A 115,343-nucleotide genomic window follows, 5' to 3' on the forward strand; every position below is an offset into this window, starting at 1 on the left:
TACTATTATTCCCAACCATTCCTCCTATCATACATCTATTAGATGTAGATGTATTAGGCCCAAAGAATAACCCATATGGTTTCAAAAATCGATTTAGGTCATCACGAATGACACCAGGCTGAACGGTTACCGTCTTTTTTGATCTGTCAATAGAAATTATTTCTGTAAAATGTTTAGATACATCAACCACAATACCATCTCCTACACATTGACCTGCAAGAGAAGTTCCTGCTGTTCTGGGAATAAGACCAATCTTATGTTCTAAAGCAAAAGCGATAATATTCTTTATATCACTAATCGATTTGGGAAAGGTAACCCCCAAAGGAACTCTTCTGTATACAGAGGCATCTGTTGCATACAAAGACCTGGTAAGTTTATCGTATTGCATTTCGCCATCTAATCTTTTTTGCAAAGATGTTAGTATGTTATGATCAATCATAAGTTTTATTCTTTCCTAAAGAATTTAAAGAAACTGGTCTTCTAAAATTAGTATCAAAACAAATAAAACTATCTGTTCCTGCAACTCCATCAATCTGATGCACTTGCTCATATAAAATTTTTCGTAAATGATGATTATCTATAGCAAAAATAAGAATGAAAATTGCATAATGGCCAGAAACGTAGTTACATTCTAATATTTCTGGAATCTTTTTTAATCCTTCAACAACTTGTTCTGCATATCGTGCCTCTCGTAAGCGAATACCAACATAAGATTTAGTATTAAATCCTATATGCTTTTCATCCACAACAAACTCCGCTTTTCTTATAACTCCTTTTTTTGTTAATTTTTTAATTCGTTGATGAACTAAAGAATTTGAGATTTTCAGATTTTCAGCAATCTGTGAAAATGGTTTTCGAGCATCTTCACGTATTTGTAATAGTATTTGTTGGTCTATATAATCAAAATGGTTCATAATGACTTAAAAATTAAAAGATCTAAAGTAAAACACATAATAAGAGCAATCTCCATTAACAATATTGACACAAAACATCATTAATAAAAACTAAAATTAATTTATTTATACTTAATTATAGTCAAAACTAATAATTTTGCATTAAATAAAAACATAATCAAGATGAATTCAACTATTTTTTTTGAAGAACTCTGGAAACAGTACATTGCAAAGACTCCCTCTGCACAAAAAGTTAAATCCTTATTTGAAAACGAGGGTAATACTGTTTTTAACGATCACATTGCCATACGAACTTTTAATGACTCTAGAGTCAATATAGATGTTCTGGCCAAGCCTTTTATCGAAATGGGATATGAACCAAAAGGTGAATATCACTTTGAAGCTAAAAAATTATATGCGAAACATTTTGAGCATAAGGATAATTCTGACGCACCAAAAATTTTTATTAGTGAATTACTTTTGGAAGAATTCTCTATAGAATTAATTGATATTGTACAAAACATACTAAACCAAGTAGATCAACAAATATTTAAACAAAAAGACCTGATCCTAAAAGGTAGAGTTTGGCAAACTCCTTCTTTTGAAACTTACCAAAAACTTCTTTCAGCATCCGAATATGCTGCATGGATGTATGTCAATGGATTCTGTTCTAATCACTTTACGGTAGATGTTAATAAATTAAATACTTTTGACAACTTAGAATCTGTGAATGAATTTCTCAAGAAAAATGGTTTTGAAATGAATACTTCTGGAGGTGAAATAAAAGGATCCGCTACCCAGTTTTTGGAACAATCAAGTATTCTTGCCGATACTGTAGAGGTTCGTTTTGAGGAAGATGTTAAGAAAATTACAACATGCTATTATGAGTTTTCTTATCGATATAAAAAAGAAGATAACACTATATTTACTGGCTTTGTAGCAAATTCTGCTGATAAAATTTTTGAAAGCACAGATATGCAGCTACAAGAAAATTAGATTAATATTAACAAAAATTTAAGTTTTCTACTTACAGAATAGAGGAATTGTGACGTTATATTCGGGGACTAAATATAAAACCCAATTTTACTATGACAAAACGAATTTTAATTTTCGCAGCATTTTTATTAGGTACTATATGTACTATGCAATCACAAGAAATTTCTAAAAATGCTCTTGGTGTAAGACTTGGAGATAATGATGGATTTGGAGCTGAAGTTTCTTACCAAAGAGCACTAAACAATGGTAATCGATTAGAATTTGATCTAGGATGGAGAGATTTTGATGCAGGTAATGCCATTAAACTAGCAGCACTATACCAATGGGTTTTTAATCTAGATAAAGGATTTAATTGGTATGTTGGTCCAGGTGGAGGAATTGGTATTATTGATTTTGATAACGACTTCCCTGGAGATAACGATAGTGATAGCTATTTCTTTCTTGCAGGAGATATAGGTATAGAATATAATTTTGATATTCCTATACTTATCTCTTTAGATTTACGACCAGAAATTGGTTTTGGAGATTATAATGATGATTTAGATTTTGATATTGGACTTGGTATCCGTTATCAGTTTTAATCTACTCACTCATTGAAAAAATAATATTTGATCGTTCCTAAGGTATTGCCAATGCACCTTCGTATAAAGCAATATATTTAGGAACGATTGTATTTACATCAAACTTTTCTGCTTCTTTATATGCATTCTGTTTAAAGATTTCTAATGTAATATCATCTTTCAGAATACGAATTGCATTTTCTGACATTTCTTTTACATCCCCTACTTTACTAAGATATCCAGATACCCCTTGACTATTTACTTCTGGAATTCCTCCAGCATTACTTGATATTACAGGTACTTTATTCATCATAGCTTCTAACGCCGCTAATCCAAAACTTTCTCGTTCTGAAGGTAATAGAAACAAATCCGAAAAACATAATATCTTATCTATTTCATTACTATTTCCTAAGAAAATTACTTTATCCTTTATGCCTAGTTCTTTACATTTTTTCTCGGCTGGTTTACGTTCTGGCCCTTCTCCTACCATTAGTAATTTAGCGGGTATTTCTTTTTGAATATTATAAAAGATATCGACAATATCTGAAATACGCTTTACAGCTCTAAAATTACTTATATGAGTTACAATACGCTCTTCTGGACTTGCCATTAGTTCTCGTTGACAATCTGTAAAACTGGTTTTCTTTTGACTCAAATCAATAAAATTAGGGACTACTTCAATATTTTTTGTAATATCAAATAAACGTAAAGTATCTTCTTTTAAATTTTGAGAAACCGAAGTCACAATGTCACTATTATTGATACTAAAAGTTACTGCAGGTTTATAAAAAGGATGATTTCCTACCAGAGTAATATCAGTACCATGTAGTGTCGTAACCATAGGAATGTGTATTCCTTCCTCTTCTAACATTTTCTTTGCCATATACCCTGCATAAGCATGAGGAATAGCATAATGTACATGCAATACATCTATTTCATATTTCTTAATGGTATCTACCAATTTACTTGATAGTGCCAATTCATAAGGTTGATAGTGAAAAAGAGGATATGTTGGTACATTTACCTCATGAAAATGAATATTTGGATTTAAAAGATTTAAACGAACAGGCTGTTTGTAAGTAATAAAATGGACTTCGTGATCTAGTTTTGCCAAGGCAATTCCCAATTCTGTAGCAACTACTCCACTACCTCCAAAGGTAGGATAACAAACAATAGCAATTTTCATTTAAATAATTTTTCTTGTGGCACAAGGTACAAGAAAATTAGTATTGCCAATTGTTAAAGTAGTTTTAAAAAAACTATTCGATATTTGTCAAAATTATTTTACCCGTACCAATTTTAGTTACCAAAAATGATGTGTTTTCTAAAACGTGAGATTCAGATATTCTGAGAATGCCCTTTTGTAAATTATGTTAGTATTTCTTAGTAGCACAAAAAATTAAAGTGAATTTTATGTATAAAATCACTATCATACTACTACAATAATATGAATAAAAAAGCAGATCATAAGCCGGATTCTGTTTCCTCGCCGAAACGAATATCCTTATCATTTATCTAGACTAACAATTACTTATTAGCTCAAACCGCCTACCCTCTAACATTGGGCGCACAACCCTCAAAAGCTAGTTTACATGGCGTTGCACCGTATAGAGTTTACCTGGTTTCACTACAGCATTACCTGTACATACTTTCTGTTGCACTTGTCCTCTTCTGATTACTCAGAATGACGGGAGTTACCCGCTATACTGTGCTATGGTGTCCGGACTTTCCTCTCTCCGTCAAAAACGGACAGCGATAAGGTGATCTGCTTTGTGCAAAAGTATTATAATTCTCTATTTAGAATTCAGATTTCGGGATTATTTTTTGGCTGTTAATAACTAAATATAAAAAGCGAAAACTAAAATTTATTATTTGTATTCAATTTTTAACTTTGTATCGATGGAGCATTTTATAGTATCAGCACGCAAATACAGACCCCAAACATTTAAAGATGTTGTTGGGCAGCAAGCTATTACTAATACTTTACTTAATGCGATTAACAATAACCACCTTGCTCAGGCTTTGTTGTTTACCGGCCCTCGAGGTGTAGGAAAAACATCTTGTGCCAGAATTCTTGCAAAAACCATTAATCAAGATGGTAATGAACACCCTGATGAGGATTTTGCTTTTAATATTTTTGAACTTGATGCGGCTTCAAACAATTCTGTGGATGATATTCGAAGTCTTATAGATCAGGTTCGAATCCCACCACAAGTAGGAAAATACAAAGTATATATTATAGATGAGGTTCATATGCTTTCTCAAGCAGCTTTTAATGCTTTTCTAAAAACATTAGAGGAGCCTCCAAAACATGCAATATTTATTCTTGCGACCACAGAAAAACATAAAATAATACCTACAATATTATCTCGCTGTCAGATATTTGATTTTAAACGTATTACCGTTACTGATGCTAAAAATCATCTAATGCAAGTAGCAAGCCAAGAGGGGATTACCGCTGATGAAGATGCTTTACAGATTATCGCCCAAAAAGCAGACGGTGCTATGCGAGACGCTTTATCTATTTTTGATAGAGTAGTCAGTTTTAGTGGTAAAAATTTAACCAGACAAGCGGTTACAGAAAATCTTAATGTTTTAGACTATGAAACATACTTTAAAACAACAGATTTAATACTTCAGAATGATATCCCACAATTATTAGTGGAGTTTAATGAAATTCTGGCTCAAGGTTTTGATGGGCATCATTTTATTGCAGGTCTTGCTTCACATTTTAGAGATATATTGGTTTGTAAAAACCCTGCCACAATCCCATTGCTGGAAGTCGGAAATCAAACCAAAGCAAAATATCAGGAACAATCACAAAAGGCTCCTCACGATTTTCTTATTAAAGGTATTGAACTTGCCAATGATTGCGATTTAAAATATAAAACCAGTCGTAATCAAAGACTACTGGTTGAATTATGTTTAATGCAGCTTGCCTCTATCCTTCTTCAGGATGGAGAAAAAAAAAATGACCAACCCTACATAATTCCACCCTCATACTTTAAAGAAAAAGGAATAACTCCTGTTAAGATTTCTTCTGAAGCAAAAGAAAAAGCTATTGAAAATGTTGAAGCACAAAAAACAGAAGATAAATTAGAAACTACCACCAACAAAATCAATGATACTACAAAAAGTGAGGAATCTTCTATCCATGAGGAAAACAGTTTTGAAAACACTTCTGTAATAGAAACTTCAAAAGTTATAGAAAAGAAACCTCCAACTATTAATAGAGAACGAAGGACTTCTGGATTATCTTTAAGCAGCATACGAAAGAAAAAAGAACACGAAGAAAGTAAAGAAGAAAAAGTTGTTGACCCAAAGAATCTCCCTTCTTCTCCTTTTACAGAAGCACAAATGCAAGATGGATGGATCGAATATGGTAAAATGCAAGACAAAAAAGGAGAACGGATTATTGGTTCTATGTTTGCCATGAACATCCCTACTCTAGAGGATAATAAAATTAAGTTAGAACTCCCTAATCAATCTATGAAAGTTGACCTTGAAGCTGCTCAATCCGGATTGTTACAATACTTATATAGAAAACTTGATAATTACAGCATTGAACTTAACATTACGGTCAATGAAGAAGCTTCAAAAAAATACGCTTTTACTCCTCAGGATAAGTACGAGAAACTAAGAGAAAAGAATCCACTAATTGATAAATTACGCTCTTCTTTTGATTTGGATATTTAATATTTTCATTTCTATAACAATTTTCTTTCTTCATATAAATAATAACTCCATTATATCTTTCCTTTAAGAAATAGTAATCCCCTGAATATAGGGGTAATTTTCACTGAAAACAGTGTATAGCTAAACCGTTATACATTCTATATTTACATTACACAGTATCATAAACTAAGGGATTAAATTATGATTTTGTTTAATCAATAAATGCTTTTGGAATACTTAACCATGAATATGACAATAGAGGTCTGTAAAAGACCATATAATATTCTTGCAAGAGTAGACACAAATAGTGAGTGTCTTTAAACGTTCACTGCAAATCTAATTTTCAAAATTACAATTATGTTAAAAAGCATTTTAAATCTTAATAATGTAAAAACATTATCAAAGCAACAACAAGAAGAAGTTAAAGGAGCTGCTTTCGTAAGACCAACATGCAGTCAAAATGGTAGTCAATGCACACAATCAGATCAATATGGTATATATACTGATTACGGGCGTTGTCAACGCAGTGGGATTTGTTTTTGGTCTTAGTTTAAAATAAAAACGCATAAAAGAGGCTGCTTATAAGTATTTAGGCAGCCTCACTTGTATAAACATTCATATTAGATTTCTTTTGGTTAATTTTGCAATACTTTACCATATAACAAAATACTATGCTTGGTTTAAAACTCCCCACAGATCCTAGATGGGTTAATATCGTTGAAAAAAACATTGAAGAAATTCTTACAGATCATGCCTACTGTGAGCAAAAAGCAACATCTACTGCAATATCACTTATTGTAAGTTTTCCAGAGTACACAGAATTGGTTCAGGAAATGACCAAATTGGTAAAAGAAGAGATCAGTCATTTTAAAATGGTTCATGACAAAATTATTGAACGAGGATGGGTTTTAGGAAGGGATCGAAAAGATGATTATGTCTTGCAATTGGTTACTTTTTTTCCAAAAGGAGGAAGTAGAACCACACAATTAGTACATAGATTACTTTATGCAGCACTTATTGAGGCCAGAAGTTGCGAACGTTTCAAACTTCTCTCTGAAGAATTAGAAGATCCAGAATTAGCAAAATTTTATAAAGACCTCATGGTTAGTGAAGCCAATCATTACACTATGTTTTTAAGTTTCGCTCGTCAGTATGGAGAACGTAATGAGGTTGATAAAAAATGGGGAGAATTGCTTGTTTATGAAGCAGAAATCATGAAATCCCTTGGCAATAAAGAAACTATCCATGGATAAAATAATTCAAAAGCTGTTATTTTTTTAAAACAACAGCTTTTGATTGGTTGATTAATATTATAAAGGTATAAATGCCGAAACCTTGTAAAATTCGTCTGATGTTCCTGCATCAGTATTTAACGTTGAACCTGCAGAAATTCTAAATGCAATTCCCTTATCAAATTTTAATTTTATCGAACCTCCTAACCATTGATATATAAGCAAAGGGTCTCCCTCTTCTTGTCTTGTAATTCCGAAGGATTCATAAAAAGCACCAAGTACAACTCTAGAACTAATATTTATACCTGGTGCCATCCAATTGAGTAAGTAATCTTTTGTAATAATGTCATCATCTTCTCTTAGTGATTTATAATATGCCAAATAGCCTTCAAAATCAAATATTCTGTCATGGTAGTTTACATAAATATTAGGAACCAGCCCTTCTCCTATTTTTGTTTCTTTACTGTTAGATGAGAACTTCCCATGGGAAATCCCTAAGGAAGGGTTTAAGTAAAGCTTATTCTCAAATAACTTAAATCCAAGCCCTACTCCTGTTTCTAATAATAGATCACTTCCCGTTTCTAAATTCCCAAAAGAAGTATTTGTCCAGAAAATACTATAGATAGTAATGTCATAATTTTTATTGGTTTCGAAATTACCAAAGAAAATAGGGTAAAATCCAGCCACGCTATTATGTATTATTTTTGTTGCAAAAGTTGCTTTCTTTTTCTCTTCAGTCTCTTGAGCACTTAGATTGCATAGTGATAATGTGAGTACTAAAATTGTTATTATTATTTTTTTCATGATTAAAATTCTGTTTGTAAAAATTGATTTATTAATGCTGAAATTTTATGGTGTATTTCTTCTAAATGCAAATGATGACCTCCTTCTATCCAATGCAGCTCGGCATGTTTAAATTTATCTAGCCTTGCATTAAACATTCCATCAGAAAAAAGTCCTTGTTTCCCTAAAATGATAAGGGTTTTGCAAGAAATAGAACTAATAAAAAACTGTGCTTGTGACTCTGTCATTCTATAGCATTCTGGTAATACTATCCTAGGATCATAACTCCAGCGATACCCTGCAGGCACCTCTTGTAAAGACCGTTCTATCAAGCAAGCTGATGCATCATAAGAAATTACTCCCATACTAGAATCCATTCTTTCTTTTATAGCTTCATCTTTTGTAGTAAATAGCACTGTATCTGGTAAAGAAAACCCATACAATTTTGTTCTCTTTGCCATTTTTAATTGCTTTACTGATTGTTGAAAATTTGAGACTATGTCATCGTCATTGATTACAAAAGGAGCTCCCAAACCATCAATGAATATTAGTTTATCTATAAGTTTAGGCATAGCTCCCGCAAGTATTGAAGCAATACCGGTCCCCATAGAATGCGCAAGAATACTAAGCTTTTTTATTGCTAGTACATCAATGACTTTTAGAATGTCGATTGCATAATCCCATAAATAATAAGAATTATTGGCATCTCGATGATCAGAAAAACCATGCCCCGCCAGATCAATTGCTATGAGATAAATATTAGGAGAAAGTAATGGCGCAATTTTGTAGAAAGTATTAGCATTATCCAGCCAACCGTGAATTGCCAATACGGGTATACCTTCTTTATCTCCCCAAGTTTTTGCTGATAATTTTAGCCCTTCGATATCAACTACTAATTCCATAACTAAGCAGATAATATTTTGGTATTGGATGTAGCTTCTTTTATTGCTATATCTTTCAAAGCAATAACATTAAACTTACCATTCGGAGTTTTTGGTATTGTCTTGAGAATACGAACATATTCTGGTACTTTATAAGGTTCTAAATCTTGTATACAAGAAATGATAATTTCTTTTTCTGCGATGGATTTCCCTTCCTTAAGAACTACAAAAGCAAATAATGCTTCTCCATAATCTTCATGAGGAACTCCGGTCACAACGACTGCATTAATTTCTGGAATAGTATCTATATAATCCTCTACCTCTTTGGGACTTACTTTGATTCCTCTAGAATTGATCATATGATCCATTCTACCTTTAAAATAAAGGTACCCGTCTTCATCCAAAGCGCAAAAATCACCAGTATAGAGTACTTTTTCTCCAGGATATTTTCCTGATTTCAGTTTTTCTGCTGTTTTTTCAGGTTTATTCCAATATCCATTCATTACGGTAGCTCCTCTAATAACCAATTGCCCTATCTGGTTGGGTTCTGTTATTTTATTATCATCATCATCTACTAACCATAATTCTGTATTAGGAATTGCAATACCTACACTATTAGGCTTTTTATCGATATCTGAAGGAGGTAAATATGTACACCTCTTACATTCTGTGAGACCATACATAGAAAATAGTTCTACATTAGGAAACAATTCATGTACCATTTGGATATTACTTTGTGTAAGTGCAGCTCCGGTATTAGTTAAAGATCTTACGCTAGAAAGATCAAATTGATATTTTTTATTCTGTTCGAATAACAGCATTACCATTGTAGGAACAGCTGGTAGTATCGTTATTTTTTCTTTTACTATTTTCTTCAATAAAAATATAGGCCATGTAAATTCTTTTTCCAGTACTAGCATGGCTCCTTTAGAAATACACATAATCATTTGGTACAAACCATAATCAAAAGATAATGGTAAGGCACATAACACTTTATCTTCTCTATTATAGCCTAAATAAGTATTTAATGAATTTGTTGCTGCAATCATATTTTGATGAGTAAGCATAACTCCTTTTGGTTCTCCTGTTGAACCCGAAGTATATAATATGGCGGCTAAATCAATACTAATTAAATTTGAGGACTTTAACTCCTGATGTTTCTGAGATAAAATAGTGTTGTAATCTTCAAATAAAGATTCTATAAAATGATCAGGTTTATTAAGGACAATCGCTTTTTTAAGAACTGACGATGTTAAAACAATTTTATTTTGCGTTGCTATTTCTTCGTTTGTTATCAGTATAGAAGCTTCTGAATCATTAAGTATATACTCTATTTTGTTTGATTTCAGTTCGGTTCCAACTGGGATTACAATTGCTCCTGTTTTTAAAATCGCCCAAAAGGAAATAATAGTTTCTATAGTATTACCTAAAAGCACTACTACTCTATCTCCCCTTTCTATTTGTTGACTTTGTAAATAAGCGGCAAGAGTATTTGATTGTTCATTAATATCAGAAAAAGTATATGTACTTCCAGAAATTGCAACAGCTTTTTTTTTAGGATATAGATACGCAGTCTCTTCCAAGAAATTTTGCATTTTTGGTATCATTTTATTTATATTAAAATTCTAATAGTTATTAATCTGTATTAACAATATAACTCCCAAAAAAACAGGAAGCTATACTCTGTCAATACTATGTAGAATGTGTTTACGAATATTTTATATCCCTTATGCTACAGAAACACTTATATTCATCTCTGATAATACATAATCAAAAATTGTTTGTAACGTATTAAAATGTCTTGCTTCAATAGTATCGGCATTTACTTCAAATTCATTTATATTATCTTCTAAATAGGTTAGAAAAAACATTGAAGAAAGCGAATCAATACCTAAATCATTTTTAAGATGAGAATCCATTTTAATTTGTTCTTTGGTGATATTAGGAATACTATCTAATAATCCTTCTTTAATAATGTCTAAAATTTTATGAGTATCCATTGCTTTATTAATTTAAGATTAATTCGTTTTGTTTAAAATCAACTACTATTTGTTTATTCATTATATCTTCAGCGGTATCTTTTGCTCGTATAAGATGTGCTTCCCCTTGATATAATAAAATTTCTGAAGGATAACCATGGCTATGAAAAAGTACTGGAGAAGATGTAGGCCCATACGCTCCTGATAATTTAACCAACAGAATATCTTCTACTTTTATTTCTTTAAGTTCTATATTACGCCCTATAATATCATCAGGACTACATAAAGGACCCGACACTTGATATTTATATTCTAATGCATTCTCTGAAGCTGATATATTTTCTATAGGAAAATTTCTCTTTACTACGCGACCAGAACCTGCTGCTGCAGAGTGACAGTTGGTTCCACCATCAGTAACGGCAAATGTTTTTCCATGATTTACTTTTATATTATTCACTTCTACAGCCATGCATCCTGAAGTCCCTATAATAAACCTACCAGATTCCATAATAATTCTGGTTTTAGGGTATTTTTTGTTAAAATCTGTAAACAAAGGAACCATGAGGTGCTTGAATTCCAGAATATCAAGTTCTTCTTGATTTTGGAAATAAGGAATTCCCATACCTCCTCCAACATCAATCATAGTAAATTCATGATTGTATTTTTGAGCTATGGTTTCATACAATTCTAAAATATACTTGGTGTTTTCAAATACTGATTTTGCCTCGAGAATATTCGTTCCGTTATACACATGAATCCCTCTTATATGTATATCTGGAGTATCCAAATACTTTCCAAAATTCTGAATTGCTTGCTTTTCTTCAATACCGAAATGTGTTGGCCTTCCTCCCATTTTCCATGGAGACCCCTCCGCAGAAAAATCTGGATTAATACGAATCGCAACATTTGCTACAATTCCCATTTCTTTTGCAAAAGCAGATACTCTTTTTAATTCAATTTCTGATTCTATTACTATTGCAAAAATATTTAATGATATCGCTCTTTTAAGTTCATAGTCTTTTTTGCAAGGTCCTAAGTACACAATATCTTGTGGGGTTGACCCTGCTTTAAGCGCTATTTCCATTTCTGTAATAGAACATACTTCTGTACAAGCTCCATTAGACCTAAGCAATTTCACCAATGATACATTCGGGTTTACTTTTAGCGCATAAAATACATCTACACAATCGGGTAAAGCATTTTTTAGATTTTTATAATTTTTGATCAATTGTTCTCCATCATAGATATAGGAAGGAGTTCCAAATTGTCTTACGGCAGATAAAATCGCTGATTTATTCTTTTTCATTTTTATAACAATTATTCGCATACTATGTCTTAATTATATACACAGATACGTTTAGGTATCTCGTATCACATAATACGAGATATACCCATGGGGTTAATTACAGGTTTTAATTAATGTTTGTGATTGATTTTGGTTGGAAGTATTTATTCTATTTGTCAGAATTAAACATATCATACTCGATAAGCCATTTGCCATTCTCTTTTTTCCAAAGAATTACATAAGAACCTTCAAAAATGGGTGTTTGTTTAGAATTTATGTAACCTAACATATGACACCTTTGAAACGCAACGTCTAAATCCCCAAGGAACTGTAACTCATCTTGAAAAAACTCTACTCTATCAACCGTTTTAACGCTTAAAGAAAATTCTTTTTCAATCTCGGCTCTGCCAAGTCTAGGTTTTGTACCTGGTTTCATAAATACAGCTCCCGTTGTAGTATACTCTTCTGAGATACCTTTTGGGTCTTTTTTTTGCCATTTTTCTTCAAAACGACGATCAGCAATATCAATTAGTTTTGCCTCTTTAAGAAGATCTTCATCCATTACTTTTTTGTTTCCGTAATAACTTACAACAGAATTTTTGTAGTTGATTTCTGGGTTTTTTGATTTTGGATTTTCTATAAATGAAAGTAATAAAGTTACTGCCGCTAAGGTAATAACAAGGCACGAAGCTGCTTTTAGACTAATTGTCTTCATTGTTTGTGTGAATTAAGTGGTTAATACTATTTGTGAAGATCGAAATTATAGTAGCATAGGAGTTTTTGATATAAACATTCTAACATAAAATCTATTTTATTTTAATTATGACATGCTAAAAACGACATAATAACCATAAAAAAAATATGCTTAAGTAATAATTAAAAGTAGAATTTTATGTTAACATCATATCGTTTTAACATTTATTATGAAATATTCTAAATAACTCAAAATTTAAGGTCATCAATTGGTATGTGTTTTGAATTATTTGATATTCTGATAAAAGCGGAGCAATATAAACGTTGTTTTTACTGTCAAAAAGAAATCATCAAGACCCCAGAATATTTAGATAAAAAAATCTATCTTATAAAAAACGGAATTGTCAAAATCAGTAGTATTACAGAGCATGGCGAAGAAATAATTCTGGTGATACTTACCACAGGTGAAATTTTTGGTGCTAGTCTGATTTTTGAAAACCCTCATCTTAACTATATATGTGAATCTATTAATGAAGAAACGATACTTTATGAATTTGATATAGCATGTATCCAAAAAATAATTAAAAAGAATTGCAATATCAATCAAGACTTTCTGCACATAATTGGCACGCAATATTTTGAATTAGAAAGAAGAATAAAAATACTTACCGATAGCTCAGCAGAACAAAGATTGATAAATGTATTGATAGAATTTAAAAATAAATTTGAACATTTATCAGATAATGAAGAAAATATTATTATTCATTTACCTATTAATCAGGATGAATTATCAAATTACATAAGGACTACGCGGGTAACTACTAATAAAATAATTAATAAATTAAAGAATAACTTTTTAATAGAATATCATCAAAAAACTATTACGCTAAAAAAAGATTTTTTTAAGTATTACAAATAATCAAAAAACTATTAAAGAGTATTATAATTTATACCCTATAGATAGTTGGATATTTCTAGTGCTCCCATCAGCACCTCCTGGAATATCTTCGTCGTCAATGATATTTGATAAACCAAACCCATAGCGTAAATCGGCAAAAACATTATCAGTAATATTTGCTCCTACTCCAATAACTCCTGCAAAGTTAAATGTATTAAAATTAGTTTCAATACCTGTATTATCTTCCCATTCCCATATCTTAAGTCCTATCTGAGGTCCAATATGAACATTGAACAAGTCAGAAAAATTATATTTTAATAACACTGGTAACTGAAGATAATCTACACGTAATGTTTTGTCATCATTCCCTAACGATGAAAACTGAAGCTCTGGTTGTATACTCCATTTTTGGGTAACTGGATACTCCACTAAAAACCCTACTACAATACCAAACCGACTATCTTCAAGGTTTTCCGGAATATCATCAGAGCTTATAGAACTTAGGTTAGCACCAATTCTCATGCCGTAAGAAGCGTCTTGAGCTTTAGAAATCAAAATTCCAAATACTAAAAATAATGTTACAAATAGTAGGTTTTTTTTCATGGTATATAGGTTAGTTATAAATTCAATTTAAAACAAATTAATGGTTTTAGGAAAAAAACTAAAGTTTATAATAGTATTTAATTACAAAAAATCGATTAACGGTGCTTTTTTTCTTTTATGAGTTTATCGATTATTTAGTTTATCATTATACAATGATTTAATAATACCATCAGATAATCCTATTTTGGGAACAAAAATTTTCCTTGCTCCACCCCATTTCATTGCTGAAAGATATATACGAACTGCTGGAAGAATAACATCTGCTCTATCTTGATTTAGATTAAGTTGCCAAATTCTTTCTTCATAGGTCAAAGAATTAAGTAATTCATAATACGAGCTCAAATACAAAAATGTCAAGGGTTTCCCCATACTTTTTCCGCTATTCTTAAAAATATTATTAATATTTCCTCCCGACCCTATTAGGGCAATTCTGCTATAACCTTTTGTCTGGTTTTTGATCCAACGTTCTACATCGTTCCATATCTCATCAGAAACTAAATCATTAAGAAGCCTAACGGTTCCCAGCTTGAAAGATTTTGATGCAATAACATTTCCATTGTGATATAATGTAAACTCTGTACTACCTCCACCAACATCTACATATAGATAAGTAGCATCTGTATTAATCAATTCATGTAAATCCGTCATTGCAATAATGGCTGCTTCAGATTTACCATCAATAATATCAATCTGTATTCCTGTTTTTTCTTTTATAAGTTGCACTACTTCTTCTCCATTTTCGGCCTCACGCATTGCCGATGTAGCACAAGCTTTATAACGAGAAACTTTATGAGTTTTCATTAGAAGTTGATACGCCTTCATTGCATCAATCATCCTAGTAATATTTTCTTCAGAAACACGCTTAGTTTTAAAAACATCTGCTCCTAAACGAATTGGGACTCGTACAAGGCTCGTTTTTTTAAATCTCGTAGTTTTTCCTTCTTCTTCGTGAATACTACTTATTAATAGCCTTACTGCATTGGAACCAATATCTATAGCTCCATATTTTTCTATAGTTAACAAAATAATTAATTTCCTAGTTTTTTTAAATAATAGTTATATGTTGCTATTTGTGATCTCACTTTATCTTTATCATTTCTAATGTAAGCATTATCCTGCTCTTTAGAAAGCATTCGACCTTTAACATTATCACTCCAACAGATATCAAAAGTATCAATTAATTCTAATTTAATATCTTCATCATAAATAGGACAAGAGATTTCTACCCTTCTATCCAAATTACGAGTCATCCAATCAGCAGAAGAAATATAAACTTTTGGATCTCCACCATTATTAAAAATATATAATCTTGGATGTTCGAGAAATTTATCAATCACACTTATTGCTCTAATATTTTCACTCATTCCAGGTATCCCAGGAATCAGGCAACAAATTCCTCGTATGATTAAATCAATTTTTACTCCAGCTCTACTGGCTTCATATAGCTTATCAATCATATCATAATCACTTAAACTATTTAATTTCAGCCTAATACTTGCCTGAATACCTTTTTTACTATTCTTAATTTCTTCATCTATTAACTTCACCAAAGAAGACCTGGTATAGTGTGGAGAAACTAATAAATGTTTATAGCGATTTATCTTATAATTTATTTCAAAAAATTTAAAAACTCTATTCGTCTCTTTTAAAATAGATTCATTTGTAGTAAATAACGTATAATCGGTATATATTTTGGCCGTAGATTCATTAAAGTTACCTGTACTTATAAATCCATATCTTTTTAGCTTACCTTTTTCTTCTCGCTCTATCACGCAGGCTTTACAATGTACTTTTAACCCGGTTACTCCAAAAATTAGATTGACACCTTCTCTCTGCATTTGTTCTGCATATCGAATATTTGCAGCTTCATCAAAACGGGCTTGCAATTCGATCTCTACAATAACTTTTTTACCGTTTTTAGCAGCATTTATAAGAGAACTTGCAATATGAGAAATACTAGCTAATCTATAAATAGTAATCTTAATACTTTTTACTTTAGGATCAATCGCAGATTCTCTCAAAAACTTTACCGTATAGGCAAAAGTATGGTAGGGTGTATATTGTAAAAAGTCTTTTTTGGCTATTCTATCTAATAAACTCCCCTGTAGAGCAAGTCCAGGAATATCTAATGGTTTTATTTGCTGATACACCAAATCTGAATTCCCTAAATCAGGAAAATTCATATAATCTCTTCGGTTATGATATCTACCTCCCGGAATAATACTATCAGTATTATCAACTCCCATTTTTTCCATTAAAAATGCAAGGGTGTCTTTTTCTATAGTTTTATCATATACAAAACGAACAGGTTCTCCATCTCTACGAGATCTTACGCTGCTTGATATTTTCTGAATAAAACTCTTACTCAGGTCATTATCAAAATCCAACTGTGCATCCCTAGTAATTTTAATCATATGTGCAGATGCACTCACATAATCAAAAATACTGAAGTTGATATGCATGCAATATCTAATAAGGTCATCAAGAATTATGATAAACTGTTTTCCATCCTTTTCTGGTAATACAACAAATCGATCAGTGTTTTTCGGAATTTCTATTAATGCATATATCCTTTCTTTTATCGTTTGCTGTAATATTTTAGAAATCCTTCCTTCTTTAGGTATTTTCTCTCTTAAAACCAGTTTAACTGCCAAATATGCAACACTATCCTTTAAATGAGGGAATTTATCAAGATCGTTAAGTATATAAGTTACTAAAGCTGGACTAACCTTGTTAATAAAATAGCTACGTATGAAAGCATCCTGGTCTTCGGTAACCTGATTCTCATCAATAATAAAAATATTATGGTCTTCAAGCTTACTTTTAATGGTATTAATCGTCTCAAGACTTTCTGATTGTTGTTTAATTACAATATTGGTAATTTTATCTAACAATTCACTTGCTGTATTCCCTTTTAGTACATTCTTACCGTCTTTTCCTGCTAAATCAATTCTCTTAATTGTAGCATATCTTACTTTAAAAAATTCATCAAGATTATTAGAAAATATTCCTATAAAACGTAATCTTTCTAGTAGAGGAACCGTATCATCAGAAGCCTCTTGCAACACTCTTGCATTAAATTGCAGCCAACTTAATTCTCTATTAATATACTGATTATTAGTATTTTCCTGCATTATCTCAAGGATTTAGGGTAAATTGTTAATAGGGTTTTTCCTACAGGTAAATCTTTCCATTTATCGGTATCAAACTCTATAACCACAACTCCTGCAGTAGGTAGATTATCTATTTGCTTACTTCCTAAAAAATTAGCTATTGAAGTAAACGCATGATTATGCCCAAATATCATCAAAGTTTTAATCTCATCATCACAGCTATTGATAACGTCCATTACCATAGTACCATCAAAATCATAAAGATTTGGTTCTAAACTAAATACATCTTTAGATATATCCAAATGACTAAGTATAATTTTTGCTGTACTATACGCCCTCTCTGCCGGACTACACAATACCTTATCTACAGTTTTCACTATGGCTTTCAGCTCTTTACCAACTAAATCAGCATCACTCAAGCCTCTTTGATTAAGTGGTCTTTTGTCATCAGTAACATCAAACTCCCATGAAGATTTTGCATGTCTTATTATATATAAAGTTTTCATGAACCAGATACTATTTTTGAAGAAACAAAGTTATTTTATACAAGTTTAAGCATAAGCTTTTACAAATCTTAGTATAAGAACACAAAAAATATTTTTTATACGAATATTAATAGGTAAGATTCTTTGTTTCAGAAATTATAAGAAAGAGTTATAAAAGAATTCTTTTATTCTGACATAATCGCTAAATTAATGAAAATGAACGTAATATCTAACTGATTTTAATCGGTAAAAATAGTGTTTACATCGAAAACATGATTTTTTTCTTATAAATTCAAATGTTAAAATATAAATTTACATACGGTTTTCCCTTAAATCAGAGTGTTTCCCCCCAAACATTATGTATACAGATTTATCATAATATGAATAGGGCTATTAAAAATGAAAAAGGTGGAAAAAGTGATTATTAAAAATAGAAACTATAATAAGTTTCAAAACGTATTCCTACTTATCGTCATATATTGTTTTAGTACTTCAATTATATATGGCCAGGTAGAGGTGCCTCTTAAAAAGCGTACTGAATTAACGCTTAAAGGGGATTTCAAATTTGTATCCAATACAATTTTAGGTAAAGTAAGTAATGATGACGGATCTGGTGTTTTTGATCCCAATAAAAGCTATAATAATGGTGGATTAAACAATCAATTCAAAATGGGATTTATCGATATCGATAATGATACATCTACTTTTAACTCTAGCAGTGCTGATCTTAATATCGAATCTGAATGTAATGCTATAAAACATGTAGGCTTGTATTGGACAGCGTCATATGCTGATGCCAATCGTGAACATGATATCACATCAATCAAAATAAAATATCCAGGAGAAGAAACATACTCCACTATAACAAACGGAAAAATTATCCATGACTATTATAAGGATAAAGAATCTTTATTTCAACAATATTCTTGTTATAAAGATATTACTTCGGATGTTTTAAATCTAAAAAACCCTCAAGGGACCTATACGGTTGCTAATATTCCAGCAACTACGACTGAAGTAAATGATGATCCAATCCTGGGCAATGGATTAGCTGGTGGATGGACAATGGTTGTTATTTATGAGGATAATGCTAAACCAAGAAAAAGATTCTATGTTTATGATGGATTTGTAAATATTGACTCCAAAGCTAAACCTGTAGCCTTTTCTTTTAACAATTTTCAGACTATCCCAAATGGTGCTGTAAATGGAAAAATAGGTATTATTTCTTATGAAGGAGATAAAGGAATTATTGGAGATCGTTTTCAGGCTATGTCTAATGAAACAGGCAAATACAAAAGTCTTGCAGATGGAACTAATCCAATGAATAACTTTTTCAACGCAAATATCACTGAAAATGGAAAGAATGTAAAATCAAGAGTTCCTGCAAGTCAAAACACCTTAGGATACGATGCTGATTTATTTAATATAAAGAATGTACGAAATAGTATCATTGGCAACAATCAAACTGAAGCAAAATTTAGATTATTAACAGATAACGATGGATATTCTGTTACCGCTGTAGCATTTAGTATAGAAATATATGAACCCGCTATACATATTGTTAAAAGGTCTAAGTATACTGCAAATGATACTTATATTCACCCAGAAGATGTTTTAGCTCCAAAACAAGAAATAACATACCATCTTAAAATACACAACGATGGTAATGATGATGCAAAAAATACAATCATTAAAGACATTCTGCCTAAGAATGTAATATTTTCTGAAAAGTCATTAGTATTACCTTCTAAAAAAATCAAGACAAAATTTGATGATGCAACGAGAACATTGAGTTTTAGTGTACCAAATAAAATGGTTAAAACTGATAGTGAACCGTTTAAAATAAGTTATAATGTTATTGTAGACACTGGGTGCGAATCTATCAATACTATAGATGACATCTTAGTTGTTGATCAGCCTATAACTGCTGAATTTAATGGAACATTAAATGAAACAGTAAAGTACTCAAAGGGATATAACCATATCAACTCATGTAACTTACCAGACTTTTATCAGTTTAAGCTTGCTATAGATATTAGTGAATTAAACTGTCCTAATGCAAATCGTCTTGCTTCTATTCCTAAAAAGAAAATGAATAACCATTTTGCAGCGGTAATACCTGGCGAATCTGATAAAGTTGATAAATCTAACAATACTCAAAGTGGCGGTATAGCACCCGGTGATGTAGTGCCTTCAAAGACTACTCCGAAATCTCCATTAAAATCAGAAATAAAATTAACCAAGACGATAAATGACCTTATTGATCTAAATGAAATCTATTTTGATTTTGATAAGTGGAACATAACTCCGCAGGCTGAAAAGGAGTTAGATAGAGTTGTTCAAATTATGAATGAGGACTACCCAGATATGGTTATTAAAATAGAAACACATTCTGATAGCCGAGGAGGTGAAAATTATAATCTAACTCTTTCTCAAAAAAGAGCAGAATCAATTTACAATTATCTTCTAGGTAAAAACATTTCTAAAAACAGAATACTTTCCTATATAGGTTTTGGAGAAAGTCAACCTGTGAATGATTGTAAAGATGGTCAGGATTGTTCAGAAGATCAATATCAAAAGAACAGAAGATCTAGTTTTGTTATTATGTAACTAGTTAACTAGTATTATCAAGGAGACAGTCTTACTGTTTCCCAATCCTCATTTTTGATAAAAAATCTAATTCTATCATGTAATCGATTAGGTCTTCCTTGCCAAAACTCAAATTCTATAGGTTGTATGCGATATCCACCCCAAGATTCTGGCATAGGTATTTCTTTATTGTGATATTCGTCTTCTAAAGATTTAAGTTTTTTTTCTAGTTCAGTTCTTGATTCAATAATTTCGCTTTGATTAGAGGTCAAAGCTCCTATCTGACTACCTCTGGGGCGAGAACGAAAATATTTTAAGCTAGCTTGTTTATCTATTTTTTCTACTACCCCCTTAACAATCACTTGTCGCTCCAGATTGGGCCAAAAAAAAGAAATACACACTTTGTTATTATATGCTATAGCCTTTCCCTTTTCAGAATTATAATTGGTATAAAACACAAACCCATTATCGTCAAAATGTTTTAACAAGACAATTCTTGCTTTTGGAAAACCATCAGAACCTGTAGTTGTAATTGTCATAGCATTCGTCTCTTCCACTCCACCCTTTTCTTCAACTTCTTTGAACCACTGAGAAAAGAGTAAAATAGGAGTTTCCGGAAGATCACTTTCTTCTAAAAAACTCTTCTCATAAGATTTTCTATATGCCGTCAGATCTCTATTCATAATCAAAAATATAGTGCAATTTACTTATTTTAAAAAATAGAAAGTAATAAACGAACTAACAATTTTTGCCTAAAGTTGATAACTGTAAAATCAAAATTCAAAAACTTTACCATCATCTGCTATTTTAACATCTTGAAACACAGTTTTTGCCTCATCTCTAAACAACTCAATATTATCATATCTTGTAGAATAGTGTCCTAAGATTAGAGTTCCAACATTTGCCTTCTTAGCAATACTTGCTGCTTCTATTGCAGAACTATGCCCTGTCTTGGCACATAAATGTTTATGGCTTTCTAAAAATGTAGATTCATGATACAGCACAGAAACATCTTTAATTAAGGGGATTTTTGCTTCATCATATTTTGTATCACTACAAAACGCATAACTTTTTGCTGGTTTTGGATCTTTAGTGAGTTCATTATTCGAAATTACTGTTCCGTCATCCAAAACTACATCTTTTCCTTTTTTTATAGATCTATAATATGCTTTATCAATAGCATAGTTTAACACCTTATCAATCAATAATGTTCTATCACCTGATTTTTCACGAAACAAAAAGCCATTACAATATACTCTATGTTGCAAGGGTATGGTCGTTACGACTACCTTTTCATCTTCAAAAACTATTTCTGACTCTGTATTAGTCAATTCATGAAAATGCAACGGATAATCTGTCCAGGAATTTGAAAGTTTCAATTGAAGCGTAATTGCTTCTTTAATCCCTTTAGGACCGTGAATATGCAACGGTATATCTCTATTTAGTAGTCTAAATGTAGACACCAAACCAATCAAACCAAAGAAATGGTCACCATGAAGATGCGAAATAAAAATATGTTTAATTCTTGAAAATTTGATTTTATTTCGTCTTAATTCTACTTGGGTGCCTTCTCCACAATCAATTAAAAAAATATGATTATTTATTTCTAAAACTTGTGATGTTGGATTCGTAAAAGTTCTTGGAGTTGCTGAATAGCATCCTAAAATCGTAATTTTCAAAATTATCTTTCCTCTTTATTAAATAGGCTGTGAATATAATTCAATCTTAATTATAAATCAATCTAATGCCCAAAAGAATCGAATGAAGTTAATAAAGATATATAACCTTGTACATCCAAATCACTTCTATATCCTGTAGCACCAAGAACAACTCCTTCTTTATTAAGGATTAAAATCGCTGGAAACTGCTTCTTTTTATTATAGCGCTTTGCTAATTCTTTATTTTTATTTTTTTGCTCTTGTGAGATTTTGTTCTTTTTTCGCCTTGGAAAATCAGCTCTTAACCAAACATACTTTTGATGAGTGAAAGCTGCAAATTCTTCACTAGATAATAGGTTTCTTTCTAGCTTGATACAGGGAGGACACCAATCAGATCCAGTAAAAAACAATACAATTTTTTGGTCTTTTTCTTTGGCTAAAGCTAGCGCTTCATCCAAATCATATTTCCAATCCTGAGCTTTAAGATTCTGAGAAAAAAGCATAACAAATGCTACTAATAAAATTGGGGCTAATCTTTTCATAATGTATGAGACGAAAATTAATATAAGAAATTACAAAAAAAAATTAGTTTTCTCAAAAACCAAGATCTCTTTCTATTTCTTCCATTTCTACCAAATCATACGCTTCCTGTAAAGTAGGCACAATTGTTATTTCAGCAGGGGCTTCATCATATGAAACCTTATTTGTAACAATCACAAAAGAGTGATTAGCTGATTTGTGAGTATTAGAAATTCTTAAAAACTCATTTAAATCACTTACTGAAATTTTTGCTAATGAAAATAAATTAACGATAATATTATCGTTTTTAAGCGTATCATACTTACTCTCCATTCCATTAACAAATTCAACGATTGTGGTTTTTTCTTGTGTTATTATAGTCGTAGAACCTTCCTTATTAAAAATCATAAATTACCGTTTAATTTTTGAAGCTAAAAGATATATTACTGCCATCCTCACTGCTACCCCATTTTGTACCTGATCTAATATAATGGCTTGATTAGAATCAGCAACATCACTCGTGATTTCTACTCCACGGTTGATAGGTCCTGGGTGCATTATTACAATGTCCTTATTAAGACTATCCAATACTTTTTTATTGACCCCAAATTGTTGAGTATATTCTCTTGTTGAAGGGAAGTAACTAATTTCCATTCGTTCATTTTGCACGCGTAGCATATTAGCCACATCGCACCATTCTAACGCTTTCTTGAGATTAGTTTCTACCCCCACACCTAATCTATCTATATATTTAGGAATTAAAGTTTTAGGTCCGCAGACTTTTACTTCTGCCCCTTGTAATTTTAATGCAAAAATATTAGATAATGCTACTCTTGAGTGTAAAATATCTCCTACAATTACTATCTTTTTACCGCCTACACCCCCTAATCGTTCGCGTATTGAATATGAATCCAGCAAAGCTTGTGTTGGGTGTTCATGTGCTCCATCTCCAGCATTTACGATACTAGCTCCAACATGTTTTGATAAAAAAACTCCTGCCCCCGGATTTGGGTGACGCATGACCACCATATCTACTTTCATAGACAGGATATTATTTACCGTATCAATAAGCGTTTCTCCTTTTTTAACAGAAGAAGAAGCCGCAGAAAAATTAATTACATCTGCAGAAAGCCGTTTTTCTGCTAGTTCAAAAGATAATCTTGTTCGTGTGCTATTCTCAAAAAAAAGATTAGCTATTGTGATATCTCTAAGCGAAGGAACTTTTTTAATTGGTCGATTAATCACTTCTTTGAAATGATCGGCTGTCTCAAAGATAAGCTTAATATCATCTTTGTTTAGATATTTGATTCCTAGTAAGTGATTTACACTTAATTCGCTCATTTTCTATTTTAATTTATAATTTTAGTCTATTGACAAAAAGAACCTATTAACCAACAAGATACACAGCATCTTCTCCTTCATTTTCCACCCAATGCACTTTTACTTTCTCTTGATTAATTGCATCAACTTGTCTACCTCTATAATTTGGTTGTATTGGTAAATGTCTACTAAAGCGTCTATCAATCAGTGTTAATAATTCAATCTCCTGTGGTCTTCCAAAAGATTGCATCGCTGTTAAAGCTGCTCTAATACTTCGTCCTGTATACAGTACATCATCTATAAATACAACACGTTTGTCCTCAACCACAAAATCAATATTAGTCTTATTAGCTTCCAAAGGTTTTTCTCCTCTTCTAAAATCGTCTCTATAAAATGTAATATCAAGGTATCCTAGCTTTACACTAGTTAACTTATAATCTTCTTCTAAAATCCTTTTAATTCTATCTGCTAAAAATATTCCTCTAGGCTGAACACCAATCAAAACCGTATGCTCAAAATGTGTATGATTTTCGATTAATTGACAAGCCAAACGGTGCAGAATTATATCGATCTCTTTTGCACTAAGTAGTAATTTTTGACTCATAATCTCCAAATGGATATTTGGAATACAAAAGTAGTGAAATTTTAGAATAATACAATCCAATTTCTAAATAACATACCCCAAACAATCACAATCAAAAGGCATGTTTATACCAATTAAAAACTAAAAATTATAAATAAATAATCAGAAGATTTTAATGAAGACATAAAAAAGGGTATTTTATATTCAATAAAATACCCTTTTTTATAGATTGTACTATCCCAATATTATTTTTCTAATAATAGAACAAATGAATTATCAGATATTGGAGAAACGCTATATTCTTTTACATTATTAAAGGCCTCAAGATACTTTTCTGCTTCTGCAAATGCAGTTTCCAGAGGACTCAATTCAGTAGCTTCCTTAACTACAATAGTCTTAGACATAAACCCACCATCAGTATATTCTATAGTTATTTTCCATTTCTTAACAGAATGAAAACTTGTAACTTTAGAAATCTTTTCTATTTTTTTAGTTTTTGGCTCATTACGAGACTTCTTTTCTTCTACACGTTCTATCTCTTTGTCATTTGTTAAAATAGACAAGATATTAGTTTCTTTAGCATTCGCCTGAATGGTTATTAAAAAACTCAAGATTACTACTATTTTTCTTTTAATACTTTTCATTTTAAAAAACAATTAAGATTCTTTTGCAATGCAAATATCAAGAGGTTTTTCTTCCAAAATCAGGCTAATACTAGTGAAAATCACACCCCCTTTTTCAGTGGGTATTTACCATCTATCAAAAGTCAATTAAAAATAAAGGAGGACTTAAGAAGTTTAACCAAAAAACAATAACATAAATTAAAAACTTATGGGTTATAGCAATTACAGTATGTACGGAGGAAAGAGTGAAAGGAAAAGATTCAAATTTTAAACATGTTCACCCTTAACAAAAGCCACTGTAAACGGGTAGGTTTAAAAAAAATTGCACTGATTTTTAGTACCAATGACTTATTATTATTTTATAAAATATTCATTCCCACTTCTATCAATATATCCCCGCTTTCCGTTTTGTAATTCAAAATAAGCCAAATTATATTCAAAAATATCTAAACGAGAATACTTGATTACAGTAACGCCATGATAACCATAAAAGCCATCTTTTTTCACTCTAATCTTAGAGCTTCTATCTATAAAAACAGTATCATAAAAACGTATTGGTCGTGCCGTAAGATTATATAGATCTTGGATTATAAATTTTTTATTTTTTTCTATGATAAACACTGGCGAAACATATGCACCTGAAGGGCAATCATACGTAGTTAATGATCTCCTAGAGTTCAAGAAATATACGTCATCTGCATTTTCTTTTGAAATAACGGTTACTACAACAGGCTGAGGGTCATCCTTATACTTTGCATTTCCGTCATCAATGTACTTTGCAAATACACGAAACTCTCCTTCTTCCTCTTCAATATAATATTGATTCGAAGATGTTGGCATACAAGGAATAGCCGAACACACTACATTGGATATGTCTATTTCTTTTAATTCTGAATCTAAAAAAGAAACATTTCCTTTGCTATCTAATATTTGTACAAAATCATTACACACTATAGAAACATAAACTAGTGAGTCATATAGTTTCTTTTTCTTATGTTCACTTATAATATAAAAAACACTATCAACCACACGTCTATACACCTTAAAATTATGCTGAGATATCACCAAAAGATCTTGTTCTTGGCCGCATAAACCATTAATCCCTATAGTAAATACCATTAAGAGTATGAACACTTTTTTTTTCATAATTGAATTGCTTTGATGCTAAATTCTATATTATGAATCACAATTATTTCACTGTTTTCTGTGAAAAATTAAAACCTCATAGGGTTATTCAATTGTTGTAATCATATAAGTTCAAATCTTTAAAGAATTCCATCTTTTTAGTTTGATAAAAAAAAGACCGCTCAAAAGAGCGGTCTTAATTTATATATTGAAAAATAAGAAAACTAGTTTCCTCCTTTTTCCATTTTAGCTTTAAGATCTGCTAATGCATCGATATCACCAAGAGTAGTTTTCTCTGATGAACTAGCCGCTTTCTTAGCAGCTTGTTTTACGATCTTAGCTTCTTCTTCTTTGAATAAAGCTGTATGAGAAGCCACCACTCTTTTGAATTCTTTATTGAATTCAATGATTTGGAATTCTGCCTCATCACCTTTTTTCAATTTACTTCCATCTTCTTTTTCAAGATGACGAGAAGGAACAAATGCAACGATATCTTCATTGAAGTCAATAGTAGCACCTTTGTCCACTATCTCTCCAATTGCAGCTGTATGCTTAGTTCCTAAAGCAAATTCAGTTTCATATTTATCCCAAGGATTTTCCTCAGTTTGCTTATGACCAAGGCTTAACTTACGTCCTTCTACATCAAGTTCAAGAACAACTACATCAAGAGTATCACCAACATTCGTAAAGTCAGATGGATGCTTAATTTTCTTAGTCCAAGAAAGATCAGAGATATAGATAAGACCATCAATACCTTCTTCAAGCTCTACAAACACACCAAAGTTAGTAAAGTTACGAACGATACCGTTATGCTTAGAACCTACAGGATATTTAGTAGTAATATCTGTCCAAGGATCTGGAGTTAATTGTTTGATACCAAGAGACATTTTACGCTCTTCTCTATCAAGTGTAAGGATAACCGCTTCTACAGGGTCACCAACTTTTACGAAATCTTGCGCAGAACGTAAGTGTGTAGACCAAGACATTTCAGAAACATGAATCAATCCTTCAACACCTTCTTCTACTTCGATAAATGCACCGTAATCTGCAATTACAACTACTTTACCTTTAACTTTATCACCTACTTTAAGTTCTTTATCAAGAGCTTCCCATGGGTGTGGTTTTAATTGCTTAAGACCTAATTGGATACGTGTTTTAGCCTCATCAAAGTCTAAGATTACCACGTTTAATTTCTGATCAAGTTCAACAATCTCATTTGGATGATTAATTCTTGACCAAGAAAGGTCTGTAATATGTACTAATCCATCAACTCCTCCAAGATCAACGAATACACCATAAGAAGTAACATTCTTAACAGTACCTTCTAATACTTGACCTTTTTCTAATTGACCAATAATTTCTTTTTTCTGCTCCTCGATATCTGCTTCGATAAGCGCTTTATGTGATACAACAACGTTTTTGAATTCGTGATTTATTTTTACCACTTTAAATTCCATTGTTTTACCAACATATGCATCATAATCACGGATTGGCTTCACATCAATTTGAGAACCTGGCAAGAAAGCTTCAATACCAAATACATCAACGATCATACCTCCTTTGGTTCTACACTTTACAAAACCGTTTACGATTTCACCCGTATCATGTGCACCATTTACTCTATCCCATGCTTTGATTACACGAGCTTTACGGTGAGATAAAATTAATTGACCTGTAGCGTCTTCACGCACATCTATTAAAACTTCTACCTTATCACCTACTTTAAGATCTGGGTTATAACGAAATTCATTTAACGAAATAACACCTTCGCTTTTTGCATTAATGTCGATGATAGCATCACGATCAGTAATATTAATTACGGTTCCGTCTACTACTTCATCATTTAGAGTATCTACAAAATTTTCTGCTACTAACTTTTCAAACTCTTCAAGTTTTGAATCAGCGATAGGATCTATCCCTTCTTCATAGTTGTGCCAGTTAAAATCTTTTAGAAATTGCTCAGGGTTTGCTTGTTGCGGAGTTTCAGCTACTGCTGGCTTCTCTACTTCCTGAACGTCTGTGTTTTTTGTTTCTTCAGACATTGAAGATAAAATTTGTATCCTGTATATTACTGAGAATCAATGCGAAAATTATACAGAAGCGTTAAAATTATTTATATGCAACCCTTTTTACACTCTCTTACTCGCTAAAAAGGAGTGCAAAAGTACAATTTAATTTATTAGAAAACAAAACATTATAGATGTATACTAAAACTTAACGATCTCGAATTCGCTTCTTCGGTTTGTTTGATGATCATCCTCTGTACATGCTTTATTATCGCAGTCTATAAGTGGTTGAGATTCTCCAAATCCGATAAACTTCATTCTCCTAGCATTCACATATCCCACAAGTGCAAGATAATTACGTGTTGACTCTGCACGTTTTGTTGATAAAACCTGATTGTAGGAATCTGTTCCTCTACTATCTGTATGAGAACTTATTTTAATATACACCGTTTTATAACGTTCTAATTTAAGTGCTAGTTTGTCTAATACTTTTTTGGAGTCTGCACGTATATTCCATTTATCATAATCAAAATAAATAGGAGGCATTTTAAAGTAAAGTTTACCATTCTTTTCTATAACCGGTGGTCCATCTTTATCAGCCAGAAGAGTTTCTCTTAGTTTTGTCTTTGTGATCTCTTCCTTTTTACGTTCTGTGGAACTTTCATCGATCTTTGTACGCTCGGTATTATTTGAACTACTGGTATTTCTAGAGTTATTACTATTATTATCTTCTGTGGTAGTGATCTCATCCTTCTTACCTACTCTATCCAAATAGATCACATACACCTCCTCTTCCTTTTCTTTTGCGACCAAAGGTTTTGTTCTAGTTTTGTACCCTTCGGCAGAAGCTTTAAAATTATATCTTCCTGGAAATAATTTAAGGTCAAAAGCAGCTATAGAATCCAACTGGCTTTCATAAATTTTTTCATTATCATTATTGTACAAAATGGCATCTGCATTTGCTATATAACTATCAGATGCATAATCTCTAACTTCAAAACGAGCTCTATATTCTTTTGGAAAAATATCTCCGATCTGAGAAAAGGTATAAATATCGTCTCCAACCTTATTTCTGTTTGAAGCAAAAAAACCATCGGTATCATTATAATACGTCATAGAAAAATCATCGTAACTAGAATTGATAGGGGCTCCTAAATTAATTGGAGTTATAAGCCCTCCCAATTCTGAAACAAAAATATCCATCATGCCCAAACCTAAATGCCCATTTGAAGAAAAAAACAAATTACCTTCTCTTGAAATGAAAGGAAATTGCTCTCTATTTTCTGTATTTATTGATGGACCAAGATTTGTTGGTGCTCCATAAGTACCATCCAAATTAACATCAACTACATAAATATCAAAATCTCCATACCCACCAGGCATATTTGAACTAAAATATAACTTACTATCATCAGCACTTAATGATGGATGCACAACAGAATAATTGACATCATTAAAATCTAATTTTTCAGGGGTAGTCCACTTTCCGTCTATTTTGATAGCTTTATAAAGATGTACTGAATTATTTTTTATACTATCGAATTTCTTTTTTCCTTTCTCTGAATTACTTTTAGATATATACATTGTATTTCCATCTGCGGTAAAACAAAAATTTCCTTCATGAAGTTTTGAATTTATTTCTTTTGAAATTTTTTCTATTTCTGAAACAGGATTATTATCCTGATCAACTTTTACTGTATAAATATCCAAAAAAGGTCGATGTGTCCATTTATACTTTTTATCTAATGGACTATAAGCTTGTCTATCACTAGCAAAATATACTGTATCACCTTGTTTAATTGCTCCAAATTCTGAAGATTCAGAATTAAAAGACGCACTAGTTATAGTATAATCATCATCTTTTAGTTTAAAATCCTCTATAGTAGAAATTGCATCTGATGTACTAAAATCACGTACAGCATTATTTGTTTTATATAACGAAAGATATTCTATGGATTTTTCATATTCACCCAAGGCAGAAAGCACTTGATACATCATAAAATTATAACCATTATCATAGGCTTTATCTTTACCATAAAATTTACCTGAGGTCAAAACTTTAAGATATCTATATGCTTGTTTAAACTGAAATGTATTGTAATATGATGTTGCAATATTTTCAAGAATACTCTTAGTATATCCTTCTTGATTTAATTCTTCTTCATAGTGCTCCGCTGCATTTATATAATCTCCTTTTTCAAAAAAACGATCAGCTCTGCTTTTCTTTTGTGAAAAGGTAAACTGAGTGATCAGTATTGTTATTATCAGTACTATTTTAGTCTTTATCATTATTTAGAAAAATCTTGGAGAGGAATATTTATTACTGAACTTCAGTAAATCAAAATTAAATAGCATTACTATCTCATGACTTCCATCATTATAACCACTTAAATCACTTACACTAAAGTCATAAGAGTATCCAATTTTAAGGTTTTGAGTGATATTAAATCCTGCTAATGCTATGAATGAATCTGTATATCGATAAGAAACTCCTAATTCAAATTTATCATATATTAATGAGTTTAACGACAGATCAAAAGTTAAAGGAGAATCCAAAACTTGTTTAATCACCATCGAAGGTTTTAATTTAACTTCGTCAACAAAGTCAAACACATAACCAGCAATACCATAAATATGTGTTTTTGTTTGCGCAACTCCAATACCATCAATATCAATATCACTGGGAAGCAAATTCGGAGAAGAAATACCAGCATAAAAATTACTAGTAAACAAATACAAGCCCGCTCCAATATTTAATTGTGTTGTTGACGTATTATCAGCAAATGCAGGATCTGATGCTACATTAGAACCTGATGGGTCAATTTTAAAATTATTAACCCCCGCTTTTAATCCATAAGATAACCTTGCTTGATCCGAAATCTTAGTGATATATGCAAAATCTATGTTTATATAATCATTATTCACAGGAATAGCATCGCCAATCCTATCATTTACATAATTAACACTTAATTCTATTTTTTCACTCATAGGAATATTACCAAATACATTAGCCGTTTGTGGTGCACCTTCAATACCTGTCCACTGTCTTCTATACAAAAGCCCTGTAGAAATCAGACCACTTTGAGCTGTAGCATATGCTGGATTCACCGTACTCATATTATACATGTATTGAGAATACTGTGGTTCCTGTTGCGCATGTATTACCAAACAGAAAACTATGGTTATAACAAAAAATAATTTTAACTTCATTTGTTTATCTGCTTAAGTAAAAACTTCCTTGTATCGGAATATTATTTTCAAAATTCGGAGAAAAAATATAGAAATACGTGCCAGAGGGAAGATCATCTCCTAATCGTACAGACACATTACTTTCTCCTCTAAACTCTTCTGTATTATTATTTCCTTCATATACAAGGCTACCATATCGGTTAAATATTTTTATATCAAAATCGGGAAATGCTTCTGGAATATTATACACCTCTTCTATCAGTAAATCAAAAGTATCATTTTGACCATCTCCATTAGGAGAAACTCCATCCTGAAAATCCAATGTACATAGCTCTCCTGTTGATGACCTTTCTCCAGTATTTAATATTGTGATCATCACCTCAAGGCGTTCAGACTCACAGTTATCAACATCTACGGTTGCTATATAATACACTTGGTTATCCAAGAGAATTGGATTATCTATAATAGGTGTTTCACTTTCTTGCGTAGCATACCAATTATAATTTAATACATCAACCTCTATATCCTCTAATCGAACTGCATCAAGGATACAAAATTCTTGGGCAGGTACATTTGGAATTGGTAAATCTATAATTTGAACAGAAACATTTAGAGATGATTCATCACATGGTGCGGCATTTCTTACCACATATCTAAAATTATAAATAGCATTAGTAAGTGTTGCGAATTCTAATACCCCGTCTGCGCTTAAAGCTCCTGTACTATCGGTATCTTCAAAAACACCAGTACGTGCTGTATCTCGATCTAAAAGAGAAAATAAATTTACTCTGCCATCAATTTTACAAAATGATTCATTTACATCATCACCTATCTCTATGGGGTCGACAATCGTTATTTCTACCGAAGCTGAATCTGAAGAAGAACAACCTGCATTTGCAGGTGCAGTATATGTATATATTCCTGCACCAAGAATTGGTAACATATCATCGCTAGTATCAAAAACACCTAAATGATCCGTAGATACATATCCAAAAGGGCCAGTCCAGGTACCTGTTGTATCTGGAGTACCCCCTAAGAGATCAAAAAGAGTTACTGTCAAACTATCAGAGCAAACTGTTGTACTTCCATCTTCTCCAGCATTAGGTAATTTATTAATGGTCAGTGCTAAATCTGCAGTCTCTGTACATCCTCCGGTACTAACTGTTGTATAGGTAAAATTAAATGTTTGCGCTACATCACTTGTTGGAAAAACAAAAGTATTATTGATAACATCTCCTGCTGAATTAGTCCAAACACCAGTAGTAACAATTGAAGTTCCATTTGTTCTTAACAAACTTCTTAAATCAACTTGACCTAAAGTTTCACAAATATTGGTATTAGTATCTTCTCCAGGATAATCGGGTGCGAAAATTTGAATTTCTACACGAGCAGTAATAACGTCACAAGGATGTTCACAATAAAAAACATCTCCAATGGTAGCATATGGGTCACAAACTTCATTATTTACCTTGCAATTTATTTTTGGGCTTACTGCATACTCATAAATATATATTCCTGGTTCTGCTCCGAAGGTATTTATTTTTCCTAAATAGAATTCATAAGGAGGTAAAACGGAAACTTCTGGTTTTTCGGGTAGACCTAAATTTCCTGAAGAACCTGATGGTCCAGAAATAAACCTCCAATTCACATAATTATCATTTGCATAAATAAAATCAAAACTTCCTTCTGTAGTAAATTCTAATAAGTCAAATAAATTTAGATCGCCAGAAAGTACATTATTACAAATAGCAGGAGGAGGATCTGACTGACTAAATGGTCTGAGTTGTTCATGAAAAATAAAACTAACTGCTGCTTCTCTATCGATACATACTGCAGATCGTTGTTCTGTTGCATAGATAAAATCATACCTCATGCATCCATATCGTAAATTATTACCTCCATCAATTAGATTATCATAAATAGTTCTCAAGTTAATTACAGAATCTAACTCATCATCTATTTCTCCTGTAGGTTCCGATAACCATATTCCTTCGATATCTTCTCCATCTAGATATTCATCATCTCGTAAATTTATATCGGCATCATAGACTCCGGCCAACATATCATCTTCACAAATTGCTATTGATTCGCCAATTCCCGGATCGACCTGTCGTACCATGGCTATTCGTACTGTAGTACTTTGCGAAGTTGAACATCCTAAAATACCACCAACTGTATAGGTTACTTCAAAAACCTCTTGATCCACTAAGGGAATCCCTGGTTGATAAGGAATATCAACAAAAAGTTTTGAATCAACAATTTGTAAAAAACTTGAACTTGTTCCATTATATGTCCATTCCCCATTAGAATGAGGTGATGGAGTGATATCATCTAATGCAAAAGCACTAAATAAATTAAATCCTTCAGAATCACATCCCTGTGCATTTATATTTAGCGGTCCTGAAGGAGGTAAAGCAATACCAGAATATGGCCCTAAAATCAATCTGGCTGTTCTAAATGGAACATCACCACAAGTTGCATTTCTTAACTCAAAAAAGTAATCATTTTGTGTAATAAGAGTGGTTGCCTTTTTTAACTCCCACATTGATAAATTACCAGTAGTAGCATCAAATGCAGCATTAAATTCGGGATCTATACTCCAAACACCATCCATAGGAGTAGTACCTGTTTCCGTATACAAATTAATAATCCCATCTGGACCATTAATCCCATCAAAATCTACATTCTCCATGTCACATTCTTCTATTGTGATCAACCCAAGATCACATTGTCCAAATGTTATCTGAAAAATAAAAAAAAAGGGAAATGTAAAAAGTAGTAGTTTATCTATAGGTTTCAAAATTGATTAGTTTAGCTTACGAAATTAAAAAAAAATATTACATACCAGTAAAAGCATAATGGCTTTAACGTATAACAATTTTCAATACAATAAACTACGACCTTGTTTTTAAAACATTTACAATATCATTCAAAGTGTATCCCTTTGCCTGAAGAAGTATTAAATAATGAAATAATAAATCTGCACTTTCGTTTAAAAACAATTCTTCATTATCATCCTTTGCCTCAATAACAACCTCTACCGCTTCTTCACCAACCTTTTGCGCTATTTTATTGATTCCTTTTCTAAATAAAGAAGCTACATAAGAATTTTCATCATTTTGATTTTCTTTCCTATCTCGTATAACTCCCTCTAATTCAGACAAAAAACCAAAAGATTGATTATTATCTTCATTCCAGCATGTATCTGATCCTGTATGACAAGTTGGTCCTTCTGGAGTAACCAAAATCAACAACGTATCATTATCGCAGTCACTGTTAATGTCTTCAAGATGTAAAATGTTACCACTCTCTTCGCCTTTTGTCCATAATCTTTGTTTTGAGCGGCTAAAAAAAGTAACTTTCTTAGTCTCTATAGTCTTTGTATATGCCTCTTCATTCATATACCCCAACATTAATACATTTTTAGTCAAGGCATCCTGAATAATAGCAGGTACGAGACCATCGTCATTTTTATTAAAATCTATTTTCATCGTTCTATCTTCTCTTTGTAGGTTTGGATTTTTTTAAATTAAATTTATGTTTTGAATTTCAGCCTTTAGTTTATCCTGAGTTATGTCGAAGGACCGGAATTACAAATTTGTTATAATCGTACAGGAATATCATTATTCCTTAATTCTTTTTTCAACGTTTCAATTTCAATTTCTTTAAAATGAAAGACACTGGCAGCTAATGCTGCATCAGATTTGCCTTCTTTAAAAGTATCAACAAAATGTTGAATAGTACCGGCACCCCCAGATGCTATTATCGGAATATTTAATGTTGATGACAACTTAGACAATGCTTCATTAGCAAATCCATCTTTGGTACCATCATTGTCCATCGAAGTAAAAAGAATCTCTCCTGCTCCTCGTTTTTCAACTTCTTTGGCCCAATCAAACAAATCCAGTTCTGTAGGTACTTTACCTCCTACAAGATGTACTTTCCAGGAACCATCTATCTGTTTTGCATCTATAGCCACCGTAATACATTGAGATCCAAATTTACCTGCTAAATCATTGATTAATTGTGGGTTTTTTACTGCCGAAGAATTTATCGATACTTTATCTGCTCCATTTTGCAGTAAAATATCCACATCTTCTATCGAAGATATACCTCCTCCTACAGTAAAAGGAATATTTACTCTTTCTGCAACTCTTAGTACCAAATTAGCTAATGTTTTACGCCTTTCTTCTGTTGCAGAAATATCAAGAAAGACTAATTCATCTGCTCCAGCATTAGAATATATTTCTGCAAGTTCTACAGGGTCACCAGCATCTCGTAGATCAACAAAATTGACTCCTTTTACAGTTCTTCCGTTTTTGATATCAAGACACGGAACGATTCGTTTTGTTAGCATTATTATTCGTTTTTTATATTGAGATCGATTCCATCATAGAACCCTAAACTCTTTTTATCTTTTAATTGCTTTGTCCAGAAAGCTATTTGCCCAGTATGATAAGAATAGTGCTCTGCTACATGAATTAAGATTCCTATTCCCGAAAATACAAACCCTTGCACTTCTCGTTCTCTAAGTAACTCAGATACAGAAACATTTTGAATAGTATTTTTTGCTTCATCAACTGTATCCATTAGTTTTTCTAAAAGCTCTTTTTTTGAATATCCTTCCTCCGCTTCAAACTCAGCATCTCTTTGTCTTTTATCCTGTTTATTTCCTAAAGAAGCTATAGCATATTGCGTAATGTTTCCGCAAAGATGTAAAATCAAATTACCTATGCTGTTGGAATTGGCATTTGGTCTTTTCCAAACATCTTCTTCTATAAGTTGCTCAAAACTTAAGGTGATCATCCTCGTACTTTCGTTCATTCGATAGATGATTTGCTTCGAAAATTCTTTTGCTACTTCCTGATTCATTGTTATGCTTTTGAAAGAATAAAATCTTCTAATTGTTTTAAACTAATTCTATTTTCATAAATAGCTTTTCCTATTATGGTTCCTTCACAACCAAGTGTTGCAAGTTTTGGTAATTCATCAAATGTAGAAATCCCACCAGAAGCAATTAATTTAAGATCATTCGTTTCTTTTAATATCCTTTCATACAAATCAAACGAAGGTCCCTGAAGCATTCCATCTTTACTAATATCAGTACAAATTACATAACTCACATTTTCTTTTTGATATGCAGTAATAAAAGGAATCAATTCTTTATCACTTTCTTCCAACCACCCACTAACGGCTATTTTTTCGTTATTAGCATCTGCTCCTAAAATTATTTTATCGGCGCCAAACTTAACTATCCAAGAAATAAATGTTTCTGGATCCTTAACAGCAATACTACCTCCTGTAATTTGGTTAGCACCACTCTCAAAAGCAATTCTAAGGTCATTATCTGTTTTTAACCCTCCTCCAAAATCAATCTTTAAGTTTGTTTTGGATGCGATTTGTTCTAAAACCTTATGATTTACAATATGTTTTGACTTTGCTCCATCCAGATCTACCAAATGTAAATATTCAATCCCATGCGCTTCAAACTCTTTGGCTACTTCTAACGGGTTTTCATTATATATTTTCTTAGTGTTATAATCTCCTTTTGAAAGACGAACACATTTTCCGTCAATAATATCTATTGCTGGTATTATTCTCATTGGTTATTTTATGGTTATAAGTGCATAGTACAAAGTATTAAGTTTTTTCAATACTCCTTTGAAGTGAATAATTCATCTTCTTAATTTCTGCACATAAGTTTAACAATTTTTCTACTTTATCTTTTGATGTAAATTTTAGTCTTATAACTAAAATTAATTGAGTTTCTAGTTCTGTAGTAGAACCATTTGCTATACTTAAAAAACGAATAAACTCTTTATTAGAATTCCTACCAGCTCCTTCTGCAATATTTGATGGTATAGAAACACTACATCTTTTTATTTGAGATATTAATCCAAATTTCTCCTCATCTGGTATTTTTTTTGTTAAAGCATATACTTCTTCCACCAATTCCATTGCTTTATTCCATATTTTTAATTCTTGATATTTATTCATTTAAATCTAATACCACCAAAATAAAACTTATAATTACTTTATACTATTTACTTGATACTAAGAAAATTAAAAAGAATTTTCTCTCCTACAACGCTGCTCTTTTCAGGATGAAACTGAGTTCCATAAAAATTATCCTTATGTAAAGCCGTACTATACTTTATTCCGTACTGAGTTTCTGCAACCGTATCTTTTGTTATAGGGGCATAATAACTATGTACAAGATAAATATGTTCTTTTTCTTTTATACCTTCAAATAAAGGTGAATTCAGATTTTCAATTTGATTCCATCCTATTTGTGGTACTTTGACTTCATTATTAAAACGAACTACATCTGTATCAAAAATACTTAATCCTTGTGTATTACCTTCTTCTGTATATCTGCACATAAGCTGCATTCCTAAACAAATCCCTAATACAGGCTGTTTGAGTTCTGGCACTAAATTATCCAACCCTGAAGCTCTAAGCTTCTGCATTGCGCTACTCGCTTCTCCTACTCCAGGAAAGATCACTTTATCTGCTGATTTGATCTCTTGTGGATCATCACTTAACAGAGCTTCGTATCCTAATCGTTGAATTGCAAATTTTATAGATTGAATATTTCCTGCCCCGTAGTTTATAATTACTATTTTCATTAGATCTGTCATTCCGGCGTAGGCCAGAATCTTTTTAATTAAAACTTTTACTTTTTTATAGATTCCGGCCTACGCCAGAATGACAAAAGGGTTTATTATAGCATTCCTTTTGTACTAGGTAAAATCATTTTCTCTGAATCACGTTTCACAGCAACTTTAATCGCTTTAGCAAAAGCCTTAAAAATTGCTTCAATCTTATGATGTTCATTTGTTCCTTCAGCTTTTACATTCAAATTAGCTTTAGCACCATCTGTAAAGGATTTAAAAAAATGAAAAAACATTTCTGTTGGCATTTTACCAATCATTTCACGATTAAAATCTGCTTCCCAAACTAACCAGTTGCGACCTCCAAAATCAATAGCTACCTGTGCAAGGCAATCATCCATCGGCAAACAAAAACCATAACGTTCTATACCCAGCTTACCTCCTAAAGCATCACTAAACACTTCGCCTAGTGCTATTGCTGTATCTTCTATGGTATGATGTTCATCTACTTCAAGGTCTCCATTCACTTTTACATCCAGGTCCATTTGACCATGTCTTGCAATTTGATCCAACATATGATCAAAAAATTCCAATCCAGTAGATATATCACTTTTACCTGTTCCATCCAAGTTCAACTTAATAAAAATGTCTGTTTCATTAGTTTTTCTGGAGATTTCTGCGGTACGATCTTTTAATTTTAAAAATTCATATATCTTTTCCCAATCGTTATTTTCTAAAGCAATAAAATCATTGAGTTCATCTCGTTTGATTGTAATTTCGTCTGTACCCAGATTTGTATTATCATTTATGAAAATACCCTTTGCTCCTAGGTTTTTAGCTAGTTCCATATCTGTAAGACGATCCCCTATTACAAAAGAATTAGCAAGATCATAATCTTCTGAAAAATACGCTGTCAATAAACCTGTTCCTGGTTTTCTAGTATTTGCATTTTCATGAGGAAATGTTCTATCCAAAAACACTTTATCAAATACAACCCCTTCATTTTCGAAGGATGACATTATAAAGTTGTGAACAGGCCAAAAGGTATCTTCTGGAAATGAATCGGTACCTAAACCATCTTGATTCGTAATCATAACCAATTCATAATCTAATTCTTGAGCTATTTTTCCTAAATAGGTAAATGCTTTGGGGTAGAACATCATTTTTTCAAACGCGTCTATTTGTTCATCCACAGTCTCTTTGATAATCGTTCCATCACGATCTATAAATAATACTTTCTTTTTCATTATTATGTCATTCCAACTTAGTTGGAATCTTTTTTAATTAAACTTTTAGTTATTATAATGGATTCCGGATCGAATCCGGAATGACAATCACAACTGTTTTAATATTCCAACTAATTTCTCATTTTCTTCTTTTGTTCCTACTGTAAATCGTAATGTACTTTCACATAGTGGTTGAGTACTTCGATTGCGTACCACGATCCGTTCTTTAATTAGCTGATCATACCTTTTATTAGCGTCGTCTACTCTTATCAAAATAAAGTTAGCATCACTACGAAACACTTTTTCTACAAAACTTACTTGTGATAAAGCTTTTTCTAATTCTTTACGCCCTTCTATAATGGTATTTACTTCGGTTTTGATCTGATCTTTATCACGTACTCTCTCCAATGCACGTTGTTGAGTTAATTCATTTACATTATAAGGAGGTTTGATTTTATTAAGTATATCGATGATCTCTACAGAAGCATAGCAAACTCCTAAGCGTATACCTGCTAACCCATAGGCTTTAGACAGTGTTTGAGTAACAATAAGGTTGGGATATGTATTTAGATCTTCCACCCAACTCTTTTTATCTGTAAAATCAATATATGCTTCATCAATAACTACTATTCCTTCAAAACGTTCTAAAATTTGAAGTATACGTCCTCGATCTATTAAGTTTCCAGAAGGATTATTCGGAGAACATATAAATAGTAATTTTGAATTCCCATTAACGGTATTGAATATCTCTTCTACATTAGGTTGAAAATCTTCATTTAACAATACTTTCTTTTCTTCTACATTATTTATGTTAGCCAATACAGTATACATACCATATGTAGGAGGTAATGTAATAATGTTATCTACTTCTGGTTCGCAGAATGCTCTATATATCAAATCTAAAACTTCATCACTACCATTACCCAAAAGTATGTTCTGGTCAGACACCTTTTTTTGATCTGATAAAATTGATTTTAGATTTCTTTGTTGTGGGTCGGGATATCGATTTACTCCATTCTCATATGGGTTCTCATTAGCATCAAGAAAAATCATATCTTGATCAAAATCTGTAAATTCATCTCTTGCAGAACTATATGGCTTCAACCCTGCTATATTCTTACGAACTAATTGTGTTATATCAAATTGTTTCTTATTCATTATCTCATGTCATCCAGAAAACATTCTAAGATGATAGGTTTTATTTTAAACTTTCTAATCGCAACGTAACTGCATTTTTATGAGCCTGTAAACCTTCAGCTTCTGCCATAAGTTCAATCGCATTTCCTATGGTTTGGATACCTTTTTCAGATATTTTCTGAAAGGTCATTGACTTCATAAAACTATCTAAATTCACACCACTATATTGCTTCGCATATCCATTTGTAGGTAACGTATGGTTTGTTCCAGAAGCATAATCTCCCGCACTTTCTGGTGTATAATTACCAATAAAAACAGAACCCGCATTTACTATTTTATCAATATAAAAGTCTTCATCTTCTACACATACTATAAAATGCTCGGGGCCATATTCATTAATAAGTTCAATAGCCCCCATGTTACTTTCTACATAAATTAATTTTGAATTAGCAATTGCTCCTTCTGCTATTTCTTTTCTTGGCAATACATTGACTTGTTTTATAATCTCTTCTTCTACTTGATCTATCATTGTTTTTGATGTAGAAACAAGGATCACCTGACTATCTTTACCATGTTCTGCCTGACTCAGTAAATCAGATGCGACAAAGGATGCATTTGCAGTATCATCTGCTACTACAAGTAATTCACTAGGTCCAGCTGGCATATCTATAGCCACGCCAAACTTAGTCGCTAATTGTTTTGCTACAGTTACAAATTGATTTCCCGGTCCAAATATTTTATATACTTGTGGAATGGTTTCTGTGCCAAAAGTCATCCCTGCAATCGCCTGAATCCCTCCTACTTTACATATTTTGGTTACACCACAAAGATCAGCAGTATACAAAATAGCAGGATGTATTTTTCCTTCTCTATTAGGAGGTGAACATAATACAATCTCTTCACAACCAGCAAGGTTTGCCGGAATGGTTAACATTAAAATTGTAGAAAATAATGGTGCCGTTCCTCCTGGAATATATAACCCTACCTTTTGAATCGGTCGCTTTTCTTGCCAACACTCAATACCGACATTTGTATCTACAGAAATTTTATTTGTCTTTTGTGCAGCATGAAATACGGTAATATTAGATTTAGCTAATTGTATAGCATCCTTTAATTCCTGGCTAACAAGTTCTTTTGCTTGTTCTATTTCTTCTGAAGAAACCAAAATGTTATCAAGTGACACTTGATCAAACTTTTGAGTATATCGATCAACTGCCTGATCTCCTTCTTTTTTTATTTCATCAAAAACTTGTAAAACAATATCTTCTATATCAGCAACAGTTTGTGTTGGCCTTTTTAAGATTTCTGACCAGGAATTTCTATTTGGATTGTATATCTTTTTCATTGCCCTTGTTATTTATCTAATTACAATACCATTTTTTCAATTGGACAAACCAAAATTCCTTCTGCTCCTTCTGCTTTTAACTCATCTAAAATATCCCAAAACTTATTTTTTTCTACAACAGTATGGATAGAACTCCATCCTTTCTCTGCCAAAGGCAACACTGTTGGACTCCTCATTCCAGGTAATATTTTCACAATATTTTCTATTTTATTATTGGGAGCATTAAGTAATACATATTTAGAATTTCTTGCTTTTAAGACGGCTTTAATTCTAAATTGTAATTTCTCCAATAGCATTCTGTTTTCTTCAGATATCTTAGGCGAGACTGCCAATACTGCTTCAGAAGTAAGCATCACTTCTACTTCTTTTAAGTTATTCTTAAATAAAGTACTCCCACTAGAAACAATATCGCAAATTGCATCAGCCAAACCAATATTTGGAGCGATCTCGACTGAACCAGAAATTTGGTGTAATTCAGCAGAAATTCCTTTTTTATCCAAATAGTCATTAACCGTATTTGGGTACGAGGTAGCAATTCTTTTTCCTTCAAGATCCTGAATAGAATTGTATTCAAAATCTTTTGGTACTGCAAGAGAAACTTTACACTTAGAAAAATTAAGGTATTCTGCAATAGAAATATCTGTCCCTTTTTCTATAAGAACATTTTCTCCTATAATAGCGATATCAACAACTCCGTCTCTAAGGTATTGCGGTATATCTCCATTACGTAAAAACATAACTTCCATAGGAAAATTACGTGTTTGAGCTTTTAATTGATCTTTTCCATTATCAATGGAAATACCACAGTCTTTTAATATTTTGACAGAATCTTCATTAAGACGTCCACTTTTCTGAATAGCAATTTTAATTTTTGACATTTTGTTTTTGTTGTTGTGTCTAATCAGTTCGAAAAAAGTTTTATGAAAACAAAAAACCCGTTTGAACTGCTCAAACGGGTTTTTATTATATGATTACTTATACACATATCAACTTACCACGCTTGTGCGAGAATGTAAGAATGATGATGATGTAAAAGAATGTTTTTCATTTTTCTATTTAAATACTTTGCGAATTTATAAAAAATTATTTTTTCTGAAATGCATTTCAACTTATTTTTTTGAGGTTCATCTTTTTTCAGTCTATAAATCACTAGATTTTAAGATTTTAAATAGGATCATAATAAACATTTTTATAAATTTAAGTAACTAACTAATCAACAATTTATGAAAGGCTTATTTTCATTCCTCTTTTTTTTACTATTCGCATGGCTAGGAATATGGTGGTATTATTCTTGTGATTGGTGCGCTAAAGATCTAGATAAAGATACTGTTATTGTTAAAGACGAAATAGATTCTGAAGCAGATGCGCTTGCCAAAAAAGCCTATGAAGACAGTATTGCCAATCTTAACAATTCCCAAGTTGGTTTATTTGCAAAAGACAATAAAAATCAAGAAGTGTTTAGATATTATGAAAACTTCAGAATTAATAATGGCAATGGTAATGTTCATATCCCAAGTACTCTTGAAGGTTTTGACAGTCAAGTAGCAAATTATCTAGGCAAACATCAGGATCAAGAGCTTGTAATAACCGGTTTAGAAAACTCTATTGATATTGAAGACACTAGTAAACTTGGAATCTCCAGAGCAAATTTCATCAAAGATATTCTTGTCAGCGCTGGAGTTAATGCTAATCGTATTGTAATTAAAACCGAATTAAAGGAATATACATATAATGATGATGGCACATACAACGGAGGTATTCTTTTAAATTTTGGAGACCTGGATACATCCAGACTTGAAGAAGTAGAAAAAAGTATCGCTAACAGAACATTATACTCCAGTTTTGCTCAAAAAACATTTCAACCTGATGCTACGTTATCTAATTATGCTTTGGAACTTAAGAGCTATTTAGAAAAATACCCTAACAAAACAGTTTCTATTATTGGACACACAGATAATGTCGGAGAAAAAGAAGCTAATTTATGGTTTGGCCAACAGCGAGCTAATAATGTAAGAGATTATCTCATTTCTCAAGGTATTTCAAAAGAAAAAATCAAAGCTTCTTCTCAAGGGGAATCCAACCCTATTGCTGCAAATGACAGTGAGGAAAACAAAGCAAAAAACAGACGAATAGAAATAACCGTAAACTAAATACACAACAACTATGTTAGATTTTATACATGAGGCAAACTGGTGGTGCTTATTACTTTTATTGTTTTTAGCATTTTTACTTGGGTGGCTTTTATCAAAATGGTCTCTTAAAAATAAATATAAAAAAGCATTAGACGAATGTGAAAGAAAAAATACACTACTTAAAAACTCTAATCATGAAAAAGCAAATTCTACTTTTTCTAATTCAGGCGACACCGATAACGGAATCAAAGCAGTTAAAACTAGGGATCATGGTGGTGTAGCTGTAACAAATGGAGGAGCTCCTCCAAAATTAAATTTTGATAGTTTTGGCACAGCAGATGCATCAGAAAAGGATGATTTAAAACTCATCAGTGGTGTTGGTCCATTTATTGAAGAAAAATTAAACAGCATTGGTATCTATACTTTCGATCAAATTAGTAAATTTACCAAAGAGGATATTGACACAGTAACGGCACTTATTCAATTTTTTCCTGGAAGAATTGAAAGAGACAATTGGTCAAAACAAGCTAAAAAATTAAAAGAAAAATAGTAACCACTAACCATTTTACTATTTAAATAAGGCCTTCATAATCATATTTTATGAAGGCCTTTCATATAGTATTATTCTTCTACATCGTCACTCCAGGCAACTGAAGACATTTTCCATTCATCATTCATTTTTATGAATTGAATTGTTTTCATCCCGCGTCCAACAAAATCAACTCCATTCAATACCCCTGATTTTTGATAGAAACTAAATCTTTGTGCTACATTTCCATATATCTCAGTTGTAGACGAGATTTCATATTCTTCAAAATCAATGAGGGTACCATCATTCAACATTTTTTCTCTCGGAGTAATGAATTCATTTAATTTGAAAATTTCAGGTTTCCCATGGGTATTACTTATCAATATTCCTTCTGGAATAAATATTTTCTCAATATCTTTTACTCTAGGAGTTCTCCTATTCGTATTTGTAAATACCTCAAAAAAAGTAGTTGTTAATTTGTTAATCTCCTTTTCATCATTTTTATAATTAGATTCAGAAAAAAAGAGAACACTATCGTCATCTGACAGTTTCATCGTTTTCTCAAAACAGAGTCCAATTTTGTTCAACAATTTAATTGAAGCGATATTACCTGGATCTGTTATAGCCACAATTCTATCAAGGTTTAATACCTGTTTTGAATATTGCATTGTTGCACTTGCTATTTCAAACCCATAACCTAATCCAGAATATTCTGGTAACATTGCAAAACCTATATCTATATCTTCTAAGGTCTCTCTATTTACCAATCCACACATGCCTATCGGGATGTTTGTATTCTTCAATAGAACTTTCCATAAACCAAATCCATATTGCTCATAACTATGTATGGGACCATTTTTTAGATATTCTATGGCATCTTCATCAGTTTTTACATTTCTATCTCCAATATATTTTAACCAATTTGGAGAATTAACCAATTCTATGATAAAATTAGCATCCTCTAAACCAAATTCAGATAAACTAAGTCTATGAGTTTCTAGTATTTTTTTTGTTTGCATATTACCCGCATTAGATTATGTCATTTTAAAAAACCTGAAGTTAGATTAATTATTAATAGTATTTCACAAAAAATGGCGCCCAAGAAAGACGCCAATAGAAATAATATATCTTGTTTTTGCTATTGATTTCCAAGAATCAAAGGCATACCATCTTGTCCTGAACCTACAACAACCACTTTTGCATTTGGTGATTTTGACAACTCCAGGGTAGCTTGAATTCCTTTTTCTCTCAAAATCTTATCGGTTAAAGAAGCACTTAGAATTTGGTTAGCGACTGCTTTTCCTTCTGCATCAATTTTTTGTCTTTCGGCTTCCTTTCTTGCTTTTTCTAACCTAAACTCATATTCTAAAGCTTCTTGCTCTTGTCTTAGCTTACGTTCTATTGCTTCTTTAATAGTTGGAGGTAATGTTACATCCCTAACTAATACTTCATTAAGTTGAATAAACTGATCTCCAACAATCTTTTTTGTTTCTTCATAAATCTCTTTTTGAATAGCATCTCTTTTACTAGAATACAATTGTTCTGGAGTATATCTACCTACAACACTACGTGCAGCTGATCTTATGGTTGGTAATAAAACTCTCGCCACATAATTTTCTCCCTTTTGCTGGTGTAACAAACCTAATTTGGCATAATCCGGCTGAAACCAAGCCGAAGCGTCTAATTTAATTTCCAATCCATTAGAAGAAAGCACTTGCATCTTTTCAAAAACTTCTTGCTGCCTTACTTCATAAACAATTACTTTATTCCAAGGTGCAACTAAATGAAAACCTTCTCCTAATGGAGGTCCATCTGTTACTACTCCTCCTCCAAATGTTTTATACAATACTCCTGCCTCTCCTGAGCCAATAGTAACAGTCGATTTTGAAATAAAGACAATTGTCAAAACAATAATAATCAAAATAGGTAACCCTATCTTTGGTAATTTTTCCATAATAATTCTGAATTTTTAATTTTAAATAAGTCCGTTATATTTTCGTGCAAACCATTCTATCGAAAGCAATAAAATAACTATTACTAATAGATATTTCCAATCTATTAAAGATACCACATTTTCCTTGCTTTTCTGTATTGTTTGATATCTTTGATCTTCTGTTAGCTCTTTTATCAAAGCTTCATTTTGATTTAAATGAAATGACTTTCCATTAGTATTAGTAGCAACTTGCTTAAGTTTTGTTACATCTGCATTAAGAAATTGTTGCTCTACATCATATTCAAGAATTGCAAAACTCCCAGAACGTGAAATATTTTCTCCTAGGACGGTTACTGTATATTCATAATTTCCTGCTGAAAGACTACTCAAGTCAACCTCATATGAATTATTTTTCAACAACATTGGTATAGTTTGCGTTGCCTCAGTTTCTTTATTTTTTACAGAAATCCTTAAATTCCCTCTTCGATCAAATTCATAATTTTTGGTAAAATATTCTGCTTTGATACTAATATTTGCATTACCATAATAAAAGGATTCTGAAATAGTATTCAACCTACTTTTTCTTTTGTTTGAAGCAAGATACTGTATTAACTTCCCGAAAAAATCATCAAAGTCTTCAAATCCTTGACTATCCAAATAATTTTGTGCTCTCCATCTCCATATTCCTTCTCCAAACAGCACTGCTTCTCTCACTCCATTTTCCTCTATTGCGGTTATTAATACTTCATCAGTTTCTATATTACTAATTGTTCGATACAATAGCGGATCGTGATTAGTGTTTATGCTAATATCACCAAAAGTCCCTATTAAAGGAGGGTAATTCTCGAAACCAATATCTTCTAAAAGAAATGTACTATAATTGGTATTAAATCTAGGAATATAATATTCAGTTTGCCTTGTTATTTCTTGTGTATATTTATTTTGTATTTTATTTAAAAATACCCAATCTGTTTTAGTACCTGCTATAGTGAAATAATTCTTTTTTAGCGTATTTAAATCTTCATATACTTTTCTAAACCTCGTATTAGGTTGATATAAAACAACTAATTGATAATCATCTAAATCTTTTACTTCTTGAGGCTTACTGATTGATATACTGCGACGCTCATTACTTTCAACACTTTTCTTGATAGCTCCGAGATCAGGATGTACTATATCAGAAATCAAAAGTACATTTGTTTTTTGATCTATAACTTCTACTGCAAAATTTTTGTCGTTGTTTACTGTGTTTTTCTCATTCGTTAATGGAACTAATCTAGCAACATATTTAATAACACCTGCACGACTAGCGGGTAAGGTAAAACTAACAACAGCAGAATTACTTTGTTGAGAAAAAGTTATTGGTTGAGAATACACTACACCATTTCCTGATGTAACCTGAAATGTAGTTGTTACATTTTCCTGACCAGAATATGTAAGGATAGCTTCTACTGGAAATTTATTTTTTAAATACGCGTAACGATTAACATTAAGCTGTTGAATTTTGGTATCTGTTACAGCAGTTGTATCACCAGATACCACTGGATATACCGCCTGTTTATATCCTAAACTACTAAACTGATAATCTTTACCATAAGTCTGATTACCATCAGTAATCATTATCGTAGGTGCAATCGTGTTTTTATAAATCTGATCTAATTCTTCTAAAGCTTTAGATATATTAGTTTGTTTTTGATCGAAAGAAAGATCTAACGAATCTTTTAATTTATCGGCAAATGAGTAATACACAAGATCAAACCTATCATTTAATTCTTCGTTTTCTTTTATTTGATTTATGAATTTAATGACTGACTGATCTTGTCGGAGATTTTTTATTGATGAAGAATTATCTACAGCAACAATTAAATCTGGTTTCTCTACATAATACGTTTTTTGCTTAAATGTTGGATTAATTAATAACAACAAGAGTGAGAAAACACTAAGAAAACGTAAAAAAGCAAAGAATAGGCTATTTTTTTTCCTATTCTTTGCCTTATATATATACTGAAACAATGCTATAACCAATGCGATTACAAAAGCAGCTATGATCAATAAAATTGTTTCTATTTGCATGTTTCTAAAGTTAGAGGTAAAGGCAGAAAGTTAGAAGTTGAACAGTATAATTATCTAACAACTCTTACTTTCTAACTCCTTTCTTTATGTTAACATTCCTCCGTCAACATTAAGCACTTGTCCTGTGATGTAAGCACTTAAATCACTTGCCAAAAACAGACATGTATTTGCAATATCTTCTGGAGTACCTCCTCTTTTTAATGGAATAGCATTACGCCATCCATCGACCACTTTTTCATCTAACTTCTCAGTCATTTCGGTTTCTATAAAACCAGGAGCAACTACATTACTACGAATATTTCTTGATCCCAATTCTAAGGCTACCGATTTAGAAAACCCAATAATTCCAGATTTTGAAGCAGCATAATTCGCTTGACCTGCATTACCTTTTACTCCAACAACAGAACTCATATTAATAATACTTCCTTTACGTTGTTTGAGCATAGTTCGTTGTACCGCTTTAGTCATATTAAATACGCTCTTGAGGTTTACTTCTATTACTTTATCAAAATCTTCCTCACTCATACGCATCAAAAGATTATCCTTTGTAATCCCTGCATTATTTACCAAAATATCTACACCCCCAAAAGTTTCTAAAACAGACGCTACCAATTCTTGAGCATCATCATAATTGGCTGCATTACTTTGATATCCTTTAGCTTTAATTCCTAATGCATTTAATTCTTTTTCTAAAGCATTTGCCGCTTCTACTGAAGAACTATATGTAAAAGCAACATTAGCCCCTTGTTGCGCAAAAATTTCTGCTATTCCTTTGCCGATACCACGAGTAGCTCCTGTGATAATAGCCGTTTTACCTTGTAAAAGATTCATTCGTTATGTTTCTATTTTTTTTGTACTTCTGTACAATTTATAATTTGCAATGTAAATTCAAATATAAGAATTACAAATAGGTCATCAGCAATAAACCCTGCGATTTCTCACAGGGTTTATAAACAAATTATAGTTTATCAAATTTTATAATTTTATGTCTTCATTTTTCTTTTCATAATTGAAAAGATAATCAATGTCCATTTCCTTAACCTCTCCTAATTTAGATAAAGCTTTCATATCTGCATCTTTCTTATTCCCGATCACAAGAACATTATAAGTTTCACCTTTGATATTTTCATTAAAGAAAGATTTAAGGTCAGCTAATGTCATATTTTTAATCGTTTCATACATCTCTTCTCTATTATCATAATCAATTCCTCTTTTCTTCAGGTTTTCATAAGACCAAAATATATTTGACTTTGTAATTCGTTTAGCTGCAATTTTCTTTAAAGTGGCTTCTTTTGCTTGATTAAATTGCTCTTCTGCTTCTGGCATATTTGTCATAAGATCCATCATTGCATCAACAGCTTGAGGCATTTTGTTCGCCTGTGTGCCTATATATGCATATACATAATCTGAATCTCCTTTTTCACTAGCCATACTATATTGTGAAAATGCAGAATATGCTAAAGATTTTGATTCACGAATTTCCTGAAATACAATTGAAGATAATCCACTACCAAAATAGGTATTAAACAAACTTGAAGCTGCCATTTTTTTAGGGTCAAACTCTGCTCCTTTTGCTAGGAAAATCATTTCACTCTGGACCATATCATAATCTACAAAATATACATTTCCTCCTGTTTCTTTTTCTATATAGGTAGCTTTTTCAGGGTATTCTTTCAAATCACCAGAAATAGTATGATTTTTATCCAAAGAAGCAAGTGCCGCTTCTACATCCTTACCATAATAGAACACACGTTGTTTATAGGTATATAATTCTTTTATTTTATTAACCAAATCCTGAGGATTGATTTCCTTTAGTTCATTGATTGTATATATATTACGTAATCTAGAGTTTTCTCCAAATTTGCCATAATTCAATAATCCATTCCAAAGAATATTCTGTTTTTGCGTCTTCCCATCCTGACGGCCTTTTGCTATTTGATCAACAAATTTATCATATGCTTCCTGGTCTGCAACTGCATTTTTCCATAGATCTTCTAATAAAATTAATCCTTTATCAAGGTTTTCTTTCAACCCTGAAATACTAACATTTGTTCTATCTTTGGAAGAGTTTATACTATAATTAATTCCTAATTTATAGAATTCTTTTTTAAGTTCTTCTGCTGAATATTTGTCTGTCCCCAGGTAATCGAAATAGCCAGAAGCTACTGACAATGTCTTATCATTATCTATTCCTAAATCAAAAATAATAGTAAGGTTAAAGAGATCATTATTTTCATTTTCTATATAGGATACAGAAACACCGCTATTCGTTTTGGTCGACTTAATCGCTGTTTTGTAATCAATAAATTTAGGCTGTAATGCAGGAGATTCTATTTTTTTAAATTCTTGAATAAACACTGACTCTTTATCCCTATTTAACTCAACAGGAGTAATTCCTGGATTTTCTACCTTAACAATATTCTTATCTTCTCCTTTGATTTTATGTACTTCAACATAGTTATTCCCATAATGCTTATTAGCAAAATCGATCACTTCTTGCTTTGTAATTTTTTTCATATCATCCAACATAGTCAAACGATCTTTCCAATCTGTGAAATGAATAAAGGCATCAAGATATTGGTATGCAGTAGCGCTAGCATTTTCAAATTGTCGTACTCTTGTTAATTTTAAATCATTAACTACAGCATCAATTAACCAGTCATCAAATTCTCCTTTTTTAATTTTTTCTATCTCACCCAACAGTAGCTCTTTAACTTCATCTAAGGTTTGTCCTTCTTTCGGCATTCCATATAATAGATGAAACCCGTAATCGTTATCAAAATTTGTAAAAGAAGATGCATTTTGCACCATTTGTTTTTGATTAAGATCTAAATCAATCAACCCTGCTTGTGAATTCGCTAAAATATAGTCAACCAGCACCACCATAGTCTCCTCTTTTGTCCCAAAACCATCTGTTCTAAATGCTACATATACAGATTCTGCAGTTGGACCGTATACCTCTTTTTTGATTGGTGAAGTTAGTGCTGGTTCTTTTGGGAAATTAGGATGGGTGACTTCTTTAGACTCATATCCTCCAAATGCTTCATTTACTTTCTTAATTGTACTATCAAAGTCTAAATCTCCAACTAAAATCACAGCCATATTATTTGGCACATAATACTTATCAAAATATGCATTAATAGCTTCCATAGATGGATTCTTTAAATGTTCTGATTTACCAATTGTAGACTGAGTTCCGTACGGATGATTAGGATACAGCCCTTCTAAAACAGCAAAATATTGCTTACGACCATCACTATCCTGACCTCTATTAAATTCTTCATATACTGCCTCGAGTTCTGTATGAAACAAACGTAATACTACCTGACTAAATCGTTCACTTTCAACTTTGAGCCATTTATCTAACTCATTAGATGGAATTTTATTAACATAAACAGTTTGTTCATTTGATGTAAAAGCATTTGTTCCTTCTGCACCTAATGAGTTCACCAATTTATCATATTCATTAGCAATAGAAATTTTTGAAGCTTCGAGAGATACTTCATCTATTTTTGTATAGATTTCTTGCTTTTTCTCTGGATCTGTTTCTGCTTTATGCTGTTCATACAAATCAGAAATTTCTTTTAAGAATACTTTTTCTTTTTCAAAATCCTGAGTACCAATTTCATCGGTTCCCTTAAACACCATATGCTCCAGATAGTGCGCTAAACCAGTATTATCTGCAGGATCGTAAGTCGAACCAGCTTTAACAGCAATTAAAGTCTGAATTTTTGGTTCCTCTTCATTCTTACCCAAATATACTTTTAAACCATTATCTAATGTATACAATCGTAAACCTGTAGGATCATTAGTTACAGTTTCATAATTAAATCCCGAAGCATCTGTATGTTGCTCTACCTTTACTTCTTGGGGGTCTTTGTTAGTTTCTGATGATGAATTTTTACAATTACTTAGGCAAATGGCCAATAGTAACAGTAAAAATGTTTTGATTAATTTCATATCCTATTTTAATTGTTTTATGGTGATGTTACACCTGAGTTGATTATATGAGTTAGTTTATAATTAATGTACTATAATACGTGTTGTTCTTTTCAATGTTACGTTTTTTAAGCTTTTTTTAACAAACAATATGTTCCTTGAAACAAAAAACCTCTTGAAAATATATTCAAGAGGTTTTTTTATATTAAAGTATACTATAATATCTATCCTAATACTTCTGCAACTTTCTTTCCTATTTCTGCAGGAGAATCTACCACGTGTATTCCACATTCTCTCATTATTGCTTTTTTGGCAGCAGCAGTATCTTCACTACCTCCAACAATTGCTCCTGCATGTCCCATAGTACGTCCAGCAGGTGCAGTCTCACCAGCAATAAAACCAACAACAGGCTTAGAAGTTCCGCTTTCTTTTATCCATTTTGCAGCATCAGCTTCTAACTGGCCACCAATTTCACCTATCATTACCACGCATTCGGTTTCTGGGTCATTAATCAATAATTCTACAGCTTCTTTTGTGGTAGTACCAATTATTGGATCCCCGCCAATTCCTATTGCAGTAGTAATTCCTAATCCTTGTTTCACTACTTGATCAGCAGCTTCATAAGTCAAAGTTCCTGATTTTGATACTATTCCTACGTTTCCTTTTTTAAATACAAAACCTGGCATAATCCCAACTTTTGCTTCTCCCGGAGTAATTACTCCAGGACAATTTGGTCCAATAAGAGTACATTCTTTATTGCTAATATAATTCGATGCAGTAATCATATCTGCCACTGGAATACCTTCTGTAATAGTAATAATAACTTTAATCCCAGCATCAGCAGCTTCCATAATCGCATCAGCAGCAAAAGCTGGTGGTACAAAAATAATTGTAGTATCAGCACCTACTTCTTTTACCGCGTCTTCGACAGTATTAAAAACAGGTTTATCGAGATGTGTTTGTCCTCCTTTACCAGGAGTCACTCCTCCAACAACGTTTGTACCATATTCTATCATTTGACCTGCATGAAAAGTACCTTCACTACCGGTAAAACCTTGTACAATAATTTTTGAATCTTTATTAACTAAAACACTCATTGCGTTATGATTTTTTATTTTTTTTAAAGAGCTTCAAAAGTAAGCTTTTGAACATTATGTTTAAAATGAAAAAGTAATTATTTTGAAATAAAAGACATCATACTTTCTGGAGTATTATCTCCTTGTTGACTTATTTGATATCCTTTATATAATTTATCATCTTTAAGTTCCCAAATTGTAATAAAATGCGCTATTGCATCTTCTTTTTCTGGATTTTCGATTGTCTTTGCAAAGTAAGTATATCTAATAGTTACAGAGCTGCCTTCTGCAATAAGATGACTAATTTCACATCTAAAAGTTTCAAAAGATAAAGCCATCTCACTAAACATGGTTTTTATATCATTGAAATCCTTCTTATTAAATCCGAAACTACTATTCCAGTATAATATAATTTCAGGATGCAAATATTTAGAAAATGCTTCAACATCATGAATAAGATCAGTTTCATAAAAAGATCTTACTATTTCCTTTGCACTATTCATTCTTTTTTAATTTTTCTATTAATTCTGGTACCTGTCTAATGGCAGCAATCTCTTTATATTTCTTTCTAAAATCATCAGCAGGAGTACCAAAATAACTTTTATTAGCTCCTAAAGATTTGCTTACTCCCGATTGAGCTGAAATAATTGCTTTTGTTCCAATTCTAACATCACTTGTTATACCTACCTGTCCCCAAATAGTTACTTCATCTTCTATAACAACACAACCTGCTATACCTACTTGAGATGCAATTAAACACTTCTCTCCTATTACAGTATCATGACCAATATGAACCTGATTATCTATTTTAGTTCCTTTTTTGATCGTCGTATCACCAGTAACTCCTTTGTCAATTGTACATGAAGCACCTATATCAACATTATCCTCAAGCACTACTCTTCCTCCAGAAATCAATTTATCAAAACCTTCGGGTCTTTTTTTATAATAAAAAGCATCTCCTCCTAAAACACTTCCAGAATGAATTGTTACATTATCTCCTATAATTGTATTGTCATAAATACTCACATTAGCATGAATACAACAATTATTACCGATAGTTACGTTATTACCTACAAAACTCCCTGGTTGTATGATCGTATTTTCTCCTATTTTAGCCGTATCTGAAAGTAAAGAATTTGCTTTTTCAAAAGGTTTAAAATATTTGGTAAGTGTGTTAAAATCTCTAAATGGATCATCAGAAATTAGAAGTGCCTTACCTTTGGGGCAATCTACATTTTTATTAATCAAAATAATTGTAGCCGCACTTTGCAAAGCTTTATCATAGTATTTTGGATGATCAACAAAAACAATATCCCCTGGAGAGACAACATGTATTTCATTCATTCCCAAAACTGGAAAATTGGGATCTCCTATATACTCACTAGAAATAATAGTGGCAATTTGTTCTAAGGTGTGTTTCTGAGGAAATTTCATTTTTTAAATCAAGAAATTCAGCATTCTGAATTATTCTTTAATACGTTCTTTATATGTACCTTTTTCTGTTTCTACTTTAATCTTATCACCTTCATTAATAAAAAGAGGTACCATTACTTCTGCTCCTGTTTCTACAGTTGCAGGTTTTGTTGCATTTGTTGCTGTATTTCCTTTTACTCCTGGTTCTGTAGCGGTAACTTCAAGAATTACACTTGCTGGCATTTCTACAGAAAGAGGCATTTGATCTTCAGAGTTAATAATTACAGTCACTACTTCTCCTTCTTTTAGTAAGCCTGGGGCATCTAAAACAGATTTTTCTAAAGTGATTTGATTGTAATCTTCTGTATTCATAAAATGAAAAGTGTCACCTTCAGCGTATAAATATTGAAATTTATGCGTTTCAACACGTACATCTTCGATTTTATGTCCCGCAGAGAATGTATTATCAATTACTTTTCCTGTGGTAACACTCTTTAGTTTAGTACGCACAAAAGCAGGACCTTTACCTGGTTTCACATGTAAAAATTCAATAATTTTATAGATGTCATGATTATATTTAATACATAATCCATTTCTGATATCACTAGTACTTGCCATTATTTAGTATTCTTTATTTCTTATTAATCAAATATAAAAGATATCTCCAATTTTCTAATTAGAGAAATACCCTTTCATAATACCTCTTTGCGAATTTTTAATAAATTCTAACACTTCATCTCGTTCTGGAGTAGCCTCCATTTCAGCTTCTATAATAGCAACTGCTTGCGAGTTATTATAATTTTGCTGATATAAAATTCTATATATATTTTGTACTTCTCTTATTTTTTCTGTCGTAAATCCTCTTCTACGTAAACCGATAGAATTTATTCCAACATAAGACAAAGGCTCTCTTGCTGCTTTAACATATGGAGGTACATCCTTACGCACTAATGATCCTCCTGTAACAAAAGCATGATTTCCAATACTACAAAACTGTTGTACTGCTGCCATACCTGCCAAAACCACATAATCTCCTACATTAATATGTCCTGCTAATGTACTATTATTAGAAAATATACAATTATCACCTACAATACAATCATGAGCAATATGACAATAAGCCATAATCCAACAGTTCTTACCTATTTTGGTTTTCATTCTATCCGCAGTACCTCGATTTATAGTAACACATTCGCGAATAGTTGTATTATCTCCGATTTCTGTGATTGTATCCTCATCATTAAACTTTTTATCCTGAGGGGTTGCCGAAATAACCGCTCCGGGGAAAATGCTACAGTTTTTTCCAATACGTGCACCTTCCATAATAGTAACATTGGAACCTATCCAGGTTCCTTCTCCAATTACTACATTATTATGTATAGTTGTAAAAGGTTCTATTACAACATTTTTTGCAATTTTTGCTCCTGGATGAACATATGCTAAAGGTTGATTCATCTACTATTATTTATTGTTATTTTGATTTTACTATTTGTGCCATAAGCTCTGCTTCAGTCACTAATTTACCATTAGCATAAGCAAATGCTTGCATATGACATATACCTCTACGAATTGGAGTAATTAGCTCCAACTTAAATATTAACGTATCCCCGGGCAATACCTGTTGTTTAAACTTTACTTTATCTATTTTCATAAAATAGGTAAGATAATTTTCAGGATCCGGAACTGTACTTAGTGCTAAAATACCTCCGGTCTGAGCCATTGCTTCAACCTGAAGTACTCCTGGCATTACTGGTGCTCCAGGAAAATGCCCTTCAAAAAATGGTTCATTCATTGTCACATTCTTAAGTCCTACAACATGGCTGTCTGACATCTCAAGAATCCTGTCTATCAATAAAAAAGGAGATCGATGCGGAAGCATTTCCATAATCTTATTGATATCCATTAATGGTGGCTTATTAAGATCAAATTGAGGAACTTTATTACGTTTCTCTATCTTAATAATCTTAGAAAGTTTTTTTGCAAACTGTGTGTTCACAAAGTGACCGGGCTTATTAGCTATGATCTTACCTCTTATTCTGGTTCCTATTAATGCTAAATCTCCTATTACATCCAATAATTTATGTCGAGCAGCTTCATTTGGATAATGTAAAGTTAAGTTATCCAAAATACCGTTAGGTTTTATAGCGATAGATTCTTTCCCAAAGGCAACTTTAAGTTTCTCCATGGTACTAGGACTAAGCTCCTTATCAACATAAACAATAGCATTATTTAAATCACCACCTTTTATTAGACCGTGTTCTAACAACATTTCTAACTCATGTAAAAAACTAAATGTTCTCGCATCAGCTATTTCCTTTTTAAAATCAGAAAGATGTTTTAGAGATGCATTTTGAGTTCCTAGAACTTTAGTACCAAAATCCACCATAGTAGTAACCTGGTATTCATCAGAAGGCATTACTATAATTTCACTACCTGATTCTTCATCAACATATGAAATTACATCTTTTACGATATATTCTTCTCTTTCTGCTTCTTGCTCTACAATACCTGCAGATTCTAAAGCTTCTATAAAAAACTTACTCGAACCATCCATTATTGGTGGTTCTGAAGCATTTAACTCTATCAAAAGGTTATCAATCTCTAATCCTACACAAGCGGCAAGTACATGTTCTGAAGTCTGGATACTAACTCCATTTTTCTCTAAATTTGTACCTCGTTGTGTATTTACAACATAATTAGCATCTGCCTCGATGATAGGATTTCCTTCCAAATCAATTCTACAAAATGCATAACCGTGATTTTCGGGAGCGGGTTTAAAGGTTAATGTTACCTCTTTTCCTGTATGTAAACCTACTCCAGTAAGTATTACCTCCTTTTCAATGGTTCTTTGTTTGCTCATGACAACGTCACTCATTATTATTTATCTTTTTCTCTAGTTTGTATACTCTATCTACTATTTTGGGAAGGTTTTTAAAATGCACATAGGATTTATTAAAATCAGAATATCCCAAAGCTGGAGATCCCTGAATAGCTTCTCCATCTTTAATATTTCTTCCAATACCGGATTGAGCCTGTATTCTCACATTGTTACCTATAGTTAAATGCCCTGCAATACCAACTTGTCCTCCTATTAAACAATGTTTCCCTATTTTGGTTGACCCGGCAATACCGGTTTGCGCTGCAATTGCAGTATGTTCTCCAATTTCTACGTTATGAGCAATCTGTATTTGGTTATCTAATTTTACTCCATTATGTATAACTGTAGACCCAAGTGTGGCTCTATCAATTGAGGTACCTGCTCCCACATCTACATTATCTCCAATAACAACATTACCTGTTTGAGGCACTTTACTATATTCTCCTTTTTCATTTGGTGTAAATCCAAAACCATCGGCTCCTACTATTGCCCCACTATGGATAACACAACCATTTCCAATTATAGTCTCAGAATAAACCTTTGCTCCTGCAAAAACAACAGCATTATCTCCAATGGTTACATTATCTCCTATATAAACGTTAGGGAAAATTTTTGCATTCTTTCCTATTTTAACGTTTTCACCCATATAAGAAAATGCACCAAAATAAATTGCTTCTCCATAAACGGCTGTCTTAGAAATAAAACTGGGTTGTTCTATCCCAACTTTATTCATTTTTACCATATTGTAATATTCCAACAATTGAGAAAAAGCTTTATAGGCGTCATCTACTCTTATAAGAGTTGTTTTTATATTTGATTCTGCTTCAAAGGTTTTATCTACAATAGTAATAGATGCATCAGTAGAATATATGTATTGAGTATATTTAGGGTTTGACAAAAAGGTTAGTGAGCCTTTTGTTCCTTCCTCTATTTTAGCTAGTTTAGATACTTCAACAGTTTCATCTCCCTCGATTTCTCCGTTTAAAATACCCGCAATTTGTGTGGCTGTAAAAATCATTCTAGCAAAAGTATAAAAAATGTGTTAATGTTTATGCTTCGGATAGCACATAAAATATTTGGTAACTGGTTTTGATAAAGCTTCTAAGTTAAACTGATCAGTAGCTTTTACAATATCAACAATTTTTCTAGATTTGTATAAAACATTGATATTCTGCTTATTTAGATGATATGCTTGGTTTGAAATAGCTCCTTCAAATATAAAATAACGTGCTTCTTCATTCGAAATTTTATATTTTTCCTTAAATTTCTTTATATGCTCTTCTTTCTTTTTTTCCTGAAAAGGCTTCTTTTTAATTTTAATTTTCAAAAGATCACGATCTATAATCATTAAAGATAATGTGCTCAAAACAAAATCATCTGAAGTAGACCATTCTTTCATTGCAGAAACAATATCATAATCATCTAGCCTCGAAAATGTATGTAACACTTCAGAAGTAAAGTTCTCTGATGTAATTTTATTTTTTAAGAAAAAAGTTAAAGGTTCACTCGCTCTTAGCTCTACTCCTTTATCAACAAGCTCCTTTGCTCTTTTTAAAACTCTAATTAATAAACTCTCTGCAACAAGACTCGTTTTATGAAGATATACTTGCCAATACATCAAACGTCTTGCAAGTAAAAACTTCTCAACAGAATAAATTCCTTTTTCTTCTACTACTAAAGCATCATCTACTACAGTTAACATAGTGATTAAACGCTCACTATTAATATTGCCCTCTGCTACACCAGTATAAAAGCTATCTCTTTTTAAATAATCCAAACGATCCATATCCAATTGTCCAGAAATCAATTGATGTAAAAAATCCCGATGATACTCTCCTTTGAAAATTTTTATCGCAAGCGTTAAACTACCGTTAAATTCTTCGTTAATTTCCTCCATAAACATCAAGGAAATTGACTCATGATTTACCTCATTTACGATACTATGCTCCATCGCATGAGAAAAAGGACCATGACCAATATCATGTAATAAAATTGCTGCATATAACGCTACTTCTTCATCTTCAGAAATGCTAATCCCTTTAAAACGAAGAACTCTCACCGCTTTTTGCATAAGATGCATACAACCTAATGCATGATGAAATCGAGTATGATGAGCACCAGGATATACTAGATACGATAACCCCATCTGCGATATACGACGTAACCTTTGAAAATACCTATGCTCTATTAGATCAAAAATTAGTTCATTCGGTATCGTAATAAAACCGTAAATTGGGTCGTTTAATATTTTGAGCTTATTTCTTTTTTTCAAGTTCATTTTGCCTTTACGGAAGCAAATATACATATATGACAATCATATACGTATATTTCTAAATGAATTTAAGAGAATCAAGTTTACTATTTGGGGTCAAATAAGCATTCTCACAAGTCAACACATAATTAAAATTAAAACTAAATGAGTAAAATAAAGATACTTTGGGTAGATGATGAAATTGATTTACTTAAACCACATATATTGTTTTTGGAAAAGAAAAACTATGAAGTAACAAAATGTCAAAGTGGTACAGAAGCCATTGATATATTGGATGAAGATAACTTTGATATCATTTTTTTAGATGAAAACATGCCTGGACTTTCTGGAATAGAAACGCTATCAGAAATTAAAGAAAAAGAAGATGGTATCCCTGTAGTCATGATCACTAAAAGTGAAGAAGAATATATTATGGAGGAAGCTATTGGTAGTAAAATTGCTGATTACCTTATTAAGCCCGTAAATCCCAATCAAATTCTTTTAAGTCTGAAGAAAAACTTAGACAATTCGCGTTTAGTATCAGAAAAAACCACCGCCAATTATCAACAAGAATTTAGAAAAATAGCGATGGATATGGCTATGGTAAATTCTTTTGAAGAGTGGTCAGAATTATATCAAAGATTAATCTATTGGGAATTACAACTTGAAAACATAGAAGATACTGGGATGTTTGAGATCCTTGAATCTCAAAAAGTAGAAGCTAATTCACAGTTTTGCAAATTTATAGATAAGAATTACCCAGATTGGTTTAGCGGAAGTAATGATGCCCCCGTAATGTCGCATACATTATTTAAGGAAAAAGTGGTCCCTGAAATAAGTAAAGATCAACCGACCTTATTGGTTGTCATTGATAATTTACGTTATGATCAATGGAAAGCTTTTGAACCAACGATAAACAACTATTACAAAAAAGAACAAGAAGATTCTTATTTTAGTATTTTGCCTACGGCAACTCAATATGCCAGAAACTCTATCTTTTCTGGGCTTATGCCTTCTGAAATGAAAAAGAAACATCCAGATTTATGGCTTGACGACACTGACGAAGGAGGAAAAAACATGAATGAAAATGAGTTTTTAACAGCCCAGCTACAACGATTGGGACTTAATATCAAACATGAGTATTATAAAATCACCAATGAAAGATCTGGTAAAACTTTAGCTGCAAATTTTAAAGGGTTAAAGGATAATGATCTAACGGTAGTTGTTTACAACTTTGTAGATATGCTCTCTCATAGTAAAACCGAAATGGAGGTTATTAAAGAATTAGCATCAAATGATAAATCCTATAGATCACTTACGCAAAGCTGGTTCAAAAATTCGCCTTTACTAGAAATGATTCAACAAGCACAGCAATTAGGTTTTAAACTTCTTATAACTACAGATCATGGTACTATAAATGTAAAAAATCCATCTAGAGTTATTGGTGATAAAAATACGAGTCTTAATTTAAGGTACAAGACAGGAAAAAGTCTTACTTATGAAAAAAAGGAAGTTCTGGAAGCTATAAACCCAAAAGATATTCATCTACCTTCTATTAACATGAGTAGTTCGTTTATTTTTGCAAAAGGAGACTATTTTTTTGCATACCCAAACAATTATAACCACTATGTAAGTTATTATAGGAACACTTATCAACATGGAGGAGTTTCTCTAGAAGAAATGATTATTCCTTTTATTGTTTTAAATCCAAGATAAATACAGAATTTAAACAAATTTCATTTAGCTAAAGTATATTTGCAGTTATTATTTCTAAAGTTAAATTTATCAACATAATAATGACGTTAGTATACACTCTAGAAGATTTACCCAATGTAGCCAAGAAACTAATTTCGAATATCAAACATAAAATTGTCTTGTTTGATGCTTCTATGGGGACTGGAAAAACTACTTTAATCAAAGAGATTTGTAAACAATTAGGCGTACAAGATGTTATTTCTAGTCCGACCTATTCTTTGGTAAACGAATATAAAAGTAACAAAGGACTGATATATCATTTTGATTTTTACAGAATAGAAAATGAAGAAGAAGCTTATCATATTGGGTTTGAAGAATATTTAGATTCTGATGCATGGGTATTTATAGAGTGGCCCGATAAAATTGCTAATTTACTTCCAGAAAATGTATCAAAAGTTAAGATTGATTTACTTGAAAATCAAAAAAGGAGTTTGTCTTATAATTGAATACATTTTTGCTTGTTAAATTTTAAATATTTGCTCCAACTTGCTTTCTTGAGTTTTTTATTCGTAATTTGAGTTAAAGAATTTCACGCAAATGAGTACACCTAAATCTCCTTTTACAAAAGAGCAATTGCTACCACAGGAGGAAATGATCGAAGTAGCACGCAAAAAAGGAAAACTATTTATAGGTATCCCAAAAGAAACTCACTATCAAGAGAAACGTGTTTGTCTTACTCCTGATGCTGTTGCTGCATTGACAGCTCATGGTCATAGAGTTTTATTAGAAACTAATGCTGGAATTGGTGCTAGCTTTTCTGATAGAGATTATAGCGAAGCTGGAGCTGAAATCACTAATGACAGAACAAAAGTGTTTGGTTGCCCTATTATTCTTAAGGTAGAACCACCATCTTTGGAAGAACTAGAGCATATAAATCCACAAACCGTATTAATCTCTGCTTTACAGCTTAAAACTCAATCAAAAGACTATTTTCAAGAACTTGCAAAAAAAAGAATCACAGCATTAGGTTTTGAATTTATTCGTGATGCAGATGGAGCATATCCAGCCGTTAGGGCATTAAGCGAAATCGCAGGAACTGCTGCAGTTTTAATCGCATCAGAATTAATGAACAGCGTTTCTACTCAAGGCTCAGGATTAATGATGGGAAATATTAGTGGTGTACCTCCTGTAGAAGTTGTAATTGTGGGAGCAGGTACTGTTGGTGAATTTGCTGCACGTTCTGCAATTGGTCTAGGAGCTAACGTCAAAATCTTTGATAACTCCATAACTAAACTACGTTGTATACAGACTAACATAGGGAGACCTTTATTTACTTCTACTATTCAACCCAAAAACTTACTCAAAGCATTACGTCGTTGTGATGTAGTAATTGGAGCTGTAAGAGGAAAAAACAGAGCTCCAATAATTGTTACTGAAACTATGGTAGAACGTATGAAACCAGGCTCAGTAATAATTGATGTTAGTATTGATATGGGAGGATGTTTTGAAACCAGTGAGATCACATCACATGATCATCCTACTTTTCAAAAACATGGAGTAGTTCATTATTGTGTTCCTAATATCCCTTCTCGTTATGCAAGAACATCATCTTTATCAATAAGTAATATTTTCACCCCTTATCTATTGCAAATAGGAGATGAAGGCGGAATAGAAAATGCTGTACGCTTTGATAGAGGATTAAAAAATGGGCTATATTTCTATCACGGAATTTTAACCAGCAAACCCATAGCAGACTGGTTTGATCTTTCATATCGCGATATCAACTTACTCATTTTATAAAATGTCCTATTACATTTTTTTTACTTAAAACTAGTCTTGTTTTTATATCTAAGAATTCCAAAATTTACTTACTTTTGGCGTCATAATATTGCTTTTTATTTATGAAACTAGCGCAGCGGTTATTTTATTACTTAGGTGGATTTGCTATAGGTCTTATACTTTTATTTTTCTTTTTGGGAGGAAAAAATGCTTCTTGTGACTATGGCCCTTCTGCCAGAGTTCTTAAAAATATTAGAATTAAAAAACGAGCTTTTTCTAATGAAGCAATAAACAATATGAGAACCTATCAAATTGATACTGCTGATATATCTCTCCTTTTAACAAAAGGTAATGTTGATTTTTCTAAAAGTAATACAAAATTAGACTCCTGTAGAACATATTTCATTGAAGGTTCTATTAAAGAACAAAACATACATATGCTAGTTGAAAATTGTGACTCAATAGCAAAGATTAATGTCCTTAACAAAAGTAATTAAGTAACAATACTTTTTTACTTTTAATATAGAAAATGTAAAAACTCTCTATACTGACCGGTATTTATTCTATAAAATCACCAATAAAAATACCTCCGTTTTTACTTACGTTTATAAAATACAAATCAAATAGTTGTGAAATAGAATCTCTACCTCCCTTAGAAAACCAATACATTGAATCACCTAAAGAAAAACCAGCTCCAGAAGATATTTCCGAAGAAATAGAACTTCCTCCATAGGAAGAAAATATAATCAATAACTAAAAATATAAAAAAGGTTATAGTACGATATTTAATATTTTTTCTGCAACCGTTCTAAAATATCATAAAGCGAATCAGATATTATAATTTAATTTTCATCGCCCAAAATTGAAAAGTCTCATTTCCTATGGTAAAATTATGTTCTCCAGCAACTTGATACCCTTTATTTTTATAAAAAGATACGGCTTGTTCTTTTTTCTTTAAATTTGATAACCACAAATAGGTATATGATAGATCTATAGCGGCCTCTATCATTTGTTGATGCAATTTACTTCCTATACCTTGACCTTCATATCCCTGCAAAAGATATATCCGTTGAAGTTTACATACATTTTGATCCTTTATAAATTCTGATGGAGAATTTAATTTCAATTTACCATAACCTATTGGTTTTGAGCTCTCAAAATCTTCTACAAGCCAATATAAATTATCAGGATTAGCCAAACTTTTTTCTATTTTATCCAATGAAAATGCTATGTTCAGATATTCTGTTATAGTATTTCGTTTATCAAAAAACTGCCCATAAGACTGATCAAAAGTCTTTGCTCCTAAATAAGAAATACTCTTTGCATCTTTAACATTAGCCCTTCTTATATCAATCATAACATTATCTTTTAGCTGGTTCAACATCTATAAACATGTTTAAAATTTCATTAAAAGATTCTTTGTCTACGGGTTTGTAAACTACCCTTTCTCCTATAGGATATTTTTCTACACAATTCCCAGTAATACAATTAACAGGGCGTGTTGGTCTTTTTTCAAAACCACCTCCACAATTTGGACATACATTAAATAAAATATTCTCTACGCAATCTTTACAGAAAGTACACTCAAAAGAACAAATCATTGCATCTACACTATGATTTGGTAGATCCTTATTACAATTTTCACAAGTGGGTCTTACTTCAAGCATATTATTCTTGTTTTATCTATTTTGGTTTATATAATCAAGTACTTCTTTTGGTTCTTTAACTCCTTCTTGTAGATTATCATCAGAAATAGCATTATTAGCAATTTGTCTTAAAGGAACTACACCTGCCCATATTGGTAATTTATAATCTTCTGCTTCATCTACCACTCCTTCTGCCCTAACCTTTGCTGAAGCTGTTTTAATACTTAATTCTAAAACTAAAGTAGCATTAAACTCCTTTTCATTGGGCTGTCTTACATTATCCCAATGACCAGAGACCATATGATTTAAAATACATGCAAGTGCATCCATTTTTTCTTTTGGATTTTCGACTTTACGTACCTCTCCAAATACATTTACCGATCTATAATTTGCTGAATGATGAAAAGCAGACCTTGCCAAAACCAAGCCATCCAGATGCGTTACTGAAAGACTCGCCTCACCAACATCTAATAAATTTAGCATCATTCGATTCTTAAGAGATCCATGAATATAAATTTTATCTTCTTTTCTTCCATAAGCAGTAGGAATTACTATAGCTTGACCTTTAAACACATAACCGACATGGCACAAAAATGTATCATCTAAGATTTCATTTATAGTATTTATGTCATATATCGCTCTCTTAGGGCCTCTAACTACTTTATTAAGTTCTGATATTGAATAATCTGCCATAATATATTTTTATTTCACGTTCAAAAATAATAGCTTTATGGTACATTAAAACAACCCAGTTTACAAATATTTAATAGTCCAGTATTGTTTCCTTTTAAAAATAATATCATTCTTGATCGTAATATTAATCGAAATCTGTATCTACAATTATGTGATCAAATTATTGGCTTTATAAAATCAGGAAAACTACCTCCATCCACCAAATTACCAGGGTCACGAAAATTAGCTGAAAACCTATCTATACATCGTAAAACCGTTATAGCTTCTTATGAAGAGCTTATTTCTCAGGGATGGATAGAAACCATACCTGCAAGAGGAACATTTGTCAGCAGTATATTGCCTATCGTTAATCCGTTAGGCTTTGATCGATCTTTTGCTGAGATGAAAACAAAAGACAAAAGCGGATTTACTTTTTCTAAGCGTACTCATTTGGTGCGAAAATTAAGTATTTCAAACACAGAGCAAACATTAAAAATAGACGATGGAAGCCCTGACCATAGATTAGCTCCGATAGACGAAATAGCAAAAATATACCGAAACATTAGCAAAAAAATGTACAATAAGGATTTATTGACTTATGGATCTATCTATGGAAATATCGAATTAAGAAAAGCCTTAATGTACTATCTAAATCAAACTCGCGGGTTAGATATCAAAATTGACAATATTTTAATTACTCGAGGTAGTCAGATGGGAATTTATCTTGCCGGCCAACTATTACTTTCAAATAAAAATCGAGTTATTGTTGGTTCTACTAATTACATAACAGCTGATAATACATTTATAGAATCAGGAGGAATTATAGAAAGAGTTCCTGTTGACGAAGAAGGTTTGGATACCAAGTGTATTGAAAAACTATGTAAATCCAAAGAAATAAAAGCAGTCTATGTAACTTCTCATCATCATCATCCAACAACTGTAACTCTTTCTGCCAAAAGGCGTATGCATTTATTACAATTGGCTCAACACTATAATTTTGCTATAGTAGAAGATGATTACGATTATGATTTTCATTACAGTAACGCTCCTATTTTACCTCTTGCCAGTAATGACAATAAAGGCAATGTAATTTATATTGGAGGATTTACCAAGATTATCGCTCCAGCTATGAGAATTGGATATCTGATAGCTTCAAAAGATTTTATTGATGAGGCCGCAAGTTTGAGACGCATTATTGATCGTCAAGGAGATCAGTTACTCGAACAAACAATAGCACAAATGATTACTTCGGGGGATGTACAACGTCATTCTAACAAAGTGCTCAAAATATATAAAACGAGACGTGACTTATTCTGCTCTTTATTAAAAGAAAAACTAAATCCTTATTTTGATTTTAGAATTCCTAATGGAGGTATGGCGGTTTGGACAAAACTTAACAAGTCTTATCATTGGGATGATATATATAGAGAAGCTAAAAAACTTCACTTAGAACTCAATCCTAATTGGCGACGTTATGACAATAATAACTCCAATCATAATGGAGTTCGAATGGGTTTTGCCGCATTAAACGAAGATGAGATTAGAGAAGTTATCAATAGACTAGAAAAAGTCATGAACTGTATAAATTCTTGATTTTTATTCTATTAAAGAAAAGTAAAAACAAACTCTTTCAGCACGTAGAAATATCTTTTTTGACTTCTTTTTTACGGTAGAACCTCTAAACAAAACCATCCAAAACCTTAATTCTTTGTGAAATTCAAAAAAACAAACACAACACACTTAAAAACAAACCTTTAACCATTTATTTTTTTACTTTCTACATCAAAAAAACACAATTTTAAGAGTGCAACAAATCATTTGTGGCATGTTTCTAATCATATGTAATCCATTTGTATAAAATCATTCCGAACATTTACATCATCAACCAATTTAGTAGTTTTTTAAGTTAATTTTTAATAAAATTGAATTATATAGATTAAAAAAACATGAAATATTCAAAATGATTCCTAAATCATTTTTTAAAACTCTTCATGGCTCGCAATTTTTAAAATTTTCACTTTTCAAACTTATTCATTTGGTTAAAAGAGTTCTTTATCACTCAGGGAGCTCATTCGACAACTTTTAATTGGAAACAAAAGTTAGCGGTTATTGTGCAGTATTATTTATAACCAAATAAAAAAACTAACCAGGCGAATAATACTTCATAAGCAACCGAGACATATTTAAGTAAGGGATACTTTATTAAATTTTTCACATTTCAACAATTAATTATGAAAGAACTATTTTTTAATTTATCCAGAAAACGTTTGATTCTGGGGCTACTCACAGCACTGATGGGAATCTATCAAGTCTATGCACAACAAACGATAACCGGTAAGGTTGTTGGAGAAGACGATGTAGGTATTCCTGGAGTAAATGTTTTAGTTAAAGGTACTACTACAGGTCAAATTACTGATTTTGACGGTAATTTTAGTATTTCTGCTACAGAAAATGATGTTATTACCATTTCATATTTAGGGTTTATTACTCAAAATATAACGGTAGGTAATCAAACAACAATCAACGTAAAACTTTTAGCTGATACCCAAGCTTTAGATGAGATTGTGGTTATTGGGTATGGAACGGCAAGAAAAAGTGATCTTACAGGTTCTGTTTCACAAGTTTCTGCAAAATCTTTTGAAGGTCAACCTCTAGCACGTCTGGAAGAAGCTTTACAAGGTAGAGCTGCAGGAGTTACTGTTGCAAAAGCAAACGGAGCGCCAGGGGCAGCTATTAAAGTAAGAATTAGAGGAGCTAACTCTATTAACCGAAGTAATGACCCTCTAGTTGTTATTGATGGTTTTATTGGTGGTGACTTAAGTACATTAAACCCTAATGATATTGCATCGATAGATGTATTAAAAGATGCCTCTGCAACAGCAGTTTATGGATCACGAGGATCTAATGGAGTGGTTTTGGTAAGTACTAAAAAAGGTAAAGGCGTTACAAAAGTAGATGTTGATTTTTTTACGACAATATCTACAGTACCAGATTTAATACCTACTTTGGGGGCAGCTGATTTTGCTAGAATTGAAAATTCAAGAAGAATCCGAGGCGGTGGATCTGCAATTTTCACAGATCAAGAAATAGCTGGTTTTGCGGCTAATGGAGGAACAAATTATCAAGATGAGATATTTCAAACTGCAATAAGTCAAAACTTACAACTATCTGCAAGTGGATCTGAAGGAAAGATTGGATATTTTATATCTGGTAATTATGTCAATCAAGAAGGTGTCGTAATTAATACTAATTATGAACGATATTCATTACGTTCTAACGTTAACGCAAACATCTCTGACAAGTTTAAAATTGGGTTTAATATATTTGGTAGTAGAACCACTACAATAAATGATTTAAATCAATTTGGTCGATTTCAAGGAAGTGTAGTGTTAAATGCTTTATCCTGGGACCCTACTACTCCAATCTTTGATGAAAATGGAAATTACAATAATGTTTCTGAAAGAAATTTGGCATCCCTTAACTATAATCCAGTTGCGAACCTAACACTGGCCAATGTTGAAAATATAAGAGACAGAATTGACGCCAATATCAACCTAAGTTATGATATATTAGAAAATCTTAACTATACTCTAATAGCAGGAGCAACAACTTTTAATGGGTCCAATGAAAGTTACAGAACATTTAGAGCTGACCCTCCAACGGCTGGTTTTGGAGACAATAAAAATACGACTCATCAGATCAGTAATATTCTTACCTGGAGCAAAGAATTTGGTCAACACAATGTAAAGGCTACCGGAGTCTATGAATTTTCTGGGATACAGAATCGTTTTAATGGATATAATGCTGCTCGTCTTTTTGTTCCTGGTGGATTCTATTTTGCAGAAACTGCTCCTGGATCTGGCCAATCTGTTTTTAATAATTTTTCAGAAAGAAGTATTCAATCCCTAATGGCCCGTGGTGAATATATTTATAATAATGCCTTATTTGTCACAGGAACAATTCGTATGGATGAGTCTTCAGTATTTCGATCAGAAAACAGAAGAGGATATTTTCCTTCTGTAGCTTTAGCATATTCATTTGATAATATGACATTTATAGAAAAAAGTAATGTTTTTAGCAGTCTTAAACTAAGAGCTGGTTGGGGACAAGTAGGTAACGAAAACATAGACCCTTACACTACTTTTCCTAATGTACAAAATGCAAATTTTTCATTCAATGGATCAGATTCTACACCTGGTGTAGCACCTAACAGTTTTGGTAACCCTGATCTAAAATGGGAAACCACAACACAGACCAATATTGGTATAGATTTAGGTTTTTTAAACGGGAGAGCAAACCTGTCTATAGATGCCTACCAAAAAAACACAACAGATCTACTCCTTGATGACCCTGTAATCCCTTCTAACGGTGGTAATGTAACAATTTCAAAAAACATTGGAGAAGTAGAAAACAAAGGAATTGATGTTGCTATTTCTGCAGATGTAATCAATACAGATAATTTTAACTGGAATACCAATTTTAATCTATCCCATTTTAAAAATGAAGTAACTGACTTAGGTGGTCGTGATGAAATTCAAGGAACTTTTGGTAGTATCGATGGACAAGGTAGAACCTGGAACATTATACAAGTAGGTCAACCTTTAGGGCAATTTAATGGAGCTACTTTTTTAGGAACCTGGAAAACATCTGAAGCAGCTGAAGCGGCAACATTTGGAAGAGCACCGGGGGACGCCAGATATCTTAGAGATGAAAATGGAGATATTGTATTTAGTGCTATTGGTAACGGTACACCTACATTAACGTGGGGTTTTAACAATACTATTACTTATAAAAACTGGGATCTAAATATATTCTTTCAAGGAGTACACGGTTTTGATATCTTAAATGCTGTACAAGGTGTAATCGTTGGTAACACAGGAAATCAAAGAAGTTTTTTAGCTCCAGAACAATTAAATCAATGGACACCGCAAAATGAAACAGATATTCCCGCAGGAGGACCGAATGAAGCCGGATCAACACGCTATATAGAAAAAGGGGATTTTATCAGACTTAGCAATCTTACTTTAGGATACACATTAAAAGATGTAAAACATTTAAATGCCAATGTTAAGCTGTATATAACAGGACAGAATTTATTCTTAATCACAGATTATTCTGGATATGACCCTGAGCTCACATCTGTCCCGGCAGATGATAATGCAGGAAATAAAAGTGTAGATGTAGCAGCAGGTATAAATGCAGGAGCCTACCCAAATCCAAGATCATTCATTTTTGGAGTAAAAGTAGGGTTTTAACACAAAAAACAAATTTTATGAAAACAACATATAACAAAAAAATAAAAAGCAAAATAAGATATTTATTATCAGTAGTGATAATAACATCTATTTTTCAAAGTTGTGCAGATTTGGATGAAGATCCAACAATAGCGCAACTAGCTCCGGGTGCATATTCTAAAATTCAAGAATTAGAACTAGGAGTTACCGGAGTTCATGCTAGATTAAATGATGCTTCCTGGATGACCACTTTTTATGCTCCTTTCTGGGCTGGAGATGATATTACTACTCATTTTGGAAGTAACAAAGCTGAATTTAGAGAATTTGATCAACGTCAAGTTTCTCAAGCAAACTCTAGAGTTAAAAATAATTGGGAAGCGATTTACAGAACAATTCGTGCTGCAAATACTGTTATATCTAATAACGAAGGACTTATTCTTACTGACCCCGGTGAAATAGAAACTCAAACTCGGTTAATTGCAGAAGTTTACTTTTTAAGAGGGGTAATGTTTTTTCATTTAGCCAGAATTCATGGACAAATACCTTTACCACTCGTTCCTGATCCAGATCAACAATTAGGTTTATCAGATCAGGTAACCGTTTATGAGCAAATCGAATCTGATCTCTTAGCAGCAGAAAGTGGATTACCAGATGTATACCCTGGAGTTAATGCAGGAGCCCCCAGACCCAACAGCGGTTCTGCGAGAGCATTATTAGCTAGATTATATTTGGATTGGGCAGGTTTTCCTGTTAAAGACAATGCAAAGTATGTAGAAGCTGCTACAAGTGCAAAACAAGTTATCGATAACAGTGCTGCACACAATTTTGCTCTACTAGATGACCTCGAGGATTTATGGACCTTAGCAAATGTATTTAATAGTGAGTCTGTATGGACAATACCTTATTGCAAGAGTTGTGGTCAGCCTAATCGTAAATTTGGAAAACTAGGTAATCCTTCAGACTTAGCTGGTTGGCAAGAAACTTTTGCTGAAATTCGATTTTTTGAAGATTTCCCAGAAGGCCCCAGAAAAGAAGCAACATATAGAACAGAGCATGATTGGGAAAACTTTAATGATCAACCAACTCCTGTTTTCAAGAAAATTGTAGGTCCTATTGAAGATAATTTGGCTCCTGACTTTCAAACGGATCGAAATGATTTCTTTATACGATATGCAGAAGTATTATTGATATATGCAGAAGCTTCTGCTCGATCAGGCAATATTACTGCAGAGGCATGGGAGGCATTAAATATGATTCGAAGAAGAGCCGAAGGGTTACCGTTTAATACTCCAAATGCAGGAGTAGATGTAACTACTGGTGATCTGGCAGAATTAGCGTTTACAGAGAGAAAATGGGAATTTGCAGGAGAATATTTACGTTGGAATGATCTGGTAAGAATGGAACGCGTCGAACAAGCACTCTCCAATAGAGCTCCTCAAACTTCTATGAATAGTAGTGGTGAATTATTACCAGAATTCAACCCTATTAAAGGTTCTTTGGGTACTGATAATTACTTTGCCCCTATTCCGCAAAGAGAAATCGACCTTAATCCAAGTGTTAATAACTAGATGAAAAAAGGTTAAACAAACTGAATTAATTATTTTTAAACACAACGGTGAAGTTTTAACCGGTTTTACCGTTGTGTATTTTACAACAACCATTATAAATCAGGCTGAAGATACTACTACACTATGAAAATTTTGGATATAAAATTGTACTCATCAAAATATTTAAGAACTATAGCTCTGATGGGAGTAATTTGTCTTTTCTATACCTCTTGTTCAGAATCAGAAAACAATTCTATATCAAAAGAAAATACAGAAACAAAAAAACTCTTTACTTCGATTCTTCCTGATCAATCTGGTATTGATTTTGAAAATACATTAACAGAAACTTTAGAGTCTAATTATTATCAATATATGTATACTTATATTGGAGGAGGTGTTGCCTCAGCAGACTTTAATAATGATGGACTAATAGATTTATTTTTTATTTCAAATACATCTGACAACAAACTTTATATAAATAAAGGAAATTTTAAATTTGAAGATATTACCAAAACATCCGGTATAGAAAAAAGAAAAGGATTTGATACCGGGGTAACTATAGCCGATGTAAATAATGATGGTTTTCTGGACATCTATATCTCTCGTGGAGGGTGGCAAGATGAAAATAATGCATTTGCCAATATGCTTTATATTAATAACGGTCCATCTACAAGCTCAGGACAAATAACTTTTACTGAAAAAGCTGAAGAACTTGGGTTAGCTGATGCAAATAGAACAATACAAGCTACATTTTTTGATTATGACAATGACAATGATCTTGATGTATACATTTCTAATACTCCTGATATCACTAGTAGAGCTAAAGTAATCGATCTTAATGCTGTACAAAAAGATTCTAAAACACTTACACTTAAAGGGTGCGACAGGTTATATAACAATGATGGAACAGGTCATTTTACTGATGTTTCTGAGAAAGCAGGGCTTTTATACGATATTGGGTTTGGGCTAAATCCACAAGTAGGAGATCTTAATAATGATGGTTGGCAAGATATATACGTTTGCAATGATTTTAATGTACCCGATTTGGTGTACATCAATAATACCGATGGCACATTTACAGAGTCTAAAGACAAACTATTTAAACATATGTCATTTAATAGCATGGGGAGTGATATTGCAGATATCAATAACGATGGGTTGATGGATATTATGACTTTAGACATGAATCCTGAGGATTATGTACGATCCAAAACCACTATGGCGATGACTTCTATAGCAAAATTTGAAGCGATGACAAAGAATGGATATCACCATCAATATATGCATAATATGCTTCAGCTTAATAACGGTAATTCCACCTTTAGTGAGATAGCAAATATGGCCGGTATGGCAAATACTGATTGGAGTTGGTCTATATTATCTGCCGATTTTGACCTAGATGGTTATAACGATATCTATGTTACTAATGGTGTATATAGAGATGTTATTGACCGAGATAAGAATAATGAAATCCTTCAGATATTAAGAAACAATAATAGAAAACCATCTCCAGAAGATTTTTTAAAATTTGCTCAGATGTTACCTCAGCAAAAACTAACAAATTATTTTTTTAAAAACAATGGAGATCATACTTTTGAAAACACTTCAGCAAAATGGGCAGATAGCATACCCACATTTTCAAATGGTGCAACTTATGCAGATCTAGATAACGATGGAGATCTTGATATAGTAGTCAATAATATAAATGATAAAGCTACAGTACTTAAAAATAATGCTATACAAACAAAAACCGGTAGTTTTCTTAAAGTTGAGTTACAAGGGCCAGAAAAAAATAAATTTGGAGTCGGTACAACAGTAAAACTTCATTTCATAAACAACAACAAACAATCTCGTCAACTTATAAATACAAGAGGTTTTTTATCTTCTGTTTCAAATGTTTTACATTTCGGCTTTCAAAAAAATGACTCTATTGCAAAAATCGATATCCTTTGGCCAGATGGAAAACAACAAGAAATTATAAGTGCAAATGCAAATCAGACCATCAAAGTGGATTATATAGATGCATCACTTATAGAAGAAAACAATACTTCACCCGAAAAGATAGCTAACACTACACTTTTTAGTAAAATAGCATCTAATTATAATCATACCGAACAACCATTTAATGATTATGATTTACAGATATTACTACCTCATAAACTTTCTCAAACCGGACCAGCAATAGCAAAAAGCGACGTCAATAATGATGGATTAGAAGATATTTATATCGGTGGAGCTCATAAACAACCCGGTACTCTTTTAATCGGACAAAAGAACAATCGTTTTAAGCATATACCTGTAAAAGATTTTGTAAGCGATAAACAAAGAGAAGATGTCGGAGCTTCATTTTTTGATGCTGACAATGATGGAGATCAAGACCTTTATGTTGTGAGTGGGAGTTATGAGTTTAGTAAGAACCCTAAATTATTACAGGACAGATTATATTTAAATGATGGCCATGGAAATTTTTCAAAAACAACGCAAGCACTTCCAGAAGTAATAACTGCTGGATCTGTTGTCGTTCCCGCTGATTATGATAACGATGGAGATATTGATTTATTTGTTGGAGGACGTGTTATACCAGGAAAATATCCATATTCACCTATAAGTTATTTATTGATTAATACCAAAGGTACATTTAGTCGTGCAACACAAGAATTAGCTCCAGAACTGGAACAAATAGGAATGGTCACTGATGCTGTATGGACAGATATTAATGGAGATAACGCCTTAGATTTAATAGTCACTGGAGAATGGATGGGAATTGAAGTCTTTATCAACACAAAAAATAAACTTATAAAAAGTACTCAGTACAAAACCCTGTCAACTACAACGGGTTGGTGGAATACCGTATTAGTTTCAGATGTTGACAATGATGGAGATCAAGATATTATAGCAGGAAACCTGGGAACAAACTATAAATTTCATGCCTCTAAAGAAAAGCCTTTTCATGTATATACTCATGATTTTGATTTTAATGGAAATGAAGATATCATTTTGGCAAAATATTATAATGATAAAAAAGTTCCTGTAAGAGGAAAAGTATGTACTGCACAACAAATTCCACATTTAGCGAGGAAAATTCCAACATATAATGAATTTGCAAATGGTGATCTCAATAGTATCCTGGGGAAAGGTCTAGAATCTGCTTTGCACTATAAAGCTGTAGAATTTCGTTCGGGTATATTTTTGAATAAAGGAGATAACAATTATACCTTCTCCCCTTTTCCTCAACAAGTTCAACAGTCTCCGATTAATAGTATTTTGTTTGATGATTTTGATGGAGATGGAATAAAGGATTTGGTCTTAGCTGGCAATAATTACCAATCAGAGGTAGAAACTACTAGAGCAGATGCAGGAATTGGTTCTTTTTTAAAAGGTGATAGTAAAGGTGAATTTTCTCTTCTTTCAAATTTAAAGTCTGGTTTTTTTGCTGATAAAGACGTTAGGCATATGGTATCCATTAAAACAGCAAGAGGTAAGTTGATTATAGTAGCAAATAACAATGATTCAATGGATATATTCAAAAATGAATTATAAATCATGAATGCTTTGCAGAGAACATACTAAAAACATTTATTTTCTCTAACCAAAGTATTAAAATAAACCCTAAAGTGTAAGCGATCATATCAAACCATGAAAAAGAACTTCCAATAATAATTCTGGCTAATTTTGATTCTTGTAGTCCTAAAATAGTAACTATTTGAAAGTATTGCATGATTTCGACGAGATAGCAAAATAAAAGTGCACCTATTGCTACTGTTTTTGGATGAATATCAAAAAAACTTCTAACTCCATAGTACAAAAGAAGCACAACAAGTGTATCTCCAAAATAAGGTCGAATAATAGCATCATCTATATACATCGCAATACATACTTCTATTAAAAACACAAGAATTGTTAAAGCAAAGTATTTTTTATGAAATCTAAACATCATACATTTTATTTTTTTGGGATCATTCAATATCCAAATCATACTTCATTAATAACCCCTGTAAACCTAAAACACTAAATTTTGCGTTTTTAAGCATATTAGATTCTGGATTAATGTTATAATTCTTAGCCGATCTAAAATCTGTTTTACTTGCAATGGTCCTTTCAAATAAAGCTTCTGCTAAATCACAGTTTGCAAATACGGAACCTGTAAGGTTAGTTTCTGTAAAATCAGCTCTTTTGAGGTTACAACTTCTAAATATTGTATTCTTTAGTTTAAATCCATAAAAAGAGGCATATTCGAGATTGCAATGATCTAATTCTATGGTAAATAAAAAATCATTGCACGTACTAAAATCTATTCCCAGCATTTTACATTCTGTAAAAACTACTTCTTGAAAAGAAGTTTCTTTCATCATTACGTTATTAAAATTACAACGATCAAATTTGCATTCTAAAAAAGTAATTACAGACAGATCTGTATCAGAAAAATTACAATTAAAAAAAATACAATTGTCATATTCTCTGGCAGGTAACTTTTGTCCAGAAAAATTTTTGTTTTTGAAAGTTTGATCTAGAATAGAATTGCTCATTATTTAGTCCTGTTGAAAATAATACCTTATATTTTAATTTATTCTCCAGGGCGGATTTTTTCTATTATCTCCACCAAAGTATAAAATGATTTGATTCCCATCTGGATCTTTCAATCTTGCCTCTCGCCAAAGCCAACGTTGATCGGTGGGTAACTGATCAAACTCAAGTCCCTCCTTACTAAGACGTTGTACTTCTGTATCTAATTTTTCGGTTTCAAAATAAACATATACCCCATCTCCTTTTGGTAATTCTTCAACTTCATGTATAGAAAATGTTGCATTACCCTCTACACATTCAAAACGCGCATAATGCGGTAGCGATTCTACAATAAGACGTAATCCTAATTTTTTATAAAATATAATTGATTTCTCTAGATCAAGAGAAGGTACAGTAATTTGATTTAAATTCATTTTCAGATAATCTCTTAAGTTTTACAAAACATAAAAATAAACTGAAAATTATAAGCCTAATACATTTTTGCCTATAACTTTCTTCGTTTCTTTTCTTGTGACAATAAATTTAACTCTCTACTTGTCTGGCCGGCAACAGATGTGTTTTCTTCTGCCCTTCGTATTAAATAGGGCATTACATCTCGTACAGGTCCAAAAGGTAAGTATTTTGCAACATTATATCCTTCTGCCGCTTGATTGAAACTTATATGATCACTCATACCATAGAGCTGGCCAAACCAAACTCTAAAATCATTTTTGTCAATATTTAGTTTTGTCATCAATTCCATAGCCTTATAACTGCTTTCTTCATTGTGCGTTCCTATAAAAACCGAAATATCATTAAGATGTTCTAGAATATAGGTCATCGTCTCGTCAAAATTTTGATCTGTATGTTCTTTATCCTTACAAATAGGTGTTGGATATCCTTTTTCTTTAGCGCGTTCATTTTCCTTTTCCATATATGCGCCTCGAACGATTTTGACTCCTATTTTAAAATCATGCACCCTTGCTTCTTCATGCAAACGTTTTAAATACTCTAGGCGATCATGTCTATATAATTGCAATGTGTTATAAACAATAGCCTTTTCCTTATTATATTTGCGCATCATTCTGGCAACCAATTCATCTGCAGCGTCCTGCATCCAACTTTCTTCTCCGTCAATTAATAGTGCTACATCGCAATCGTATGCCTTTTTACATACTTTATCAAAACGTTCCTCGATACGCTCCCATTCTTTTTCTTCTTCTGAAGTTAATGTTGTTCCTTCTGTTTTCTTCTGCCAAATTAGAAAGCGCCCAAATCCTGTAGGTTTAAATACACTAAAAGGCATGGCGTCTTTTTCATCGGCAAATTCGAGAAGTTTTAATGTTTTTTCTAGCACCGCATCAAACTGAGTTTCTTCTTCTTTTCCTTCTACAGAATAATCGAGTACAGAACATACTTTTTTAACATACATCTTATCAACTACAGATAAACAATCTTCTTCACTAACTCCACCGCAAAAATGATCAAAAACAGTGGCTCTTATCAATCCCTGAACTGGTAGATGTGCTTTTATTGCAAAATTTGTTACCGCTGTACCTATTCTAACCAAAGGTTCATTAGAAATCATTTTAAAAAGAAAATATGCTCTTTCCAGCTCTGAATCACTCTTCAAAGCAAAGGCTGTTTCTGTATTGTCGAACAAGTTATTTTGACTCATTAATAATTAATTTTTAAGAATCTTCAGTCCAGAAGATATATTACTAAAAATATGATTGATTTTCATCAATCCTTATTGCTTATTTTAGGATATCTGCAAATATAGAACTTGCGAGTTTATTTTTTTGCAAATTCTACTTAATTTCGCCTCTCATTAATTCACCCATATATGAAGCCCATAGTTTCAAAAGATTCAACCGTTTTTTTTGGTCAGGAATGTTATACTACGTTAAACAATTATTTAGAAAAAGCTAATCATTCTAAGATTTGTATTCTTGTAGATAGCAATACACACGAATATTGTTTATCATTATTTATGAGTAAAATCGAAAAAGAGTATGATATTGAAGTTATTGAAATAGAAAGCGGTGAAATTCATAAAACTATTGAAACTTGTAGTGGTATATGGAATGCACTATCAGAGTTAGGTATGGATCGCAAAAGTCTAATGATTAACCTAGGAGGTGGTGTAATTACTGATATCGGTGGTTTTATAGCGTGTACATATAAGAGGGGAATTACATATATCAATATCCCAACTTCATTATTGGCTATGGTAGATGCCTCTGTTGGTGGAAAAACAGGTGTTGACTTAGGAAATTTGAAAAATATGGTCGGAGTGATTAGTGAATCTGAAATGGTTTTAATAGATACCGAATATCTTACAACATTACCAGTTAACCAAATGTGTAGTGGATTCGCAGAAATGTTAAAACATGGACTTATACAAGATCGTCAATATTGGGAAAAAATAAGTGATTTATCACAACTGGATTTTGAAGATTTAGATCAAATGATTTATGATTCTGTTGTTATTAAAAATAAAATTGTTTTTGAAGATCCTACAGAACAAAACATTAGAAAGTACCTAAATTTCGGGCATACCCTGGGACATGCTATAGAATCGTTTTATCTAACACATCCCGAAAAAACCACACTATTACATGGAGAAGCTATAGCCATAGGGATGATAATGGAAGCATATCTTTCTACCCAGGTACTATCCTTATCTTTTAATGATCTTGAATATATTAGTCAGGTGATCTTGGCTACATTCCCAAAAATAGATATTGACCCTAATACATATCAAGACATTATGGACTTACTAATTCATGATAAAAAGAATGAAAAAGGAAATATTTATTTTGTTTTATTATCTGCAATTGGAGAAGCAAAATATAATTGCACCGCATCAGACGAACTAATACTTAAATCCTTTGGATATTATGCTTCACTCTAATTTTTAATGGCATTATAAAATTTGATTTAAAAATTTATAACATTAAGAAACTGTGAAACAGACCTTTTAAGTAGATTACGTTTTGCAATAACCTTTTTCTCTATAAATGGTATATTAATTTCTATTACAGTTCCTCTATTTCTTAACGTATCAATATACATAGTACCGCCTAATGTTTTTGTTCTCGAAGAGATATTACTTAACCCTATTCCTTTTGAGGACTTTTCCACATCAAAACCAATTCCGTCATCTTCAATGATAAGCTTAATCGTTTCATCCAGGATTGTGAATTGTAAATCTACTCTCTCTGCATATGCATGTTTAATAATATTACTCATTAATTCCTGAGTGATTCTATATAATTCGATTTTTATTGTATCCTCGAGTTGATTAAACCCAGACGGAGGAAAGAAATCATTATGTATTGCAAAAGTGCATGTCTTTGATAAATCGGTTAGATAATCGTTTATTAATTTTTCAAACGTATTATTAAGAATTTTAGGAGGGATTAAATGATGCGACAATGCACGCACCTCATTATATGTTCCATTTACATTCTTTATTATAGTTTGCAGATCAGAATCAGAAACTCCTGATAGTTTATTTAAATCCAATTTTATAGCAGCTAGATTTCCTCCTATCCCATCATGTAATTCTTTTGCTATTCTTTCTCTTTCCTTTTCTCTACCATCATGATTTGCATTTATTGCTTCTATTTCTTTTTTAGCTATTATCTTTTGTGTTTTTAATCTCTGACGATAATACATTATTGTAAAGAAAGATGCCAATAAAGCAAGGATCCCTCCTGCTATAGCTATATTTCTAAGAATAGCTTCACGTGCTAACTGTGATTTTTGAATTTTTATTTGATTATTTTGAATTTCTTTTTCTGCAATTTGCAGACTATTCTCCATATTTAATTGATCAATCAAACTTTTTCGTTGTGCCGCTTTTAATTGAATTATATCTCGCTCTTTTCGTTCTTTTTCCAAATCTGTTTCCAGATTCACTCTATATAATTCATCTTTTTGACTATTAAATAAAATAGCTTGATATTCTTTCTCTTTTTGAAGAAGTAAAATTTCTTTTTCTTTTTTATCAGTATCGTATTTTATCTGTATATCTGCAATTTGTTTAATCTTATTGAGGCTAAAAATACTATCCTTTATTGAAGTATATTTTTTATAATATAATAATCCTTTCTCATGTTCATTTAACTTTTCATAACATTTAGATAGCCAAAAATAATTATTCTGAATTTCGGTTCGGGATTTTGTTTCAAGTGAAAGCTTTAAACTTTTCTGAAAAAAATGTTCTGACTTTTTATAATCTTCCAATTCATAATAAATCATGCCTAATCTAGTATACAATTCTATTGCAACTTTTTTCAACTTTCCTAATTCTTTATCCATTTCTAAAGCCTTATTGAGGTAAGTAAGAGCTTCAGTATTTTTACCCTGGCTACGCATACATTCTGCCATGGCATCATAATAAAGTAGAATTTGTCTAGGGCTTGTATTTTCATCAAACTCATTATAAACCTGATCCAAATATGATATAGCGGTAGTAAATTCTTTTTGTTTGACTTTGGTTCTGCCTAGATTTAAATTTGCAACCATCATTCCTGTTACCCTATTCTTTTCTTTGAAAATAGCCAGTGACTTTTTATAATTTTCTTCAGCCATCTTATAATCATTCAATAGAAAAAAAGCTTCGCCAATATTATTATAAATACCTGGTAATTCTCGTTTATCATTTGATTTTTCATAAAAAACAAGGCTTTCATACAAAAGTTCAATCCCTTTTTGATAATTACCTTGCTCTATATGTACAGCTCCCAACATACCCAGAAGACTAGCTTCATTTTCTTGATCCTCTACTTGTTTTGAGATCTCCAAAGCGTTACCAAAATACTCCAAAGACTTTTGGTAATCTCCTTTAACAATAAGAGCAGTTATCCCTAAATTGGTATATATATTAATAATGTTTTTATAATATCCATGCTTCTGGCAAACTTTTAAAGCTTCTAAATAATACTTTTGACCTTCATCATATTTACCTCTTCTACTAAAAAACAATGCTCTACGCATAGTAATACCACTAATTGCTCTGGGATTATCAATTCTTTTTGCAATTGAAAGTGCTTTTTCGTGATGTCTACTTACCTCTTCTATACTACCGTTTTGCTTAGCTATTAAATCTGCAATTTTTGCATGCAGGTTAATCTGTAGATTGTTATCATTAAGTATTTTTGCAAAGTTTAATGCTTCTTCAGCAAAAGATTTGGCTTTTTCATTTTTTCCATCATCAGAATAAATTTCAACAAGTCCATTCATACTCCAGGCAATTCCATCGGTATCATTTATTTTTTTACAAATTGTTAAACTTTTATGATAATATTCTTTAGCATTTTGGTCATCATGAGTTTTAAGGTATAATTCTCCCATATACCTATATAAGTTCGCTTCATCTTTTTCACTTTTAATCGTAGAAAAGATAGTTTTTGCAATCTCAAAATGCTTAGCAGATTCTTTATACTTACCTGTAATGATATATGCATCACCAATCAACGTATGTGCTCGTCCAATATTTACCTGATCATTTATTTTCTCACTTAATTCTATTACTCTTTCTGCATATTTAATTGTCTTTTTTTGATCTTTATTTTGGTAAACCTTAGCCAAGGCTAATAATGTAGAAGCACGATCTTCACCACTAGAATTTGCCAATCTAGAATTGAGGCTATCAATAACATTACGTTTTTGTGCTTGAATCGCAGGAAGTGAAATAGCAGATACAAAAAACAAAATAACAAAGAAATGTAGCTTAAAAATATTTTTCAAAACAATAGGGGCATTTATAGGAAGCTTAGCTAAAATAAAAAAATTGTTAACTAAAACCTAAAAACTATATTTAAAATACGGTAAACCACATTAGTGCTAAAACATTTAGAATCAAATAAAGTTAATTTAAAAAACCAATATTATTTTTAGTATTTCACTAAATTGGCAGAAATTTATATTCTAGTACATTAAGTTTCTGTTATTGTAATAATATCAATAGAATATAAAACTATTTTTAAACCACTATCCATTGAGAAAAAAACTTATAAAGCTTTTTAAAATATTAGTATTAAGTATTCTTGCCTTGATCGTTATTACAATTGCCACTTTATATTTTTCTTTACACGAAAAACTTCCTGAAGGTGAAGCAGGAATTAAGGCTGATAATTTTGCATTAAAAATTCAAAATGCTGTCAAACATGATCAATATATAAAAACAGATTATTTACAATGGACTTTTAGAAATAAAAATCACTATATCTGGGACAAACGAAAGAACACAGTACAAGTAGATTATGATGGACATAAAGTAATTCTTGATCTTGATCACCCAGAAAGAAATAAGCTTGTAAATCCTGAGCATTTCTCGGATAAAATTATAAAAAAAGCCCTTGCAAATTTTAACAATGATTCATTTTGGGTAGTTGCTCCCCATAAATTATTCGACAAAAAAACTACTCGACAATTAATTACATTAAAAGATAACTCCAAAGGGTTATTAGTAACATATTCCTCTGGTGGTACAACTCCCGGTGATTCTTATTTATGGAAAGTTGATTCTAATTATCGTCCTATTAGTTATAAAATGTGGGTTTCTATAATTCCTATAGGTGGTATTGAAGCCACATGGGAAAACTGGATAGACACAGATAGCGGAGCGCACCTCTCTCAACAACACAAACTATTAGGCTTTGGAATTCCAATAACCAATCTAAAAGCATGGAACGATTAAAAAATATACAAAACTTTTTCCATTAAGTAATGTGATCATTTTAGTGCTTATTTATTTTTAGAACTATCCCCAACAAATTGCTGAGATTTATTCTTAAATAGCACATTGAATGTTGTTAAACTACCATAAATTCTTGTAATATATTGTTGTAAATCTATTTTATCTTGATCATCAAGTTTTGAACTATTAATTTTTTGTTCCATAACCCTGATCCTATCTCTCACCATAACTATTTTATGAAAGAATTTATCTATAGGTAATTCTTTTGATGACAGATTCTGATCTCCTGGTTGCAAAATTAGGTTTCCCCCTTTCCATTTATCAGCAATAGGAATAATTTCTGAAACATCACTATATCGTTTTAAAATATCTCTTAAGGCCTTCTCTACTTCGCTAAAACTCACAGTATCTACTTCATCTTCTACCCCCTCTATAACTTCATATTCATCATCAACTCCTATGGTCTCCAGTCCATTTTCAATAAAAGTTACCCAATACATTTTTGAAGTCACATTAGTGACGACACCTAATCCAAATTCTGGATGTTTTATTCTGGATCCTATCCCTAAAATCATAATTATATTTTTTTTTAAAAATAGTAAGATTAGTATTAATTAGAAAAATTAATACTGCAAAAAAAGCCAGGAAATGAATGTCGATTACCAACTCATTTGTATATAATGAAATTAAATTTTGATACTTTTTCTTCTTCAACATCAGTCGTATTGCGATTATTTTGCTTCTCTTTAAAAAAATAAGATTCAATTAACAAAACTGAAACTAAACCTATTTTACAAAACGCTCTCAAATAACTACATTTGCAATCTTGGTTTAAAATTTATGGTCGCATCAGAAGAAAATATTGAGGTTTTAGGAGCACGGGTTCATAACTTAAAGAACATTGACGTTACCATACCTCGCGAAAAATTAGTAGTAATTACCGGATTATCAGGTTCTGGAAAATCGTCTTTGGCTTTTGATACTATTTATGCAGAAGGGCAACGACGATATATAGAAACCTTTTCTGCCTATGCAAGACAATTTTTGGGAGGCCTAGAACGCCCTGATGTAGATAAAATTGATGGACTTTCTCCTGTCATCGCTATAGAACAAAAAACAACAAGTAAAAGCCCTCGCAGTACAGTAGGAACAATCACAGAAATTTATGATTTTTTAAGACTGTTATTTTCCAGAGGAAGTGATGCATATAGTTATAATACTGGGGAAAAAATGGTAAGCTATAGTGATGAGCAAATCCAAAACCTTATAACAAAAGATTTCACTGGAAAAAAAATAAATATTCTAGCTCCCATTGTACGCTCAAGAAAAGGACATTATCGTGAACTTTTTGAACAAATCGCTAAGCAAGGATTTGTAAAAGTTCGTACAGATGGTGAAATCAAGGATATTACCAAAGGAATGAAACTCGATCGGTACAAAACTCATGATATTGAGATTGTAATTGACCGATTAATGATTACAGAAGGTCAAGATAATTCAAAACGTCTAATGGAAACCATCAATACCGCAATGTATCATGGTGATGATGTTTTAATGGTTATTGAAGAAGGTGCTAAAGAAGCTCGTTTCTTTAGTAGAAATCTAATGTGTCCTTCTAGCGGAATATCATATCCAAATCCTGAACCCAATAACTTTTCCTTTAATTCTCCAAAAGGAGCATGTCCAAAATGTAATGGGATTGGTAATCTTTATGAGGTTAACCTAAAAAAAATAATACCCGATGATTCTTTATCTATTAAAAACGGAGGGTTAGCTCCACAAGGGCCACAAAAGAATAATTGGATTTTTAAACAGTTAGAATTAATAGCTCAACGCTTTGATTTTAAACTCAGCGATCCAATACATAAAATCCCAGAGGATGCAATGGAAATTATTCTTCATGGAGGAAAAGAGAAGTTTAGCATAGATAGTAAAACCTTAGGGGTAACACGAGAATATAAAATTGACTTTGAAGGCATAGCTACTTTTATAGAAAACACCTATAAAAATAATGACTCCACTTCTTTAAAACGATGGGCAAAAGATTTTATGGACAATGTGCAGTGCCCAACATGCGAAGGATCACGATTACGTAAAGAGTCACTATACTTTAAAGTTAATGAAAAGAATATCGCAGAATTAGCTGCAATGGATATCATAGAGCTTTCTGAATGGTTTATAGCACTTCCTGAGCTCTTAAGCGAAAAACAAAAAGCCATATCTGGAGAAATATTAAAAGAGATTAATGCCAGACTTCGTTTTTTGATTGATGTGGGTCTTACCTATCTTTCTCTTAACAGAAGTAGTAAATCCCTTTCTGGAGGAGAAGCTCAACGTATTCGTCTTGCTACTCAAATAGGTTCTCAATTAGTAGGAGTTTTATATATTCTTGATGAACCAAGTATTGGGTTACATCAAAGGGACAACGAAAAATTAATCAACTCTCTAATTCAATTACGGGATATAGGCAATTCTGTTATAGTTGTTGAACATGATAAAGATATGATCGAACGTGCCGATCATGTTATTGATATAGGACCTTTAGCAGGAAAACATGGAGGCGAAATTATTAGCGAAGGTACTCCTCTGGATTTAAAACTTCACAATACATTAACAGCTGACTATCTAAGTGGTAAAAAACAAATAGAAATACCTGCAAAAAGAAGAAAAGGAAATGGAAAAACTATTTCACTAAAAGGAGCAACAGGAAATAATCTAAAAAATGTTTCTATAGACATCCCATTAGGAAAAATGGTTGCAATAACCGGAGTTTCCGGAAGTGGCAAATCTACGCTTATTAATGAAACGCTTTATCCTATCTTAAATGCATATTATTTTAACGGAGTAAAAAAACCAATGCCATACAAAAGCATAAAAGGGCTTGAACATTCTGATAAAGTAATTGATATCAACCAATCTCCAATTGGTCGTACTCCAAGATCTAATCCTGCTACATATACTGGAGTTTTCTCTGAAATACGAAGCTTATTTGCTAAAACTCCGGAAGCAATGATCAGAGGATATAAACCTGGACGTTTTAGCTTTAATGTACAAGGAGGAAGATGTGAAACTTGTAAAGGAGGAGGCTTACGGGTTATTGAAATGAATTTCCTACCAGATGTGTATGTAGAGTGCGAAACGTGTCAAGGAAAACGTTTTAATAGAGAAACTTTAGAAATTCGTTACAAAGGTAAATCCATCTCAGATGTACTAGAAATGACTATTAATGAAGCATGTTTATTTTTTGAACATGTTCCAAAGATCTTCAGAAAATTAAAAACTATACAAAATGTTGGCTTAGGATATATTACCTTGGGCCAGCAATCCACTACCTTATCTGGTGGAGAAGCACAACGTATCAAACTGGCTACAGAATTATCCAAAAGAGATACTGGTAATACATTTTATATCTTAGACGAACCCACTACAGGGCTGCATTTTGAAGATATTAGAGTACTAATGGATGTATTGAATACATTGGTAGACAAAGGAAATACAGTCCTCATTATAGAGCACAATCTTGATGTAATTAAAATGGCTGATTATATCATAGATATTGGTTATGAAGGAGGAAAAAACGGAGGAAAAGTTGTAGCCAAAGGTACTCCAGAAGAAATTATAAAAGATAAAAAGAGTTATACTGCTAAGTTTTTAAAGAAAGAACTAGGCGTTTTAAATTAAAGCATACGATTTATGAGAAAAGAACAACACCATAAAGGTTGGAACGAAATAAAAACTAATGATTCCTGGGCAATCTTCAAGATCATGGGAGAATTTGTAAATGGATTCGAAAAAATGAGTAAAATTGGACCTTGTGTTTCAATTTTTGGATCAGCACGTACAAAAGTAGACGATAAATATTACCAACTAGCTGTAGATGTTGCCAAAGAAATTGTAAATCAAGGATATGGAGTAATTACTGGTGGTGGCCCTGGTATTATGGAAGCTGGAAATAAAGGTGCTCATTTAGGAGGTGGAACTTCTGTAGGACTAAACATTGAATTACCATTTGAACAGCATGATAATCCATATATCGATAGCGATAAAAGCCTAGATTTTGATTACTTCTTTGTTCGAAAGGTAATGTTTGTGAAATACTCTCAAGGATTTGTAGTTATGCCTGGTGGATTCGGAACATTAGATGAGTTATTCGAAGCGATAACATTAATACAAACTAAAAAAATTGCAAAATTTCCTATTATATTAGTAAGTACTGAGTTTTGGGGGGGACTTATTGATTGGGTTAAAAGTACATTACTTGAAAAGTTTAGCAACATAAGTCCGGGAGACTTGGATCTTATTCATGTTGTAGATACCCCCAAAGAAGTATTAGATATCTTAGATAAATTCTATGGAGAATATAATTTAAGTCCAAACTTCTGAAACATTTTATTATCAAATGAGTTACTTAAATTGAATATTAACACAAATAATCACATATCAAGGCATAGCTTTTTAAAAACAATTTAAATCCAGCTCGTATATAAAGTGAGTTTTATAATTGTTCTATTTGTTAAAAGCACTTTTTATTAAATCTAAGAATTGAATATTAAGAGACTATATAATTTCATAATTGTTTTTTTTGCGTTGACTATTACGTCATCAGCGCAGCATAGTATACTTATAGATGCTCAATTGGATCCTCAAAAAAAGATCTTAACAATTGAGCAAGAAATTACCTATACAAATACATCAAATGATACGCTTTCAAAAATATTCTTTCATGATTGGGCGCATAGTTTCTCAAATAAAAACACTCCGCTAGGGAAAAGATTTTCTGAAGACTTTTTAAAGAAATTCTATTTTGCAAAGGACAATGAACGAGGGAGTTCTGTAATTCAAAAAGTAACTGATAACAATTCTCAGCCTTTATTATGGAGTCGCTATAACAAGACTCCCGATATTATATGGATTGAGACCTCCCAACCTATTTATCCAGGGCAAAATCAAACTTTTCTTTTAAAATACCAAATCAAAGTACCGAGTAACAAATTTACACGGTATGGATATCATGCAAACGGAAATTTTAGTTTAAAATATTGGTATATCGTTCCTGCTGTATATGATACAAAATGGAATATTTATAGCCATAAAAACTTAGATGACTTGTATGCCCCACTGGCAAATTATAAAATAAATCTCACTATTCCAGAAGAATATGAGGTCATGAGTGAGTTAAAAAAAGAGACGATTTCATCTTCAGAAGAAAAAACAAATAAAACGATCCAACTTACAGGAGATAATAGAAATGAAATAAATCTTTACATTGAAAAGAACCTTTCGTTTTATAGTTTTTCTACAAATGGTACTGAATTGGTTAGCAATATAGATGATAATGATCTAATGCCAAAAATGAAATCTGTAGCTATAGACAGAATTATTACTTTTTTAAATCAAAGGTTAGGCCCTTACCCTTTTGACAAATTATTGGTTTCTGAAAATGATTATAAAAACAATCCTGTATATGGCTTAAACCAGTTACCTGATATCCTAAGACCTTTTCCAGATGGCTTTCAATATGAAATAAAGCAATTAAAAACAATAACTGGAAATTATCTTGAGAAAACACTACTTATCGATCCAAGAAATGATACCTGGGTAAAAGATGCTATACACATCTACTTAATGATGGCATATACAGAAAAGTATTATCCAGAAATGAAAATTATTGGTAAGCTTAGTAAAGTAATTGGCATAAGATGGTTTCATGCAGCAGATTTGGATTTTAACGATCAATATTTTCTAGCTTATAAAAATATGGCCAGATTATTCTTAGATCAACCTCTTACCATGCCAAGAGATGAGTTGGTAAAATTTAATAGAAATATTGCTAATTCATATAAAGCAGGAGTTGGATTTAAATACTTAGAAGATTATTTGGGAGACGATAATATTGTTGACCAAAGTATAAAAGACTTTTACACGCAAAATGTTCTAAAACACACAAATTCAAACGCATATAAAAAAGTACTCTCATCATTGTCTTCTAAAGATATTGAGTGGTTTTTTGAAGATTTTATTGCAACAAACAAAAAACTAGACTTTAAAATAAAATCTGTTAAAAAAAGAAATGACTCTCTTGAGGTTACTATAAAAAATAAGAGCGATAATACTATGCCCGTATCGCTTTACGGCTTTAGAAAAAAAGAACTAGTTTCTAAAACATGGGTTACAGAAATTAATGATACCAAAAAAGTAACAATTGCTAATGAGGATATTAGTAAACTTATATTGGATTATGATCAAAATATACCTGAGGTAAATAGAAGAAATAATTATAGAAACTTAAAATGGATATTTAACAAACCTATACAATTCAGATTTCTTGAAGATGTTGAAGATCCAAGATATAGTCAAGTTTTTTTTATTCCGGAAATTGAATTTAATGTATATGATGGTTTTACTTTAGCTTCAAAATTTTACAATAGATCCATTATACGACGAAATTTTGAATACAATATATCCCCTGCATATGGTTTTAAATCGAATAAACTATTAGGATCAGCATCTATTTTTAATAGACATCAAATTGCAGATTATGGATTATATCAGATACGATATGGTGTAAGTGGAAGCATGTTTAGTTATGCTCCCGATTTATTGTTTAGGCGATTTTCTACCTCTGTTAGTTTTCGTTTCAGACCAAAGGATTTAAGGTCAAATGAAAATCAAAGATTAACTCTTAGAAACATTAATGTCTTTAGAGAAAGAGATGAGGAGAATCCTGTTGTCACTCCTGATTATAATGTATTTAATGCCAGGTACAGATACTCTGATTTTAATCTTATTAATTTTTTAGGATATACAATTGATTATCAATTATCAAAAAACTTTAGCAAAGTATCTACAACCATAAATTACAGAAAGTTGTTTCTAAATAATCGTCAGTTAAATCTAAGATTATTTGCTGGTACTTTCCTTTTTAATGATACAGAGAAAGATGGAGATTTCTTTAGCTTTGCTCTGGATAGGCCAACAGATTACTTATTTGATTATAATTATTTAGGACGTAGCGAAGATACTGGTTTTGTAAGCCAACAAATTATTTTGGCCGAAGGAGGATTTAAATCTCAACTAGATTATCCATTTGCAAATCAATGGATTACAACATTTAATGCAAATACAAACATCTGGAATTGGATTTATGCATATGGAGATGTTGGTTTAGTAAAAAACAAAAATATTTCTCCCAAATTTGTATATGACGCAGGAGTTCGATTAAGCTTAGTTGCTGATTATTTTGAAGTTTTCTTTCCAGTAGTTTCAAATAAAGGATGGGAAATCTCACAACCCAACTATGAAGAACAGATTCGATTTATTATTACGCTAAGTCCAGAGACATTGATAGGACTTTTTACCAGAGAATGGTATTAGGAATATCCAAGACATCATATAAATGTGAAAATTTTGCGCATTTGTTAATCAATCCTTAAAATACCACCCAAAAAAGACAATTTGCTAATAAAAAAGCATTTTAACTGAATTATATTCAAAAAAATTAAGAGTTTTTACCTTGCAAATGGCGTCTATTTTAACTAAATTTGCACCCTATAAAAAAATCGTTCACATGCAGCCTGAAACCGTTACTTCATCTAATATTTCATTCGAAGAATATAGAAATCAAATACTTAGCGATTATAAAATCGCATTGATTAGTAGAGAATGTAGTTTATTAGGAAGACGTGAAGTATTAACGGGTAAATCAAAATTTGGAATTTTTGGAGGAGGAAAAGAACTCCCTCAACTTGCAATGGCAAGAGTTTTTCGTAATGGAGATTTTAGGTCTGGATATTATAGAGATCAAACCTTTATGATGGCTATTGATCAATATACTATAGAACAATTTTTTGCTGGCTTATATGCACATACAGATATCCAAAAAGAACCTTTTGCTGCTGGAAGACAAATGGGAGGCCACTTCGCCACCCATAGTTTAAATGAAGATGGCTCCTGGAAAAATCTAACTCAACAAAAAAACTCTAGTTCTGACATCTCTCCTACGGCTGGACAAATGCCCCGTCTATTAGGTTTAGCTCAGGCATCAAAGGTATACCGCAATGAAAAGAGTGTTGAGAATCTTACTAATTTTTCTACTCAAGGAAATGAAGTTGCATGGGGAACTATTGGTAATGCCAGTACAAGCGAAGGCTTATTCTGGGAAACAATAAATGCCGCAGGAGTTTTACAAGTACCTATGGTAATTAGTATCTGGGATGATGAATATGGAATTTCTGTACATGCAGAACACCAAACAACAAAAGAAGATATCTCTTTAATTCTAGAAGGTTTCAGACGAGATGAAAATCATGAGGGTTATGAAATTTTAAAAGTAAATGGCTGGGATTATCCTTCGTTAATGAGTACTTATGAACGTGCAGAAGAATTAGCTCGGGAAAAGCATATTCCTGTTATTATTCACGTAAAAGAACTTACCCAACCTCAAGGGCATTCTACTTCTGGATCGCATGAAAGATATAAAAGTGAAGAACGATTAAATTGGGAGCGTGAATATGATTGCAATAAAAAATTTAAAGAATGGATCATTGATCATAACATTGCAACAGTAGAAGAGTTACTTGATTTTGAGAAAGCAGCAAAAAAGGAAGTAAGACAAGGAAAAACAAATGCCTGGAACGCTTTTATATCTGAAATAAAATCTGAACAAAAAGAAGCACTCGAAGTATTAAAAGCTGTTGAAGAAAAAAGTGCTAATAAAAACTTTATCTCTCCTCTTATTACTTCGTTGGCATCAAAAGAAGAGCCAATTCGAAAAGACATTCTCGAAGCCACAAGAAAAACATTACGCTATCTCACGAAAGAAAATTTTGCAGAAAAATTGATGTTGCAAAATTGGATCAATACATATATTGCAAATATCCAGCCTAAATACAGTGATCATTTATACAGTGAAAATGATAACAATGTTATCAGCATCAAAGAAGTGTTACCTGTTTTTGATAACAATGCAGAACTAGTAGATGGCAGACTTATTATCAGAGATAATTTTGAAAAATTATTCGATAGAATTCCAGAAGCTTTAATTTTTGGAGAAGATAGTGGAAAAATTGGTGATGTAAACCAAGGACTAGAAGGTCTTCAGGAAAAATTTGGTCAAATTAGAGTATCTGATGCTGGTATTCGTGAAGCTACTATAATTGGACAAGGAATTGGGATGGCCATGAGAGGGCTAAGACCTATTGCAGAAATCCAGTATTTAGATTATATCCTATACTGTATTCAAGGATTAAGTGACGATCTTGCCACACTACGGTATAGAACTTTTGCCAAGCAAAAAGCTCCATTGATCATACGAACTAGAGGTCATAGATTAGAAGGGATATGGCATTCGGGTTCTCAAATGGGTGGTCTTATTCATTTACTTCGAGGAATTCACATTCTTGTACCAAGAAATATGACTAAAGCCGCAGGATTTTATAATACATTGATGGAAAGTGATGAACCGGCATTAGTAGTAGAATGCCTTAATGGTTATCGTCTAAAGGAAAAGATGCCTTCTAATTTATCTGATATCAGAACCCCGATAGGTGTTGTTGAAACTATAAAAGAGGGAAGCGATATCACTCTTGTATCTTATGGTTCTACACTACGATTAGTAGAACAAGCTGCAAAAGAATTATTATCTGTTGGCATTAATGCCGAAATCATTGATGTCCAGTCTTTACTCCCTTTTGATTTACATCATGATATCGCAAAAAGTGTATCCAAAACCAATCGATTATTAATTATTGATGAAGATGTACCTGGTGGTGCTACTGGTTATATTTTACATAAGCTTATTGATGAACAAAATGTTTATCAATACCTAGATAGTAAACCACAAACATTAAGCGCACAACCACATAGACCTGCTTTTGGAACAGATGGAGATTATTTCAGTAAACCTTCTATTGAAGATATTTTTGAATATATATACTCAATAATGAATGAAGCTGATCCTGCTGCTTATCCAAAATTAAGATAACAGGTTATTGGAAATCTTCGATTTTTAATCGTTTTCCATTTTTATAAGAAATCACAAAGATTTTCTTATCAAACCCAGACCCTATTAACATTTTTCTAAAATCTTGGGCTTCAGGTAATGTTTCAAAAATACCTAAACTCATTTTATAGAACGAAGTGTCACTATAAATCAGTGTATTTGTAAATTTTTCAGAAATTGCTGGCATGTTTTTAGCATTAAATGCTTTAAGTTGCACAGAATATACTGTATCTCTTTTGATTAAACTTCTATATAAATATAAATTTTTAATTTCCTTAAGTTCTACTTTTTCTTTTTTTAAGGTTTCTAATTCCTCTTTTGCCGAAGTTAGTTCTTGCTTCAATAAAAGGAGTTCATTTTTCTCCTTTGCTATATCTTCTGATGGAGGTTTACTAAAATAAAAAGCATTAGCAACTAAAAAAATTGCTAACAGAAACAGAACCAAGGAAAAGGATCCGAATAATCGATTAGATTTTTTACTTTTTTTCAGCTTATCAGACTCTACATCCAGAAGGTCTTCAAGCTTTTTTTGTTTAATTTCGGCTTTTTCTATCTGGTAATGCAAAGATAGAAGATCCTCATCTTTCATAACTTTCATTGTGGGGGTAGCTTCAAAAGTTTAGTTAGTTATTTCTAAAGATATATTCTAAACAATGCTTAAGGGAGTCTCTTTTGGGTTATTTTATAAACGATTCCATTATTTATTTCCAAAATTAAAACAGGTTTATCCTTAATAATTTTCTGGAAAGCTTTCAATGGAAACCCATTAGAAATGCGATTGACACTTTCAATCTTCACCCTCGCCTTATCGTCAAGTTCTAAAATTATTGACTTGGAACTTTGGTTATGAATATAATAATTATTATATAAAAAATACAACGTATCTCCATTTTTATCTAAATCATACTCAGCTTCACCGTATTCTTTAGCTTTTTTAACTGCTTTTCTACCCTGATAATACTCTATTATATCTGCTTCAATAAAAACAACATCATTGCTTTTATAAACTTTATTTATGTAACAATATTTTCTTTCAAACTTAAGCTTGGAATTATCCCCGACTGTATCTGTAGCAACTTCTATATCTGCTGCCACCCTTTCTTGAATACCATCAACCATACCCCTTGAGAGATCACTAATAGTATCATTGATATCTGACAAATCTTTGTTTTGGTATTTTGAGATATCTGTTTTGAGTCTACTTACCTCTCTTTGCAATGAATCATTTACAAATAGTAATTGCTCAATATCCTCGGGGGTTGCAGAAGATCCATTATTAGTATATGCAGTATTTGTGTTAATTACATAAATACTTCCTGCCGTTAATAATAGCATTAAAAACAAGATGAAAATAAAATAAAAATTACGCCTCTTTTTACTTTTTTTCAAATCCTCAGAAATAGACATAAGTCGATCTTCCAGTCGCTGCTGCTTGATATCAGTTTTTTCCATCTGATAGTGCATCGATAAAAGTTCTTCTTCTTTTTTGTCCATATGCTACAAAAGGTAATTCTTAACTTAGATAAGATAATTATTTATTTAAGTTATGGCATCCATTTAATATTTTTAAAATCTGGTTTTCTTTTTTCCAGAAATGCATTTCGTCCCTCTTTCGCTTCATCTGTCATATAAGCTAACCGTGTAGCTTCTCCTGCAAATACTTGCTGTCCCACCATACCATCATCAGTAAGGTTCATTGCAAATTTTAGCATTTTGATCGATGTTGGAGATTTTTCCAGAATCTCTAACCCCCATTGGTATGCAGTATCCTCTAATTCTGCATGCGGAATTACCGCATTTACCATCCCCATTTCATATGCATCTTGTGCTGAGTAGTTTCTTCCTAAAAAGAAAATTTCTCTAGCTTTTTTCTGTCCTACCATTTTAGCAAGGTAAGCTGATCCATATCCTCCATCAAAACTAGTAACATCTGCATCAGTTTGTTTAAAAATTGCATGCTCTTTGCTAGCCAAAGTAAGATCACAAACAACATGGAGACTATGCCCTCCTCCTACTGCCCATCCAGGCACCACCGCAATAACTACTTTTGGCATAAACCTTATTAATCGTTGTACCTCTAAGATATTTAATCGATGCCTACCATCGTCTCCTACATAACCTTGATGCCCTCTAGCATTCTGATCTCCTCCACTACAAAAACTATATATCCCATCTTTTGTAGAAGGCCCTTCTGCTGATAACAAAACAACCCCAATAGACGTATCCTCTTGCACATCATAAAAAGCGTCATAAAGTTCACTTGTGGTTTTAGGTCTAAAGGCGTTACGAACATTAGGCCTATTAAAAGCTATACGTGCAATTCCTCCTGATTTTTTATATGTGATATCTTCGTATTCCTTTACAGTTTTCCAATCTATTGAACTCATTATGTATTTTTTTGTATCTTCAAAAATAATACAATATAATATACCAAACTATATGATTTTAGGGGTAAATACCTTAAATTTTAATTTTATTTAAAACAAAAATAGAATTTAGCATAGTTTTTGATGTTTTTTTCATCAATTGATAATATATTTACCTTTATGAAGATCTTTTTAGCAGTATTTATCGGAAGTATTAGTTTTTTATCATACGCACAAGAAAATCCCATACAAACTATCTCTATAGAATGGGAGCAATTAAGTGCTCCTATATCTTTTGCTAACAAAGCGTTACCAACAACAACATATCAGTTAATGGAGGTAAATCTGGATATAGATTTAAGACAACAGGCTTTAAGAAAACCGGCCACAATGTTTCTTGAATTACCCAAAAGTAAAATAGTTTCACCAAAATACAGTGTTGCAATCCCACAGCCAAAAACATCTGGTTTTACTATATCTGGTAGTGGTTACAATCCAAATACTAATGCCGCAGGAGGTATAAAAAACATAGCCTATAAAGATGCTAGCCTATATAGCGGAGCCTACTGCCCTATTACCGGGTTAGCTTATTAGTAACTGAAGAACTAACTCATCAGCTCACATAGTGATTTTAACCCAGTCTTTTTTGATTGTATCATTTTAGTTCTATTCTACAATTCGAATCCCATCTTTTTCAATAGTAATTTTTCGAGCTTTATACAATGAACCTATTGCCTTTTTAAAGCTTTTTTTACTTAATTGAAAGACTTCCTTTATATCTTCTGGATCAGATTTATCATTTAAATCGATAAATCCTCCATTAGCTTGCAACTCTTTTAAAATTTGTTCTGCATTTGGTTCTATACCTCTATACCCATGTCGTTGCAGTGTAAGATCTATTTTACCATCCGGCCTTACCTTTTTTACAAATCCTTTAAATCGATCCCCAGGAGTAATCTTCTGAAAAATTTCATCTTCATATATTAGCCCTAAATGTTTTTGGTTTACAATCATATTCCATCCAAATGGAGATGGATGAGAGGCAATTAAATCAACTTCATCATAAGATGACAATAACACCAGAGAATTATCCAAAAAAGCATTCGTCTTGCTTGAAGCCAATAATCTATCGGTTTCATCATCAAGATACACATATACTAGATACCAATTTCCTTTCTTCATTTTATTGGCTTGTTCTTTAAAGGGAACAAAAAGGTCTTTTTCTAAACCCCAATCTAAAAAAGCACCAACTTCAGAAACACTTGTACATTTTAGATATGCAAAAGACTTTACGGTAGCATAGGGCTCCAATGTGGTAGCCACAATACGCTCTGAACTATCCAAATACACAAACACCTTTAGAAGATCTCTTATCATAAATTCTTCAGGAACATATTTATTCGGCAAAAGAACTTCATTACCATCTTCATCACAGAGATAAACGCCCTGATCTCTTTCTCTCACAACTTCTAATGTATTATACGCACCAAGCTTTAGCATTCTTTTATTTTTTGCGCAAAGATAATTCTTTAATCTTCCTGTTTACTTAAATTCAATAAAAAAAGGTGTACACAATAGCATACACCTCTTTTTCGTAAAATATCGCATACTATTTATATGCAGATTCTTTTCCAAAATGTTTTGTTAATAGATAATAAACAACAGCTCTATATTTGTTACGGTTTGACTTACCATATTTATCTATTACAGAAGCGATTGCTTCATCTAGTTTTGCACCATCAGATAGTCCTAATTTCTTGATTAGAAAATTTTGCTTTACTGTCGCTAATTCTTTTTCATCACTACCAGAAACTGTAGAAGCATCACTATTATAAATTGAAGGGCCACATCCAATAGTAACTTTAGTTAAAAGATCCATATCTGGAGTCTCTCCTATTTTATCTTTAATATCGGCTGCATATTTAGCAATTAATTCGTCTCTTTTACTCATAAGATGATAATGTTTTAGGTTTTTAGTTATTTTTTACTTTACTATATCAAATATAGATGAATTATAAATGAATAATTAATCCATAAAGTATATAAAAACGTCTCTTTTAGTTGAAATGCTTAAAATAATCGATTAAAGTACTATCATTTTGTTTTCTAGGTGTAAAAACTTCTAATAACTGAGGCAAACTATCGTTACTATATATATTTTTAATCTCTTCAACAGTCTCTTCGAGAGTATTTGCAGCATGGTATTCAAAACCATACATTTTACATAAATGTAATGCGGTTAAACCATGAGTGGTTTCAAAATATTTGGCAAAATTATCACTCTCTTCCTTACCTGGTAAAATTCTAAATATCCCTCCTCCATCATTATTAATAATAATGATTTTAAAATTTGATGGTATATATTCATTCCACAACCCATTACTATCATAGAAAAAACTAAGATCACCAGTTATTAATGTTGTTGGTATTCCTGAGGCCAATGCCGCTCCGATTGATGTTGACGTACATCCATCGATACCACTTGTACCTCTATTACAAAACACTTTGAACGATGATTTCAACGAAAACAATTGAGCATAACGTACTGTAGAGCTATTACTTAATTGAATCATTTGTTGATCAGGAATTCCATTAAAAATAGATTCAAACACCTTAAGATCTGTAAAAGGAATTTGACTTAAATAAGTATCGTGATCTTTTCTTCTTTGATTTCTTACTGAAATCCAATCTGCTTTATACGTACTTTTTACAAACTCTGCATTTTGCAAAAAGCTTGAAAAGAATTGGTTGGGTTGTAGTTTTATATGCTCAGTAAGGCAAAAATAAGTATCATATGCTTTTTTTGAATCAATATGCCAGTGAGACTTAGGTTGATATTGACGTAAAAAACCTTTAATCCTTTTGGATACTACCATCCCGCCAATAGTTAATAAAACATCTGGTTGTAACATCTCAAATTCGCCCGGATTTAAAGTAGAAATCAATTGATCAATACAATTTACATGAGAATCATGATGAATATTTGATGTAGTTTCTGTTAATACTAATACAGATGGATCCTCTGCAAAATACTCTACCCATTTTTGATCAACGGTCCCAGGAGAATTCACACCTATCAATATCATTTTACGTTCTGCATTATTCCACTCCCTTAACATTTCGAATTGTAGATCATCAGAAAACTTATAATACGAGTATTCTAAGGGTATATTTTTAGGAATAACTGTAGGCTGATCCAACTTATCATACAAAGGTTCATAAAAAGGAACATTAATATGTACAGGGCCATTTTTTTCTAACGCAGCATTTAGTGCAATGTTAATCTCTCTTTCATTATGCTTTTGAGCCTCATGTTGCTTTTGACGTATTTTTACATCATCAATTGTGGTTTCTGCAACAACTTCTGAGTATAAGTTTGCAGAATATGTGATATGATTCTCAAATACATTTTTCTGTCTAATCGTTTGTCCATCTCCAATATCAATTCTTTCTATTGGTCGATCTGCACTCAATACTACTAATGGAATATCACTATAAAAGGCTTCTGAAATTGCAGGATAATAATTTAATAATGCACTTCCAGACGTACATAACAGTATCACTGGTTTTTGAATCTGTTGTGCGATACCCAATGCAAAAAATGCAGCACATCGTTCATCTACAATACTATAACATTTCATCTCAGGATGTTCGCTAAAACCAATAGTCAAAGGTGCATTACGAGATCCTGGTGAAATAACAATATGATAAATTCCTTTTGCCTCACATAAGGCAACAATAGTTTGTGCTAAAGGAATCTTTGAATATAAGCGTTTCTTCATTCGAATCGCTAAATTACAATATCATACTAATTTAAGCCAGATTTTTTAGGTAATTTAAAACAAAACTTTTTTCATTGTTTCTGTTTTTTTTACTGTTTCTTCCCACTCTTTCTCCGGCTCAGAATCTTTAGTAATCCCTCCTCCTACATATAAAATAGCTTTATCAGGTTTCATTTCCATACAACGAAGATTTACAAATAGACTAGATTCTATTTTTCCATTTTTATTTACATTTAATTCTCCAAGAAAACCAGTATAATACTTTCTATCATATCCCTCATATTCGAGGATAAAAGATTTTGCATCTTTTTTAGGTAAACCACACACAGCAGGAGTTGGATGAACTATCTGTATTACTTTTGCTATATCAGAACTTGCTGTTTTTAAAACCACTTTGATATCAGTTCTCAAATGCAAAAGCGTTCCTGCACGATATGTATATACATTTGACGATTCTATACGTTTAGAAACAGGAGTTAGTTCGTCCAGAATAAAATCGGTAACCATTTTCTGTTCTTCGATCTCTTTATCCCCCCACTCCACATTCATTTCACCAAGATAAGGTTGAGTACCTGCAAGTGCCATGGTATAAAAGTTATTTTCTTTTACATGAAGCAATGTTTCTGGCGTAGCTCCTAGCCACATCCCAATTTTAGGATGATACCAACAATACACAAAAGCTTTAGGGTAATTCATCACTAATCGTTTGTAAATTTCTAATGCATCATTATTTTCACAAACAACTTCTTCTTTTCGCGACAAGACTACTTTTTTAAAACATTTTGCTTTGATACCATCAATTCCCCGTCTAACCAGTTGCATATGCTCTTCTTTAGCACTAGATACTAAAACAGAATCGTATTTTACATCATTTTCATTTTTATCAATATTGGTCGGTGAAGTAATAGTAACAGTATAACAAATACTTTTATCCATTGGGATAAGTACTGTTTTTTCTAATGTATTAAATGGTGCAAAAACAAATCCCGAAATCGTGTTATCTTTATACTCATACAACTCATCATCTTCCTGTAGAAAAACATCTATTTCTTGAGTATTAGCTTTTCTATATATAACAAAAGGAAGTTCTGCTTTTAACTGCTTCTTAAGGTCAGTATAAACATTATCTATGCTCATCCTACTTAGTTTTGGGAAGTGCAATCGTTGTTAACTTTACAACTGAGATGAGTTGATTTTCTTCACCTCTGATCTTTATATCCCATAGCTGAGTAGTGCGCCCTGGGTGCACAATTTCTGCTTTTGCAAACACATACCCTTCCTTGACACTTCTAACATGATTTGCAGAAATTTCTATCCCTCTAATATAAAATTCCTTTGCATCTAAAAACATAAAAGAAGCTGCACTACCAACACTTTCTGCAAGTGCGACCATAGCTCCCCCATGTAAAACACCATCTGGCTGATGTACTCTAGGTGTTACTGGCATCTTAGCTACCAAATAATCTTTACCCACTTCACAAAAAGAGATATCCAATGTCTCCATAAGTGTATTTTTACACATTTTTGCGCATTGCTTCAGTATTTCTTCTTCTGTCAAATTCATATACTATAAAATTTAAAACAAAAGTATACAATGCCTTTTAATAATTCTAACTATATTTGATCATTATTTTAACGAACGTTCAATAAAATGCCAAAAATAAAAACATCAAAAGAAGAAGTATTACAAAAGGTGATTCCGATTCTAAGAACTCGAGGAGTTCAAAATAGTAGTATGAGCGAGCTTTCTAAAGCCTGTGGTATTCAAAAATCCCATTTTTATTATTATTTCAGTAATAAAGAAGAATTGATAAAGGAAGTGCTGGCTTTAGTACATAGCTATTTTAATTACAACTTCTTTAAAATTATTCAAAGTGACACCCTCGATATTCAAGAGAAAATTACAAAGACCAAGGGGCTTATGAATAAAATTTTCAAAGTTTCAGAGGGAGGATGTATAATGGCAAATACTGCATTAGAAACCATTCACCTTGATCCAATATACAAAAAAGAAATACGATTGTTTTTTCACGATTTTATTTCTGGATTACAATATCTACTAGAAATTAATCATGAACCTGACAACGCATTGACATTAGCAGAGCAAATAGTTCAAGATATAGAAGGGGGTATATTATTGATGCAAGTTTATGATGACTCAAAGTATCTTAATAATGCCATTATAAGAATGGAAAAACTAATTCTAAATAAATAATTAAAGACTACTATGTTTAATTTCTCAACCTTAAAATTACAATCAACATGGAATCTTACACTATAAAATCATTCGATGGGTATCCAATATCAGTTCATGAATTTACTCCTAAATCTCCCAATTATAAAACGATAGTGTTTGCTCCTGCTGTTGCTGTTCCTCAAAAATTTTATTTTAATCTGGCAGAATACCTTGCAGAAAAAGGATGTAATGTATTTACCTTTGATTATCGCGGAATTGGAACTTCAATTTCGCGAAGTATCCAATCCTTAAAGGAGCACGGCTTTTTTTCCTGGGCAATGGATTTTAAGTCGATATCTAAATATGCGGCAGAAGAGTATCCTGACAATGAGAAATATATGATAGGCCATAGTTATGGAGGAAATAGTATTGGATTTAGCGATGCATACCAATATTATGACAAATACATTACTATAGCATCACAATTTGGATTCTACAAACACTTCTCATTAAGAATGCGAATATTGATTTATTTAAATTTCAAACTTTTTGTACCTATAACCACATCTCTTTTGGGATATTACCCCTCTGGCTGGTTTGGATTAGGCAAACCTCTTACCACTAAAGCAGCTAAAGACTGGGCTATTTTCCTACTACATCCTGATTCTATGTTATATTTCACCAAAGAAAACATGGATACTTATTATGAAAACATAAAAGCCCCTATGCTTTTGGTTAGTATTGATGATGATCTTTTTGCTCCTAAAAAATCTGTTGACATTCTTGGTGATCGTGTATACCAAAATGCAAATGTCACTCGAAAACATTTAAATCCTTCTGATTTTAATTTAAAAACAATTGGGCATTTTGATTTTTTTAGAATTAAAAATCGAGATATCTTGTGGCCAATAATTAGCGATTGGTTTCAGCTTAATTAAAAACATCATACTTTATTATTATAACCCTTATGAATAGCTCTGAAAAAGAAATATCTTATACAACAACAAACACCTACTCTACTTTAAATAGTTTAGATATTAATACAAAAACGATTTGGATTGTTTTTCACGGAATAGGATATCTTAGTCGTTATTTCATTAGGTTATTTGAAAGTCTGGATAAGTCAGATAATTATTTTATTGCTCCTCAAGCTCCATCAAAATACTATAAAGGTGATGATTATAGAAGAGTTGGTTCTAGCTGGTTGACTAAAGAAAATACAAAGAAAGACACTCAAAATGTATTGCGTTATGTTGATGCAATATTATCTGAAGAGAATATTCCTAAGGATAAAAATTTAGTAATACTAGGATATTCTCAGGGAGTGAGTATAGCCAGTCGATGGATTTCTTCTCGAAAAATAAACCCTGATGCTTTTGTCATTATTTCTGGTGGGTTTCCTAAAGAATTATCTAAAAAAGATTTTTCTTTTCTCAATGAAACAACAAAAATCACTCATATTCTTGGGCAAAAAGATCCTTATTTTGAAATAGCAAAAGTTGAAGAAGAAAAAGTTAGAGTAAAACACATCTTACCGCAAATTGAATTTAGAACTCATCCTGGAGGTCATGAATTAGACCCTAAAACGGTAAAAAATATTCTATAAGTTTCCTTAATTCAATTAATGTCGCATTATTCTACTAGGTTCCATTTCAAAAATCGAATTTATTGCGACAGGATTCATTTCTATTTTTTTTCCTTCAGATTTGATTTTGGCTAAGACTTCTTCATTATTCTTTTTATTGATAGTTGCTATTGGATTATTAAACAACATCACATCAGTAAGTTGTTTAAGATTATATAATGGCCACAAATTATCAATATCATTATCTTCAATCGCCAACCAGCGTAAATTTTTCATATTAACAATTGAATTTATTGATTTAATTGTATTCCTAGATACCAATAATTTCCTCATCCTAGATAATTGTTTTAGAGAGGAAATATCTTTCAATTGATTATCTCTAAGATCTAACCATTCTATACTATGCATATTCTCCAAAAAACCAATATCATCAATACTATTCCCCCTAAGCATTAGAACTCCTACATTTTGTAGTTCGGACAAGGGCGAAAAATCTACTATTTTATTGTATTCTAAATTTAATTGTACAAGCCTTTTCAATACCCTGAGTACTTTAATATCTGATATATTATTTTTCCCCAAAATAAGAATTTCTAACTGTGATAACTTTGCCAGTGTATTAATGCTAGTTACATTATTCTCCGGTATCCAAATTCCGTATAAATCCACTAACTCTGATAAAGGAGAAAGATCTTCTAATTGATTGAAAGCCATATTAAAATGGGTTAATTTTTTCCAGTAGCGAACTATAGAGATATCATTAATTTTATTAAAATTAAATGTTATCCTTTTCAGATGTATTAATGTACGTAAAGGGTTTATATCAGAAATTTGGTTCCTATCTAACGCTAAGCTTTTTAAATTAACCAAATCAGATAATGGATGAAGGTCATGAATTAAATTTCCATTTGCGCTAAGTTTTTCTAAATTTCTAAGTTTTTGCAATGGTGTTAAATTTATTATCTTATTATTATCAAGGAATAAAACCTTTAAATTCTTTGCATGTTCTAATCCTTTGAGATTGGTAATTCCTCTTCCTATGGCAACAAATCGAGTTAAAGATTCTATATCTTTTATTGTTATATCTCCTGTAGGTTTATCTTGATAATCTCTTATTGCCTTCTCCAGATAAAAATCTGGTATATCAACAATCAAAGTCTTATCCTGACCATAGATTGATAAAATGAAGAAATGAAAAGCAATAATAAATAAAGGTTGTTTTGAAAGTTTCATACGTTTTATGATATTTTGATATCACAAATCTATTGCGACATCTAATCATATTAAAGTAAATCACTGTATGAAATGTCCCAAAATATAATTTGAAACTTTATTTTTTTGCATGAAGCATCTTAATATAAGATTTTGGAGTTTGCAATGTGAATTTTTGAAAAGCGCGATAAAAGGTAGTTTTAGATTTAAAACCTGAATCTTGTGCTAAAGCCAATAAAGTAAATTGATTCAAGTTTTCTGACTGAAGCTTATTCTTAACCTCTTCTACCCGATACCGGTTTACAAAATCATTAAAAGACATCTTAAAACCGCTATTAATTACTGTAGATATAACACCTGATGTTGTATTTAATTCTTTAGCTAGAACCTGTAAAGAAAGATTAGGATTGAGAAACATTTTTCTTATTTCCATAGCTTCAATAACCTTCGGGGAATAATCAAAAACTGAACTATTAATAGCTGAATAGTTATTTACCTTAAATTCTGAATATGAAGCGTAACCAATTATTGAGATTACATACACTATAAATGAATAGTATATTTTTATAAGTAAAACAAAGGGAATACCTAATAGTTCATCTAACGGGCTTCCTTTCCAATAACCATACATTTCTCCTATTACAAGCGAAGTAATATCTAAAATAGCTCCAGCAACTAAAAACAATAACAAATACCTGAGCCATTTAGAAAATTTCTCTTGATCTTTTGAGAGCCTTTCTTTCTTAGCATTATACATCAATTGACTTGCAAGCCAGGTATACATCAAAACCATTAGCAGCAACACAATATCATGTATAGTTTTAATTTGAAAATAATAAAAAGATATAGCCACTTCTCTTTTTTGAGCTATAGGTTCACCTAAAGTATTAAACCATATAATAACAAGATAGACCCAAAAAATAATAGGTATAACAAGATGTAACACACTAGATTTATCTATTTTAAAATTAAGAACGAAAATGGATTTGAAATACAAAAACAAAAGTGGAAAAATAAAAATAGAAAGGTGTGCTGGTAAAAACAATAAATTAGAATTCTGTTCGACAACTCCAGAATTACCCAGAAACATTGGAAGAAGAGATACTCCTAACACCACTAATATCGAAAGTAAAATCTTATTTTGAATTTGCCTCCAATTTCTGGTTGTCAATATCAAAAAAATCATCACTACACTTTGAAAAATCCCAAAAAGTAAAAGTGTATTCGTGAGTGTTAGATTCATTTCTATAATTTATCTTTATGTATAACTATTGCATTCGATTTTTACGTAACTTTTCTAACGCAGCTCTGCTCTTAACCGTATCATAAATTATTGTCAATTTTTCTATCTTAAATTCAGTATTAAGCTCGATAATATCAACTACTTTAAACTGCACTTTTTCTCCTTCTTTTAATTTCCATATATACTCAAAAAGCAATGAAACACGATTTGTGTTTTTTTCAAAAAATAAACCATCAAACTTTAATATAGATGCCATAGTATCATTAGCCAAATCTCTATAAAAATCGACCGCAGGTAGTACTCCATATAAAGGAGATTCTACACATCCATTTTTAGCAAAAAGATCAACTACTTTATCCATTTTACCTTTCTCCAAAAAAGAAAGATAGTCATGAGCAACTTGTTCTTTAGTCATTATTTAGAGGTATCTTTCTTTAATAATTTCACAATGATGTTTTTGATGTCCTGATAATATATACCCAGCAGCTCTAGCACTCATTGGACTTTTACTGGCTTCGCCTATCCTGGTTAGCATTTCATCTGTGAAACTTTTAAATAATGTTATAGAACTATTTCTTACTGCTACAAAATCGGATAACATATCTTCTTTACTATAATGATTTGCATTAGAATTAGGAACATAATCATCTTGTTCAAAACCCATAATAGGTGTTTGATCATTTCTTGCAAAACGCAATGCTCTGTATGAAAAAATACGTTCTGTATCAATTAAATGTTGTAATACTTCTGCAACTGTCCATTTTCCATCTGCATAAGCATAAGTCATTTTATCTTCTGGAATAGATTGTACAAAATCAACAAATTCTTCACGACTATTTTGCAGCCCTAATACAATATCTGGATATTCTGCTTTTGAGATATACATAGCATAATAAGGATTGTATTCGTTTTCGCTTATTTGAGACAACATAACTTTTTATTATAAATTAAAAATGACTGTTAAAATCTTGATATAAATATCAAGCATAATTATTCAGAAATAAAAATGAGGCAGAAAATTAATAATTCCACCTCATTTTTCAATATTCTTAACAGTACTTTATTAGTTTTTATGCAGAATTACGACTTGCATTAATATTTCCGAATAGAGAACGGGTAACCATTTTCTCATAAATAACTAAGTCCTCTGGTTTTACATTATCATCTCTTCTTAATTCCTGAATTTTCTTGAGAGCATACTGTTGTATCGTAAGTAATGGCAATACAATATTTTCTCTAATATCAATAGATGCTTTCCCTGCAGGTTCATTTTGCATCAATTCTGAATATCCTGTCAATTTAAAAAGCAATCGTTTTGTTAATAGATATTCTTCATGAATAATATCCCAAAAAGCTCCATATTCTTCATCTTCTTTCATATAGGAAGTCAGTTCAAAAAATGATTTAGTAAGACTCATCATACTGTTACCGATTAAAGTTCTAAAAAAAGGAGACCCTTTATATAATGATTCAACTTTCTTAAACTCTCCTTTATCCTCAAATGCTTTTAATGCTGTTCCCACTCCATAAAAACCTGGTACATTTTGTTTTAATTGACTCCAGCTTCCTACAAACGGAATAGCTCGTAAGTCTCCAAAATCAAGAGTTGTACTTTTACTACGTTTAGATGGGCGGCTACCAATATTTGCTTTTCCATAATATTTTAAAGTACTCATATGTTCTAAGTACGGAAGAAATTTAGGATGACTTTTAAAATCAACATAAGTTTGATAACTTATATCTGCCAATTCTTGCATAGTCTCCTTATTCTCTTTAGAAAAAAGATTGCCTTCATTACTAGTCAATTGATTTTCTACTCCTGCACCAAGTAATTGTTCCAGGTTATATTGACAAGAATCCAATGTCCCAAAATTAGAACTAATCGTTTGTCCTTGGACAGTTAACTGAATCTCTTCATCTTCGATAGTTGGCCCTAGAGATGCATAAAACTGATTTGTATTTCCTCCTCCTCTTGCCGGAGGTCCACCTCTACCATCAAAGAACACTACTTTTACATCGTATTTCCTTGAGATTTCAGTTAAAGCTTCTTTAGCTTTAAAAATTCCCCAGTTTGCCATAAGATATCCTCCATCTTTGGTCCCATCAGAGAATCCAAGCATAATAGTCTGTTTCATTCCTCTACGTTTCAGGTGCTCCATATATACTGGATTGCTATATAAAGATTCCATCACCTCATGAGAGACTTTTAAATCAGGAACCGTTTCAAAAAGTGGAATAACATCTACTGTTGGAGATTGCCAATCACATAATCTGATCATTGCAAAAGTTTCCATTACATTAAGTTCATTACCATTATTACTGATAATGTAACGGTTAGCCGCTCGCTCTCCATTATTTTGTTGAATGGTTTTTATAGCATAAATAGATTCTATTGTTGCCCTGGCAATATCATCATCAAAAATAGATGGATCTAACTTACCTTTTACTTTCGAAAGTACTTCGAACTGTTCTTCTGAAGATAGCGTGTCATAATTATCAGGAAAAAAACCTAATCCTAGCGCATTGGTTTTTTGTACTACTTCTGTAAGTACTTTATGATGAATTCTTGAATCCTGACGAATATCCAGAGTTCCAAAATGAAATCCAAAAATCTTTACTTTATTGATTACATCCTGTAACTCATCAAGAAACAAAGATTGATGCTGAGAAATCAACTCCTCCTTTATCTCTAACAATCCATTCATCAATGTTTCGATTGACAATGGTTCTGCTGTTTTTGCATAATAGAAATTCTCATACAATGCATGTTCTAAAACTGCAATTTTATCCTGAAGATTACCAAATGTAATTCTACGTTTTAACGATCGCATATCTCGATAATAATTTATCAAAATGGTCTTACGAAGCCTTTTAGCTACTTTCAAAGTAGTTTCTGTCGTTACAAACGGATTTCCATCTCTATCTCCTCCAGGCCAAAAACCAAGATTAATTAAATCATTTTCCAGATCTTCTCCTTCAAAAATGTTTTGTTGTACATAATTATAAATATTCCCTGCAGCATGATAAAATACATTTTCTAAATACCAAATCAAGCTTACTGCCTCATCATACGGAGTTGGCTTTTCTTTCTTAAAAAAAGCAGTTTTACCTAATTGCGCTAACAGTTTTTGAATTCTAGGAGAATCATTATCTCTAATTGCGGCATCTAAATCATGAATAATTCCTAATACTGTTCCTGGGTAAAATTGAGTAGGATGCGCAGTTAGTGTTGGACGAATCTTAAAACGTTTTAAATAATCTTTAAGTTCCTCTAATTGTCCTTTTGCCTGAGCCTCTTCCTTAATACTTCTTAATGTCCCTCGACCGTCCATATTATTAACTATAGGAAAAGCTGCATCTTCTATAGCATCAAATAATACTACCTGACGCTCGATATACTGGATAAATCTAAATAGTAAATCGTGTTTTTCGGTAGTCGATGGGTTATCCTGATAAAGATTGAAAAAATCTTCTACAATTTCAGTAGGATTCTTATGCTCGTCGTATCCTTTTTCACATACTTCTTTAAACAGTGGTAATAAAACTCCTGTATTACTAATAGTATCAAAAGGTAATGTAATAAATATACTATTGTATATCTGATACTTTGCTAGAACATTCTCATTAAAACGTTCGATCTTTGGTTTTCTAGCCATGTGTGTGGTGGTAATATGGTTTTTGGTTAATATAACTTCTTTACTATCAAGAGGTTTCTATTCAACTCTGCCCTCCTAATCATTCAGAAGTTTTTCTTGAATTAAAAAACCCTCTAAGAAATTTTTCCTAAAGGGCTTATATTTATATTTAAAAAGTTATCCCTTTATAATTCCTGAAAAATAGAATGCATCAAGCGTTTCTTGTCATTAATACTTTCTTCTAATGAAATCATAGTTTCTGTACGGTACACTCCATCAATATCATCCAACTTAAAGATGATATCCTTAGCATGATTAGTATCTTTTGCTCTTACTTTACAGAAAATATTAAATTTCCCTGTTGTAATGTGAGCAACCGTAACATAAGGTATTTGATTAATTCTCTCCAAAACAAACTTGGTTTGAGAGGTGTTTTGAAGATAAATACCAACATATGCTATAAATGAATATCCTAATTTCTTATAGTCTAATGTTAATGAAGACCCTTCAATAATTCCAGCTTCTTCCATTTTTTTTACTCGCACATGTACAGTACCTGCAGAAATCAATAGTTTCTTTGCAATATCTGTAAAAGGTGTACGGGTATTTTCAATCAACATATCCAAAATTTGATGATCTACTTCGTCTAATTTAAACTTTGCCATAGTAATAATATTATTTTTCCCGATTATTTACATTGCAAATTTAGCAGAAAAATCAAGTATTCACACATTTTATTTTAACTTTTTGCTTGTTCTATTAAGAATAATTCAGAATCTAGGTAAAATTTTAACAGCTCTGCCTCTGGAACTATCTCTACTGTAACGTTTTCGTTACGTATTGCTCTTTTTTCACCAATAATCTCTCTATGTCCATAAAACTTTTGAAGATTATCGATTTTAACAATTTTAGGTATGAATTTGACATTATTTTTGGTTAATTCTTCCTTATACTGTATGGCGATATCAGTATTTTTTCCATTAAGAATAACATCCCTAACAATGATATCATAAAAACATTTTCCATTTTCTGGTATCAAATAATAATCTTTATATCCCTTTCCAGTAATTTCTGTTGTACTTATATAATGTAATGAAGTAATTAATGAAAAGAATATATATTGTCTTGTTGTTTCTCTATCGTAGTCATTAGGATAATGTCCAGATTCAAATAATATTGCTGGTATACCCATATATGATAATGTATCTCCTACACAATTTAAATTGAAACCATCATCATACCTCCCAACCTGATTTGGTATGCATTCTTGAAGCACCTCATTCATTTTTGCAATTACCTGCATAGCCTGTTTTCGACTTTTAGTTATTGAGCGCTTAGCATCTCCTGCTGGGGATAAAAATGATACTGTCGCAGGATAATTGGTTTCTCCTGCACTAAAAATAGTACGTTGCCCATGAAGGTTAAATCCAAAATCTGGCTTTATCTGTTGGATTAAGTCATTTAAAACAACACTTTCTTTCTGAGTCTTATTTTGGGCATCTCTATTAAGATCAATTTTATTATAATTTAGCCTTGTATATGCCTTTGCTCCATCTGGACTTAAAATAGGCACAATATACAATGTACATTCTTTCAAAATAGTTGAAGCAATATTATTATTTGAATCTATAAGTAGATTAATAAGATCAAATATAGCTTTTGTAGTTGTACTTTCATTACCATGCATTTGTGACCAAAACAAAAGTTTCTTAGGTCCAGTTCCCAAAGTTATTAAATGTATTGGAGCGTTATTTTCTGAAGAACCTATTTGTCTAAGGTCAACTTTTTTTGATAATTCGTCCAAAAGAGGGCTAATGTGATCTAAACAAATGTAGCGTCCAAATAAGGAAGGTTCTTTATATAAAGTAAACCAGTTTTTTAATGTATCAATATTCATAGTATGTATTAGAAGGTCACGAAATTACTATAGTTTGTTGAGGATTCATAACAAATAAAAGAATTAGTTACATATGTAAACTAGGATAAGGTTTACAATTGTAAAAAGAAGATATTTACATTTGTAAACAATGGTTTTTGCTGCATATGTTTACAATGGTAAACAGTTTGTTTTTAGTAGTTTCCAATTGTATAATAGTTATTAGTAAATTAATTAAAGTATTTTTATTATATATTATAAAATTATCTAAATGAGATTATTAAGAGTATTTACCTAAACAAATTATTAAAGCGTAGAGCTCTTTGGTTTACAATTGTAAACTATACTTCTGACCAAAATTGTTTACCTTTGTAATCAATATTTATTCTAAAACTCGTTTACAATGGTAAACAATAAAGACTTTGGTAAAAGAATTCAAAAAGTAATGGATTATTATGGCGTATCGGCTTCATCCTTTGCAGATTATATGGGAGTAGGTCGCTCTTCTATTTCTCATATTCTTAGTGGACGAAATAAACCTAGTTTAGACTTTGTTATGAAAATAGTTGATGCCTATAGTGATGTAGAGTTACAATGGTTATTATATGGAAAAGGAACATTTCCTAAATCAGAAAATACCATTGTAGAAGAAAAAAAAACTATTTTAGAACCTCCTACTGATACACAAGAAACTTCTACTCCAATTATAGATACAGAACAAGATTTATTCTCACAGTCATCTTCAGAAAAAGAAAATGTTCAACAAAATATATCTTCCCCTGAGAAGGTTTCGCGAGTTATTTCTTCAGAAGGTGAAATCGATCGTATTGTGATTTTCTATAAAGATGGTACCTTTACTTCTTATCAAATGAAAAAATCTTAACAACTTTTTTCTTCCTGCCTATTAACTTTATCGAAATAGATTTATTTTCGTTTTTCATTTAAAGTCATCATGAAACGAATACTCTTATTATTCTTTTGTTTACTATTGACAATCAGCTGTCAGCAAGAAGAACGTGATTGTTTAAATTTTCATACGGGAACATTTGAATTTGAAACCTTATTAGATGGTGAATTAGTAAAAACTACGTTTATTCGCGATGGAAAAATAGAAATAGATTATTTCAGAGGAAAGACTGATACTTCTAGTGTTAGATGGATCAATGATTGTGAATATATTGTACAAAAACTGCATCCAAAAAGTATGGCAGAAGAAAAAGCCATACATATGAAAATCTTATCTACAGATAAAAACACTTACACTTTTGAATACGGACTTGTAGGTGCAACTAATAAAGAACGAGGAACTGCAAAAAAAATAAAATAATGTTAGAAATTTTCACATCGGCTGATGCCTGGGTAGCTTTACTTACACTTACTTTTCTAGAAATTGTACTTGGTATTGATAATATAATATTTATCTCAATAGCTTCTAGTAAATTACCTGAAAAACAACAGAAAAAAGCTACGAATATAGGGTTAATGTTGGCTATGCTAATGCGTATTGTTTTACTGTTTGGGATTTCATTACTAGTCGCTATGGAAGCTCCTTTTTGGCACATCAACCTGCCGTGGATAGAAGCTGGTATAAGTGGTCAAGCTTTAATTCTGTTTGGAGGAGGTATTTTCTTATTATATAAAAGTGTACATGAAATTCATGAAAAAGTAGATGAAAAAGGTGAAGAGGAGAAAGAAATCGAAGCCAAAAGTTCAACATCATTATCTAACGCTATTGTACAAATTACATTGATTAATGTTGTTTTTTCTTTTGATTCTATACTTACAGCGGTTGGTATGACAAACGGATTAAGTGAGAATCCTAATGATGCTTTATTACTCATGATTATCGCTGTCGTTATCTCCGTTTTAATCATGATGTTATTCGCGACCCCTGTTGGGCGTTTTGTAAATAAACATCCATCGGTTCAAATTCTTGGACTTTCATTTTTAATCCTTATTGGATTTATGTTAATTGCAGAAGCAGCACATTTAGCTCATTTGCAAATATTTGATAGTGAAGTAGGTACGATACCTAAAGGGTACCTTTACTTTACCATAGCTTTTTCTTTATTTATTGAGTTTTTAAACTTTAAATTGCGCAAAAAAAATAAAAAAACAACTAGTTAAAAAGAAAAATAGAATACTAATTATATGAACTCTTTAAGTTTATAAAAAATAAAATTATCATGAAAGAGAATATAACAGTATTGCTTTTTCTTGTTTCTATATCAATTTTTGGACAACAAGATATCATAGAAAAGATAAGTCAAGATGTCTGTATTTGTTTTACAGAAAATAAAGGTGATGACACCAGTATATTAGAAAAGTGTTTTACAAAACATATTGATACTTATAAAACCGAGTTAGATAAGTTAATTGATAAAAATTCATCTGTTCCAGAATACAAACAAGGTCAGGAATTAGGGAAGAAGATATTTTTTGAAATGCAACAGAATTTAGTCAAAAATTGTGATGCATACTTCAATTACTTTGATAATCTAAGAGCGCAGTCAATTCTTGCAATGAAAAAAAAGTACAGTCAATCTAAAGTGCAATCCATTAATGTTAAGCTCTCAGAAAACAAAACAATTGATTTGCTTTGGGAGCGAGCTAATTTATATTTTGCCAACAATGATTTAATAAAGGCAGAAATTGATTACAAAGAATGTCTTACAATGAATCCAAATCATGTGCCTAGTATGTTTTTTTTAGGATGGCTCTATGAAAGAAAACAAAACTACAACAAGGCACTCGAAATTTATCAATCTATTTTTGATGCAACAAAAAAACAAGAAATCGTATTATTTATAGAACTTGTAAAAAGAAAATCTAAATAATTGACAGCTCTCATTTGATTTAAAAAAATACAATTAAGATATAGAAATAACTTATACTCTACTCTTTTCTAAGACAACAAATCTATGTCTAACTAAAAATAATGGGGCAATCAAATAATATAACTGTACGAAAAGCAATCCATTCTGAAATGGATTGGATAAACATGAAATATAAGGAGGTGGATTTTACTTCATCTAATTTTGATACCGAAGATATCGTTATTGCTGAGATCGAAAATCAAAAATGTGGATTAGGGAGATTAACCAAAATCGATGCTGATCATTTAGAATTAGGTGGCATTTATGTATTTAGTAAATATCGTGGTTTAGGAATTGCAGATGCTATAGTAAAAAAACTATTAGAACTTACAACTCCTGAGAAAAGAGTTTGGTGTTTACCTTTCAAAAATCTCAAAAGCTTTTATTCAAAATTTGATTTTGTAGACTATCAAAAATATAATTATCAAATTCCTGATAAGGTGTTTTCAAAATATCAATGGTGTAACTCTACATATGACAAAGAAGTTCTATTGCTCGTAAAATAAGAGTTTCAATAAATATAAGTGATGTAGAATTATCATAATTATAATATTTTAGGCATTTTTGTAT

At 31.7% G+C, this 115,343-nt stretch carries 104 protein-coding genes, 1 other RNA gene and 1 pseudogene (1 of these 106 only partly in view); 32 read left to right on the top strand and 74 right to left on the bottom strand.

The genetic code is table 11. The annotated features are described in order from the left end of the window. Window positions 1-439 carry the beginning of an FAD-binding and (Fe-S)-binding domain-containing protein gene (locus DK442_RS19155; RefSeq protein WP_109437506.1) on the bottom strand. It extends 2,483 nt beyond the left edge of the window, so the window shows 439 of its 2,922 coding nt (coding positions 1-439); it begins with the start codon at window positions 437-439; its stop codon lies beyond the left edge, outside the window. Next, a complete protein-coding gene (locus tag DK442_RS19160; protein WP_109437507.1) occupies window positions 432-914 on the bottom strand; it encodes an Lrp/AsnC family transcriptional regulator in 483 nt (160 codons plus the stop codon). The genes DK442_RS19155 and DK442_RS19160 overlap by 8 nt, the downstream gene beginning before the upstream one ends. A gap of 162 nt (window positions 915-1,076) precedes the next feature. Here DK442_RS19160 and DK442_RS19165 point away from each other — a divergent pair, with 162 nt between their 5' ends. Both DK442_RS19165 and DK442_RS19170 read left to right on the top strand, forming a co-directional pair. Next, window positions 1,077-1,889: a DUF1338 domain-containing protein gene (locus DK442_RS19165; RefSeq protein ID WP_109437508.1), complete on the top strand. Its 813-nt coding sequence runs from the start codon at window positions 1,077-1,079 to the stop codon at window positions 1,887-1,889. Between the two features lie 92 nt (window positions 1,890-1,981). After that, window positions 1,982-2,470 (top strand): hypothetical protein, encoded by a 489-nt coding sequence (locus DK442_RS19170; RefSeq protein ID WP_109437509.1) that lies wholly within the window; start codon window positions 1,982-1,984, stop codon window positions 2,468-2,470. A gap of 37 nt (window positions 2,471-2,507) precedes the next feature. Here DK442_RS19170 and bshA read toward each other — a convergent pair whose 3' ends face one another. Both bshA and rnpB read right to left on the bottom strand, forming a co-directional pair. Then, window positions 2,508-3,635: an N-acetyl-alpha-D-glucosaminyl L-malate synthase BshA gene (bshA, locus tag DK442_RS19175; RefSeq protein ID WP_109437510.1), complete on the bottom strand. Its 1,128-nt coding sequence runs from the start codon at window positions 3,633-3,635 to the stop codon at window positions 2,508-2,510. Between the two features lie 266 nt (window positions 3,636-3,901). Further along, an RNA gene (gene rnpB / locus DK442_RS19180) (RNase P RNA component class A) lies at window positions 3,902-4,221 on the bottom strand. A 127-nt stretch (window positions 4,222-4,348) separates the two neighbouring features. Between rnpB and DK442_RS19185 the strand changes: the two genes are divergently transcribed. The 3 genes from DK442_RS19185 to DK442_RS19195 all read left to right on the top strand — a co-directional run bounded on the left by DK442_RS19185 (window position 4,349) and on the right by DK442_RS19195 (window position 7,377). Further along, window positions 4,349-6,145: a DNA polymerase III subunit gamma/tau gene (locus DK442_RS19185; protein WP_109437511.1), complete on the top strand. Its 1,797-nt coding sequence runs from the start codon at window positions 4,349-4,351 to the stop codon at window positions 6,143-6,145. A 336-nt stretch (window positions 6,146-6,481) separates the two neighbouring features. Beyond that, a complete protein-coding gene (locus tag DK442_RS19190) occupies window positions 6,482-6,673 on the top strand; it encodes a hypothetical protein (RefSeq protein ID WP_109437512.1) in 192 nt (63 codons plus the stop codon). A gap of 122 nt (window positions 6,674-6,795) precedes the next feature. Next, the gene (locus tag DK442_RS19195) at window positions 6,796-7,377 is read left to right on the top strand and encodes a tRNA-(ms[2]io[6]A)-hydroxylase (RefSeq protein WP_109437513.1); all 582 of its coding nucleotides are present in this window, start codon (window positions 6,796-6,798) and stop codon (window positions 7,375-7,377) included. Between the two features lie 57 nt (window positions 7,378-7,434). On the opposite strand, the gene DK442_RS28660 is transcribed toward DK442_RS19195, so the two are convergent. From DK442_RS28660 to DK442_RS19220, 6 genes are all read right to left on the bottom strand, one after another. Then, window positions 7,435-8,160, bottom strand: coding sequence for a DUF6733 family protein (locus tag DK442_RS28660; RefSeq protein ID WP_235010993.1), 726 nt, complete (start codon window positions 8,158-8,160; stop codon window positions 7,435-7,437). Window positions 8,161-8,162: 2 nt separating this feature from the next. Further along, a complete protein-coding gene (locus DK442_RS19205) occupies window positions 8,163-9,041 on the bottom strand; it encodes an alpha/beta fold hydrolase (RefSeq protein ID WP_109437514.1) in 879 nt (292 codons plus the stop codon). 2 nt (window positions 9,042-9,043) lie between these two features. Then, a complete protein-coding gene (locus DK442_RS19210; protein ID WP_200825136.1) occupies window positions 9,044-10,615 on the bottom strand; it encodes a class I adenylate-forming enzyme family protein in 1,572 nt (523 codons plus the stop codon). 132 nt (window positions 10,616-10,747) lie between these two features. Further along, window positions 10,748-11,020, bottom strand: coding sequence for an acyl carrier protein (locus DK442_RS28485; protein WP_200825137.1), 273 nt, complete (start codon window positions 11,018-11,020; stop codon window positions 10,748-10,750). A gap of 7 nt (window positions 11,021-11,027) precedes the next feature. Then, a complete protein-coding gene (locus DK442_RS19215; RefSeq protein ID WP_200825138.1) occupies window positions 11,028-12,305 on the bottom strand; it encodes a hypothetical protein in 1,278 nt (425 codons plus the stop codon). A 148-nt stretch (window positions 12,306-12,453) separates the two neighbouring features. Then, window positions 12,454-12,999 (bottom strand): DUF4440 domain-containing protein, encoded by a 546-nt coding sequence (locus DK442_RS19220; protein ID WP_109437516.1) that lies wholly within the window; start codon window positions 12,997-12,999, stop codon window positions 12,454-12,456. Between the two features lie 252 nt (window positions 13,000-13,251). On the opposite strand from DK442_RS19220, the gene DK442_RS19225 reads away from it, so the two are divergent. Further along, on the top strand, window positions 13,252-13,896 hold the full coding sequence (locus DK442_RS19225) for a Crp/Fnr family transcriptional regulator (RefSeq protein ID WP_109437517.1): 645 nt from the start codon (window positions 13,252-13,254) through the stop codon (window positions 13,894-13,896). A 21-nt stretch (window positions 13,897-13,917) separates the two neighbouring features. On the opposite strand, the gene DK442_RS19230 is transcribed toward DK442_RS19225, so the two are convergent. The 4 genes from DK442_RS19230 to DK442_RS19245 all read right to left on the bottom strand — a co-directional run bounded on the left by DK442_RS19230 (window position 13,918) and on the right by DK442_RS19245 (window position 18,097). After that, on the bottom strand, window positions 13,918-14,478 hold the full coding sequence (locus DK442_RS19230; protein WP_109437518.1) for a porin family protein: 561 nt from the start codon (window positions 14,476-14,478) through the stop codon (window positions 13,918-13,920). Window positions 14,479-14,601: 123 nt separating this feature from the next. Continuing rightward, window positions 14,602-15,501, bottom strand: coding sequence for a Ppx/GppA phosphatase family protein (locus DK442_RS19235; RefSeq protein ID WP_109437519.1), 900 nt, complete (start codon window positions 15,499-15,501; stop codon window positions 14,602-14,604). 5 nt (window positions 15,502-15,506) lie between these two features. Continuing rightward, a complete protein-coding gene (gene ppk1, locus DK442_RS19240) occupies window positions 15,507-17,612 on the bottom strand; it encodes a polyphosphate kinase 1 (RefSeq protein ID WP_109437520.1) in 2,106 nt (701 codons plus the stop codon). Next, the gene (locus DK442_RS19245) at window positions 17,612-18,097 is read right to left on the bottom strand and encodes a histidine phosphatase family protein (protein ID WP_109437521.1); all 486 of its coding nucleotides are present in this window, start codon (window positions 18,095-18,097) and stop codon (window positions 17,612-17,614) included. The genes ppk1 and DK442_RS19245 overlap by 1 nt, the downstream gene beginning before the upstream one ends. A 378-nt stretch (window positions 18,098-18,475) precedes the next feature. On the opposite strand from DK442_RS19245, the gene DK442_RS19250 reads away from it, so the two are divergent. Next, complete coding sequence (locus tag DK442_RS19250; RefSeq protein WP_109437522.1) at window positions 18,476-20,686, top strand: OmpA family protein; 2,211 nt, start codon at window positions 18,476-18,478, stop codon at window positions 20,684-20,686. A 17-nt stretch (window positions 20,687-20,703) separates the two neighbouring features. Here the strand turns inward: DK442_RS19250 and pdxH are convergent, their stop codons facing one another. From pdxH to hisG, 22 genes and pseudogenes are all read right to left on the bottom strand, one after another. After that, complete coding sequence (gene pdxH, locus DK442_RS19255; RefSeq protein ID WP_109437523.1) at window positions 20,704-21,348, bottom strand: pyridoxamine 5'-phosphate oxidase; 645 nt, start codon at window positions 21,346-21,348, stop codon at window positions 20,704-20,706. Between the two features lie 90 nt (window positions 21,349-21,438). Further along, a complete protein-coding gene (locus DK442_RS19260) occupies window positions 21,439-22,344 on the bottom strand; it encodes a ribonuclease Z (RefSeq protein WP_109437524.1) in 906 nt (301 codons plus the stop codon). 62 nt (window positions 22,345-22,406) lie between these two features. Then, entirely contained in the window at window positions 22,407-22,865 is a 459-nt protein-coding gene (locus tag DK442_RS19265; RefSeq protein ID WP_235010994.1) for a thioredoxin family protein, read from the bottom strand. Between the two features lie 52 nt (window positions 22,866-22,917). After that, a complete protein-coding gene (locus tag DK442_RS19270; protein WP_109437525.1) occupies window positions 22,918-23,250 on the bottom strand; it encodes a ribonuclease Z in 333 nt (110 codons plus the stop codon). Between the two features lie 3 nt (window positions 23,251-23,253). Further along, window positions 23,254-24,183, bottom strand: a complete 930-nt coding sequence (locus tag DK442_RS19275) for an aspartate carbamoyltransferase catalytic subunit (protein WP_109437526.1) — start codon at window positions 24,181-24,183, stop codon at window positions 23,254-23,256. A gap of 46 nt (window positions 24,184-24,229) precedes the next feature. Next, entirely contained in the window at window positions 24,230-24,766 is a 537-nt protein-coding gene (pyrR, locus tag DK442_RS19280) for a bifunctional pyr operon transcriptional regulator/uracil phosphoribosyltransferase PyrR (RefSeq protein ID WP_109437527.1), read from the bottom strand. Window positions 24,767-24,990: 224 nt separating this feature from the next. Further along, the gene (locus DK442_RS19285; protein WP_109437528.1) at window positions 24,991-25,389 is read right to left on the bottom strand and encodes a hypothetical protein; all 399 of its coding nucleotides are present in this window, start codon (window positions 25,387-25,389) and stop codon (window positions 24,991-24,993) included. Window positions 25,390-25,722: 333 nt separating this feature from the next. Beyond that, complete coding sequence (locus DK442_RS19290) at window positions 25,723-26,514, bottom strand: hypothetical protein (RefSeq protein WP_109437529.1); 792 nt, start codon at window positions 26,512-26,514, stop codon at window positions 25,723-25,725. A 203-nt stretch (window positions 26,515-26,717) separates the two neighbouring features. Continuing rightward, complete coding sequence (gene rpsA / locus DK442_RS19295) at window positions 26,718-28,535, bottom strand: 30S ribosomal protein S1 (protein ID WP_109437530.1); 1,818 nt, start codon at window positions 28,533-28,535, stop codon at window positions 26,718-26,720. A 165-nt stretch (window positions 28,536-28,700) separates the two neighbouring features. Beyond that, window positions 28,701-30,788, bottom strand: coding sequence for an OmpA family protein (locus tag DK442_RS19300; RefSeq protein ID WP_109437531.1), 2,088 nt, complete (start codon window positions 30,786-30,788; stop codon window positions 28,701-28,703). Window positions 30,789-30,791: 3 nt separating this feature from the next. Beyond that, complete coding sequence (locus DK442_RS19305; protein ID WP_109437532.1) at window positions 30,792-31,709, bottom strand: type IX secretion system membrane protein PorP/SprF; 918 nt, start codon at window positions 31,707-31,709, stop codon at window positions 30,792-30,794. A 4-nt stretch (window positions 31,710-31,713) separates the two neighbouring features. Beyond that, complete coding sequence (locus tag DK442_RS19310) at window positions 31,714-34,488, bottom strand: gliding motility-associated C-terminal domain-containing protein (RefSeq protein WP_235010995.1); 2,775 nt, start codon at window positions 34,486-34,488, stop codon at window positions 31,714-31,716. 94 nt (window positions 34,489-34,582) lie between these two features. Further along, window positions 34,583-35,182, bottom strand: a pseudogene (gene hisIE, locus DK442_RS19315) (bifunctional phosphoribosyl-AMP cyclohydrolase/phosphoribosyl-ATP diphosphatase HisIE); the annotation flags it as partial. Between the two features lie 107 nt (window positions 35,183-35,289). Then, window positions 35,290-36,045, bottom strand: coding sequence for an imidazole glycerol phosphate synthase subunit HisF (hisF, locus tag DK442_RS19320; protein WP_109437534.1), 756 nt, complete (start codon window positions 36,043-36,045; stop codon window positions 35,290-35,292). A gap of 2 nt (window positions 36,046-36,047) precedes the next feature. Then, entirely contained in the window at window positions 36,048-36,560 is a 513-nt protein-coding gene (locus tag DK442_RS19325; protein ID WP_109437535.1) for a DinB family protein, read from the bottom strand. A 2-nt stretch (window positions 36,561-36,562) separates the two neighbouring features. Beyond that, entirely contained in the window at window positions 36,563-37,291 is a 729-nt protein-coding gene (gene hisA / locus DK442_RS19330; protein WP_109437536.1) for a 1-(5-phosphoribosyl)-5-[(5-phosphoribosylamino)methylideneamino]imidazole-4-carboxamide isomerase, read from the bottom strand. A gap of 37 nt (window positions 37,292-37,328) precedes the next feature. Beyond that, window positions 37,329-37,685, bottom strand: coding sequence for a four helix bundle protein (locus DK442_RS19335; protein WP_109437537.1), 357 nt, complete (start codon window positions 37,683-37,685; stop codon window positions 37,329-37,331). Window positions 37,686-37,732: 47 nt separating this feature from the next. Beyond that, complete coding sequence (gene hisH / locus DK442_RS19340; RefSeq protein ID WP_109437861.1) at window positions 37,733-38,317, bottom strand: imidazole glycerol phosphate synthase subunit HisH; 585 nt, start codon at window positions 38,315-38,317, stop codon at window positions 37,733-37,735. Window positions 38,318-38,412: 95 nt separating this feature from the next. After that, window positions 38,413-39,549: a bifunctional histidinol-phosphatase/imidazoleglycerol-phosphate dehydratase HisB gene (gene hisB, locus DK442_RS19345; protein ID WP_109437538.1), complete on the bottom strand. Its 1,137-nt coding sequence runs from the start codon at window positions 39,547-39,549 to the stop codon at window positions 38,413-38,415. An 87-nt stretch (window positions 39,550-39,636) separates the two neighbouring features. Then, window positions 39,637-40,686: a histidinol-phosphate transaminase gene (hisC, locus tag DK442_RS19350; protein WP_109437539.1), complete on the bottom strand. Its 1,050-nt coding sequence runs from the start codon at window positions 40,684-40,686 to the stop codon at window positions 39,637-39,639. A gap of 40 nt (window positions 40,687-40,726) precedes the next feature. After that, entirely contained in the window at window positions 40,727-42,010 is a 1,284-nt protein-coding gene (hisD, locus tag DK442_RS19355) for a histidinol dehydrogenase (RefSeq protein WP_109437540.1), read from the bottom strand. Between the two features lie 20 nt (window positions 42,011-42,030). Further along, on the bottom strand, window positions 42,031-42,888 hold the full coding sequence (hisG, locus tag DK442_RS19360) for an ATP phosphoribosyltransferase (RefSeq protein ID WP_109437541.1): 858 nt from the start codon (window positions 42,886-42,888) through the stop codon (window positions 42,031-42,033). A gap of 345 nt (window positions 42,889-43,233) precedes the next feature. On the opposite strand from hisG, the gene DK442_RS19365 reads away from it, so the two are divergent. After that, complete coding sequence (locus DK442_RS19365; RefSeq protein ID WP_109437542.1) at window positions 43,234-44,160, top strand: OmpA family protein; 927 nt, start codon at window positions 43,234-43,236, stop codon at window positions 44,158-44,160. A 13-nt stretch (window positions 44,161-44,173) separates the two neighbouring features. Then, window positions 44,174-44,692: a hypothetical protein gene (locus DK442_RS19370; protein WP_109437543.1), complete on the top strand. Its 519-nt coding sequence runs from the start codon at window positions 44,174-44,176 to the stop codon at window positions 44,690-44,692. Window positions 44,693-44,763: 71 nt separating this feature from the next. Here the strand turns inward: DK442_RS19370 and DK442_RS19375 are convergent, their stop codons facing one another. The 13 genes from DK442_RS19375 to DK442_RS19435 all read right to left on the bottom strand — a co-directional run bounded on the left by DK442_RS19375 (window position 44,764) and on the right by DK442_RS19435 (window position 60,255). Continuing rightward, the gene (locus DK442_RS19375; RefSeq protein WP_109437544.1) at window positions 44,764-45,690 is read right to left on the bottom strand and encodes a GNAT family N-acetyltransferase; all 927 of its coding nucleotides are present in this window, start codon (window positions 45,688-45,690) and stop codon (window positions 44,764-44,766) included. A 119-nt stretch (window positions 45,691-45,809) separates the two neighbouring features. After that, window positions 45,810-46,625, bottom strand: a complete 816-nt coding sequence (locus tag DK442_RS19380; RefSeq protein ID WP_109437545.1) for a prohibitin family protein — start codon at window positions 46,623-46,625, stop codon at window positions 45,810-45,812. A gap of 21 nt (window positions 46,626-46,646) precedes the next feature. After that, a complete protein-coding gene (locus tag DK442_RS19385) occupies window positions 46,647-48,677 on the bottom strand; it encodes a VWA domain-containing protein (RefSeq protein WP_109437546.1) in 2,031 nt (676 codons plus the stop codon). 84 nt (window positions 48,678-48,761) lie between these two features. Next, entirely contained in the window at window positions 48,762-49,508 is a 747-nt protein-coding gene (gene fabG / locus DK442_RS19390; RefSeq protein WP_109437547.1) for a 3-oxoacyl-[acyl-carrier-protein] reductase, read from the bottom strand. 144 nt (window positions 49,509-49,652) lie between these two features. Further along, entirely contained in the window at window positions 49,653-52,637 is a 2,985-nt protein-coding gene (locus DK442_RS19395; protein WP_109437548.1) for a pitrilysin family protein, read from the bottom strand. A gap of 203 nt (window positions 52,638-52,840) precedes the next feature. Then, entirely contained in the window at window positions 52,841-53,713 is an 873-nt protein-coding gene (gene sucD / locus DK442_RS19400; protein WP_109437549.1) for a succinate--CoA ligase subunit alpha, read from the bottom strand. 77 nt (window positions 53,714-53,790) lie between these two features. Further along, the gene (locus DK442_RS19405) at window positions 53,791-54,195 is read right to left on the bottom strand and encodes a nuclear transport factor 2 family protein (RefSeq protein ID WP_109437550.1); all 405 of its coding nucleotides are present in this window, start codon (window positions 54,193-54,195) and stop codon (window positions 53,791-53,793) included. Continuing rightward, window positions 54,188-55,126, bottom strand: a complete 939-nt coding sequence (locus DK442_RS19410; protein ID WP_109437551.1) for a UDP-3-O-(3-hydroxymyristoyl)glucosamine N-acyltransferase — start codon at window positions 55,124-55,126, stop codon at window positions 54,188-54,190. The genes DK442_RS19405 and DK442_RS19410 overlap by 8 nt, the downstream gene beginning before the upstream one ends. Window positions 55,127-55,156: 30 nt before the next feature. Continuing rightward, a complete protein-coding gene (gene efp, locus DK442_RS19415; protein ID WP_109437552.1) occupies window positions 55,157-55,723 on the bottom strand; it encodes an elongation factor P in 567 nt (188 codons plus the stop codon). Window positions 55,724-55,777: 54 nt separating this feature from the next. Further along, window positions 55,778-56,560 (bottom strand): acyl-ACP--UDP-N-acetylglucosamine O-acyltransferase, encoded by a 783-nt coding sequence (lpxA, locus tag DK442_RS19420; protein WP_109437553.1) that lies wholly within the window; start codon window positions 56,558-56,560, stop codon window positions 55,778-55,780. 16 nt (window positions 56,561-56,576) lie between these two features. Then, window positions 56,577-57,965, bottom strand: a complete 1,389-nt coding sequence (locus DK442_RS19425) for a bifunctional UDP-3-O-[3-hydroxymyristoyl] N-acetylglucosamine deacetylase/3-hydroxyacyl-ACP dehydratase (RefSeq protein ID WP_370444669.1) — start codon at window positions 57,963-57,965, stop codon at window positions 56,577-56,579. Between the two features lie 7 nt (window positions 57,966-57,972). Then, a complete protein-coding gene (gene lpxD / locus DK442_RS19430) occupies window positions 57,973-59,001 on the bottom strand; it encodes a UDP-3-O-(3-hydroxymyristoyl)glucosamine N-acyltransferase (RefSeq protein ID WP_109437555.1) in 1,029 nt (342 codons plus the stop codon). A gap of 24 nt (window positions 59,002-59,025) precedes the next feature. Continuing rightward, a complete protein-coding gene (locus tag DK442_RS19435; RefSeq protein ID WP_109437862.1) occupies window positions 59,026-60,255 on the bottom strand; it encodes an HD domain-containing protein in 1,230 nt (409 codons plus the stop codon). A 144-nt stretch (window positions 60,256-60,399) separates the two neighbouring features. Between DK442_RS19435 and DK442_RS19440 the strand changes: the two genes are divergently transcribed. The 4 genes from DK442_RS19440 (at window position 60,400) to DK442_RS19455 (ending at window position 64,205) form a co-directional block, all read left to right on the top strand. Beyond that, complete coding sequence (locus tag DK442_RS19440) at window positions 60,400-61,950, top strand: PglZ domain-containing protein (protein ID WP_109437556.1); 1,551 nt, start codon at window positions 60,400-60,402, stop codon at window positions 61,948-61,950. A gap of 80 nt (window positions 61,951-62,030) precedes the next feature. Continuing rightward, complete coding sequence (gene tsaE / locus DK442_RS19445; RefSeq protein WP_109437557.1) at window positions 62,031-62,435, top strand: tRNA (adenosine(37)-N6)-threonylcarbamoyltransferase complex ATPase subunit type 1 TsaE; 405 nt, start codon at window positions 62,031-62,033, stop codon at window positions 62,433-62,435. Window positions 62,436-62,526: 91 nt separating this feature from the next. Beyond that, window positions 62,527-63,729: an alanine dehydrogenase gene (locus DK442_RS19450; RefSeq protein ID WP_109437558.1), complete on the top strand. Its 1,203-nt coding sequence runs from the start codon at window positions 62,527-62,529 to the stop codon at window positions 63,727-63,729. Window positions 63,730-63,830: 101 nt separating this feature from the next. After that, entirely contained in the window at window positions 63,831-64,205 is a 375-nt protein-coding gene (locus DK442_RS19455) for a DUF4258 domain-containing protein (protein WP_109437559.1), read from the top strand. A gap of 61 nt (window positions 64,206-64,266) precedes the next feature. Here DK442_RS19455 and DK442_RS19460 read toward each other — a convergent pair whose 3' ends face one another. The 4 genes from DK442_RS19460 to DK442_RS19475 all read right to left on the bottom strand — a co-directional run bounded on the left by DK442_RS19460 (window position 64,267) and on the right by DK442_RS19475 (window position 66,047). After that, entirely contained in the window at window positions 64,267-64,458 is a 192-nt protein-coding gene (locus DK442_RS19460) for a hypothetical protein (protein ID WP_109437560.1), read from the bottom strand. A gap of 85 nt (window positions 64,459-64,543) precedes the next feature. Then, a complete protein-coding gene (locus DK442_RS19465) occupies window positions 64,544-65,065 on the bottom strand; it encodes a GNAT family N-acetyltransferase (protein ID WP_160114266.1) in 522 nt (173 codons plus the stop codon). A gap of 4 nt (window positions 65,066-65,069) precedes the next feature. Then, window positions 65,070-65,375: a DUF1272 domain-containing protein gene (locus tag DK442_RS19470; RefSeq protein ID WP_109437562.1), complete on the bottom strand. Its 306-nt coding sequence runs from the start codon at window positions 65,373-65,375 to the stop codon at window positions 65,070-65,072. A gap of 12 nt (window positions 65,376-65,387) precedes the next feature. Continuing rightward, window positions 65,388-66,047 (bottom strand): pyridoxamine 5'-phosphate oxidase family protein, encoded by a 660-nt coding sequence (locus DK442_RS19475; protein WP_109437563.1) that lies wholly within the window; start codon window positions 66,045-66,047, stop codon window positions 65,388-65,390. An 84-nt stretch (window positions 66,048-66,131) separates the two neighbouring features. Between DK442_RS19475 and DK442_RS19480 the strand changes: the two genes are divergently transcribed. From DK442_RS19480 to DK442_RS19495, 4 genes are all read left to right on the top strand, one after another. Continuing rightward, window positions 66,132-67,619: a PLP-dependent aminotransferase family protein gene (locus DK442_RS19480; RefSeq protein ID WP_109437564.1), complete on the top strand. Its 1,488-nt coding sequence runs from the start codon at window positions 66,132-66,134 to the stop codon at window positions 67,617-67,619. A gap of 638 nt (window positions 67,620-68,257) precedes the next feature. Next, window positions 68,258-71,281, top strand: coding sequence for a TonB-dependent receptor (locus DK442_RS19485; RefSeq protein ID WP_109437565.1), 3,024 nt, complete (start codon window positions 68,258-68,260; stop codon window positions 71,279-71,281). Between the two features lie 17 nt (window positions 71,282-71,298). After that, window positions 71,299-72,828, top strand: a complete 1,530-nt coding sequence (locus DK442_RS19490; RefSeq protein ID WP_109437566.1) for a RagB/SusD family nutrient uptake outer membrane protein — start codon at window positions 71,299-71,301, stop codon at window positions 72,826-72,828. A 180-nt stretch (window positions 72,829-73,008) separates the two neighbouring features. Next, window positions 73,009-76,347, top strand: a complete 3,339-nt coding sequence (locus DK442_RS19495) for a VCBS repeat-containing protein (RefSeq protein WP_109437863.1) — start codon at window positions 73,009-73,011, stop codon at window positions 76,345-76,347. A gap of 1 nt (window position 76,348) precedes the next feature. Here the strand turns inward: DK442_RS19495 and DK442_RS19500 are convergent, their stop codons facing one another. The 4 genes from DK442_RS19500 to DK442_RS19515 form a co-directional block, all read right to left on the bottom strand. Beyond that, on the bottom strand, window positions 76,349-76,744 hold the full coding sequence (locus tag DK442_RS19500) for a DUF2809 domain-containing protein (protein ID WP_200825139.1): 396 nt from the start codon (window positions 76,742-76,744) through the stop codon (window positions 76,349-76,351). Between the two features lie 19 nt (window positions 76,745-76,763). Next, window positions 76,764-77,333: a pentapeptide repeat-containing protein gene (locus DK442_RS19505; RefSeq protein WP_109437567.1), complete on the bottom strand. Its 570-nt coding sequence runs from the start codon at window positions 77,331-77,333 to the stop codon at window positions 76,764-76,766. A 33-nt stretch (window positions 77,334-77,366) separates the two neighbouring features. Continuing rightward, complete coding sequence (locus DK442_RS19510) at window positions 77,367-77,744, bottom strand: VOC family protein (protein ID WP_109437568.1); 378 nt, start codon at window positions 77,742-77,744, stop codon at window positions 77,367-77,369. Window positions 77,745-77,815: 71 nt separating this feature from the next. Beyond that, window positions 77,816-78,988, bottom strand: coding sequence for a proline dehydrogenase family protein (locus DK442_RS19515; protein WP_109437569.1), 1,173 nt, complete (start codon window positions 78,986-78,988; stop codon window positions 77,816-77,818). Window positions 78,989-79,156: 168 nt separating this feature from the next. Here DK442_RS19515 and aroB point away from each other — a divergent pair, with 168 nt between their 5' ends. Next, on the top strand, window positions 79,157-80,227 hold the full coding sequence (aroB, locus tag DK442_RS19520) for a 3-dehydroquinate synthase (RefSeq protein ID WP_109437570.1): 1,071 nt from the start codon (window positions 79,157-79,159) through the stop codon (window positions 80,225-80,227). 26 nt (window positions 80,228-80,253) lie between these two features. Here aroB and DK442_RS19525 read toward each other — a convergent pair whose 3' ends face one another. Then, window positions 80,254-83,070: a tetratricopeptide repeat protein gene (locus DK442_RS19525; RefSeq protein ID WP_160114267.1), complete on the bottom strand. Its 2,817-nt coding sequence runs from the start codon at window positions 83,068-83,070 to the stop codon at window positions 80,254-80,256. A 250-nt stretch (window positions 83,071-83,320) separates the two neighbouring features. On the opposite strand from DK442_RS19525, the gene DK442_RS19530 reads away from it, so the two are divergent. Continuing rightward, the gene (locus tag DK442_RS19530) at window positions 83,321-84,022 is read left to right on the top strand and encodes a hypothetical protein (protein WP_109437572.1); all 702 of its coding nucleotides are present in this window, start codon (window positions 83,321-83,323) and stop codon (window positions 84,020-84,022) included. Window positions 84,023-84,069: 47 nt separating this feature from the next. Here DK442_RS19530 and DK442_RS19535 read toward each other — a convergent pair whose 3' ends face one another. Beyond that, complete coding sequence (locus tag DK442_RS19535) at window positions 84,070-84,597, bottom strand: hypothetical protein (protein WP_109437573.1); 528 nt, start codon at window positions 84,595-84,597, stop codon at window positions 84,070-84,072. A gap of 265 nt (window positions 84,598-84,862) precedes the next feature. Between DK442_RS19535 and uvrA the strand changes: the two genes are divergently transcribed. The 4 genes from uvrA (at window position 84,863) to DK442_RS19555 (ending at window position 94,004) form a co-directional block, all read left to right on the top strand. Next, a complete protein-coding gene (gene uvrA, locus DK442_RS19540; protein ID WP_109437574.1) occupies window positions 84,863-87,703 on the top strand; it encodes an excinuclease ABC subunit UvrA in 2,841 nt (946 codons plus the stop codon). 12 nt (window positions 87,704-87,715) lie between these two features. Next, window positions 87,716-88,405: a TIGR00730 family Rossman fold protein gene (locus DK442_RS19545; RefSeq protein ID WP_109437575.1), complete on the top strand. Its 690-nt coding sequence runs from the start codon at window positions 87,716-87,718 to the stop codon at window positions 88,403-88,405. 159 nt (window positions 88,406-88,564) lie between these two features. Then, complete coding sequence (locus tag DK442_RS19550; RefSeq protein WP_109437576.1) at window positions 88,565-91,396, top strand: metalloprotease; 2,832 nt, start codon at window positions 88,565-88,567, stop codon at window positions 91,394-91,396. 193 nt (window positions 91,397-91,589) lie between these two features. Continuing rightward, window positions 91,590-94,004: a thiamine pyrophosphate-dependent enzyme gene (locus DK442_RS19555; protein ID WP_109437577.1), complete on the top strand. Its 2,415-nt coding sequence runs from the start codon at window positions 91,590-91,592 to the stop codon at window positions 94,002-94,004. Between the two features lie 4 nt (window positions 94,005-94,008). On the opposite strand, the gene DK442_RS19560 is transcribed toward DK442_RS19555, so the two are convergent. From DK442_RS19560 to DK442_RS19570, 3 genes are read right to left on the bottom strand one after another with little or no spacing between them, the layout of a single operon-like run. After that, the gene (locus tag DK442_RS19560) at window positions 94,009-94,620 is read right to left on the bottom strand and encodes a hypothetical protein (protein WP_143918724.1); all 612 of its coding nucleotides are present in this window, start codon (window positions 94,618-94,620) and stop codon (window positions 94,009-94,011) included. A gap of 59 nt (window positions 94,621-94,679) precedes the next feature. Then, window positions 94,680-95,516 carry a hypothetical protein gene (locus tag DK442_RS19565; protein ID WP_109437579.1) on the bottom strand — a complete coding sequence of 279 codons (837 nt, stop codon included), beginning with the start codon at window positions 95,514-95,516 and terminating at the stop codon, window positions 94,680-94,682. 50 nt (window positions 95,517-95,566) lie between these two features. Beyond that, window positions 95,567-96,409: a 1,4-dihydroxy-2-naphthoyl-CoA synthase gene (locus DK442_RS19570; RefSeq protein ID WP_200825140.1), complete on the bottom strand. Its 843-nt coding sequence runs from the start codon at window positions 96,407-96,409 to the stop codon at window positions 95,567-95,569. Window positions 96,410-96,568: 159 nt separating this feature from the next. Between DK442_RS19570 and DK442_RS19575 the strand changes: the two genes are divergently transcribed. Further along, entirely contained in the window at window positions 96,569-96,982 is a 414-nt protein-coding gene (locus DK442_RS19575; protein WP_143918722.1) for a hypothetical protein, read from the top strand. Between the two features lie 72 nt (window positions 96,983-97,054). Here DK442_RS19575 and DK442_RS19580 read toward each other — a convergent pair whose 3' ends face one another. The 5 genes from DK442_RS19580 to DK442_RS19600 all read right to left on the bottom strand — a co-directional run bounded on the left by DK442_RS19580 (window position 97,055) and on the right by DK442_RS19600 (window position 101,734). Next, entirely contained in the window at window positions 97,055-97,888 is an 834-nt protein-coding gene (locus DK442_RS19580) for a S1 RNA-binding domain-containing protein (RefSeq protein ID WP_109437581.1), read from the bottom strand. 109 nt (window positions 97,889-97,997) lie between these two features. Continuing rightward, the gene (locus tag DK442_RS19585; RefSeq protein ID WP_109437582.1) at window positions 97,998-98,339 is read right to left on the bottom strand and encodes a DUF2853 family protein; all 342 of its coding nucleotides are present in this window, start codon (window positions 98,337-98,339) and stop codon (window positions 97,998-98,000) included. Window positions 98,340-98,445: 106 nt separating this feature from the next. Next, window positions 98,446-100,170, bottom strand: coding sequence for a 2-succinyl-5-enolpyruvyl-6-hydroxy-3-cyclohexene-1-carboxylic-acid synthase (gene menD / locus DK442_RS19590; protein ID WP_109437583.1), 1,725 nt, complete (start codon window positions 100,168-100,170; stop codon window positions 98,446-98,448). 54 nt (window positions 100,171-100,224) lie between these two features. Then, window positions 100,225-101,307 (bottom strand): chorismate-binding protein, encoded by a 1,083-nt coding sequence (locus DK442_RS19595; protein ID WP_109437584.1) that lies wholly within the window; start codon window positions 101,305-101,307, stop codon window positions 100,225-100,227. Between the two features lies 1 nt (window position 101,308). After that, complete coding sequence (locus DK442_RS19600) at window positions 101,309-101,734, bottom strand: PaaI family thioesterase (protein WP_109437585.1); 426 nt, start codon at window positions 101,732-101,734, stop codon at window positions 101,309-101,311. A gap of 87 nt (window positions 101,735-101,821) precedes the next feature. Between DK442_RS19600 and DK442_RS19605 the strand changes: the two genes are divergently transcribed. The 3 genes from DK442_RS19605 to DK442_RS19615 are packed head-to-tail and all read left to right on the top strand — an operon-like array spanning window position 101,822 to window position 103,952. Beyond that, the gene (locus DK442_RS19605) at window positions 101,822-102,385 is read left to right on the top strand and encodes a TetR/AcrR family transcriptional regulator (protein WP_109437586.1); all 564 of its coding nucleotides are present in this window, start codon (window positions 101,822-101,824) and stop codon (window positions 102,383-102,385) included. Between the two features lie 47 nt (window positions 102,386-102,432). After that, complete coding sequence (locus DK442_RS19610) at window positions 102,433-103,284, top strand: alpha/beta fold hydrolase (RefSeq protein WP_109437587.1); 852 nt, start codon at window positions 102,433-102,435, stop codon at window positions 103,282-103,284. A gap of 29 nt (window positions 103,285-103,313) precedes the next feature. Continuing rightward, complete coding sequence (locus DK442_RS19615; protein ID WP_109437588.1) at window positions 103,314-103,952, top strand: alpha/beta hydrolase; 639 nt, start codon at window positions 103,314-103,316, stop codon at window positions 103,950-103,952. Between the two features lie 15 nt (window positions 103,953-103,967). On the opposite strand, the gene DK442_RS19620 is transcribed toward DK442_RS19615, so the two are convergent. The 7 genes from DK442_RS19620 to DK442_RS19650 form a co-directional block, all read right to left on the bottom strand. Then, entirely contained in the window at window positions 103,968-105,164 is a 1,197-nt protein-coding gene (locus DK442_RS19620) for a leucine-rich repeat domain-containing protein (RefSeq protein ID WP_109437589.1), read from the bottom strand. A 97-nt stretch (window positions 105,165-105,261) separates the two neighbouring features. Further along, entirely contained in the window at window positions 105,262-106,386 is a 1,125-nt protein-coding gene (locus tag DK442_RS19625; protein ID WP_109437590.1) for an AraC family transcriptional regulator, read from the bottom strand. A 25-nt stretch (window positions 106,387-106,411) separates the two neighbouring features. Further along, the gene (locus DK442_RS19630; protein ID WP_109437591.1) at window positions 106,412-106,801 is read right to left on the bottom strand and encodes a hypothetical protein; all 390 of its coding nucleotides are present in this window, start codon (window positions 106,799-106,801) and stop codon (window positions 106,412-106,414) included. Between the two features lie 3 nt (window positions 106,802-106,804). After that, window positions 106,805-107,317, bottom strand: a complete 513-nt coding sequence (locus tag DK442_RS19635) for a DinB family protein (protein WP_109437592.1) — start codon at window positions 107,315-107,317, stop codon at window positions 106,805-106,807. 139 nt (window positions 107,318-107,456) lie between these two features. Continuing rightward, the gene (locus DK442_RS19640; RefSeq protein WP_109437593.1) at window positions 107,457-110,042 is read right to left on the bottom strand and encodes a phosphoenolpyruvate carboxylase; all 2,586 of its coding nucleotides are present in this window, start codon (window positions 110,040-110,042) and stop codon (window positions 107,457-107,459) included. A 164-nt stretch (window positions 110,043-110,206) separates the two neighbouring features. Beyond that, window positions 110,207-110,686, bottom strand: a complete 480-nt coding sequence (locus DK442_RS19645; protein ID WP_109437594.1) for an Lrp/AsnC family transcriptional regulator — start codon at window positions 110,684-110,686, stop codon at window positions 110,207-110,209. Between the two features lie 74 nt (window positions 110,687-110,760). Next, window positions 110,761-111,918 (bottom strand): M14 family zinc carboxypeptidase, encoded by a 1,158-nt coding sequence (locus DK442_RS19650; RefSeq protein ID WP_109437595.1) that lies wholly within the window; start codon window positions 111,916-111,918, stop codon window positions 110,761-110,763. 382 nt (window positions 111,919-112,300) lie between these two features. Here DK442_RS19650 and DK442_RS19655 point away from each other — a divergent pair, with 382 nt between their 5' ends. The 5 genes from DK442_RS19655 to DK442_RS19675 all read left to right on the top strand — a co-directional run bounded on the left by DK442_RS19655 (window position 112,301) and on the right by DK442_RS19675 (window position 115,279). Then, a complete protein-coding gene (locus DK442_RS19655; protein WP_109437596.1) occupies window positions 112,301-112,780 on the top strand; it encodes a helix-turn-helix domain-containing protein in 480 nt (159 codons plus the stop codon). A 69-nt stretch (window positions 112,781-112,849) separates the two neighbouring features. Beyond that, window positions 112,850-113,224, top strand: a complete 375-nt coding sequence (locus DK442_RS19660; RefSeq protein ID WP_109437597.1) for a DNA topoisomerase IV — start codon at window positions 112,850-112,852, stop codon at window positions 113,222-113,224. After that, the gene (locus DK442_RS19665; protein WP_109437598.1) at window positions 113,224-114,024 is read left to right on the top strand and encodes a TerC family protein; all 801 of its coding nucleotides are present in this window, start codon (window positions 113,224-113,226) and stop codon (window positions 114,022-114,024) included. The genes DK442_RS19660 and DK442_RS19665 overlap by 1 nt, the downstream gene beginning before the upstream one ends. A gap of 59 nt (window positions 114,025-114,083) precedes the next feature. Continuing rightward, a complete protein-coding gene (locus DK442_RS19670) occupies window positions 114,084-114,734 on the top strand; it encodes a tetratricopeptide repeat protein (RefSeq protein ID WP_109437599.1) in 651 nt (216 codons plus the stop codon). A 101-nt stretch (window positions 114,735-114,835) separates the two neighbouring features. Continuing rightward, complete coding sequence (locus tag DK442_RS19675) at window positions 114,836-115,279, top strand: GNAT family N-acetyltransferase (protein ID WP_109437600.1); 444 nt, start codon at window positions 114,836-114,838, stop codon at window positions 115,277-115,279. The last annotated feature ends 64 nt before the right edge of the window (window positions 115,280-115,343 follow it).

The organism is Aquimarina sp. AU119 (genome assembly GCF_900312735.1).
Classification (GTDB): domain Bacteria; phylum Bacteroidota; class Bacteroidia; order Flavobacteriales; family Flavobacteriaceae; genus Aquimarina; species Aquimarina algiphila.

What these genes read in the sequence shown, in the direction of transcription:
- DK442_RS19275 (WP_109437526.1), bottom strand. Translation starts at nt 24,183, where the DNA reads ATGAGCGAATTAAGTGTAAATCACTTACTAGGAATCAAATATCTAAAC.
- DK442_RS19190 (WP_109437512.1), top strand. Translation starts at nt 6,482, where the DNA reads ATGTTAAAAAGCATTTTAAATCTTAATAATGTAAAAACATTATCAAAG.
- DK442_RS19300 (WP_109437531.1), bottom strand. Translation starts at nt 30,788, where the DNA reads ATGATAAAGACTAAAATAGTACTGATAATAACAATACTGATCACTCAG.
- DK442_RS19630 (WP_109437591.1), bottom strand. Translation starts at nt 106,801, where the DNA reads ATGACTAAAGAACAAGTTGCTCATGACTATCTTTCTTTTTTGGAGAAA.
- DK442_RS19535 (WP_109437573.1), bottom strand. Translation starts at nt 84,597, where the DNA reads ATGATTTTAGGGATAGGATCCAGAATAAAACATCCAGAATTTGGATTA.
- hisC (WP_109437539.1), bottom strand. Translation starts at nt 40,686, where the DNA reads ATGAATAAGAAACAATTTGATATAACACAATTAGTTCGTAAGAATATA.
- DK442_RS19405 (WP_109437550.1), bottom strand. Translation starts at nt 54,195, where the DNA reads ATGAATAGTGCAAAGGAAATAGTAAGATCTTTTTATGAAACTGATCTT.
- DK442_RS19225 (WP_109437517.1), top strand. Translation starts at nt 13,252, where the DNA reads ATGTGTTTTGAATTATTTGATATTCTGATAAAAGCGGAGCAATATAAA.
- DK442_RS19615 (WP_109437588.1), top strand. Translation starts at nt 103,314, where the DNA reads ATGAATAGCTCTGAAAAAGAAATATCTTATACAACAACAAACACCTAC.
- DK442_RS19285 (WP_109437528.1), bottom strand. Translation starts at nt 25,389, where the DNA reads ATGAAAAGTATTAAAAGAAAAATAGTAGTAATCTTGAGTTTTTTAATA.
- DK442_RS19610 (WP_109437587.1), top strand. Translation starts at nt 102,433, where the DNA reads ATGGAATCTTACACTATAAAATCATTCGATGGGTATCCAATATCAGTT.
- DK442_RS19370 (WP_109437543.1), top strand. Translation starts at nt 44,174, where the DNA reads ATGTTAGATTTTATACATGAGGCAAACTGGTGGTGCTTATTACTTTTA.
- aroB (WP_109437570.1), top strand. Translation starts at nt 79,157, where the DNA reads ATGAAGCCCATAGTTTCAAAAGATTCAACCGTTTTTTTTGGTCAGGAA.
- DK442_RS28660 (WP_235010993.1), bottom strand. Translation starts at nt 8,160, where the DNA reads ATGAAAAAAATAATAATAACAATTTTAGTACTCACATTATCACTATGC.
- DK442_RS19580 (WP_109437581.1), bottom strand. Translation starts at nt 97,888, where the DNA reads ATGCTAAAGCTTGGTGCGTATAATACATTAGAAGTTGTGAGAGAAAGA.
- DK442_RS19640 (WP_109437593.1), bottom strand. Translation starts at nt 110,042, where the DNA reads ATGGCTAGAAAACCAAAGATCGAACGTTTTAATGAGAATGTTCTAGCA.
- DK442_RS19465 (WP_160114266.1), bottom strand. Translation starts at nt 65,065, where the DNA reads ATGATTGATATAAGAAGGGCTAATGTTAAAGATGCAAAGAGTATTTCT.
- DK442_RS19215 (WP_200825138.1), bottom strand. Translation starts at nt 12,305, where the DNA reads ATGAAAAAGAATAAATCAGCGATTTTATCTGCCGTAAGACAATTTGGA.
- DK442_RS19230 (WP_109437518.1), bottom strand. Translation starts at nt 14,478, where the DNA reads ATGAAAAAAAACCTACTATTTGTAACATTATTTTTAGTATTTGGAATT.
- DK442_RS19645 (WP_109437594.1), bottom strand. Translation starts at nt 110,686, where the DNA reads ATGGCAAAGTTTAAATTAGACGAAGTAGATCATCAAATTTTGGATATG.
- DK442_RS19160 (WP_109437507.1), bottom strand. Translation starts at nt 914, where the DNA reads ATGAACCATTTTGATTATATAGACCAACAAATACTATTACAAATACGT.
- efp (WP_109437552.1), bottom strand. Translation starts at nt 55,723, where the DNA reads ATGGCAAGTACTAGTGATATCAGAAATGGATTATGTATTAAATATAAT.
- tsaE (WP_109437557.1), top strand. Translation starts at nt 62,031, where the DNA reads ATGACGTTAGTATACACTCTAGAAGATTTACCCAATGTAGCCAAGAAA.
- DK442_RS19270 (WP_109437525.1), bottom strand. Translation starts at nt 23,250, where the DNA reads ATGATTTTTAATAAGGAAGGTTCTACGACTATAATAACACAAGAAAAA.
- DK442_RS19655 (WP_109437596.1), top strand. Translation starts at nt 112,301, where the DNA reads ATGGTAAACAATAAAGACTTTGGTAAAAGAATTCAAAAAGTAATGGAT.
- DK442_RS19195 (WP_109437513.1), top strand. Translation starts at nt 6,796, where the DNA reads ATGCTTGGTTTAAAACTCCCCACAGATCCTAGATGGGTTAATATCGTT.
- DK442_RS19210 (WP_200825136.1), bottom strand. Translation starts at nt 10,615, where the DNA reads ATGCAAAATTTCTTGGAAGAGACTGCGTATCTATATCCTAAAAAAAAA.
- DK442_RS19600 (WP_109437585.1), bottom strand. Translation starts at nt 101,734, where the DNA reads ATGAATTTGACAGAAGAAGAAATACTGAAGCAATGCGCAAAAATGTGT.
- DK442_RS19560 (WP_143918724.1), bottom strand. Translation starts at nt 94,620, where the DNA reads ATGAAAGTTATGAAAGATGAGGATCTTCTATCTTTGCATTACCAGATA.
- hisB (WP_109437538.1), bottom strand. Translation starts at nt 39,549, where the DNA reads ATGAAAAAGAAAGTATTATTTATAGATCGTGATGGAACGATTATCAAA.
- DK442_RS19660 (WP_109437597.1), top strand. Translation starts at nt 112,850, where the DNA reads ATGAAACGAATACTCTTATTATTCTTTTGTTTACTATTGACAATCAGC.
- pdxH (WP_109437523.1), bottom strand. Translation starts at nt 21,348, where the DNA reads ATGAATAGAGATCTGACGGCATATAGAAAATCTTATGAGAAGAGTTTT.
- DK442_RS19450 (WP_109437558.1), top strand. Translation starts at nt 62,527, where the DNA reads ATGAGTACACCTAAATCTCCTTTTACAAAAGAGCAATTGCTACCACAG.
- DK442_RS19165 (WP_109437508.1), top strand. Translation starts at nt 1,077, where the DNA reads ATGAATTCAACTATTTTTTTTGAAGAACTCTGGAAACAGTACATTGCA.
- DK442_RS19395 (WP_109437548.1), bottom strand. Translation starts at nt 52,637, where the DNA reads ATGAAATTAATCAAAACATTTTTACTGTTACTATTGGCCATTTGCCTA.
- DK442_RS19575 (WP_143918722.1), top strand. Translation starts at nt 96,569, where the DNA reads ATGAAGATCTTTTTAGCAGTATTTATCGGAAGTATTAGTTTTTTATCA.
- lpxA (WP_109437553.1), bottom strand. Translation starts at nt 56,560, where the DNA reads ATGAATCAACCTTTAGCATATGTTCATCCAGGAGCAAAAATTGCAAAA.
- DK442_RS19385 (WP_109437546.1), bottom strand. Translation starts at nt 48,677, where the DNA reads ATGCAAATAGAAACAATTTTATTGATCATAGCTGCTTTTGTAATCGCA.
- hisF (WP_109437534.1), bottom strand. Translation starts at nt 36,045, where the DNA reads ATGCTAACAAAACGAATCGTTCCGTGTCTTGATATCAAAAACGGAAGA.
- DK442_RS19475 (WP_109437563.1), bottom strand. Translation starts at nt 66,047, where the DNA reads ATGGCAGATTATTCAATATCAGAACTTAATAAAGTAGTTAGAGGCCCT.
- DK442_RS19455 (WP_109437559.1), top strand. Translation starts at nt 63,831, where the DNA reads ATGAAACTAGCGCAGCGGTTATTTTATTACTTAGGTGGATTTGCTATA.
- DK442_RS19220 (WP_109437516.1), bottom strand. Translation starts at nt 12,999, where the DNA reads ATGAAGACAATTAGTCTAAAAGCAGCTTCGTGCCTTGTTATTACCTTA.
- DK442_RS19510 (WP_109437568.1), bottom strand. Translation starts at nt 77,744, where the DNA reads ATGAATTTAAATCAAATTACTGTACCTTCTCTTGATCTAGAGAAATCA.
- DK442_RS19170 (WP_109437509.1), top strand. Translation starts at nt 1,982, where the DNA reads ATGACAAAACGAATTTTAATTTTCGCAGCATTTTTATTAGGTACTATA.
- DK442_RS19440 (WP_109437556.1), top strand. Translation starts at nt 60,400, where the DNA reads ATGAGTAAAATAAAGATACTTTGGGTAGATGATGAAATTGATTTACTT.
- DK442_RS19490 (WP_109437566.1), top strand. Translation starts at nt 71,299, where the DNA reads ATGAAAACAACATATAACAAAAAAATAAAAAGCAAAATAAGATATTTA.
- DK442_RS19635 (WP_109437592.1), bottom strand. Translation starts at nt 107,317, where the DNA reads ATGTTGTCTCAAATAAGCGAAAACGAATACAATCCTTATTATGCTATG.
- DK442_RS19585 (WP_109437582.1), bottom strand. Translation starts at nt 98,339, where the DNA reads ATGAGTAAAAGAGACGAATTAATTGCTAAATATGCAGCCGATATTAAA.
- DK442_RS19545 (WP_109437575.1), top strand. Translation starts at nt 87,716, where the DNA reads ATGAGAAAAGAACAACACCATAAAGGTTGGAACGAAATAAAAACTAAT.
- DK442_RS19365 (WP_109437542.1), top strand. Translation starts at nt 43,234, where the DNA reads ATGAAAGGCTTATTTTCATTCCTCTTTTTTTTACTATTCGCATGGCTA.
- DK442_RS19500 (WP_200825139.1), bottom strand. Translation starts at nt 76,744, where the DNA reads ATGATGTTTAGATTTCATAAAAAATACTTTGCTTTAACAATTCTTGTG.
- DK442_RS19185 (WP_109437511.1), top strand. Translation starts at nt 4,349, where the DNA reads ATGGAGCATTTTATAGTATCAGCACGCAAATACAGACCCCAAACATTT.
- DK442_RS19290 (WP_109437529.1), bottom strand. Translation starts at nt 26,514, where the DNA reads ATGAAAAAAAAAGTGTTCATACTCTTAATGGTATTTACTATAGGGATT.
- DK442_RS19570 (WP_200825140.1), bottom strand. Translation starts at nt 96,409, where the DNA reads ATGAGTTCAATAGATTGGAAAACTGTAAAGGAATACGAAGATATCACA.
- menD (WP_109437583.1), bottom strand. Translation starts at nt 100,170, where the DNA reads ATGAAGAAACGCTTATATTCAAAGATTCCTTTAGCACAAACTATTGTT.
- DK442_RS19605 (WP_109437586.1), top strand. Translation starts at nt 101,822, where the DNA reads ATGCCAAAAATAAAAACATCAAAAGAAGAAGTATTACAAAAGGTGATT.
- DK442_RS19380 (WP_109437545.1), bottom strand. Translation starts at nt 46,625, where the DNA reads ATGGAAAAATTACCAAAGATAGGGTTACCTATTTTGATTATTATTGTT.
- DK442_RS19250 (WP_109437522.1), top strand. Translation starts at nt 18,476, where the DNA reads ATGAAAAAGGTGGAAAAAGTGATTATTAAAAATAGAAACTATAATAAG.
- fabG (WP_109437547.1), bottom strand. Translation starts at nt 49,508, where the DNA reads ATGAATCTTTTACAAGGTAAAACGGCTATTATCACAGGAGCTACTCGT.
- DK442_RS19675 (WP_109437600.1), top strand. Translation starts at nt 114,836, where the DNA reads ATGGGGCAATCAAATAATATAACTGTACGAAAAGCAATCCATTCTGAA.
- DK442_RS19485 (WP_109437565.1), top strand. Translation starts at nt 68,258, where the DNA reads ATGAAAGAACTATTTTTTAATTTATCCAGAAAACGTTTGATTCTGGGG.
- DK442_RS28485 (WP_200825137.1), bottom strand. Translation starts at nt 11,020, where the DNA reads ATGGATACTCATAAAATTTTAGACATTATTAAAGAAGGATTATTAGAT.
- DK442_RS19495 (WP_109437863.1), top strand. Translation starts at nt 73,009, where the DNA reads ATGGGAGTAATTTGTCTTTTCTATACCTCTTGTTCAGAATCAGAAAAC.
- DK442_RS19375 (WP_109437544.1), bottom strand. Translation starts at nt 45,690, where the DNA reads ATGCAAACAAAAAAAATACTAGAAACTCATAGACTTAGTTTATCTGAA.
- hisD (WP_109437540.1), bottom strand. Translation starts at nt 42,010, where the DNA reads ATGAAAAAGATATACAATCCAAATAGAAATTCCTGGTCAGAAATCTTA.
- DK442_RS19335 (WP_109437537.1), bottom strand. Translation starts at nt 37,685, where the DNA reads ATGAATAAATATCAAGAATTAAAAATATGGAATAAAGCAATGGAATTG.
- lpxD (WP_109437555.1), bottom strand. Translation starts at nt 59,001, where the DNA reads ATGATTTTTACAGCCACACAAATTGCGGGTATTTTAAACGGAGAAATC.
- DK442_RS19205 (WP_109437514.1), bottom strand. Translation starts at nt 9,041, where the DNA reads ATGGAATTAGTAGTTGATATCGAAGGGCTAAAATTATCAGCAAAAACT.
- DK442_RS19305 (WP_109437532.1), bottom strand. Translation starts at nt 31,709, where the DNA reads ATGAAGTTAAAATTATTTTTTGTTATAACCATAGTTTTCTGTTTGGTA.
- DK442_RS19595 (WP_109437584.1), bottom strand. Translation starts at nt 101,307, where the DNA reads ATGAGCATAGATAATGTTTATACTGACCTTAAGAAGCAGTTAAAAGCA.
- DK442_RS19245 (WP_109437521.1), bottom strand. Translation starts at nt 18,097, where the DNA reads ATGAAAACTTTATATATAATAAGACATGCAAAATCTTCATGGGAGTTT.
- DK442_RS19620 (WP_109437589.1), bottom strand. Translation starts at nt 105,164, where the DNA reads ATGAAACTTTCAAAACAACCTTTATTTATTATTGCTTTTCATTTCTTC.
- DK442_RS19265 (WP_235010994.1), bottom strand. Translation starts at nt 22,865, where the DNA reads ATGAAAAGATTAGCCCCAATTTTATTAGTAGCATTTGTTATGCTTTTT.
- pyrR (WP_109437527.1), bottom strand. Translation starts at nt 24,766, where the DNA reads ATGAGTCAAAAATTACTACTTAGTGCAAAAGAGATCGATATAATTCTG.
- DK442_RS19470 (WP_109437562.1), bottom strand. Translation starts at nt 65,375, where the DNA reads ATGCTTGAAGTAAGACCCACTTGTGAAAATTGTAATAAGGATCTACCA.
- ppk1 (WP_109437520.1), bottom strand. Translation starts at nt 17,612, where the DNA reads ATGCAGGAAAATACTAATAATCAGTATATTAATAGAGAATTAAGTTGG.
- DK442_RS19325 (WP_109437535.1), bottom strand. Translation starts at nt 36,560, where the DNA reads ATGAATCAGGAAGTAGCAAAAGAATTTTCGAAGCAAATCATCTATCGA.
- DK442_RS19425 (WP_370444669.1), bottom strand. Translation starts at nt 57,965, where the DNA reads ATGAGCAAACAAAGAACCATTGAAAAGGAGGTAATACTTACTGGAGTA.
- DK442_RS19670 (WP_109437599.1), top strand. Translation starts at nt 114,084, where the DNA reads ATGAAAGAGAATATAACAGTATTGCTTTTTCTTGTTTCTATATCAATT.
- sucD (WP_109437549.1), bottom strand. Translation starts at nt 53,713, where the DNA reads ATGAGTGTTTTAGTTAATAAAGATTCAAAAATTATTGTACAAGGTTTT.
- DK442_RS19515 (WP_109437569.1), bottom strand. Translation starts at nt 78,988, where the DNA reads ATGAGTCAAAATAACTTGTTCGACAATACAGAAACAGCCTTTGCTTTG.
- rpsA (WP_109437530.1), bottom strand. Translation starts at nt 28,535, where the DNA reads ATGTCTGAAGAAACAAAAAACACAGACGTTCAGGAAGTAGAGAAGCCA.
- hisG (WP_109437541.1), bottom strand. Translation starts at nt 42,888, where the DNA reads ATGTCAAAAATTAAAATTGCTATTCAGAAAAGTGGACGTCTTAATGAA.
- DK442_RS19625 (WP_109437590.1), bottom strand. Translation starts at nt 106,386, where the DNA reads ATGAATCTAACACTCACGAATACACTTTTACTTTTTGGGATTTTTCAA.
- DK442_RS19665 (WP_109437598.1), top strand. Translation starts at nt 113,224, where the DNA reads ATGTTAGAAATTTTCACATCGGCTGATGCCTGGGTAGCTTTACTTACA.
- hisA (WP_109437536.1), bottom strand. Translation starts at nt 37,291, where the DNA reads ATGAGAATAATACCAGCAATAGATATTATTGACGGAAAATGTGTTCGT.
- DK442_RS19505 (WP_109437567.1), bottom strand. Translation starts at nt 77,333, where the DNA reads ATGAGCAATTCTATTCTAGATCAAACTTTCAAAAACAAAAATTTTTCT.
- DK442_RS19650 (WP_109437595.1), bottom strand. Translation starts at nt 111,918, where the DNA reads ATGAATATTGATACATTAAAAAACTGGTTTACTTTATATAAAGAACCT.
- DK442_RS19410 (WP_109437551.1), bottom strand. Translation starts at nt 55,126, where the DNA reads ATGAAATTTCCTCAGAAACACACCTTAGAACAAATTGCCACTATTATT.
- DK442_RS19565 (WP_109437579.1), bottom strand. Translation starts at nt 95,516, where the DNA reads ATGGACAAAAAAGAAGAAGAACTTTTATCGATGCACTATCAGATGGAA.
- uvrA (WP_109437574.1), top strand. Translation starts at nt 84,863, where the DNA reads ATGGTCGCATCAGAAGAAAATATTGAGGTTTTAGGAGCACGGGTTCAT.
- DK442_RS19555 (WP_109437577.1), top strand. Translation starts at nt 91,590, where the DNA reads ATGCAGCCTGAAACCGTTACTTCATCTAATATTTCATTCGAAGAATAT.
- bshA (WP_109437510.1), bottom strand. Translation starts at nt 3,635, where the DNA reads ATGAAAATTGCTATTGTTTGTTATCCTACCTTTGGAGGTAGTGGAGTA.
- hisH (WP_109437861.1), bottom strand. Translation starts at nt 38,317, where the DNA reads ATGAAAATAGTAATTATAAACTACGGGGCAGGAAATATTCAATCTATA.